Origin of the sequence: Fibrobacter sp. UWR3, assembly GCF_900143055.1 — a bacterium.
In the GTDB taxonomy this organism is placed as follows: Bacteria; Fibrobacterota; Fibrobacteria; order Fibrobacterales; family Fibrobacteraceae; genus Fibrobacter.
In genome coordinates, this window is sequence record NZ_FRCW01000006.1 from 57,672 (window position 1) to 173,014 (window position 115,343).

General features: G+C 55.0%; 93 protein-coding genes (1 of these 93 only partly in view). 22 read left to right on the forward strand and 71 right to left on the reverse strand.

Going from position 1 to position 115,343, the window contains the following annotated elements:
- Window positions 1-54: 54 nt before the first annotated feature.
- Together BUA44_RS09275 and BUA44_RS15695 are read right to left on the reverse strand one after the other, a co-directional pair.
- Window positions 55-807, reverse strand: coding sequence for a bifunctional hydroxymethylpyrimidine kinase/phosphomethylpyrimidine kinase (locus BUA44_RS09275; RefSeq protein ID WP_255370509.1), 753 nt, complete (start codon window positions 805-807; stop codon window positions 55-57).
- A 286-nt stretch (window positions 808-1,093) separates the two neighbouring features.
- Window positions 1,094-1,243: a hypothetical protein gene (locus tag BUA44_RS15695; RefSeq protein WP_178348776.1), complete on the reverse strand. Its 150-nt coding sequence runs from the start codon at window positions 1,241-1,243 to the stop codon at window positions 1,094-1,096.
- Window positions 1,244-1,246: 3 nt separating this feature from the next.
- Between BUA44_RS15695 and BUA44_RS09280 the strand changes: the two genes are divergently transcribed.
- Window positions 1,247-1,444 carry a DUF4423 domain-containing protein gene (locus BUA44_RS09280; protein ID WP_255370510.1) on the forward strand — a complete coding sequence of 66 codons (198 nt, stop codon included), beginning with the start codon at window positions 1,247-1,249 and terminating at the stop codon, window positions 1,442-1,444.
- Window positions 1,445-1,506: 62 nt separating this feature from the next.
- Here BUA44_RS09280 and BUA44_RS09285 read toward each other — a convergent pair whose 3' ends face one another.
- The 3 genes from BUA44_RS09285 to BUA44_RS09295 all read right to left on the reverse strand — a co-directional run bounded on the left by BUA44_RS09285 (window position 1,507) and on the right by BUA44_RS09295 (window position 6,798).
- Window positions 1,507-3,555, reverse strand: coding sequence for a M6 family metalloprotease domain-containing protein (locus BUA44_RS09285; protein WP_178348778.1), 2,049 nt, complete (start codon window positions 3,553-3,555; stop codon window positions 1,507-1,509).
- A 136-nt stretch (window positions 3,556-3,691) separates the two neighbouring features.
- A complete protein-coding gene (locus BUA44_RS09290; RefSeq protein ID WP_143151934.1) occupies window positions 3,692-4,279 on the reverse strand; it encodes a hypothetical protein in 588 nt (195 codons plus the stop codon).
- A gap of 506 nt (window positions 4,280-4,785) precedes the next feature.
- Window positions 4,786-6,798 (reverse strand): SNF2-related protein, encoded by a 2,013-nt coding sequence (locus tag BUA44_RS09295; protein ID WP_255370511.1) that lies wholly within the window; start codon window positions 6,796-6,798, stop codon window positions 4,786-4,788.
- Between the two features lie 199 nt (window positions 6,799-6,997).
- On the opposite strand from BUA44_RS09295, the gene BUA44_RS09300 reads away from it, so the two are divergent.
- The 3 genes from BUA44_RS09300 to BUA44_RS09310 all read left to right on the forward strand — a co-directional run bounded on the left by BUA44_RS09300 (window position 6,998) and on the right by BUA44_RS09310 (window position 9,512).
- On the forward strand, window positions 6,998-7,528 hold the full coding sequence (locus BUA44_RS09300) for a nitroreductase (RefSeq protein WP_072811189.1): 531 nt from the start codon (window positions 6,998-7,000) through the stop codon (window positions 7,526-7,528).
- Window positions 7,529-7,596: 68 nt separating this feature from the next.
- Complete coding sequence (locus tag BUA44_RS09305) at window positions 7,597-8,382, forward strand: hypothetical protein (RefSeq protein ID WP_072811192.1); 786 nt, start codon at window positions 7,597-7,599, stop codon at window positions 8,380-8,382.
- A 20-nt stretch (window positions 8,383-8,402) separates the two neighbouring features.
- A complete protein-coding gene (locus tag BUA44_RS09310; RefSeq protein WP_143151935.1) occupies window positions 8,403-9,512 on the forward strand; it encodes a hypothetical protein in 1,110 nt (369 codons plus the stop codon).
- A 121-nt stretch (window positions 9,513-9,633) separates the two neighbouring features.
- On the opposite strand, the gene BUA44_RS09315 is transcribed toward BUA44_RS09310, so the two are convergent.
- Together BUA44_RS09315 and BUA44_RS15965 are read right to left on the reverse strand one after the other, a co-directional pair.
- The gene (locus BUA44_RS09315) at window positions 9,634-10,581 is read right to left on the reverse strand and encodes a YeiH family protein (RefSeq protein WP_072811196.1); all 948 of its coding nucleotides are present in this window, start codon (window positions 10,579-10,581) and stop codon (window positions 9,634-9,636) included.
- Window positions 10,582-10,642: 61 nt separating this feature from the next.
- On the reverse strand, window positions 10,643-10,894 hold the full coding sequence (locus BUA44_RS15965) for a DUF5662 family protein (RefSeq protein ID WP_255370512.1): 252 nt from the start codon (window positions 10,892-10,894) through the stop codon (window positions 10,643-10,645).
- 540 nt (window positions 10,895-11,434) lie between these two features.
- Between BUA44_RS15965 and BUA44_RS09325 the strand changes: the two genes are divergently transcribed.
- Both BUA44_RS09325 and BUA44_RS09330 read left to right on the forward strand, forming a co-directional pair.
- A complete protein-coding gene (locus BUA44_RS09325) occupies window positions 11,435-13,285 on the forward strand; it encodes a DNA topoisomerase IV subunit B (RefSeq protein ID WP_072811200.1) in 1,851 nt (616 codons plus the stop codon).
- An 87-nt stretch (window positions 13,286-13,372) separates the two neighbouring features.
- A complete protein-coding gene (locus BUA44_RS09330) occupies window positions 13,373-15,907 on the forward strand; it encodes a DNA gyrase/topoisomerase IV subunit A (RefSeq protein WP_072811203.1) in 2,535 nt (844 codons plus the stop codon).
- A 123-nt stretch (window positions 15,908-16,030) separates the two neighbouring features.
- On the opposite strand, the gene BUA44_RS09335 is transcribed toward BUA44_RS09330, so the two are convergent.
- The 6 genes from BUA44_RS09335 to BUA44_RS09360 form a co-directional block, all read right to left on the reverse strand.
- Window positions 16,031-16,456 (reverse strand): hypothetical protein, encoded by a 426-nt coding sequence (locus tag BUA44_RS09335; RefSeq protein ID WP_072811205.1) that lies wholly within the window; start codon window positions 16,454-16,456, stop codon window positions 16,031-16,033.
- Window positions 16,457-16,466: 10 nt separating this feature from the next.
- Entirely contained in the window at window positions 16,467-16,895 is a 429-nt protein-coding gene (locus BUA44_RS09340; RefSeq protein ID WP_143151936.1) for a hypothetical protein, read from the reverse strand.
- A 219-nt stretch (window positions 16,896-17,114) separates the two neighbouring features.
- Entirely contained in the window at window positions 17,115-17,996 is an 882-nt protein-coding gene (locus tag BUA44_RS09345) for an NAD(+)/NADH kinase (protein WP_173365429.1), read from the reverse strand.
- Window positions 17,997-18,006: 10 nt separating this feature from the next.
- Entirely contained in the window at window positions 18,007-19,380 is a 1,374-nt protein-coding gene (locus BUA44_RS09350) for a 3-phosphoshikimate 1-carboxyvinyltransferase (RefSeq protein ID WP_072811213.1), read from the reverse strand.
- Window positions 19,380-20,648, reverse strand: coding sequence for a prephenate dehydrogenase/arogenate dehydrogenase family protein (locus BUA44_RS09355; protein WP_072811215.1), 1,269 nt, complete (start codon window positions 20,646-20,648; stop codon window positions 19,380-19,382). The genes BUA44_RS09350 and BUA44_RS09355 overlap by 1 nt, the downstream gene beginning before the upstream one ends.
- Window positions 20,645-20,920, reverse strand: a complete 276-nt coding sequence (locus BUA44_RS09360) for a chorismate mutase (protein WP_255370513.1) — start codon at window positions 20,918-20,920, stop codon at window positions 20,645-20,647. The genes BUA44_RS09355 and BUA44_RS09360 overlap by 4 nt, the downstream gene beginning before the upstream one ends.
- Window positions 20,921-21,135: 215 nt before the next feature.
- On the opposite strand from BUA44_RS09360, the gene BUA44_RS09365 reads away from it, so the two are divergent.
- Window positions 21,136-22,158 carry a glycoside hydrolase family 16 protein gene (locus tag BUA44_RS09365; RefSeq protein ID WP_072811519.1) on the forward strand — a complete coding sequence of 341 codons (1,023 nt, stop codon included), beginning with the start codon at window positions 21,136-21,138 and terminating at the stop codon, window positions 22,156-22,158.
- 75 nt (window positions 22,159-22,233) lie between these two features.
- Entirely contained in the window at window positions 22,234-23,607 is a 1,374-nt protein-coding gene (locus tag BUA44_RS09370; RefSeq protein WP_072811520.1) for a GntR family transcriptional regulator, read from the forward strand.
- Between the two features lie 72 nt (window positions 23,608-23,679).
- Here BUA44_RS09370 and BUA44_RS09375 read toward each other — a convergent pair whose 3' ends face one another.
- The 7 genes from BUA44_RS09375 to BUA44_RS09405 all read right to left on the reverse strand — a co-directional run bounded on the left by BUA44_RS09375 (window position 23,680) and on the right by BUA44_RS09405 (window position 34,239).
- Window positions 23,680-24,900: a mechanosensitive ion channel family protein gene (locus tag BUA44_RS09375; protein WP_255370514.1), complete on the reverse strand. Its 1,221-nt coding sequence runs from the start codon at window positions 24,898-24,900 to the stop codon at window positions 23,680-23,682.
- Window positions 24,901-24,903: 3 nt separating this feature from the next.
- Entirely contained in the window at window positions 24,904-25,599 is a 696-nt protein-coding gene (locus BUA44_RS09380) for a hypothetical protein (RefSeq protein WP_072811217.1), read from the reverse strand.
- A gap of 32 nt (window positions 25,600-25,631) precedes the next feature.
- Window positions 25,632-26,819, reverse strand: a complete 1,188-nt coding sequence (locus BUA44_RS09385; RefSeq protein ID WP_072811220.1) for a glycosyltransferase — start codon at window positions 26,817-26,819, stop codon at window positions 25,632-25,634.
- The gene (locus BUA44_RS09390) at window positions 26,816-29,380 is read right to left on the reverse strand and encodes an NPCBM/NEW2 domain-containing protein (RefSeq protein WP_072811222.1); all 2,565 of its coding nucleotides are present in this window, start codon (window positions 29,378-29,380) and stop codon (window positions 26,816-26,818) included. The genes BUA44_RS09385 and BUA44_RS09390 overlap by 4 nt, the downstream gene beginning before the upstream one ends.
- 5 nt (window positions 29,381-29,385) lie before the next feature.
- Window positions 29,386-32,802 (reverse strand): MFS transporter, encoded by a 3,417-nt coding sequence (locus BUA44_RS09395; protein WP_072811225.1) that lies wholly within the window; start codon window positions 32,800-32,802, stop codon window positions 29,386-29,388.
- A gap of 145 nt (window positions 32,803-32,947) precedes the next feature.
- Window positions 32,948-33,850 carry a hypothetical protein gene (locus BUA44_RS09400; protein WP_072811227.1) on the reverse strand — a complete coding sequence of 301 codons (903 nt, stop codon included), beginning with the start codon at window positions 33,848-33,850 and terminating at the stop codon, window positions 32,948-32,950.
- 86 nt (window positions 33,851-33,936) lie between these two features.
- Window positions 33,937-34,239, reverse strand: coding sequence for a type B 50S ribosomal protein L31 (locus tag BUA44_RS09405; protein WP_072811229.1), 303 nt, complete (start codon window positions 34,237-34,239; stop codon window positions 33,937-33,939).
- Window positions 34,240-34,338: 99 nt separating this feature from the next.
- Between BUA44_RS09405 and BUA44_RS09410 the strand changes: the two genes are divergently transcribed.
- Window positions 34,339-34,989, forward strand: a complete 651-nt coding sequence (locus tag BUA44_RS09410; RefSeq protein ID WP_072811231.1) for a hypothetical protein — start codon at window positions 34,339-34,341, stop codon at window positions 34,987-34,989.
- Here the strand turns inward: BUA44_RS09410 and hisB are convergent, their stop codons facing one another.
- From hisB to BUA44_RS09465, 11 genes are all read right to left on the reverse strand, one after another.
- Window positions 34,990-35,574 carry an imidazoleglycerol-phosphate dehydratase HisB gene (gene hisB / locus BUA44_RS09415; protein ID WP_072811234.1) on the reverse strand — a complete coding sequence of 195 codons (585 nt, stop codon included), beginning with the start codon at window positions 35,572-35,574 and terminating at the stop codon, window positions 34,990-34,992.
- Window positions 35,574-36,596, reverse strand: a complete 1,023-nt coding sequence (locus BUA44_RS09420; RefSeq protein ID WP_255370515.1) for a helix-turn-helix domain-containing protein — start codon at window positions 36,594-36,596, stop codon at window positions 35,574-35,576. The genes hisB and BUA44_RS09420 overlap by 1 nt, the downstream gene beginning before the upstream one ends.
- Window positions 36,593-37,174, reverse strand: coding sequence for a Maf family protein (locus BUA44_RS09425; protein ID WP_072811237.1), 582 nt, complete (start codon window positions 37,172-37,174; stop codon window positions 36,593-36,595). Before BUA44_RS09425 ends, BUA44_RS09420 begins: the two co-directional genes overlap by 4 nt.
- Before the next feature lie 31 nt (window positions 37,175-37,205).
- Entirely contained in the window at window positions 37,206-39,668 is a 2,463-nt protein-coding gene (locus tag BUA44_RS09430; protein ID WP_255370516.1) for a putative LPS assembly protein LptD, read from the reverse strand.
- Window positions 39,669-39,878: 210 nt separating this feature from the next.
- Entirely contained in the window at window positions 39,879-40,694 is an 816-nt protein-coding gene (locus BUA44_RS09435; protein ID WP_072811239.1) for a PDZ domain-containing protein, read from the reverse strand.
- Window positions 40,695-40,795: 101 nt separating this feature from the next.
- Window positions 40,796-42,130, reverse strand: coding sequence for an alpha/beta hydrolase (locus BUA44_RS09440; protein ID WP_072811240.1), 1,335 nt, complete (start codon window positions 42,128-42,130; stop codon window positions 40,796-40,798).
- Between the two features lie 42 nt (window positions 42,131-42,172).
- The gene (locus BUA44_RS09445; RefSeq protein ID WP_072811243.1) at window positions 42,173-43,861 is read right to left on the reverse strand and encodes a pectate lyase family protein; all 1,689 of its coding nucleotides are present in this window, start codon (window positions 43,859-43,861) and stop codon (window positions 42,173-42,175) included.
- A complete protein-coding gene (locus tag BUA44_RS09450; protein WP_072811245.1) occupies window positions 43,858-44,775 on the reverse strand; it encodes a TIGR02147 family protein in 918 nt (305 codons plus the stop codon). Before BUA44_RS09450 ends, BUA44_RS09445 begins: the two co-directional genes overlap by 4 nt.
- Before the next feature lie 102 nt (window positions 44,776-44,877).
- The gene (locus BUA44_RS09455; protein ID WP_072811247.1) at window positions 44,878-46,626 is read right to left on the reverse strand and encodes an SGNH/GDSL hydrolase family protein; all 1,749 of its coding nucleotides are present in this window, start codon (window positions 46,624-46,626) and stop codon (window positions 44,878-44,880) included.
- Between the two features lie 2 nt (window positions 46,627-46,628).
- Window positions 46,629-48,506: a GDSL-type esterase/lipase family protein gene (locus BUA44_RS09460; protein ID WP_072811249.1), complete on the reverse strand. Its 1,878-nt coding sequence runs from the start codon at window positions 48,504-48,506 to the stop codon at window positions 46,629-46,631.
- Window positions 48,506-51,391: a rhamnogalacturonan lyase family protein gene (locus BUA44_RS09465; protein WP_072811251.1), complete on the reverse strand. Its 2,886-nt coding sequence runs from the start codon at window positions 51,389-51,391 to the stop codon at window positions 48,506-48,508. Before BUA44_RS09465 ends, BUA44_RS09460 begins: the two co-directional genes overlap by 1 nt.
- Before the next feature lie 252 nt (window positions 51,392-51,643).
- Between BUA44_RS09465 and BUA44_RS09470 the strand changes: the two genes are divergently transcribed.
- From BUA44_RS09470 to BUA44_RS09480, 3 genes are all read left to right on the forward strand, one after another.
- Complete coding sequence (locus tag BUA44_RS09470; RefSeq protein ID WP_072811254.1) at window positions 51,644-52,657, forward strand: YihY/virulence factor BrkB family protein; 1,014 nt, start codon at window positions 51,644-51,646, stop codon at window positions 52,655-52,657.
- Complete coding sequence (locus BUA44_RS09475) at window positions 52,629-53,264, forward strand: hypothetical protein (protein WP_072811256.1); 636 nt, start codon at window positions 52,629-52,631, stop codon at window positions 53,262-53,264. The genes BUA44_RS09470 and BUA44_RS09475 overlap by 29 nt, the downstream gene beginning before the upstream one ends.
- 85 nt (window positions 53,265-53,349) lie before the next feature.
- Window positions 53,350-55,740 carry an excinuclease ABC subunit UvrA gene (locus BUA44_RS09480; RefSeq protein WP_072811259.1) on the forward strand — a complete coding sequence of 797 codons (2,391 nt, stop codon included), beginning with the start codon at window positions 53,350-53,352 and terminating at the stop codon, window positions 55,738-55,740.
- On the opposite strand, the gene BUA44_RS09485 is transcribed toward BUA44_RS09480, so the two are convergent.
- From BUA44_RS09485 to BUA44_RS09500, 4 genes are all read right to left on the reverse strand, one after another.
- Entirely contained in the window at window positions 55,737-58,187 is a 2,451-nt protein-coding gene (locus BUA44_RS09485) for a SpoIIE family protein phosphatase (protein WP_072811261.1), read from the reverse strand. The genes BUA44_RS09480 and BUA44_RS09485 overlap by 4 nt on opposite strands.
- A gap of 367 nt (window positions 58,188-58,554) precedes the next feature.
- Window positions 58,555-59,730 (reverse strand): iron-containing alcohol dehydrogenase, encoded by a 1,176-nt coding sequence (locus BUA44_RS09490; RefSeq protein WP_072811263.1) that lies wholly within the window; start codon window positions 59,728-59,730, stop codon window positions 58,555-58,557.
- 120 nt (window positions 59,731-59,850) lie between these two features.
- Window positions 59,851-62,415 (reverse strand): InlB B-repeat-containing protein, encoded by a 2,565-nt coding sequence (locus tag BUA44_RS09495; RefSeq protein ID WP_083579563.1) that lies wholly within the window; start codon window positions 62,413-62,415, stop codon window positions 59,851-59,853.
- 106 nt (window positions 62,416-62,521) lie between these two features.
- Complete coding sequence (locus BUA44_RS09500; RefSeq protein ID WP_072811267.1) at window positions 62,522-64,048, reverse strand: glycosyl hydrolase 53 family protein; 1,527 nt, start codon at window positions 64,046-64,048, stop codon at window positions 62,522-62,524.
- 78 nt (window positions 64,049-64,126) lie between these two features.
- On the opposite strand from BUA44_RS09500, the gene BUA44_RS09505 reads away from it, so the two are divergent.
- The gene (locus tag BUA44_RS09505) at window positions 64,127-65,491 is read left to right on the forward strand and encodes a class I SAM-dependent methyltransferase (protein WP_072811269.1); all 1,365 of its coding nucleotides are present in this window, start codon (window positions 64,127-64,129) and stop codon (window positions 65,489-65,491) included.
- Complete coding sequence (ung, locus tag BUA44_RS09510) at window positions 65,488-66,165, forward strand: uracil-DNA glycosylase (protein ID WP_072811272.1); 678 nt, start codon at window positions 65,488-65,490, stop codon at window positions 66,163-66,165. Before BUA44_RS09505 ends, ung begins: the two co-directional genes overlap by 4 nt.
- A 23-nt stretch (window positions 66,166-66,188) precedes the next feature.
- Here ung and BUA44_RS09515 read toward each other — a convergent pair whose 3' ends face one another.
- Entirely contained in the window at window positions 66,189-67,823 is a 1,635-nt protein-coding gene (locus BUA44_RS09515; RefSeq protein WP_178348779.1) for a fibrobacter succinogenes major paralogous domain-containing protein, read from the reverse strand.
- Window positions 67,824-67,929: 106 nt separating this feature from the next.
- On the opposite strand from BUA44_RS09515, the gene BUA44_RS09520 reads away from it, so the two are divergent.
- Entirely contained in the window at window positions 67,930-68,259 is a 330-nt protein-coding gene (locus BUA44_RS09520) for a DUF4321 domain-containing protein (RefSeq protein WP_072811277.1), read from the forward strand.
- A complete protein-coding gene (gene gatA / locus BUA44_RS09525; RefSeq protein WP_072811279.1) occupies window positions 68,259-69,677 on the forward strand; it encodes an Asp-tRNA(Asn)/Glu-tRNA(Gln) amidotransferase subunit GatA in 1,419 nt (472 codons plus the stop codon). Before BUA44_RS09520 ends, gatA begins: the two co-directional genes overlap by 1 nt.
- 199 nt (window positions 69,678-69,876) lie before the next feature.
- Here the strand turns inward: gatA and BUA44_RS09530 are convergent, their stop codons facing one another.
- Window positions 69,877-72,480, reverse strand: coding sequence for an FISUMP domain-containing protein (locus BUA44_RS09530; RefSeq protein ID WP_178348780.1), 2,604 nt, complete (start codon window positions 72,478-72,480; stop codon window positions 69,877-69,879).
- An 84-nt stretch (window positions 72,481-72,564) separates the two neighbouring features.
- On the opposite strand from BUA44_RS09530, the gene BUA44_RS09535 reads away from it, so the two are divergent.
- Window positions 72,565-73,119, forward strand: coding sequence for a methylated-DNA--[protein]-cysteine S-methyltransferase (locus BUA44_RS09535; protein ID WP_072811283.1), 555 nt, complete (start codon window positions 72,565-72,567; stop codon window positions 73,117-73,119).
- 45 nt (window positions 73,120-73,164) lie between these two features.
- Here BUA44_RS09535 and BUA44_RS09540 read toward each other — a convergent pair whose 3' ends face one another.
- The 6 genes from BUA44_RS09540 to gatB all read right to left on the reverse strand — a co-directional run bounded on the left by BUA44_RS09540 (window position 73,165) and on the right by gatB (window position 78,847).
- Window positions 73,165-73,899: an IMP cyclohydrolase gene (locus BUA44_RS09540; protein ID WP_072811285.1), complete on the reverse strand. Its 735-nt coding sequence runs from the start codon at window positions 73,897-73,899 to the stop codon at window positions 73,165-73,167.
- Between the two features lie 17 nt (window positions 73,900-73,916).
- A complete protein-coding gene (locus BUA44_RS09545; RefSeq protein ID WP_143151937.1) occupies window positions 73,917-75,302 on the reverse strand; it encodes a hypothetical protein in 1,386 nt (461 codons plus the stop codon).
- Between the two features lie 15 nt (window positions 75,303-75,317).
- Window positions 75,318-75,980: a hypothetical protein gene (locus BUA44_RS09550; RefSeq protein WP_072811290.1), complete on the reverse strand. Its 663-nt coding sequence runs from the start codon at window positions 75,978-75,980 to the stop codon at window positions 75,318-75,320.
- Entirely contained in the window at window positions 75,973-76,806 is an 834-nt protein-coding gene (locus BUA44_RS09555) for a TIGR02147 family protein (protein WP_072811293.1), read from the reverse strand. Before BUA44_RS09555 ends, BUA44_RS09550 begins: the two co-directional genes overlap by 8 nt.
- Window positions 76,807-77,018: 212 nt before the next feature.
- Entirely contained in the window at window positions 77,019-77,393 is a 375-nt protein-coding gene (locus BUA44_RS09560) for a hypothetical protein (RefSeq protein WP_072811295.1), read from the reverse strand.
- Window positions 77,393-78,847 carry an Asp-tRNA(Asn)/Glu-tRNA(Gln) amidotransferase subunit GatB gene (gene gatB, locus BUA44_RS09565; protein ID WP_072811297.1) on the reverse strand — a complete coding sequence of 485 codons (1,455 nt, stop codon included), beginning with the start codon at window positions 78,845-78,847 and terminating at the stop codon, window positions 77,393-77,395. Before gatB ends, BUA44_RS09560 begins: the two co-directional genes overlap by 1 nt.
- Before the next feature lie 190 nt (window positions 78,848-79,037).
- Here gatB and BUA44_RS09570 point away from each other — a divergent pair, with 190 nt between their 5' ends.
- Window positions 79,038-79,817 carry a hypothetical protein gene (locus BUA44_RS09570; RefSeq protein WP_072811300.1) on the forward strand — a complete coding sequence of 260 codons (780 nt, stop codon included), beginning with the start codon at window positions 79,038-79,040 and terminating at the stop codon, window positions 79,815-79,817.
- A gap of 11 nt (window positions 79,818-79,828) precedes the next feature.
- Here the strand turns inward: BUA44_RS09570 and BUA44_RS09575 are convergent, their stop codons facing one another.
- Both BUA44_RS09575 and BUA44_RS09580 read right to left on the reverse strand, forming a co-directional pair.
- Window positions 79,829-80,278, reverse strand: coding sequence for a type II toxin-antitoxin system VapC family toxin (locus BUA44_RS09575; RefSeq protein WP_072811302.1), 450 nt, complete (start codon window positions 80,276-80,278; stop codon window positions 79,829-79,831).
- A complete protein-coding gene (locus BUA44_RS09580) occupies window positions 80,275-81,351 on the reverse strand; it encodes a hypothetical protein (RefSeq protein ID WP_072811304.1) in 1,077 nt (358 codons plus the stop codon). Before BUA44_RS09580 ends, BUA44_RS09575 begins: the two co-directional genes overlap by 4 nt.
- A 138-nt stretch (window positions 81,352-81,489) precedes the next feature.
- On the opposite strand from BUA44_RS09580, the gene BUA44_RS09590 reads away from it, so the two are divergent.
- Entirely contained in the window at window positions 81,490-82,938 is a 1,449-nt protein-coding gene (locus BUA44_RS09590; RefSeq protein ID WP_178348781.1) for a hypothetical protein, read from the forward strand.
- Window positions 82,939-83,129: 191 nt separating this feature from the next.
- On the opposite strand, the gene BUA44_RS09595 is transcribed toward BUA44_RS09590, so the two are convergent.
- The 4 genes from BUA44_RS09595 to BUA44_RS09610 all read right to left on the reverse strand — a co-directional run bounded on the left by BUA44_RS09595 (window position 83,130) and on the right by BUA44_RS09610 (window position 86,758).
- Entirely contained in the window at window positions 83,130-83,903 is a 774-nt protein-coding gene (locus BUA44_RS09595) for a TIGR03915 family putative DNA repair protein (RefSeq protein ID WP_072811310.1), read from the reverse strand.
- A 131-nt stretch (window positions 83,904-84,034) separates the two neighbouring features.
- On the reverse strand, window positions 84,035-85,342 hold the full coding sequence (locus tag BUA44_RS09600) for a putative DNA modification/repair radical SAM protein (protein ID WP_072811312.1): 1,308 nt from the start codon (window positions 85,340-85,342) through the stop codon (window positions 84,035-84,037).
- 117 nt (window positions 85,343-85,459) lie between these two features.
- Complete coding sequence (locus BUA44_RS09605; RefSeq protein ID WP_072811314.1) at window positions 85,460-85,921, reverse strand: 23S rRNA (pseudouridine(1915)-N(3))-methyltransferase RlmH; 462 nt, start codon at window positions 85,919-85,921, stop codon at window positions 85,460-85,462.
- Between the two features lie 108 nt (window positions 85,922-86,029).
- On the reverse strand, window positions 86,030-86,758 hold the full coding sequence (locus tag BUA44_RS09610) for a metallophosphoesterase family protein (RefSeq protein WP_072811317.1): 729 nt from the start codon (window positions 86,756-86,758) through the stop codon (window positions 86,030-86,032).
- Between the two features lie 28 nt (window positions 86,759-86,786).
- Here BUA44_RS09610 and BUA44_RS09615 point away from each other — a divergent pair, with 28 nt between their 5' ends.
- The gene (locus BUA44_RS09615) at window positions 86,787-87,371 is read left to right on the forward strand and encodes an FKBP-type peptidyl-prolyl cis-trans isomerase (protein WP_072811319.1); all 585 of its coding nucleotides are present in this window, start codon (window positions 86,787-86,789) and stop codon (window positions 87,369-87,371) included.
- 90 nt (window positions 87,372-87,461) lie between these two features.
- On the opposite strand, the gene BUA44_RS09620 is transcribed toward BUA44_RS09615, so the two are convergent.
- The 9 genes from BUA44_RS09620 to BUA44_RS09660 form a co-directional block, all read right to left on the reverse strand.
- Window positions 87,462-88,088: a hypothetical protein gene (locus tag BUA44_RS09620; protein ID WP_072811321.1), complete on the reverse strand. Its 627-nt coding sequence runs from the start codon at window positions 88,086-88,088 to the stop codon at window positions 87,462-87,464.
- A gap of 252 nt (window positions 88,089-88,340) precedes the next feature.
- Complete coding sequence (locus tag BUA44_RS09625; RefSeq protein WP_072811323.1) at window positions 88,341-89,444, reverse strand: glycosyltransferase family 4 protein; 1,104 nt, start codon at window positions 89,442-89,444, stop codon at window positions 88,341-88,343.
- A 15-nt stretch (window positions 89,445-89,459) separates the two neighbouring features.
- Window positions 89,460-90,797 carry a pyridoxal phosphate-dependent aminotransferase gene (locus BUA44_RS09630; RefSeq protein WP_072811326.1) on the reverse strand — a complete coding sequence of 446 codons (1,338 nt, stop codon included), beginning with the start codon at window positions 90,795-90,797 and terminating at the stop codon, window positions 89,460-89,462.
- Window positions 90,797-91,780, reverse strand: coding sequence for a fibrobacter succinogenes major paralogous domain-containing protein (locus BUA44_RS09635; protein WP_083579564.1), 984 nt, complete (start codon window positions 91,778-91,780; stop codon window positions 90,797-90,799). Before BUA44_RS09635 ends, BUA44_RS09630 begins: the two co-directional genes overlap by 1 nt.
- 26 nt (window positions 91,781-91,806) lie before the next feature.
- On the reverse strand, window positions 91,807-92,145 hold the full coding sequence (locus BUA44_RS09640) for a hypothetical protein (protein WP_072811330.1): 339 nt from the start codon (window positions 92,143-92,145) through the stop codon (window positions 91,807-91,809).
- Between the two features lie 100 nt (window positions 92,146-92,245).
- Window positions 92,246-93,820: a 2-isopropylmalate synthase LeuA2 gene (leuA2, locus tag BUA44_RS09645; protein ID WP_255370518.1), complete on the reverse strand. Its 1,575-nt coding sequence runs from the start codon at window positions 93,818-93,820 to the stop codon at window positions 92,246-92,248.
- 257 nt (window positions 93,821-94,077) lie between these two features.
- Complete coding sequence (locus BUA44_RS09650) at window positions 94,078-94,284, reverse strand: type II toxin-antitoxin system Phd/YefM family antitoxin (protein ID WP_072811333.1); 207 nt, start codon at window positions 94,282-94,284, stop codon at window positions 94,078-94,080.
- A 7-nt stretch (window positions 94,285-94,291) separates the two neighbouring features.
- The gene (locus BUA44_RS15970; RefSeq protein ID WP_072811335.1) at window positions 94,292-95,503 is read right to left on the reverse strand and encodes an OmpA family protein; all 1,212 of its coding nucleotides are present in this window, start codon (window positions 95,501-95,503) and stop codon (window positions 94,292-94,294) included.
- Window positions 95,503-95,901 carry a hypothetical protein gene (locus BUA44_RS09660; protein WP_072811337.1) on the reverse strand — a complete coding sequence of 133 codons (399 nt, stop codon included), beginning with the start codon at window positions 95,899-95,901 and terminating at the stop codon, window positions 95,503-95,505. The genes BUA44_RS15970 and BUA44_RS09660 overlap by 1 nt, the downstream gene beginning before the upstream one ends.
- 162 nt (window positions 95,902-96,063) lie before the next feature.
- Here BUA44_RS09660 and xseA point away from each other — a divergent pair, with 162 nt between their 5' ends.
- The gene (gene xseA / locus BUA44_RS09665; RefSeq protein WP_072811340.1) at window positions 96,064-97,362 is read left to right on the forward strand and encodes an exodeoxyribonuclease VII large subunit; all 1,299 of its coding nucleotides are present in this window, start codon (window positions 96,064-96,066) and stop codon (window positions 97,360-97,362) included.
- A 72-nt stretch (window positions 97,363-97,434) separates the two neighbouring features.
- On the opposite strand, the gene BUA44_RS09670 is transcribed toward xseA, so the two are convergent.
- On the reverse strand, window positions 97,435-98,910 hold the full coding sequence (locus BUA44_RS09670) for a bifunctional folylpolyglutamate synthase/dihydrofolate synthase (RefSeq protein WP_072811342.1): 1,476 nt from the start codon (window positions 98,908-98,910) through the stop codon (window positions 97,435-97,437).
- A gap of 191 nt (window positions 98,911-99,101) precedes the next feature.
- Between BUA44_RS09670 and BUA44_RS09675 the strand changes: the two genes are divergently transcribed.
- Entirely contained in the window at window positions 99,102-99,827 is a 726-nt protein-coding gene (locus BUA44_RS09675; protein ID WP_072811344.1) for an endonuclease, read from the forward strand.
- A gap of 54 nt (window positions 99,828-99,881) precedes the next feature.
- On the opposite strand, the gene BUA44_RS09680 is transcribed toward BUA44_RS09675, so the two are convergent.
- The 12 genes from BUA44_RS09680 to BUA44_RS09735 form a co-directional block, all read right to left on the reverse strand.
- Window positions 99,882-100,982, reverse strand: coding sequence for a type IV pilus twitching motility protein PilT (locus BUA44_RS09680; protein WP_072811346.1), 1,101 nt, complete (start codon window positions 100,980-100,982; stop codon window positions 99,882-99,884).
- Window positions 100,975-103,722, reverse strand: coding sequence for a tetratricopeptide repeat protein (locus BUA44_RS09685; protein WP_072811349.1), 2,748 nt, complete (start codon window positions 103,720-103,722; stop codon window positions 100,975-100,977). The genes BUA44_RS09680 and BUA44_RS09685 overlap by 8 nt, the downstream gene beginning before the upstream one ends.
- Window positions 103,723-103,980: a Trm112 family protein gene (locus BUA44_RS09690; protein ID WP_072811351.1), complete on the reverse strand. Its 258-nt coding sequence runs from the start codon at window positions 103,978-103,980 to the stop codon at window positions 103,723-103,725. It lies immediately after the preceding gene.
- Between the two features lie 78 nt (window positions 103,981-104,058).
- Entirely contained in the window at window positions 104,059-105,747 is a 1,689-nt protein-coding gene (locus BUA44_RS09695; protein ID WP_072811353.1) for a glycosyltransferase family 2 protein, read from the reverse strand.
- An 86-nt stretch (window positions 105,748-105,833) separates the two neighbouring features.
- The gene (locus BUA44_RS09700) at window positions 105,834-106,547 is read right to left on the reverse strand and encodes a polyprenol monophosphomannose synthase (protein WP_072811355.1); all 714 of its coding nucleotides are present in this window, start codon (window positions 106,545-106,547) and stop codon (window positions 105,834-105,836) included.
- A 25-nt stretch (window positions 106,548-106,572) separates the two neighbouring features.
- On the reverse strand, window positions 106,573-107,502 hold the full coding sequence (locus tag BUA44_RS09705) for a glycosyltransferase family 2 protein (RefSeq protein WP_072811357.1): 930 nt from the start codon (window positions 107,500-107,502) through the stop codon (window positions 106,573-106,575).
- Window positions 107,503-107,515: 13 nt separating this feature from the next.
- Window positions 107,516-110,617 (reverse strand): glycosyltransferase family 117 protein, encoded by a 3,102-nt coding sequence (locus BUA44_RS09710; protein WP_255370519.1) that lies wholly within the window; start codon window positions 110,615-110,617, stop codon window positions 107,516-107,518.
- A gap of 21 nt (window positions 110,618-110,638) precedes the next feature.
- Window positions 110,639-111,097 carry a transcription antitermination factor NusB gene (nusB, locus tag BUA44_RS09715; protein ID WP_072811361.1) on the reverse strand — a complete coding sequence of 153 codons (459 nt, stop codon included), beginning with the start codon at window positions 111,095-111,097 and terminating at the stop codon, window positions 110,639-110,641.
- A gap of 2 nt (window positions 111,098-111,099) precedes the next feature.
- Complete coding sequence (gene ribH / locus BUA44_RS09720; protein ID WP_072811412.1) at window positions 111,100-111,564, reverse strand: 6,7-dimethyl-8-ribityllumazine synthase; 465 nt, start codon at window positions 111,562-111,564, stop codon at window positions 111,100-111,102.
- Between the two features lies 1 nt (window position 111,565).
- Complete coding sequence (locus BUA44_RS09725; protein ID WP_072811416.1) at window positions 111,566-112,807, reverse strand: bifunctional 3,4-dihydroxy-2-butanone-4-phosphate synthase/GTP cyclohydrolase II; 1,242 nt, start codon at window positions 112,805-112,807, stop codon at window positions 111,566-111,568.
- On the reverse strand, window positions 112,794-113,393 hold the full coding sequence (locus tag BUA44_RS09730; RefSeq protein ID WP_072811528.1) for a riboflavin synthase: 600 nt from the start codon (window positions 113,391-113,393) through the stop codon (window positions 112,794-112,796). Before BUA44_RS09730 ends, BUA44_RS09725 begins: the two co-directional genes overlap by 14 nt.
- 229 nt (window positions 113,394-113,622) lie before the next feature.
- Window positions 113,623-115,343: the final stretch of a DUF3418 domain-containing protein gene (locus BUA44_RS09735; RefSeq protein ID WP_072811420.1), read on the reverse strand. The gene runs 2,344 nt beyond the window's last position; only the last 1,721 of its 4,065 coding nucleotides appear in the window; its start codon lies beyond the right edge, outside the window — the gene reads right to left on this strand; the stop codon is at window positions 113,623-113,625.

Genomic DNA, 115,343 nt, shown 5'->3' on the forward strand with positions numbered 1-115,343 from the left:
GGATCTTCCATTCAAAAGCCCCGCAATGCGGGGCTTTTCTTGTAACTGCTAGTCCTATACCAAGAACCCGAGACGCCCTTCCCCGCTCTGGAGGAACTCGTCCATGTAGTTCTTTGCTATCTGGCATGCTTCCGGCAGGTCGTGCCCGAGCGCCACGTTCGCTAAAATTGCAGAACTCAGCACGCAGCCCGTTCCGTGCTTTCCCTTGCCGGGGAGCCGCGGACTCCTGAACTTGCACAGTTCGTCCTTGTACCACAGCGTATCGATGGATTCCTTGCCACGCGCGTGCCCGCCCTTCAGGAGTACTGCGAAATCCTTGCCCAACTCGACATACCCGCGCGAAGCCGCAAGCCCCAGGCCCAGGTACGCAAATTCGTCCTGGTTCGGGGTCACGAGGTCAATCGACTTCATTACAGGCAGGAACTCGTCCAATTCCGCATCGCGCATAAAGTGGAACCCCGCACTCGCCGAAGCAATCGGGTCCCACACGATAAACGCGTTCGGAGATTCATTACGGACAAATTCAACAATCCGCTTCAGGATTTTTGCCTTTTCCACGAGCCCGATTTTCACGTAATTGAACTTGTGCTTTTTATAGAGCGTCGCAAGTTGTGCCTCGATGCGGTCCCAGATGACCCAGCCCGGGGCAACAAACTCATCTTCGTTCTGCTCGGTTAGGGCCGTGCACACCGCCTGGCCGTACACGCCAAAGTGCGCCATCGTCTTGATGTCGGCAAGCAGGCCTGCACCCGCACTTCCGTCGAAGCCGGCCACAGTAAGCGCATATTTCATTTTTTTACACGACATACTAACAAAATAAAAAAATTAAGTATCTTATGCTAATTCTTTTTTAGAAAAACAACCTCGCTTATACGCCCCTCTCCCCAAACTTCCCATATGGCTCTGTCGGGCCAGACCGTACTTTTGGGTCGAAACTGCGAAAACGCTGCGAAAATGACCCTCTGGCTCTGTTAGGCCAGGCCGTATAGCTGCGAACATGCTGCGGACCGCCGAATGACCATTTCAGCGTAAAAACATCGGTCATGCAGCCGAAAAACAGTTTTGGAAGGGCTTACGGAATGAGGATTTTTTGCTAGCCGAGGTCGAAGTAGTTGGCGTCGCCGGTGCTGAACGCGCAAAGATAGCGGCTCCCCATGCCCCAGTTGTCAAAGACCGTCATGTAGAAGAACCCCTGGTCGTCGAGCATGCGCAAAAGGAAGTCTGCACCGAAGAGGCCAAGCAATCCGTGCGACTGCTTGAGGAATGCCAGCTGATCAAAAAGGACGCCAGCGGCAAGTACGTGCTCACCGAGAGCGCCATCACCACCGGCGACCGCACCTCAAAACTCGCCCTGCGCGGCTTCCACCAGCATTGCCTAAAGCTCGCCGCCGACAAGGTGTTCCAAATGCAATTCGCCCTGTTCCAAGTGGGCGGTAAAAAGTAATTCCCTAAAAACCAAAAGGCAAAAGGCCTCCACACGGAGGCCTTTTAGCACTTCTAAAAAAACTACTTCAGAACAATGCGCTGGACTTTAAGTAGCACCCTGCCGACGGTCACGCGCACCACGCGGGCGCCACTGCCCAGGCCCGAAAGGTCGAACCGTCCTTCCGCCCCGTCAAAGCCGTAGCGGGTCAATTCGTTGCCTTGCAAGTCGAACACGCGAAGCGTCTTTGCCCCAGCGCTCGGGGCTCGCACATTGAGCACACGCCCATCGAGGTCCAGCGAACACGCCGCATTCAGCGAGACTTCCAAAATCGCGGTCGTCGAGGAGTCCCCCTCCATCGAGGAACTGCTGGAGGAAATCGGCCACCAGACCATGCTGGAACTGCTCGAAAGTTCGGCCACGCTGCTCACCGGCTGCACACTACTGGAACTTCTCCACACACTAGTACTGCTGGAACTTGCCACCGCCCAGCTGCTGGAGCTCACGACACTTGCACTACTACTGCTCACTGGGGCAACGCTACTGCTGCTCGCCAGTTCCGGGCAGCTGTTCACGCCCACCGACTGCTTTGTGGAGAAGCAAACCCGGTCTTTGCCGGACTTTAGCATGTTGTACACGTTGTAGCGGCTCGAGAAGGTGGCCATGGTCCTGCGCGGCGGATTCGAGGCGCTGAACTGCTTTGTACCCGAATTGCTTCCGCTGCCAACGAGCGTCGCCGCAAGCGTGTAACGCCGAGCATCGCCCTTGTTGGGGAAGTAGTCCCAGGCATCACTGGTGTAATTGACATACCAAATGTACACGCCGGTCTCGGCGCTTTTGTTGTCAAAGTCGGTGCCCGAGATTTTGGAGTCCCAGCCAATGCCGGGGCGATACTCGATCACATAGAATTCATCCTGATTCGAGGGGTTGGTAATGGAGTACGCCTTGTTCGCATCGATGTTCGGCAAAACATAAACGTCGTCCGATTCCTTAAGCTCCTCGATTTTCATCCAACCCATGGATTCCCTCTCAAAGGCACTGTACTTGGGAGGCTGACGCCCCAGTCCCCCCGTATTGTAACTATAACCGTTGTACATACCCTGGGTCATTACATCGTACGGCGATGGCCCAGGGACCCATTCATCCTCGTAGTTCGAATAAAAATCGGGCAGCCCAAGCACGTGGCTAAATTCATGGGTCATGACGCCAATGCCATTGTTCGCGCCGTCGTCCGCCAGCTGCGCAATCAAAAAATACCGTTCGAACTTGTAGCCGTTGTACTTGGTATAGCGGTCATAGACCGAGTACCAGTACATGTGCCCCCACATACCCGTATTTTTTTCGGGCCCGGCCATCACAATGCCAAAACCGTCTATCACCTTGTCGCCATCAGCGTCGTATTTGTTGAGATTGGCGTCGCCTATGGCGGCAGCGCCCGCCTTGACAACCGCCTTCACAAAAGAACCCTCATCGGAGCCCGCCGATGCCATATTGACATTAACCTTCACGGGGACCATGTCGAACGTCGGCCTAAAAATATTATTCGACGATACCTTGAAGTAGTCACGAATGCTGCCGTAATGGGAGTCCTCGGAATAGCCTTCCTTGTTGCACTGGTCGTTGTAAGCAGCGACCTCGGCATCCGAGAAGGTGCGCTCATCGGTTCCGTCGTTCGAGGACACCAAAAAAACGGGGAATCGGACTTCCCCCTTGGTAAAGGTGAGCGGTTCGGGGCGGTACATCACGGGCACCGAAGACTCCTGCGCAGGCACCTTGTGGTTCAACCTGAACCCTTCCATAAGGCGCTTTTGCTGGTCGGGGTAAGCATCTGGATGCTTTTCGCGATGCCTAGCGAGCATCTTGTAAAGATTCTTGGATTTCAAGAACGCCGTCGCCTTTACGGAACGGGCATCCACATTCTCCGCCTTAAATTCCGAAGGTTCCGCATTCTCGTCGGCAAACTTCCTAAAACCGTCCTCGTCCTTCAAAACCAGGTAACCATCGGAAGTCGTCTCATAATGGTAGTTTTCGTCCCCGTGTTCAAAGACCGAGACTACGCTGCCATCCGGCTGCTGTTTTAGAATCAAGAAGGGATTTGCGGGGCGGGCAAACGCCCCCGCACAAAAAACCAAACAAATAAAACCAACTATAATGTGTCGATTCATTTCCATTACCTCAAGATGAAAATATATCAACGCACTTTATTGAGAGCAGCCCCCAACGAATTAACGTGTAAAAAACGTGTTTTTTACACGCAATTTACATACCCTAGTGATTCTTGGGCGCAGAAACACGGCGGCCCTTCAAGTCGTAGAAGCGCTCGCGCGAAAGCACGTTGAGTTCCGGCTCCCCGTAAATGTTCTTGCGTACAAGATCAAACGATTCGCTACTAGAAGTCGAAGGTTCCTCGGCACTGGAACTGGACTCGAGTCCAACCGAGCTGGAACTCTCCACGACCGAATTGGAGCTGTAAAGCACTTCGCTGGACGAGCTCATGGCTTCGCTCGAGGAACTCAGGAACACAAGACTGCCACTGCTGTAGGCGATCTTGAACTTTACCGACGAGTCGGTCTCGGTGATTTCAGACAAACTCACGCCAAGGCTCTCTCCGCTCCACAAGGCAAAGTTATTGATAGAAGTCTTTCTTTCGTTACCGGAGAACGGATCCCCCTCGTACGTTCCTTGCTTATAGCCCCAGCGCGATGGCTGGTTTCCCTTGCCATCGGCCTCGATCAAGTCCACACGCTGGAGGTCCAACACGTTCAACTCGTTCTTGCTCCACGCCGTCTTGTCGTAAGTAATGTGCCAAACGAGCATCCCGTGCATCGGAAGTCCGGCATCAAAGCCCTTTTGCATGCGGTAATCCAAAAAGTATCGCTCAAAGGCATTCAAGTACGGAGGCGAACAACTGTACACGTAATAACGGGGCTCTGTCGGGCCAGACCGTACTTTTGGGTCGAAACTGCGAAAACGCTGCGAAAATGACCCTCTGGCTCTGTTAGGCCAGGCCGTATAGCTGCGAACATGCTGCGGACCGCCGAATGACCATTTCAGCGTAAAAACATCGGTCATGCAGCCGAAAAACAGTTTTGGAAGGGCTTACGGAATGAGGATTTTTTGCTAGCCGAGGTCGGGCGTACAGATTGGCCCAGCAGAGCCTCCCCTTATGGCTCTGTCGGGCCAGGCCGTACTTTGGGGTCGAAACTGCGAAAAAGCTGCGAAAATGGCCCTTTGGCTCTGTTAGGCCAGGCCGTATAGCTGCGAACATGCTGCGGACCGCCGAACGGTCATTTCAGCGTAAAAACATCGGTCATGCAGCCGAAAAACAGTTTTGGAAGGGCTTACGGATTGAGGATTTTTTGCTAGCCGGGCACAAGTGTACAGTTTAGCCCGACAGAGCCTAGCCCGACAGAGCCGGTAAATTCGTCATCTTCTAGAGTCGCGCTATCGATATCATAAATAATATCTGCATCCGCAGTCGCGTTGCCAGCATCAATACTTTTCTTGTACTTCTCAATCTTGTCAACTGTTTTTTGAACCAGTTCGTGATAACGGTCCAATGTCAGCTTGAACGAATAGACAGAACTTTCCAGGCGCTTGAGCATGTTGATGCTCATGAGTTTCCGAATGCCCATTTCGCGGCCAAGCAACAAATCCTTTTCTTCGGAACTGTCGATATAGCCCTCGATACGGCTCGGGTGCACAAATCGCGCCGGACTATAGACACTCATTTGCAACTGACTCAACAGCAGATAAATGCTATCGAACGAAATTCCCGCCACGTCGGTCAAGTCGGAAGATTCCGAAATGGGCGGCAACCGTTCCGGGAACTTGCCCACCTCATTGATGTCGTAAAATTTTTCGATATGCTTGCGGGAACGCGCAATCGTTACCGAATCAAGCAATTCAAAAAAGTCAAAATCCAACGTTTCAAGCAACGCCTGCGTAGTTCGCTGAGAGGCCGGGAGTTTTACCCACGCATTGTAGGCACTCTGCGCCTGCTTGAAAATGGAATCAATGCCGTTGTTCAAGTTCAGCAGAGAATCCATCTTTTCTGAATCATCCTCGTAGGCCAAGCGCAACTGGTTCTTCAAATCGTTGAAGCGATTGTTCACCGGCGTTGCCGAAAGCATCAGCACCTTCGTCTTCACGCCCTTGCGAATGACCTGATTCAATAAGCGCTGGTAACGGTTTTCCTTGCGGTCGATATCATCGTCAAATTCATCGGCAGAAAAATCATCGCCCGTGGCCGTACCACCATTGCGGAAATTATGGGATTCATCAATCACCACAAGGTCGTAGTTGCTCCAAATAATGCGGCTTAAGTCAAGGCCGTTTGTGCTCCCCGAATCACGCGACAAGTCCGAATGGTACAGCACGTCATAACGAAAACGGTCCGTAACAAGCGGATTGTTCGTCTGGTTATTCTTGAAGGTCATCCAGTTGTTGTTCAACTTCTTGGGACAAAGCACCAACACGTTCTTGTTGCGGTTCTCGTAATACTTGACCACCGCAAGCGCCGTGAAAGTCTTGCCAAGACCCACGCTATCGGCGAGAATGCAACCGTTGTATTTTTCCAATTTGTTGATGATAGCAAGGGCCGCATCTTTCTGGAAGTTGTAAAGCTTTTGCCAAATAGCACTTTCCTTGAAACCCGTCGCCGAATTCGGCAAAACATCTTCGCTGATGTCATTCAAGAATTCATGGAAAATATTGTAGAGCGTCACGAAATAAATGAAGTCGGGAGAATTTTCTTTATAGACCGTAGCAATGCTGTCCATGACCGCCTGGGTCACTTCTTCAAATTGCGATTCGTCAAACCAACATTCGTTGAACTTGTTGATGTAATCGTTAGAAAGCGGGGCCGAAACCCTCATGCTAAAATTGGAAATGTTGTTGCCTTTTTCTACACCAAGGCCCACCGCCGAAAACTCGTTGAACGGCGTATAAAGCGCGTCATCATCGGGCTGCTTTACATGCATGAACGTCTGATAGTTCAAATCGGTAATGTTCGTCCGAAATTTCACCTTCTGACGAATCCATTCAGCACATTCCACCGCAATCGCTTTCTGGTTCAGCTGGTTGCGCAACTTCAATTCAAATTCGCTACCGAACAGCGAACGCTCGCGGGCAGACTGTTCCTCGTTGAGGGTACGTTCGCGGGCACTTTTAGAAATGTCAAATTCGCGACTTTCTTTTGAAACCCGTTTCTTGACAAATGTCCTTGAAGTAAAAATGAACCGCAAAGAATCAATCTTCCAGAGTTCATCCTTCAATGTCTCAAAAGCGTATAGGGAAAAGCTTGCTGCAGCAATAGACAAGCGGGAACCAGGAACGACCGTTTTACGAAGGTCATCCACGACCTTCTCAGACATATTATTAAAAAAACACTGTTCCATAAAAAAAAACGCTACTTTGTGCGGTACAAAGATGAATATACACTATTATAGGAACAGGAATTGTTCCGGCATTGCAAAAGTCACTTTTTTACCGAACTAAATATATGAAAATTCCCGCACCTTTCCCTACATTTTTTATAGATTTAAATTTATCACCCCATTTCCCAGAGACTTTATGAACGAAACTATCAAGACTTTGCTCAACCGCAGGAGCATCCGCAAATTCAAATCTGACGCCGTGAGCAAGGAACTCATCGCACAAGTCGCCGAAGCGGGCATCTACGCCGCAAGCGGCATGGGCAAGCAGTCCGCCACCGTGGTCGCCATCACGAACAAAGGACTGCGCGACCGCATCTCCGAAATGAACCGCAAGATTGGCGGTTGGGACGAGGGTTTCGACCCGTTCTACGGTGCGCCCGTGATTTTACTCGTCCTCGCGAAAAAGGAAATCCCGACCTACCTATACGACGGTTCGCTCGCCATGGGGAACCTCATGAACGCCGCTTACAGCCTCGGGCTCGGCAGCATCTGGATTCACCGCGCCAAGGAAGAAGTCGAAAGCGACGAGGGCAAGGAAATTCTCAAGTCACTCGGTCTCAACGCTGACGAATGGGTCGGCATCGGCCACTGCGCTTTGGGTTACGCCGATTGCGAGCAGCCCGTGGCGCACCCCCGCAAGGAAGGCCGCGTCATCTGGGCGGAATAAAAGAGTCATAGTATAGCAATCAGGCGGCAGCACCGCACAAGAACAAAGCCATCGACAGGAGGTCACTTATGGCGACAATACATATCGACGACTCAAAGCCGTTCCCGTGCATCCCGGCGGAATCAAACAACAGGCGCGAATCTTTTGCAGCTCTCTGCAAGCGGCAGGCAGCCGGGCTCAAGCTCGAAAGCGACGAGATGGATCAGGAAAACAGGGAGCAGGAGGAACTGAATGCCCTGCAGAAAAAAAGTTCTGAACGCAAGCGTGCGTTGCTTTACAATAATTTGGACCTTATTCTGCGCCACAGGGACGAAATTATCGCGACCCCGCGATACGCGAATATCGATGTACAATACGCAATCAAGGGTGGCGGGCTTTACGTGGGGCCCTTATCCACTGTAAGGCATTTTAACTTCGCAGGCACCCTCGTCAGCATCAACCTCAAACTTTCTACGCTCCTCGAAGTTTGGGACAACGAACAGTTCAAGGTGGAATGCAAGTGCGGCGGCACGGCAGTCATCCGCTCGTTTACGGGTTCACCTCTTTCGGGCGGTTCGCAAGCAACGGCGGTTTGCCCCAAGTGCAAAAAGGAAATCCACGTCAAGAACCGCAGTTTTGGCGGTTACTATGGCCTGCTACGCATAAAGTTCGACAGGGATATCGAAATGGTTGCAAGGAACATTGCCGCCAAGTGGACCCTTGCCGAAGCTAATTACAACAAGGAGGTTGCCGAAGGGAAAGATGCGAAATGGAGAAAAATGGGTTCTTATTTGAATGGTGATGGCGAGTTTTGCAACCTCGAAACCATGATCAATGAACTGAAGATGAAGGAATTCCAGCTTGCTTCACGATGATGAAATATAAGGAGGATAAAATGGAACAATGCAAAATCAAGCCGTGGAATATCCGCAAGCTGCACTTCGCAATCGACCAGTTGCAGGGTGCCGGGAAACGCAGGGACCGGAGGGAAATGCACCGTGAGCTGGATGTCATGACGCGCCTGCTTTGCGAATCGCGCAAGATGACCTTGCCTGACTATGGGCAGGCGGGCGAAGCGCCCGTTTCGGGCAACGGGATGAACATGGCGGTGTTTACCGTCAAGAAGGGAAAGTTCCCGCAAGAGATTGAAATGCAGGAGAATTTCTTCCCGTGTAGGCTTGTCGAGGGTGAGCACAGCGATTGTCTTGTTTGTGTTGTCGCGTTGGCAGAAATTGCCAAGGCGTTGGCTGCGAAATTGGAAGTGGACGGTTACATCTTCATGGAGCGCGCGGCCGCCCGTGCGCCCGAATTCTCGCAGTATTCCAAGACGACGGATGACACCGGCTATTACTATCTGGTCCAGGTAAATTCGAGCCTTCCGCTTCAGGAACCGTCGGCGGTATTCGATGCCATCGCACAGATCGATGCCCTTGTGGATGGGCTGGACGAAAAAACGCGGAAGATGCTTTCTGAAGAGAACGTGGATGAATTCCAGAAATTCCGGAAGCGGGCGTACTGTATGCACAGGGGCCTCGGAAAAGACGAAACTTACGAGGCAGCTCTTGAGTGGCTCAGGTTACAGCAGTTCGCGTTGGTGGAGTTGCCGGAATCGGAAAAGAAGCTTACCCCCATGTTTAACCTTACCCGTTTTGAACTCTGCATGAACCATCTGGGGTACGCCGTAAAGAAGATTGCAGGGGACTGCCGTTATGTTGTATTCAATACGCATGAATCGGCGACCTTCGAGCACAACATGCAAACGGTCGCGGAGCGCATGCACGCCGTAAAAATCCAGATGTCGTCGGAGGAATGCATACCTTCGATTGCAGAAAACCTTTGCAACGAAGTGCTCTGCTACGACAGGGGTAAATACTACAGCGTAGAAGCCCTGAACGAGAAGGAATATTTCCCCATAAACGCGAGCGTTCCGAAGCGCCTGGGTAGCTTTATGCGGGCCGTGTACTACTGGGGCGCTGCCCTCAGCCTAGTCTTGGACTTGAAATGATGGGTGAAAATACGATAAAAGAGCGGTTTTAGAAAAAAATTATAAATACTTGCATATAGAATAGGGCCCGGTCTAGAACCGGGCTCTATTTAAATGTCATGTAATATAAAGGCTGTCTGGATTAGAAACCCTTAATCGCAAGAAGGCTACCGACGCCGATGGCTGCCCACAGGATAACGCCCTGAATAAAGGGCTTGGCACCGCACTTCTGAAGGGCTGCCTTGGAAAGTCCCGTACCGATGAGGAACAAGGTAATGGCGAAACCGCGCTTGGCAATAGTTACGATGGTTGTTCCTACTGCAGAGGGAACGCCAATTGCCGGGAACAGGTAGGTGTTGATGACCATGGCAATTGCAAACAGGAAGATGAACCAGGGGATTACATCCAGCTTGCCCTTACCGCTATTCTTGCGGAAGAACAGCATGGTAACGAGAGCCAGAGGCAAAATCCAGAGGGCTCGGGTACACTTCACCATGGCGGCCACCTGGAGGGATTCATCGCTGTAGGCTGCTGCAGCACCTACCACGGAACTGGTGTCGTGAATGGCAATTGCTGCCCATTCGCCAAACTGCTGGTTGGAGAGTCCAAGATAGTGGCCCAGGGGCGGGAAGATGAGGAGCGCCAGGGCGTTCAGAACGAAGATGGTTCCTAGGGAAACGCTCATCTGCTTGTCGTCTGCGTCCACAACGGGAGCAACTGCTGCGATGGCGGAACCACCGCAAATTGCCGTACCGCTACTGACCAGATAGGAAGTCTTGGTGTCCACTTTCAGAATCTTTCCTACGATGAAACCGAGAATCATGACGGCTGCCACAGAGATGATGGTAAACATCATGCCGTCTTTTCCGGAGGCGAGGGCTGCCTGCAGGTTCATACCGAAACCGAGCCCCACGACGCAGCCCTGCAGCAAATACTTCTGGGTTTTCTTGGCGAACTTGGGAAACGCTGGACCGCCAAAGATGAAGGCGTATACAATACCTGCCATTAGTGCCATCCAGGAGGCAACACTGGGACAACAGGCGGCGAGAATTAAAACTACGAAGGCAATCTTTGCAATTTTTTCTTTCATTGTATCCTCTTATTCTGTGGAAAGCTTTTTAGTGCGGCGCATAAAGGCTAGAGTTTTCTTTTCACCTTTTCCAGCAAGCATGGTTAAAAGGTAAAGCAACTTCTTGTAAGTGGATTCTTCCATTTTTTCGCGGGCGGTGCTCTTGAGATTCCTTGCCCGTGTAATAGATGCAGCCGGGTATGAACTCGGTAGGTGTATACTTGGATAGATCGAGGAAGAGTCCCTGAAATCCGATTCCCGCCTTGAAGCAGAATCGAATGACTTCGTTTCTATGCTTGGTAATGGTAATGAAATGGCGGATAGGATGAATCATGAATGAAAAGATAGAAATTTTCTTTTTTTATTATTAGTGTCCGGGTAAATCGTCGAAAACGTCTAGGCCCTAGAATTTGTACGGTCTAGACTTTTATTTTGCCGTTGCAAGCCCCTCCCTAAAAAACGGACGCTATGGCGGGCCAGGCCGTACTTTTGGGTCGAAACTGCGAAAAAGCTGCGAAAATGGCCCTTTGGCTCTGTTAGGCCAGGCCGTATAGCTGCGAACATGCTGCGGACCGCCGAATGACCATTTCAGCGTAAAAACATCGGTCATGCAGCCGAAAAACAGTTTTGGAAGGGCTTACGGAATGAGGATTTTTTGCTAGCCGAGGTCGGGCGTACAGATTGGCCCAGCAGAGCCTCCCATATTACTGCACAAATTGTCACTCTTTGACAAAAATTTTTGCTATATTGGGGGCAAAGGGCGGACCGGAGCCGCGAGTCCGGGCAAATACCGCCAGAATTCTCGCAAAAATTCTTAAAATTGGCGAAAAAAGGCACTTTTTTAGTTTTGCAAAGGTAAGCAGACAGGTAGATAATGGCTGTAAAGTACGACAAGGACAGCATCAAGACTCTAGATTGGTACGAACACATTAGGCTCCGCCCCGGTATGTACATCGGCAAACTGGGCGACGGACAGAGCCCCGACGACGGCATCTACGTGCTCGCGAAGGAAGTTATCGACAACTCCATCGACGAGTTCGCCATGGGCGCGGGCAAGAAGATTGAAATCGACATGGAAGACCACAGCTGCCGCGTGCGCGACTACGGCCGCGGCATCCCGCTCGAGAAGGTCATCGACTGCGTGTCGAAAATGAATACGGGCGGCAAGTACGATTCCGAAGCCTTCCAGAAGTCTGTGGGCATGAACGGCGTGGGTACCAAGGCGGTGAACGCGCTCTCTACAAAGTTTATCGTACAAAGTTTCCGCGACGGCAAGGTAAAGCGTGCCGAGTTCAGCAAGGGCATTCTGGTGAAGGACTTCAAGATTACCTCCACCACCGAGAAAAACGGCACCGAAATCTACTTCGAGCCCGATAACGACCTGTTCAAGAACTTCCGGTTCCTCCCCGCCTACATGGAAGAGAAAATCTGGAACTATGCCTATCTGAACAACGGGCTCACGCTCGTGATGAACGGCAAGGATTACAACAGCCCGAACGGCCTCCTGGACCTGCTCCACAGCCGCACCGACGACACCATCCGCTACCCGGTCATCCACTGCAAGGGCAAGGACATCGAGTTCGCCATCACGCACTCGAACCAGGAAGGCGAACACTACTTCAGCTTCGTGAACGGCCAGCACACCACCCAGGGCGGTACCCACCAGGCGGCATTCCGCGAGGGCTTGGTGAAGGGCGTGCGCGACCACTTCAAGAAGGAATACGACGCATCCGACGTGCGCAACTGCATCGTGGGTGCCGTTTCCGTGCGCATCCAGGAACCGGTTTTCGAATCCCAGACCAAGACCAAGCTGGGTTCCACCACCACGGCCCCGAACGGCCCCGCGCTCCGTACCTGGATTGTGGATTTTGTGGCCCGCGAGCTGGACAATTACCTCCACAAGAACGAGGACACGGCCAAGAAGCTCCTGGAGCGCATCAACCAGAACGAAAAGCTCCGCAAGGAACTGGCCGGCGTCAAGAAACTTGCCAACGAGCGCGCCAAGAAGGCGAACCTCAACAACAAGAAGCTCCGTGACTGCAGCGTGCACCTCACCGACGCCAAGAACCCGCTCAAGAGCGAGACCATGATATTCATTACCGAGGGTAATTCCGCCTCCGGTACCATCACCACGGCCCGCAACCCCAAGACCCAGGCGGTGTTCAGCCTGCGCGGCAAGCCGAAGAACAGCTACGGCCTTTCCAAGAAGATCGTGTACGAGAACGAGGAATGGAACCTGCTCCAGGCCGCCCTCAACATCGAAAACGGGCTCGAGGACCTGCGCTACGACAAGGTGATTATCGCGACCGATGCTGACGTGGACGGCATGCACATCCGCCTTCTGGTGATGACGTTCTTCTTGCAGTACTTCCCGGAACTCGTGCAGGAGAAGCACCTCTATATATTGCAGGCACCGCTTTTCCGCGTGCGCAACCGCAAGGACAAGAAGAAGACCTTCTACTGCTACGACGAAGAGGAACGCGACAAGGCCGCGAAGGAAATCAACAAGAAGGATTTGGAAATCACGCGCTTCAAAGGTCTCGGTGAAATGGACTCCGAGGACTTCAAGCTGCTTATCGGCGAAAACATGCACCTGGAGACCGTCACCATGCCAAGCGACGCATCGCTCGGCAAGCTGCTGGAATACTACATGGGCAAGAACACCCAGGCCCGCCAGGACTACATCGTCGAAAACCTGCGCACCGAAGCGGTAGAGGAACTTTAATTTAGACGAAAGACGATAGACGATAGACGAAAGATATTGCCAATAACTATTGACTAATGACCATTGACTAATGACTAACAACTAATTATGGACGAAGAACAGAAAACTTTAGGACTTTCGAACGTAAACCACCTGGAAAAGCTGTACAACGGCTGGTTCCTGGACTACGCGAGCTATACGATTCTCGACCGCGCCGTGCCCTACTTCGAGGACGGTTTAAAACCGGTGCAGCGCCGCATTCTGCATACCATGTACGAGATGAACGACGGCAGCTTCCACAAGGTGGCGGGCATCGTGGGCGACACCATGCACTACCACCCCCACGGCGACGCCTCCATCTACACGGCCCTCGTGAACATGGGCCAGAAGAACCTGCTTATCGAGCCGCAGGGTAACTGGGGTAACCCGCTTACGGGCGACGAGGCGGCCGCCCCGCGTTACATCGAAGGCAAACTCAGCGACTTCGCGCTCGACGTGATGTTCAACCCCGAGACTACGGAATGGATTCCGAACTACGACGGGCGTTCCAAGGAACCGGTGACGCTCCCCGCGAAGTTCCCGATTCTCCTGGCCCAGGGCGTGGACGGCATCGCGGTGGGCCTTTCCACCACCATCCTCCCCCACAATTTCAAGGAACTGTGCCAGGCGAGCATCGACTACCTGCGCGGCCGCAAGTTCACGCTTTACCCGGACTTCTACACGGGCGGCATCATCGACGTGAGCGAATACAACGACGGCCAGCGCGGCGGACGCCTCAAGGTCCGTGCGAAAATCGAGAAACTCGACAACAAGACGCTCGTCATCCGCGAAATTCCCTTCGGCACCACCACCGACAGCCTTATCGACTCCATCGTGGCGGCCAACGACAAAGGCAAAATCAAGATTAAGCAGATTGTGGACCACACCACCGAAAACGTGGAAATCCAGATCCACCTACAGGCAGGTTCCGACCCGCAAGTCGTCATCGACGCGCTCTATGCGTTTACCGACTGCCAGACGACCTTGGCCGCCAACAGCTGCGTGATTATCGACAAGAAGCCGAAATTCAGCAGCACCACCGAACTTTTGAAGCTCAGCACCGACCACACGGTGCACCTGCTGGACTGGGAACTCGACAACGAGCTCAAGCACCTGCAGGACCAGTGGCACATGACGAGCCTCGAGAAAATCTTCATCGAGAAGGAAGTCTACGAGGTCATCAAGAAGGCAAAGACCCACGACGAGATGGTCCAGCTGATTGACGAAGGCTTGAAGCCCTATGTGCGCAAGCTCCGCCGCGAAGTGACCCGCGAAGAAATCCTCAAGCTGGCCGAAATTCCGGTCCGCCGCATCAGCCGCTTTGACCGCAAGAAAGCCGACGAATTCCTCGAAGAACTCGACAAGAAGATCGAGGAAGTGAACTACAACAAGGAACACCTCACCGACTACGCCGTGAACTACTTCAAGAACATTCTGAAGAAGTACGGTGAAGGTCGCGACCGCAAGACGGAAATCGGCGAATTTGGCCAGGTGAGCGCCGTGCACGTGGCTCTCGCGAACCAGAAGCTCTACGTGAACCGCAAGGAAGGCTTCCTCGGCACGGGCATGAAGAAGGAAGAATACCTCTTCGACGTCTCCGAGTACGACGACCTCATCGTGTTCAAGGCCGACGGCAGCTTCAAGGTCGTGAAGGTCTCCGACAAGGACTTCGTGGGCAAGAACATCGTGCTCGTCGAGAAGTTCAACAAGGACGACGAACGCCACATCTACAACGTCATCCATCAGGACGGCAAGGAAGGCACGGCCTACATCAAGCGCTTCAACGTGGGTGGCGTGACCCGCGACAAGGACTACTTCATGGGCAAGAACAAGCCCGGTAGCCGCCTGCTTTACCTCTCCAGCAACATGAATGGCGAGGCCGAAGTCGTGGAAGTGACGCTCAAGCCGCGTCCGCGCACCAAGCTCAACTTCGAGGTGGATTTCAGCACCATCGAGGTGAAGGGCCGTGGCGCGATGGGCAACATCGTCACCAAGTACCCGGTCAAGAGCGTAAAGCGCATCCGCAAGGGCGTAAGCACCCTCGGCGCGCGCGTACTCTACTTCGATGCCCCCAGCGGCCTCATCAGCACGCAGAAGAAGGGCGACCGCATCGGCGAATTCGGCGAGAAGGACAAGATCCTTATCGTGAAGGAGAACGGTACAGCCCGCGTGCACGACATGGCCGACCCGATTCTCGTGGGAACCGGCGTGAAATACGTCCACAAGTTCGACCCCGCGCAGGTATTTACCGTGCTCTACTTCGAGGGCGGGAACTTCAACTACATGGTGAAGCGCTTCAACCTGGAAGGCTGCCCCATGACGACGGAATTCAGCCTCATCAGCGACCACAAGGATTCGCAGATGATTGAATTCTTCGCGACAGACGACGCACGCCAGCTCATGGAATACCAGGTGGGCCGCGAAGTCCAGAAGGAAGAACTCGACCTGACGGAAGTCGCCGACATCAAGAGCTACAAGGCGCTCGGCAGCAAATTCACCGCGAAGAAGGTCAAGCGCACGAGCCGCATCACTCCGCCGGATACTTTCGACGACGGCACGAGCGACGACGCTGGCGCCGAGCCCGAAGACCCGACGCTGTTCTAACAAAAATCGCGCGGGTTAAACCGCGCGAAACTCACTTTTAAAAGAAATCCCCGCAGGCATAACCCGCGGGAATTTTCAATTTCTAGTCAATGATTGCGCCAGCCACAGGCCTCACAACAGCTATTACAGGCCGTAACGAGCGAAGGCATCTTCCTCGCCCACAATCTTGAAATCGACTATGTACTGCTTCTTCGAAACGGGATTGTTGTATTCAAAGACCTCGATAACCCAGGCGTTCTTTTCGCACTGGATGAGGAAGCCGGTGCGTTCGAGCGTTCCGACAGTCTTCGTGCCAAGAATCTCGAAACCCACGGGTTTGCCGTACTGCGCCGCGATATTCTGGAATATCGTGGCATATTGCATCTTGAGGTTCGAAACGTTCACGTTGCCCTTGAGGAAGGGGCTATCGTCGAGCACGGCATCGAAGGCCTTGTCGTACTTATCTGCTTTCAGGTGATCGACCATCGCCTTGACGCATTCACTGGAATGCGGGCCCGCAAATGCAAAAGAGCAAAGCAACAGGGAAAAAATTACAGCCTTGATTTTCATTGTTTCTCCTTTATTTTTTATCATAATACTTGAATACGTCTTCCTCGGTCAACACGCGCAACTCACTGAACTCGCTTTTCCCGTTTGGCGATACGTATTCCTTTATCACAATCAGCCACGCAGATTTTTCACAGTTGATCTGGTAAACAGTCTCGTCATAGGCCTTGGACAGGCGGCGCGTACGCAGTTTCGTATGGTTCAGCACCTTGCCGTGCTGCTTGACAAATTTCTCGAAATACCCGGCGTACTGCGTAACTCCCACTACCTTTTGTTCGTCAGCCATGTTCAAGCCATAGTCCAACAGAGCCGTTGCGGCTTCCTTGTACTTGGACTTCTTAAGGAATTTTTCGACCTTATCCATCTGCTTGTCGGCAACCTCACCGGCATGGCACACGAAAGCCATCAACAAGACATATAACAACGAACGCAGAAATTTCATATAACTGAATATAGTATTTTTTTAGCATAGTGGAACACTTCGCAAAGAGAACACTGGAACGAAGTGTGAGTGTGAGCCAAAAGCGACTCGTATCAACGAGTCGTGATGGCGAAAGCGAGTGAGAAAACGGAGGTTCTTCATCTGAGATGACGAACGAGCGGTCGCATTAGAGCGTGCGGAGTGCACCTCAGAGCAAACATTCTCTATGAATATGCAGGATTATGCGAGGCGGGGCTTTCCCGTCCAACCTAACTTTTCGCGGAGTGCACCCACAAAACCGGTATGGCGCATGCGGATAAACGTCGTCACGGCCTTGCACTCGCTCAGCACGACCTTCTCGCCCACCTTCATCTCGTAGGCGGTACGGCCATCGAACACGAGGTCAAGCGGGCGCTCCACCGCAGAGACAATTTCAAGCTTCTTGTCGGTAAGCGAAAGCACGAGCGGGCGCACGGAGAGACTGCTAGGAGCGACGGGCGTGAGCACGACGGCAGGAGTGCTCGGGTGGATGATAGGGCCACCCGCCGCGAGGTTATAGGCGGTAGAACCCGTCGGTGTAGAAACCAGCAGGGAATCAGCCCAGTATTCGGTAAGGCACGTGCCGTTGTAGGCCACGTTCACGTTCACCATGCGGTCAGGCATGTGCGCGCGGACATGGACCTCGTTCAAGACCGTCTGTTTTGCGACCACCTTGCGACCGCGATAAACGACTGCGTCAATCATCATGCGTTCGCGGGTAGAAAAGTCACCCGCGAGCAAGTCATCGAGCGTTTTTGCAAGGCCTTCCACGCGACTTTCGGCAAGGAACCCCACGCGGCCCGCATTCACTCCGAGTATGGGAATGTTGTGTCCGAGCGCGATATGCGCGGCAGAAAGCACCGTACCGTCCCCGCCGATAGCGAGAAGCAGGTCCATGCGCGAAAGCCCGGATTCCTTGATCACGTGAATCGGCTTCTTGGCAAGCCCCTTCAGGGAATCAAGCGCAAAGAATTCCACCTTCGGGTGCGTCGCGGCCCAATCCGCAATCTGGTCGAGAGCGTTCGCGAGGTCGGCACTCTTGTCCTTGAAACCGACGATTCCAATTTTCGAAAACTTCTTCATAGTCACCCCCCTATTCCTTGCCCTCATTCGCGGGAGCCTCAGCGACAAGCACCTGCTTCAGCTTTTCGACAACGCCCGGGAAAATCGCCTCGACTGCATCTGCATTCGCCACCGGTTCATCGTTCTCGAGGGCAAAAGAAAGCACACTAAGCGCAAGCCCCGCCTCGGGTGAATTTCCGCCGTCAAAGTCGCTCCCGTTCACGATGGTTTCCATCCCGCGAATAACGAGCCCGTCATCGTACACGCCGACTTCCACGCCGGTCTTCCGCAGGTTTTCTGCCAAGAAGTCGTTTGACACGCGCATCTCGGAGCGAATTTCCTTCGGGATACGGAGGATGGTTTCGCCCTCGGCAAAGCACGCCGCCACCGCGAGGAACGCATATTCCGAAAGCGACGTCGCTACGGTGTCTTCGCCAAAGCGCCTGCCCTGCAGCCGCTTGCCCGCTTCCATCGGGTAAATTTCCACATCGCCATACACGTCGCCGAACTTTTCCCTGCGGGTTACGGTCTCGATGTTTGCGCCCATGCGCTTGAGGCAAGTGAGCGCCCCCGCACGGGTGCTGTTCAGGTCCACGTTCAAAAGCTTTACCACATTGCCCTTGGGCACCTTGCCGATGGTCGTCAGCAAGGCAAATGCCGTCGCCTCGGTCGTATCGCCCGGCACGTAGTAATCGCGCCCGGTAATCACGCGGGTTTCCGCAAGTTCCGTCATCTGGGTGCGTTCAATTTTCTTGCCCTGCGCCATCATCAGGCGGCGTTCGAACTCGCTCAGTTGCTCCATGCCGCGACCCTCGTAACGGAGGGGCACGCCAAAGTACATGAGCATCTTTGTCCACTGGTCATGAACCAGCGAACGTTCCTCGAAGCTCACGTACTCGCCACGCACCAGCGTGCGGAGCAGCACCCTGTTGCGCATAATAAACGGCACGTTCCCGAGCGAATCCTTCTTGAGCGCGGGTTCTTCGGGCGCAAAGCGGAACACGAACTTCGCGGGAGCATCAGTTTCGACATTGACCTTGAAATACTTGAGGAGCATCGCCTTCACGGCGACAATCTTCTCGATGCCGTCCCTGTCGGGTTCGGCTGCAAGCGTATAGACCTGCTCGGAATCCTTGCTCGCGAGCGTCCACAAAAGTACGTTCTCCTGCTCCGGAAAATCATACGGAAGCATCGACGGGAGCGCATACTGGAAGCCCCTGCCGTCAAGCACCAGCTGGTGCCCGTGCAGTTCATAGCGGAGCCCGAATTCGGCGAGGGCCTGCGCAAAACGTTCTGAACCGCTGGCCCAGGCAAAATCGTCGAGTACGGTGCGCCCGTTTACCAACAGGCCCATCAAAAGCGTAAGGTCCATCCGTTCCCTGTCGGGATTCAACGCAAATTCCATTATCGTTCCTTAACTTCGTAACCCAGGTAACGGAGCAGCTTGACCGCGCGGGCGGCCTCGTCCTCGGTCTTGAAGGCAATCAGCAATGTGCCCGCTACGTTCTCGCGGACCTTCATGAGTTCAATGTCGCGGATGTTTAGTCCCTCTTCGGCGAGCGGATGCAACACGCTCAAAAGCGCGCCCGGTTTGTCCTTGAGCGGCACCGTAATCTCGAAAAATGCGGAAGCGGCGTTCCGGCCAGGAGCGAACAGGCTCGCACGTCCCTCGTTGCCCGCCTTGAAAATTTCTTCCAGCGAATCGGAACGGTCGGCGCATTTCCCACCGGCTACCGAACCGCGGGTCGCATCGAACGAACCACCCGCAGGCCTGCCGTCCTTTACCACGTCGAGTTTCTGCATCGCCTCGATTGTCGCATTCACGCCATCGCGAACCTCGGTCAAGGCTCGCACCGTCTCGTCGCGATTGGTGACCGCGATATCGTGCCACATCGCCCACCCGCTTGCCGCAATGCGCGTCATGTCGCGGAAGGCGCGACCCGCATAGTGCTGGTAGTTGTGTTCGAGCAGGCGGTCCGGAATGCTTGCCGCCAGAGTAGAACTGAGCATCTGGGGCATGTGCGAAACCCACGCCATGGTGCGGTCGTGGTGCTCCGGCGGGAACACTACGGCAGAGGCCCCGAGGAACTTCACCAGGTCCAGGAGCGGCGCGTACACATTCTCGGCAGTACCCTCGGGCGGACACACAAACCAGTAGGCGTTCTCGAAAATCGCGGGGTCGTTGAATTCGCAGGTGCGCTTCTCGGAACCCGCCATCGGGTGGCTACCCACGAACCTGAACGGGGCCGGCAGTTTGGAACCCGCCCTGCAGATTTCGACCTTCGTGCTCCCGATATCGCTCACGAGGCACGCGGCGCCGTTTAATTTTGCGTCGATTGAATTCGCGCCGTTTGAACCCGCGACGCAATCCTTACCCGCAACGCCGTTAGACAGCGCGGCCTCCTTGACCCACTTCACGTGCGAAAGCGCGTCAATCGTCTTCAAAATATGCAGAATCGGGCCACACAGCAAAATGAGGTCGCAGTCGCGGGACCATTCTTCCACCTGCGCGTATTCAAAAAACTCGTCCGCTAGTTCCAACTCGCGGGCGCGTGCAAGCGTCGCGGGCGAGCTCACCGCGCGTATGACCGTCGGGCGCTTCGCCTGCTTGAGTGCAGAAGCGATAGAACCTGCCAGAAGTCCAAAACCCACCAAGGCTATCCGCTTCATCATTCCTCCACCTTGCGGGTCTCTTCCATAATCGTGCGGAAAATATTCACGATAGATTCCGGCGGGAGCGGTCCACCCCCCTTTACCGCCTTCTCGGCGACAGCGGCTAGCACCGCCTCTTCGCGGGCAGCGTCGAATACCGGCAGGCCCTTCTCTTTCTTGAGCTTACCAATCTCGGTCGCGAATTCCGCCCGCCTGTTCAAAAGCGAGATAATCGTATCGGTGAGTTCATCGATGCGCTTGCGCCAATCGTCTATTTCCATGTGGGAATCCATGTGCCGAAAGATAGAAAATTGAGGGTAATTTTTAGAAAATGAGGGTATTTTTATGCCTGCGCACGCCCTGCCCCAAAATTCAGCTCAAACCCCTACCCCAAACACGCCCCGAACCTAGCACACTTGATACACCTCATTCATTTACAACCTTCACACCATTGCGCACCCCACAAATCGAATCTATTTTATTTCTTGTGTATGGGCAGGAGATGATTATGAGCATTCTAAAAACACTCACCACTGGAACATTGGCGGTACTAGCCATGGCATCTACCCTCAGCGCAAAAGACTTCAGCGGCGCAGAACTCTACACCAATGAAGAATACACCTACGGGAAATTCGAAGCCCGCATGAAAATGGCCGCCGCATCGGGAACCGTGAGTTCCATGTTCCTCTACCAGAACGGTTCCGAGCAAGCTTCTGCCCAGCGTTGGGTCGAAGTTGACATCGAAGTTCTCGGCAAGAACCCGAACAGTTTCCAGTCCAACATCATTACCGGCAAGGCCGGCGCACAGGTCACCAGTGAAAAGCACCATAATGTGAGCCCGGCTGCAGACCAGGCTTTCCACACCTACGGCCTCGAATGGACGCCCGATTACGTGCGTTGGACTCTCGACGGGCAAGAAGTCCGCAGGACCAACAAGGGCGACAATAAAAACCAGGTGGCGAACCTGATTGGAACCCAGGGCCTCCGCTTCAACCTGTGGTCTTCCGAAAGCGCCGATTGGGTCGGTCAGTTCGACGAATCCAAGCTCCCGATTTTCCAGTTCATCAACTGGGTCAAGGTCTACAAGTACACTCCGGGCCAGGGCGAAGGCGGCAGCGACTTCACGCTCGACTGGACAGACAATTTCGACTCGTTTGACGGTTCCCGCTGGGGCAAGGGCGACTGGACCTTCGACGGCAACCGCGTCGACCTCACCGACAAGAACATCTACTCCAGGGACGGCATGCTGATTCTTGCCCTCACCCGCAAGGGCCAGGAGTCCTTCAACGGTCAGGTCCCGAAAGACGACGAGCCCGCTCCGGTTTCTTCGAGCAGCGTGACCCCGCCGCCGGAATCCTCCAGCAGCAGCGAGCCGTTTATCCCGCCGATGTCCTCCTCCAGCGAGCCCATTACGGCCATCCAGCAGGTTCGCACCCCGCAGATGCAGCCGAAGGAAGTCCGCGGCATCGTGAACGCGAAGGGCGCCCACGTGAAGGAAATCAACCGCTACCGCGTGAACTTCAAGTACTAGAAATTCTCCTAATCACTCCAAACAACAAAGGTCCGTGCAGCTTCGCGCCGCGCGGACTTTTGTTATTTTATGGGCATGCGCGAAGAACTGGCAAAGATAATCCAGGATATCCCCCACAACGACGGCGATCGGCTCCCGAGCGTACGCGAAATCATGAAGGCTTACGGCGTCTCCTCGAACACCGTGCAGTCGGCGCTCAAGATGCTAGAGAAAGCATCGCAAATATGCCGCATCCAGGGCAAGGGATGCTTCTGGACATCGGGCGGAGTCGCTAAAATCTACGAACGGCACCCCGCACCGCAGGCCAGGGAAAGCGCCTACGACAAGGTGGAGCGCCTTTTTCGCGAGGACTGGGACCGCGGCACATTCCGCATCGACGAACCGCTCCCGCTCATGAAGGAACTCGCACAGCGCTACAACGTTTCGCAGGCGATTCTCCGGAACTTCCTGAACGTGATGGTGCAAAAAGGCGCGCTGGCCCGTTCCGGAAGGCACTACAGCTTTATTCGCAATAGCAAGAACGAGCAACCCGCATCGCTCAGCGAAATCATATTCGTAACGCGATGCAACAGCTGGGGCGGCTTTACCGCCGAAAGCGAACGCGAAATGGATTTCTTGCGCATGGTCTACAAGAAGGCGGGTGCAGACAACTACAAGCTCATATTGCTCGGCATGAACGAGAACAGCGGCAAGCTCATCGACCGTAGCGGCAAGACCCGCAAGCTCGCGGACTACCCAAACGCCGTGGGAGCAATCCTCTCGACGCTCCTTATAATGCAGCCGCTAAAGCTGATGCAGCAATTCGCGGGCATCCGCTACCCTATCGCCGTCTGGTGGGAGCAGCCCCTGCAAGATATCCCGCTCAGGTACCTGCAGAAAGAAAACTGGACATTCTTCAATTCCACCTTCGGGACAGCCCCGGGGAAAGAAATGGGCAAGTTCCTTATCGCCCACGGGATAAACCAGGTGGCCTACTTTTCGCCCTACCACAACAGTTCGTGGTCCATAGACCGCCTGCAGGGGCTACGCGACGCAGGGCTTTCCGTAATCGACTACACCGACAGCGAGTTTGCAAGCCCGTGGGACTACAAGCAGATTGCGCGCAGCAAGGTGGAAAAGTTCTCGGTCGAGGTTTACGCCCGCGAACTTTTGAAGCAGAAGATGGTTTCGCTCATGAAGAACCGCGATTACGAGCAGGTCGCAATCGTCTGCGTGAACGACGACGTGGCAAGCGCGCTTCTCGAAATGCAGGAAGAGGGCCGAATCGAAAAACTCGGCCCGCTGTACGCCTTCGACAACTCCGCAGAAAGCTACATGTTGCGCCTTCCCTCCTACGATTTCAACACGCAGGCGCTCGTAGACCACATGTTCTACAGCATCGCAAACACCGATGCCTTCCGGATGCAGCGGAAGGTCCAGCAGATTCTGGGCCAGGTCGTAGAGAAATAAATCAGTACAGATCCTCGCCTTGCTTCGACAAAACTCAGCACAGGCCGCGAGGATGACGAAGCAGCCCTAAAACTATTGGCGCTGGTAGAGTTCCAGCCCGAATTCCGGCATGGCTGCAATCAGGTGGTCCAGGATATCCGCCTGGATTCCTTCGAAATCTTCCCACACGGTCGTATTCGCGAAAGCATAAACTTCCAGCGGGAGGCCCAACGGGGTCGGCTCCAGCAGGCGCGTCATGAGCGTCATGTCCTGCGCGACTGTCTTACGTGAACGCAGGTATGCCGTGCAGTAGGCGCGGAACGTGCCGATATTCGTGAGGTGTCGGGCATTGAGCATATCAGGGCTGCCAGAACCCTGTGCGATTCCCAACAGGCCCGCCTTGGACTCCTCGCCCACAATCTCGTGAATCTTAGCCTCCAGGTACGGAGCAAGAATCTTTATTTTAGATAAACTAGCAATTTCGTCCGGAGTAAGGAACCGGACCGTCTTCTGGTCAATATACATGGCACGCTTGATGCGCCGCACGCCGGAATCCTGCATCCCGCGCCAGTTGCGGAACGAATTCGTAATGAGGTCGTATGCGGGTATCACCGAGATGGTGTTGTCCCAGTTGCGCACCTTCACCGAGGTAAGCGTAATGTCCATGACCGTACCGTCGGCATTGTGGCGTTCAATTTCAATCCAGTCGCCCTTTCGCAGCAGGTCGGACAAGTTTATCTGTACTCCCGAAACTACACCCAGAATAGAATCCTTGAAAATGAGCATCAGCACGGTCGCCATCGCACCGAGAGCGGAGAAGATGATAACCGGGCTCTTGTCCGTCAACTGGCTCACGATGAATATCGCGGCAAGGCAGAACAGCGAGACCTTTATCGCCTGGAATATACCGTGCAGAGGGCGCTTCATCGTGCGTTCGTTTATGCCGTTAAAATGCTCAATCACGTCAAGAATCGAGCACGCAATCGCAAACGAAAGCAGCGTATACCAGATGTTCGCAATCCTCGAAGACACCTCGAAAAGCCACGTACTCGGGTCAAGAACATTCTGGACCGCGGCAGAGAACGCCGTCGCCGGGATAACCTGCAAAAGGCGCGAAGCCAGATGGCGTTCCACAAGAATCTTGTTCAACGCGCTCGGACTCTTTTTCGACCAGCGTTTCATTATCGGCATTACGAGGGCATAAATCGCGAGGAAAATAATCGCAATCGAAAGGACTACGATTCCAAAATGGAAGAACTCGCTGTCCATCTGAAGGTTTTCCACCTGCGTGGCAAAATCGTGCACTTTATTCATAGGTTACTTTCTCACTAAACGCATGATTCCCTGGCGGTTGAACTCGGGAACATCCTTCGCGAAGGGGCTCTTTGTTTCTGCACGGAGCGTAAACACACCGGCATCGCCCGCATCGACTTCCGTTCCCGACTTGGAAGATACTCCATCCACAAAAATCGAGTCCGCGACAACAGAAAGGATATTCTCCAAATCTTCCTGAGCCCCGTTCGTGCGCGAAATACACAAATCCGGCAGGCCAAACACCTCCAGCCCGAGCGTATAGAGCACGTCCGCACTTTCTACAAAGTTGATCCACGTGTCCATCGGGAATTCCGCATCACCGAGTTCCTCACGGAAAGCGGCCGCAGCCCACGCCGTACCCGACTGCTGCATATACACGCCGGTCGCACCCGCGGCAAGCACCTTGAGAATGGCGGCATTCACCATGCGCAGTTCATCGGCACTCTTGAGCGAGCCCAACAAAAACAGCAGCGACTTGTGCGAATCGATTGCACTCGCCTCTTCCGCAGAAATCTCGTTGTGTTCCTTGAAAATATCGGAGAGACCAGCCGCAGGGGCATTACGTACAACGTCAAAACGCACATTGCAACCGGGCACGAGCAAGTTTTTCGCATCGGCCCCCACCGAGACGACGTCCGTTATCTTGAAGGGTTCCGTCACTGCGACAGGAATCGGGAAAGCAAGTACAAACCTATTCATATCCATTCCTCTGCCCGAAGGGGCATCAACGTTTATCGCCTGCGCGAGATTTTATCGCCCACGCGCGAAAACAAGTCCTTTACCGCATTTTCGAGCACGCCCGCCTGCTGTGGCCGAGGGAGCGCGACATTCCCCTTGAAGGCATCGAGAAGCGATTCTACCGAAAGCCGATTCGCAGGAATATTGACCGCATAGCCTGCAGTGGCGAGGTCGCGCGCGAGTACCACCTGCTCGTACTGCCCCGGAGTCGGGACAAATATGCACTTTGCGCCCAAGTAGGCCATGTCCATTACGGTGCTATAGCCACCACGGCTAATCACCCAGTCTGCATTCCTCACCGCACAGGCAAATTCACCCGTAGGCAGGTGCGTCACGAACTCGATATTCCCTTCGGTCCAGTGCCTGCGGGGGGCCTGCGGCTTGCCCAGAATCATCAAGTGTTCCCCCGGAACATCGCGCAGAATATCGCGCAGGCGGTTCTCGAACTGCGTGCGAGCAGGCTCGACACCCGAAATAACGGCAACGACCCGATACATGCCCGCATTTAAACTGCCCGCGACCCGAGAGGCGCCGGAACAAGGCGTGTCAAATCGCGAGAGCGGCCCGACGAACCTGACCGCAGGCGCACCGCCCACCCCGAACGAGTCCCGCTCGCCACGCGAATCACGGCCACCGCCCGTAACCTGCTGGCCATGCGCCGGCAAGTGCGAGAGCGCGCCCGCGTATCCGGGTGCAGTTTCCACATCGGGCACCCACACCTCGTCAAAATTCCTCATGCGGGCACGGTGCCAGCGAATGCCGATACCCTCGAGCGCCACAAGCGCGGGCGGGAACGCAATCCGCCGCTGGTGCGTCATGTAAATGCTGAGCGCCTTCCCGGAATAGAAAGCAAAGCGATTGTCCGAAAATAGCACGTCGTAGCCGTGACGTTCCACCATCTCTTCGGCATAGCGATGCTCGTAACGCATCACCGCATTCAGGTGTGCGCTGTTCTTCAGGAGCCACAGCGCCATGTTAAAGCCATATTTCGGGTACACGACGTTGTAGCCCGGCGCCACCCGCTGGCGTAGTTCCGGGAATACCTCGCGGAAGAATCCCGCATTCGCCTTCACTACGGCAAGTTCCACCTCGGCTCCCTGGGCCAGGAACTCCCGGATAACGGGCACGCAACGCGTCGCATGCCCCAAGCCCCAATCAAGAGGGGCTACCAGGATTTTCACCTAGCCTCCAGCCAGGCGTTCGCCCAGTCGCCGTGGTCGCAGTTCTTCTCGCCCGCCATGTCGATGCTCAGGTTCAGCTGACGCACGCCCTTCACGTCCACGTCAATCGCCTGCTTTTCCATCGAGTAGAGCCTCTTGGAGCGCAAGATTTCGCGGCCGTCGCCCGACACGATAAAGTACACGCCGTCACCGCAGGCGCTTTCGTCATCAAGCCCAATAACCGCATGCAGCACGTCGAACCCGCGGGGCAACGTGAAATCGATACTCGAATTCGCATGGCTCCCGATACCGTAGCGGAACGGTTCGCCATCCAGCGTAAGCGTGTGGTGTTCTACCGACTCGTTCATCTGCGGGTCGCCCCACTCCTGCGAGAAACGGCCCATCTTGAGGCTCGAAAGCAGCACGACGTTCTCGCTCTCGCGGAAGAAGTCGCGGTAAACCACAGACGTATCGCCATCGGGCATCGAGCACACGAACATCGCGCGGTTCATACCCGGGTGAATCTTCGTTGAATCCATACGGAGCGAATCCGAAGGCACCGTCACGAGCATCTCGCCCTGCTTTTCGCCATTGAGCGAGTAGTCGCAGGCAATCGATTCCGGGAACCGCTTGTTCAGCACGATAATCCCCTCGCTCTCGTCCGAGACCATGAAGTTCTGCGCGTACTGCGAAACGCCCTTCTTCGAAATTATCTTGTATATAACCAGCGGATAGCCAAAGCGCTTCGCATCCACCAAGATGCGCTCGTGCTTGTAGCTATCGAGAATCTTGTCAATCTGGTCGGTCGTCTTGAAGCCCACCACGCGGCTGTCACGGTTTACCTTGCCGTAGCCATCCTGCCCGCGCACCAGGTAGATGTTTCCGCCCGACTTTTGCATCCACGAGGCAAACACGTCGGTACTCCAGCCCTCGAAAGTGCGTTCGCTAAACGCGCTATGCCCCTGGGCAAGCATCTGCCACGGCCTCGCATAGATGTAGATTGAATTTTCGGGCAACTTCGCGAGTTCCGTGTTCAAGAAGTCCTCTTCGCCCAGCAACTTGTTCTTGTAGTAGAGCATGTTGCTCTTGTAGCTGGGAGCATGGTAGAACATGAGCCCGAGCGAAAGGAGGCAGGCAAAACCCATCACGATTCCGGCGACGGCATCGCGCTGCATCTTGGACTTGAAGAGGCGCGAACCCGCAAAGAGGAGCGCGTCGTACAGGCCAAGCGCCATCAGGAGCGCAAACAGCGGGAGCGCCACCAGCACGTAGCGCTGGTTGATATCAATCGTGAACGTTCCCGACACGTTGAACATGATGACGAAAATCTGGAGGCAGAAGAAAATGCCCAAGATAAACCCGCGCACGTAACGGCGGAATACAACCATGCGGAGCAGGAGCCATACAGTCGCCACGAGCAAGATGACCGTGAACGTCGTGTAGAACGGGTTCACCATGATGCCGCCGAAAGCCGGGTCGACATCGAGGTTCATCATCGTCTGGATATTCGTCTTCAGGTTGAACCACAGGTTATCGAAGGAATGGGCCGCATGTTCCCCGCCCTGGAAGTCGTAACCGCGATAGGCCGCCATGTTGTTCACGCTGGGCCAGCTCACCGCAATCACGGCGGCAACAAAGGCCGGCAGGCGGTAAGGCTTCTCGAGGAAGTAGCGGTAGTAGTAGAGTGCGAACGGAATGAACGCGAACACCGTCTCCTGGCGGGTCTGCGCAAAGAACCCGAGCAGCGGGACCGTCAGCAAGAAATGCTTCCACGTTACCTTGTTCGCAGGCACAAAAGCATACCAGGCCATAAGGAAGGTCAGCAGGCAAATGTAGAGCACTTCCGTAGATGCAGAGCGCGACTGGAGCAGGTATATGGGCATACCTCCCAGGAAGGCGACTGCAGCCAGTGCCAGTTTATCGCTCCTGAACCACTTCGACAGCGCGAGGAAGAACGCCAGCAGGCTCAACAGGTAGAACGGATAGTTCACCTTGAGCGCAGTATCGCGCGTCGGTTCCATGAAGTTGAACACAAGCGAGTAGACGAACCCGAGTGCCTTGCCCTTGAAGTTGTTCACCTCGCTCTTGCAATCAAGGACTCCATCCGTCCAAACGCCCTCGTTGCAGATGCCGCCCGTATGCTGGAAGTACATCTGCAGGCCCATCGATTCCCAGCTGGTCTCGTCGCTCAGTACACGGTGCGTATTGCTGATGTTCCCGAACACGAACACCGAGAAAATAATCATCAGGATGGCAAGCCCGCAAAAGGCCTTACCGCTCGGCAAGAACTCCCGGATATGCTTCGCGATAAACGGTACGTTTACCACCACGCCCGCAATGAACAGCACAAACGTCGAGAGTATCGCATAGTAGCCCCAGTCGATATCCCAGCGGCGCGCGTACGAAACGGAAAGGTTGTTGAATATGAGGAACGCGGCGACCAGCACGGCGACCGTGGTCGCAAGCATCACCGCCTGTGGCTTGCCCAGGCTGAGCGACGTTACCCACTCGTGCAGGGACGTGGTCACCGACTTCTGTTCAATCTTTTCTTCTACAGTAACAGTTTTCTCTTTCTTTTTCATAATAACTAGTTTGCTGAAATTCCAAGGCGTTCCATGGCAATTCTCTTGCCGGTCTGCACGTCGCTCTTGCCGCTCCCGAGTTTCGGGAGTTCATCCACCTTCACCACGGCACCGGGGAGCATGAGCGGCGGGAGGCCCACCTGCTTGAGCATATCCTTCACCTCGTCTTCGGACTTATCGCCCGCATACACGAGCACAATCTTCTCGCCCTTGCTGCCATCCGGGACGGCAACCGCAAAGTGGTCAATTTCGTCGAACAGCGAGCATTCCGAAATCTTGAAGTCCACCGACCCAAGGCTCACCATCTCGCCACCAAGCTTTGCGAAGCGGCTGTAGCGGTCCACAATCGTGAGGTAGCCGTCCTCGTCCACGTGGCCCTTGTCGCCCGTCTTGTACCAGCGCTTGCCGTTTATAACCGCAATCGCCTGTGCCGTACGTTCCGGGTCCTTCAGGTAGCCCTTCATAATCTGCGCACCGCCAATCAAGATCAGGCCATCCTCGCCCACGGCGAGTTCTTCCATGGTATCGGGGTCCACGATGCGGATCTGCGTTCCGGGCAGCGGAGCGCCAACGGTACCCGGCTTGTTGCCCTCGATAACCGTCTTGTAGTCGTCCATGAGCACGTCCTTCGTGTTCACCGCCGCCACCGGAGTCGTTTCCGTACAACCGAACCCCTCGAAAATCTCGAGCTTGAACTTGTTGCGGTAAAGCTGGCGCACATCCTCGCGAATCTTCTCGGCGCCGGCGTAGATGCTACGCACATGCGAGAACATCAGCGGGTGCACCGCGCGGTTCATGCCCCACATGCGCAGGAACGTGCCCGTGGCCACCATGATGCTCACCTTGAACTGGGCACACATGCGCGACACGAGCCTTGCATCCGTCGGGTCGGGGCAGGTCGCCACCGGCACGCCTTCCACAAGGCACAACATCGTCGTGATGGAGAACCCGAACGCATGGAACAGCGGGAGCGAACCCAGGAATACGTCTTCCGCGGTCGGCAACAGCACGCTTTCGCACTGCTTGATATTGCCAATCAGGTTCAGGTGCGTGAGTTCCACACCCTTCGGGCGGCCCTCAGAACCGGAACTGAAGATGATGGTCGCCACGTCATCAAGGCTCACCTTCTTGAAGAAGCGAAGCTCCAGGTACCAGGCCGGCAAAAGCATCACGCGCAAGAAGTTCTTCACGAGCGTCGACTTGTGCAGTTGCCCCTTCAGGTCTTCCATGTAGTAGACCTTGTACTTGTCGAGCAACTTCTCCATCGGGAGGCCCTTCTGCTTGAGTTTCTCGACAAACACGCGGGCCGTAATAATCGTCTTCACTTCGGCCACGCCACAGCAGTAGTCCATCGTCTCGGGCGTGTTCGTGTAGTTCAGGTTGTAGACCGTCTTGCCCCTGATGAGGCACGCCATGTTCACGATGATTCCCGGGCCGGAAGGCGGAATAAGCACGCCCACCTGCTTCTCGCCCTTCGTGAGTTTCTCGATCATGCCCGCAAACGAGAGCGCCGCCGTCGCAAGCGCGTTTGCTGAAAGGTGGTTGCCGTCGGGGCTATAAACGGAGGGCCCGCTGCCGACTCGCTTCACCGTGCGAATCCAGGCAGATGCCACCGGACGCAACTTGCGGATGTAACTCGTCCACGCGGTAATCGAGAGTTCCTGCACCGCGCGCTTCACCATCATCGGGTTGGAATCGAGCGGGAGTTCGTTGCCGAACGCGACAGAAATGATACGGCCACCGCTATGCACCATGTCCTTGAAGCCGGCATCAGCCATGGAGTAGCTACTCCCCCACAGCCCCTGCACGTAGAACGGCAACAGTTTCAGGCGCGGCACATCCTTCACAACGGACGAGTAGTCCAGGCGGAAGCGGCTCATGTTGCCCGTCGAGGTCATCGCGTTTTCCGGGAACATCACCACGGCTTCGCCGCGCAGCAAGGCCTTCTTCGCCTCCTCCATCGCGGGAGCAGGGTTCGAGATATCGAGGTCAATCGTTTCCATCTGCGAAAGCAACAGCTTCACGTACCACTTCTCAAAAGGCCTGCGCGTAATCACGAAACGCATCGGGCGCGGGCTTGCCATCTGGATAATCGCCCAGTCAATGTACGAGATGTGGTTACCCACCAGGAGCACCGGGCCTTCCCACGGAATGTTCTGCACGCCCGTCACCAGGAACCGGTAGTGCATCGATAGCACCGAGCGCAATAGCTGGCGCAAAAGCGTCTGCGGCATGGCCCACAGCGCCCACACCGTACCCACAAGGCAGACGATGCCGAGGATAAAGAACAGGCTCATCCGGTCGACAGCAAAGTAACGGATGGCGACAATCGCGAGGATATCGAAAACGAGAATGCTCAGGTTCTGCACCACGTTCGAAAGCGAGAGCACGTGGCCCGCGGAACGGGGCTTGGTGTTGTAGAGCATCGTCGCGAACATCGGGAGCGCAAAGATGCCGCCACAGAACCCGAGAAGCGCGAACGCGATGGCGTTATACGGGCGCGGAATCAGCGGAATGATGAATATGAGGATGGAAGCCCCTGCGGTACCCATCGGGATAAGCCCCATCTCGATAAAGTTCATCGACATGCGCATCGCAAACCAGAAGCCCGCGACAAGCCCGATGCCCGTACCGAAAATGGCATAGTTCGCAAGGGCATCCTGCGTAAACAGCGAGCCCGAGCTGAACTGGTCCTGGATGACGAACACCATCAGGAATATCATGACCCAGAAAATCGCCTGCCCGACAATCGACTGGCGGAGCGCCCGGTTCTTCCACGCCTTCGCCATCTTGCGGCGCGCGTACTTGAACGTAAGGAACTGCTTCCAGGGGAATTTCAGTGTTTCATCGTAGGCGCCGATAGACGGGAGCCGGATTGCAAAAATCACCCCCAGAACCTGCAGTGCACCGAGCGAATAGAGCACGGGCTCGACCAGGTTCTCGCGGACGGCAAACGCAAGCGACACGCCCGCAAAGAACATCGCGCAGAACGTGACTATCATGAGAGTCCCGCTCCCGCTGGCAAGGAAACGCACCCCTATCAGTTCCTTCATGTAGCCGTTCTTTGCCGGACTCTGGAACGCCTGCAGCACAAAGAAAAGCCCGACACCAGCAAACATCATGGGCAGGCAAGAATGGTACACACCGACACCGAACAACCCCAGCGGGAGAGCCGAAAGCACCGTCGTCCACAGGAGCACCCGTTCCTTCGGGTGCTTGTCCGACATAAAACCCGCAGGCGTCAGCAGCAGCACGCAGGGCAACAGGAACAGCAGGTGCAGCACGTAGAACTGCCACGAACCCGTAGCCGTATACCCCATGCGGCTAAGGACGAGTTCCGTGTAGGCAATAATCGCGGTAGAGACCGCCACCTGCGTAAAAGCCAAACCAAAAAACGAGAAAAAGCCTTCGACCTTTTTCATCTTTATTCCTTTATATATCCAATCCGGCAAGGCCTGCGCCTTCCCTCATGGTAAATATAGCAAGGCGCACCATTATATATATAAGAACGGCCCCCGAAAGGGAGCCGTCCTAATAGGTTCTAGACGCTATCTAGCCTAAACCGTCTTACTTCACTTCGAAGTAGTAGGTCTGGAGAGTCTTGCCTTCCTGGGAAAGCTGGATAATCTGCTTGCCCTTCGGGAGGTCGCCAGAAATCTTGTAGAGGTTTTCGGCAACGTAGGTCACCTGGAGGTCGGTAGCCTTGCTCTTGTCCGGGAAGATACCCTTCACGTCGGTCTCGGTGAAGCCCTTGCAGTCCTTGTGGTTTGCAACTTTGTCTTCAACGGCAGCGAAGGTCTTCGCGACGAGCGGAGCGGTCACGGAACTAGCATTCACGTAGAGCACGTTGAGCTTGCCATCCACGACGAGCGGTGCGGAAAGCGCAATCATCTTGGAAGCCGGAGCAGCGGCCGGAGCGGCAGCCTTCTTGGCCTTCTTACCCTTCTTGCCCTTGGCCTTCTTGTCGGCCTTGGGGGCCGGAGGAAGCTTGGCGGTTTCGGAAGCGGCAGGCATCTCGAGGCGGTAGCCGGCGATGGATTCGGTGCACTGCGTGGAGAACAGCACCCATTCGTTGTTGATCTTGGTCGGGGTCTTCTCGCCCGTCTTGTACAGGCCCGGGTTCACCTGGTCGCTGTAGATGTAGAGCTTGACCTTGAGGTTCGGTTCGGCCTCGGTGGTCTGGACGGGGTTACGGCTCTTCACGTACTTGGAGCGGCCGGCGAGGATGCGGTAGCTGCCAACGGGAACCTTATTGAACTTGAATTCGCCCTTCTGGAGTTCTTCCTTGTAGGGGTACTTTTCCTTGGTCGTGGTGTAGATAGTGGAGTCCATCCACACGGTCGGCATCGGGACAGGCTGTTCAGTGAACGGATCAAGCACGACACCTTCAATGGTACCAGTCTTGTCGCAAGCGGTCATGCCCATGGCGATGAGAGCGGCGGCACAAGCAGTCATAAGTTGTTTCTTCATCGTTTTTTCCTTGTGTTATAAAAACGGAATTGAATTTAAAAAAAAATGCCCCCCGCAAAGTGGAGGGCACAGAAAAGAGCCTAAAATTAAGCTTCTTCTTCGGCCTTGGCGGGTGCAGCCTTGCGGGTCTTGCGCTTTGCGCCCGTGATGTTGCCAGCGAAACGCTTGTTGAAGCGGTCGATACGGCCAGCCGTATCCACGCGATGCTGCTTGCCCGTCCAGAACGGATGGGTATCAGCCGTGATTTCAAGGGAAATCACGCTATGTTCAACACCATCGATAGTCTTCTTTTCGGCGGAAGACTTCGTGGAGCGGGTGATGTATTCTTTACCCGTATTCGCATCGACGAACACGACCGGTTGATAGTTAGGGTGGATACCTTCTTTCATTTTTAAACTTCCTATTGAAGTGATTAATTGGAGTTCCAAATTTAGCAGATTTTGGCAAATTTGGCAAGATACGGGCTCTTTTTTTGTATTTTTTAGGGCATGAGAACGCTCAAGAGTTTAATTGCCGTGCCCGTTTTGGCCGGTTTTGCGCTTTACCTTGCCGCCTGCAACGACGAACGCCCCGTGGCAAAAGTCATCGTGGTAGACCAGAAAATGCCGCTCATCGAGTGGCCCGACAGCGTGTACGTGAACTCGCTCGACTCCATTTTGGCACTCGAGCCCGTCAAGAAGTCCGCAAACGAGAAGAAGGACGTACACCTCACGTTCAACTCCAAGAGCGCGCCCGTATTTAAGCTGCCGAGTTCCGTAACCGGGCAAAAAGGCGGGCCAAAGCAGCCCAGTACCGCAGAAATGCTCAAGAGAATCGCCGCCGAAAAACAGGCGCGCGAATCGGGCAAGGCCGCCCCGCAAGGCCGGAGCGACGACGTTTCCGGCAAGAAGGCGGAGGCCTTCAGCGACAAGTTCGTGAACGCGATGAGCGCGCTGCAGTCCGACCCGAACAACGCGAGCCTCTACAAGATGGTAACCGCAAACGACGAGGATTTGAGCAAGCTTTTGCGCCGGACCTACGGTGCAGGTTCACAGACCCTCCCGCTGTTCTTTGCAAAGTCCGCACTGCAAACAGTAAACCCCGGCATCAATCTGGATAACCTGAATGCCGGGGATAAAGTGAAAGTTCCAAGGATTTAATTAAAGCACGCCCTTGCTGCTGGGAACGCCCTTCACGTTACGGCTCGGGGCAACGGCCATGGCCATCGCGCGGGCAAACGCCTTGAAGATGCTTTCGAGGCAGTGGTGGTTGTCGTTTCCGTAGAAGAGTTCCACGTGCAGGTTCATGCGGGCATTCTCGCACAGGCTCTTAAAGAAGTGCTCGAACATGCTGGCCTCGATGCCACCTGCCATGGCGGCAGGCAGGTTCACGTTCCACACGAAGCCTATGCGGTTGCTGAAATCGAGGCAAACGCGGCTCAGGGCCTCGTCCATCGGGACAAAGTAAAAGCCGTAGCGTTCGATTCCCTTCTTGTCTCCAAGGCATTCCACAATCGCCTGACCGAGCACAATCGCGATGTCTTCCATGCTGTGGTGCATATCGACAGCGGTATCGCCCTTGCAGGTGAGGTTGAGCGTAAAGCCGCCATGCACCTGGAACAGGTCGAGCATGTGGTCGAGAAACGCGTTGCCGGAATTGACGACCCCGCGGGAAGCCTCGTCCAGGTTCAGCGAGAGTTCGATATCGGTTTCGCCGGTCTTTCTCTTGATGTTCGCGGTACGCATTAGCGGCCTCCCTTCGTCTTCACGATTTCGCCACCGAACACGCGGAACTTGGCCACACGGCCGTACTTCGATTCGGGAATCTTCGTTTCCTTGCCGTTCAGGAGCATCTTGGAAATTGCACGCGGCTCGCCGATGATTACATACAACGTATCAGCAGACTCGTAAATCATGCGGGAGTTCTTTTCGGCGATGTTCGCCTCTTTCACGAACGCACCGTCTTCTTCGTGACGCTTGATGCCGACCCACGAACGCATCGCGCCGGAGCCCAGCAATTCCATATGAGTCTTGCCCGAGGCGGCTTCCGCATTTTCGGAAGTCTTCGAGACAGAAGAAATGAAGATGGTAGCCGATGCCGGGAGGTCGGACTTCTTCACGGCCTCGTCAACAACAGCCTGCGTCACGGTCTCGTCGGCCTTCTTCGCGGTATCAGTTTTCGCCTTCGCCGCAGAATCTTTAACGACAGAATCTGTCACAGCCGTATCAGGAGCAACAGCTTCGGCACCTTCGGGCATCTCGGTGATATCTTCAACCGGAGCAGGCGGTTCGTTCGCTTCGACAGAAGCCGTTTGCGGGGCCTGCGCAGCTGCCTCGCTCTCGCCCATTTCATTCAAGAAATGAGAGCCGACCACAAATGCCAGTACGAGCAAGACGATAACAATAGGCACGGCCTTGCTGCGGGGCTTCTTTTCCTCGTCGGTCATCGGGGAAACCTTCACGGGTTTCTCGGGTACCGGAGAAAGCAGGCTCGAGAACTTCTTGCCCGATTCCATGTAGTAAAAGTCGAGAATCCTCTTGGATTCAAGCCCAAGCTTCTCACAAAGGGAATTGAGGTAGCCACGGACGTAGGCTTCCACCGGGAAGGCCTTCCAATCACCACTTTCAATCAAGGTTATGTTTTTTACTGTGAGTTTCGTCACAGTGGCGAGTTCCTCTATGGACATTCCCTTGGCCTCGCGCACGCGGGTAAGGTATGCCCCAAGGCGTTCGTCGGGGCGCTTGTCTTCAATAGGGTTCATACTCATACATCTACCTTCTGCCTTGCAAGCATTTCGAGCGTCAGGGCCACGGGCAAGCCCACGACGTTGTAATAGCAACCTGAAATCGATTTGATAAGGCGGGCTCCGCGGGTCTGGATTCCGTATGCCCCCGCTTTATCCATCGGGTCCTTAGAATTTACATAATCTTTCAGTTCTTGTAATGTGTTCTCCCGGAAAACCACCTCTGTTTCTTCTCGTTGAGTATCAACGACTTGCGAATCTTTTGCAAGTGCGACTCCGGTAATAACTTTGTGAGATTTTCCGTTCAGTTTTTGTAGCATTTCAAGGGCTTCTTCGGGGGTTTTCGGCTTCCCGAGGGGCTTCCCGTCCAAAAAAACTAGCGTATCGTACCCGAGCACATACTCTCCGGGCCTCATTTTCGAAACGGCGAGCGCCTTCGCGGCGGCATTCTCGCCAGGGAAATCGAGCGGGTCTTCGCTCCTGGGGCGTTCTTCCTCGTTCGAGACAACCACCTCGAAATTCACCCCAATCTGGGTGAGGATTTCACGGCGCCTCGGCGAACCGCTCGCCAAAATTACTTTATTTGTAACAACATCACTCATTGAACACTCCACATTTCACATCACACATTTATCAGTTCGTATCCGTGCTACCTGCGTTAAGCTTGATATCGGGCAAGTCCCTCACGTAAATCGAGAAGCTCCAGCCTGCTGCAGGGCCCGTGGGCGTCCACGTAAAGTCAAGTTGCCAGCAGTGCAACACCCTGTTGAACGTGAAGCGGTGCGTCACGAACTTGCCCTCGTTGTAATCGTACTGCGTACTGTAAGAGACTTCCCAGTTTACCGTCGGCTGGAAACTTGCCGAAATCGAAGTCGAGTGGCTCACGTTATCCTGGAACAGGTCCTTCCCCACTCGCGTACTCGAGAACGAATAGCGGTAGTTTAGCCCGAGCGACCACTTCTTCATCTCGTACTTGTTCATCTGCGAAGGCAGGCCCACGTTGAACGTTCCACTCCAGTTAAAGCTGCGGCTCAGTTCATAGCCCCAGTACGTGAGTTCCGGGAACCTTACCTTGTTCGGGTCGTCCGAATACTTGTGGTACAGGCTGTGGCGCGTAGTCACGGTAAACATGTAGTCAGGCAGAATCTGCAGGCCGAACGTAGAATTGATGTCCGAAAAATTCAGGGAATCTGCCGCAAAGTTGTACGAAACGCTATGGCGCGTAGTAAGCAATCGACGGTTGCCGTACTGGTCCTCGACCGCCTTCGCCGTATCGCCCTTCGTGGTATCGGGCTTGTGGCCCACCACCTTCAGGTACTTGATATCGAAGTCATTGCCGAGCGAAAGACCTACGGTCTGCTGTTTCTTCTGGAAAGGCGACTGGCCAAGTAACGGGTGCGGGGCAAAGTACTTCGCCGTATCGATTTCGGGCGCGTACGTGTACGACACGCTCGGCGAAAGGATATGCCTCACGCCCGTAAAGCGCCCAATTTCAGGCACCCAGATGCCGTACAGTTTGGTATCGGCGGTAAGGCTGTAGTTGTGGTTGTACGCAAACTCACCGTAACTATCGTGCTCCGGGTCGAGGCTTGTACGGCGCTTCCAGTACTTGCTCGAATCCTCCGGGTTTATCCACGACTGTCCGGTCCAGTACCCGCTCCAGGTGGCACGCGGGGTAAGGTTAATCACGTTGAACAGTGAGCCCGAGTAATCCAGCGAGTAGGTGCCGGAATAACCCACGTACTTCGCAAGCGTATCGACATCGAGCGTGGTGTCGCGGCCCTCGCGCGTATGGTAGTTGAAGCGGTTCGTAAAGCTGTAGTTGAGCTTTTCGAGGTATTTCCAAAACGAGTTGTCGTCGATGGCAACGCCGTCGTCACCGCTATCGAAATTGAACAGCGGTCCGTTCATGCGGAACTGCACGTCGGGCAACTGGCGTTCCACGTAACCCGTCTGCAGGTTGTTGGTCTGGCTCGCCTTCACCGTAAGGCTCTTATTGGTACCGAACCTTCCCGAATACGTGAGGTACGCGTTCGCCTGCTGGTTGAGGATTGTCTCGGCATCAAGCGCCTCGCGGCGTACGCTCTGGTCACTCACGAACGAACCGGTACCCGTCAAAGTGTGCTTGCCATCGGGCGTCAGGTTCTGGTTGTGCGAGAAGTTGATGTCGTAGCCGCTGTTGTCGAAGTTGAATTCCCGGAGATACGCCTTGTACGACACGTTACCGTCGAGCACATAGCGCTTCTTGTAACGCACCTGGCCCGTGATAGTCGACTTCTCGAAGCGAGCCTCCTCGCCTTCAACAATATCGCCCGAAAGTGTCGCATCCCAGTAGTCGTTCGGCGCATAGTAGAAACCGAGGTTACTCAGGTAGTAGCCCTGCACCTGGTCGCCACCGAACTTGGGAGTAAGCAGGCCCGACTTGCGCCCGCTCTTCAAGGGAGCGACGATCATCGGGAGCACCGCCACCGGCACGTCAGCGATGTTCAAAACCACAGGCCGTGCCGTAATCGTCTCCTTGGGCTTGACCACCATGCGGCGACCGTAGAAGTAGAAATGCTGGTGCGTAGAATCGTTACAGGTACTAAAGTCGCCACGCGCAATCTGGATGCGAGAATCCGGGAGCCTGCGCACCTCCATGCCGTTCAGCTGCTGGTTATCCTGGTAGGTAGTCGCGTAGTAGATTTCGCCGATGCGGCTGTTCATGTTGTACTTGAGTCGCATGCCCGAAAGCGAAGGGTTCTTGGTTTCGCGGAGCACGGGCTCGCCCGCCGCCGCAAGCACGGAATTCTTCTGGTCGAACCAGATGGTATCGGCATCGAGTGTCGCCGTGCGGTACTTGAGCTGCGCGTTGTTATTCAGGTTGAACGTTTCCTTCTCTACATCGTAAATGAGGTCTACCGCGCGGTACTCAATCGTGTCCGTCCCCGTCGTGTCGTTCATCCAGTCCACCTCGGTGGTGTCCTCGACCGGCTGCTCGCGTTCCTCAAGTTCAAAGCGCGTCATGTCCTGACCGAATGCGGCAGGAGCAATGAAGGTCGCTAGCAAAAACAGCAAAACGGCCCACAGCAGACTATGGGTTCTAGACAAAATCACGTTGCGGCAAATATAGGAATTAGTTATTGGTCTTTGGTCATTAGTTATTGGTTGTTGGTCATTAGTTGTTAGAAAAATATGGCCGCAGGACGTTTATTGCGAAAGGCCCGAGCCCTCAATTAACTTGTTCAAAAAAAAGAACCCCTGGTAGAAAACCAGGGGAGACTCGAGCGGCTCTCGTAAAGACGAGCGGCCGCCAATAACCTTTGCTTACTTGAGCACGGCGAACTTGCCAGACACGCCGAAGGACTGTTCGATGCTCACCATATATCTACCACTCGGGAGGTTATCCCCATTCCAAGACACGGAGTTGAAGCCAGCCGGAGCGTTATCCACGCGCACGGATGCGACTTCTTCGCCGTTCGGGCCAGAAACCTTCACGACAGTCGTACCTTCGGTCTTGAGCGTAAACGCGATGGTGTTGCGGTTAAAGGACTTGAGCGAAGCGCCGTTGGACTTCGCCTTCTTGTTGGGCGCAGCCTTCGGGCCAAATTCATCTTCCTTCTGCACGAACACGCCGTTCAGGTGCTTTGCAGAAACGCCCTTCGCATCGCCCGCCACCACGGTACCGCGGCTGAGGACGGCAAGCAACTTCTTGTTGGCTTCGGTACCGCTTGCAAACGTCTCGAGTTCGGCGCCGTTGAATTCCTTCTTGTCGCCGTACCAGGCGCTCACGGATTCCTCGTCAAAATCCTTCACGAGCATGGAAGCACGACGCACCACCACGGAAGCCGTATCGCCGTTGCTCACGTAAGTGAGTTCGACCGGTTTGTTCACCTGGCCGCGAATCTGGCCCTTGGAGAACTCGATGTTCTGGCCCTTCAGGGAAACGCCATCGACAGCGACAATCACGTCACCGGTAGCAATCTTGGTATCGGCAGCAGGGCCACCGGGAATCACTTCGGCAACGTAGACGCCAGCCGGGACCTGGTAGATGGTAACGCCAATACCGCCGAAATCTTCGTCGGCCATGACAGGGGCTGCGGCAAGGGCAGCCATCAGGGAAAACTTAGCAAGCTTGTTCATAAGATCTCCTTACAATTTATCCATCTTAAATATACAATAAATAATCGTACCGGCAACAGAAAATGTCAAATATTTGCCCCAGAGCGGGCTTTTTTACACAACTACTTCGCAAGACCAAAGCGAAGCGGGCGCTCGCCCTTCACGCGGAGCACGTACACACCACGTTCAAGGGTTTCAAAGCCGACAACCTCACCCTGCGACACGCGACCGTTCATGACAGTACGGCCACGCAGGTCCATAACGGCATACGGCAGGTTCGAGCCCGACGCAACGGTAAAGTTCATGTTGCCCTCGCCCATGCGCACCTGCGACGGGCGGGCCGTAGCAACAGCAAGAACCTTCGTAGAGGCAGGCTTCTGGGTCAGGCCGTAAAGGAATGCGAAAACCTTCTCGCGTACCTTCACGCCGTAGCCGTCCTCGTCATAGAACTCATGCGGCATGTCGTCGACAAAATACGTCTCGTGTTCCACGTCCTTCGCCTTGAGCACGGAATCCACAACAAAACTACCATAAAGCGTGGGCGTATTGATGCTTATGGAATTGATTCCCGCAAGCTTGAGCATCATCATGTTCACGCCCAGCGTATTCGCGAGATTCCCGAGGGGCCGGCCCGTCTTGAACAGCACGGTGCTGTCGGCAGTCCCATGCACTAGGAGCACCGGAGATGCAGTTTCTCCGATAATGGAGGGGTCGTGAACGCCACCCCACAAGGCAACAGCCGCATTCGCCTGCGGATTTTCACCCTGCACGCCGTAAATGTCTAGTTCGCCCAGGTCCGGAGCGTCGTGTGCAACGGCAGGAACCTCGGAAGGCTTGTCCATGTAGATGTTCTCGAGGGCAAGAATCGCTCCCGCGCTGTTGCCCAGCAGGTAAATGCGGTCCTTGTCAATCCCCAGATCAGAAGCCTTGGAACGCACGTAGCGGACAGCTGCACGCACGTCCTGGATTCCACGATAAACGGTACGCGAGAAGTTCAGACTATCGATGGTGAGCACCTTTTCTTCGAGCGTAGCCGTAATGCCCAGGCGGTACTGCACCGCAATGGCGACAAACCCGCGGGCGGCAAGCGAATCGCAGTACGTCACCGACTGCTGTTCCATATCGTCCTTGGAACCGGCGGCAAACGCGCCCCCATGCATCACGAGCACCGCGGCGCGCTTCTTTTCGGTATCGCCCTTGGGGGTATAGATATCCATGTGCAGGTCGATAGGCGCCATGTCCGTCTCACTTTCGTACAGGTAAACAGTGCGCCCCTGCCCCATAAGCTGCGTCATCATCGTAGAAAGCGGGCTGAGCAGACTCAGGTGGTTCACGTCCGTCGCATAAACGACATCGTTTTCCACCTCAACATCGAACATGCGGTCCTTGTAACGTTCCGCACCATACGAAGCTGAAACAGCAAGCCCCAGGGCCAGAATAGCGGATAGAACTTTCATGGAATATCCTTATTAAAGCGTTCTACCCGCAATAATAATAAATTATTGGGCGCCGCTATCGGTCCGGATAATCCATGCATTATCCGCATCGGCGAAATCGACGCTGTACTCGTAATCGGGCTTGTAGCCGAGAGCATCGCCATCAACGGACTTGCCGCCTGCCGTGAACAGGTTATCCTTCATCGCGACAAAGCCGACCGTCGAATCTACCGGAGAGCCGTCCTCGTTATACCAGCGGTAAAGCGTCACGGCCATCTCGTTATTGAAAACGTTGGATTCGACAAGGCAGCGTGCAGAATCAGAACAGACCACACCAGACAACTCGACACCATCGAAGAAGTTGCTGTAGGCATGGAGCACACCGCCATGCGAGAGAACGCCATCCCTGCTCAGGCCCGCAAAGTAGCTGTGATGCACTGTCAGGCTCTGCGCGGTATCCTTGATGATATCGCCCGAAAGCCCGAAGAGCACTCCCGTCTGCGCATTTTCGAAGCGCGACCAGGATATGGTAACGTTGTGCGAGCCGCGCTTCACGTCGAGTTCCACCAGCGGGTATTCCTCGAAGGTGCAGTGGTCCACCCATACGTGATGCGAACGGTTGTGAATCGAGAGCGCCCTGCGCGAACTGGTATCGAGCACGGTTATCGCGGGAGCCGTAAACGTGATGTTTTCGAAAATCAGGTTGCTCGATGTTTCGGTAAGGATTCCCATGCCAGCAAAGCGCACGTCGCGCCCGCGGCCATCAAAGGTCTTGTCGTTCTTGAGGCGGAGCGGAGACTGCAAGTTATACGTACCGCTCTTCTCGAAAAGAATCCACGTGGGGCCTTCGCGATAGGCACAGTCACGGAGAGAACCCGGAGCGATTACGGCCGAAGTTTTCGCATTGCCCGCAGAATCCACCTCCGTCGTGTCCTCGACAATCAGGTAGTCTTCCGTCGTGGTGACGATGCAGATTTCGCCTTCCACCCTAGAGATGTTGCCCAGGGTATCGGTAATACCCGCAGCACCCAGAGTACCGACAGCATAGCCCTCCATCTGGGCTAGCAGCGCATCGTGTTCGCTCCAGTCCTTCTCGGGATACTTGCTCGCTACCGGTTCACGATTCTTGAACACCTTTATTTCGGATTCGGGATCCGTGCAATCTACATACAAAGTATCGCCCGGCACGAAACTGAGCGTAGCCGAATTCTTTTCGGCAGCATCGGTCACATGCACATCGAATGCCCCCACCGGGAGCGAGTCGATCACGAAATGCCCGGTACTATCGGGAACCACGTAGCGGTCAAGCCCCATCACGCGAATCACGGGAGATTCTTCCCCGAGGAAAACGTACCCCTCGATTGTCGAAAGTTCACCCAGCTTGACGGTTTCCGACCTTGCCGCGTTCGTATCGAGAGTGAGGTTAAGGACCGCACCCGAGGCCCTGGAATCGCGCACGTTGCGGACTTCCAGCGCGTACTTCCCCGGTTCGGCCACAATTTCCACGAAACCGGCTTCGTCCGATTCCACCCATGCCGCACCAGAGGCGCCATCGCTCAGGTAATCGTTCGGGAGCATGCGCACGCGCGAATGGCCCGCGGGCGAACCGTCGGCAAGTTGCACCTGCAGGGCGATTGTCGATTCCGCCTCGGTACCGCCGGCAACCTTGCCGTCGTTGCTGCACGCCGTAAAGGCGAGCAGCGCAGCCGCCGCAACGGGCATGCTCCATTTCATTCCACACACCTTACTCATTGTTCACCCTCCCCAGATTTTTCCGCAGAAGGCTCCACACCCTCGTTCATCTCGAGCCCGCGTATGCGGCGCTTGCGCCCTCGGCGCTGCGGCGGCGGATACGGGTCCGAAAGCGGGAACAGCTGCATCCCCAACTGGAACACGCGATTGGGCTTTTCGCACTGCGCCACCTTCGCAAGGATTTCCCTGCGGAAGCGGCGAACCATCTCGACCAATTCCTTGTAGGTATCCTCGTTGCACGCAAAGGCGAGCGTCGAAAGGTTGCGTTCACCGCGGTCAAAGCGGTCCATCGCATCTTGCGCCACATTCAGGTTCTGCTGGATATACGAATTCACCGCCGTGCTGTACGATTCCGAGCCGCTCGAAATCAGGCCCTGCGTCTGCTCGTAAAAACCCGTCTCGGGATTCTTCTTGATCATCGAGAGGCGTTCGAGAAGCGCAATGGAGGAACGCACCTGCGAACCCGTAATCGGCGGGCGCACCATGAGCCCGAGGGCAGCATCGTCGCCCACATACGGGTAGAAAGTCACAAGTTCGCGGACTACCGCATGGTACCAGTGGTCAAAGTATTCGAACTGGTCTTTCGCCACGTTCTCGACCTTGCATTCCTTCGTGGCGACAAGCTTTTCAAGATACTGCCTGCTTTCAGTGTGGGTCTTCGCCTGGTTGAAGGCGACCATGTCGGCAAAATAAGCCTTTTCGCGTTCGTCGTTACAAAAGATATCGGCAAAAACAGAAACAAGCCGGGCAGTCAGGTTGCGCTTGCCCTGCAAAATCTTGTTGAACATCGACGCGTCAAAACCGGCGCGCTCTGCAATATAGCGATGGCTAAAGCGCCAATCACCCGCATGGCGTTCCTCGTAAGCGTCGCGCAAAAATTCGCGATAGTTCAGATACTCAAAAAGATTAATCATTTCACCCTAAATATAACAAAAAGTCCACACTTCGCAGCATAAAAAAGTCAACAACCAATAATGGTGTGAGCAGGCGCAAAGATTGCACCGGCCCACCCAATATCAGCGTTCGAAGTATCGCCCCTTCGGGAGTTTGGAACGCGAGTTCGTGCCGGGAACTATGCGTCCGAGAGCGTTGAAGCGACGGCCATCGCGAACCGCAGGAACATCCGTCGGACGTTTCACAATCGCATCCGTTCCACTCGAAGACGATTCTACATCGCCCTTCACCTTCGCAGGGCTGCATCCGGTGCGGTACACGCCCTTGATGTCGAAGGCAATCATGTCGATATTCGGTCCGCCATCTGCCGAGGCAGAGGCAAGTTTCACCTTAAAGTCAAGTGCATCCACCCAAACGTCCTCAACATAGGCGGTATCCCACTTGTCCCAGCTTCCGGTCGACTTGAACGTCACGTCGTACTCACCGTTATCGACAGTCACCTTCATGTCTCGATCAGAATTACCTACGAACGAGTAGCGAATCATTACGCGGGCGTTCGATGCAGACTGGTCCGAGGTCACATTGTAAGTAGCCGTGCTGTAGGCCGAATTGTCAAAGTTGAAGAAGCCCAGGCCCGTATAGCCTTCGTGGTTCGCCTCGGTCCAGCCATCACCCACTTCGGGGTTAGCCATGTCAATCGGAGAAGGCCAGGCTTCGTCGGCAACACCGTCAAAACAAATTTTCGGGTCAAACGAACTCGACGATTCAGGCCCAGCGGAGCTGGAAGAGGTCGGGCTATCGAGAGAATTTTCTTCGCCGTGCGAAGTCGGCTGGCAGGCGGGCCCTCCGTCAAAGACAGCCGTATAGGTCGCAGCGCGGTAGAGGGTCTTTTTGCCATAATAGTTCGAATCGGCAGAAAGCTTATTGCAGTCGTCATCGTACCAGCCAACGAACTTCTTGCCAAAGCTACCGGGGCTCACATGCAAAGTAAGCGGAGCGCCGCCAGGGAGTTGCTGGTTATGCGTAATGAGACCCTTGCTGTTCGAAATATTCGCCTTGACCGTAAATGCGTAGCGCGGCTTGAGGGCAGACACGAGCTGCGTCAGGTTCGCCTTGTTGTCGGCAGAGATGTACGATTCATTTTTCAGGGCGCTTTCAAGTTCCTCGGCAATCCACTGGCAGTGAGCAATGGAGCCCGATTCCTGGAAGTGCGTCGTTCCATCGTTAGTGACACCATCCGGGTAATTCGGGTATTCTCCCTTCAAGAACATCTTGAACTGGTAGCGGGAAACATACGCCGGGTCCCAGCTCTTGCTGTAGGCGTTGTAGGATTTGGCATTCAGGTTCACATAGACAGCGCCGTTTTTCTTGGCGAGTTCTTCCATCTTGCCAACAACGTTGTATTCAGTAAAGATATTGCGGCCATTCGCCCCCATGTTCATGTTCATCGGGGTCACATATACCAGGGTAACGCCCGCACCTTTAGCCACATCGGCATACTGCTGTAGCCAGTAGCCAAGCGAATCAAAGGGGACCTCGCGAGCTTTGCTTCCAAAATAGCGGTCATTATGCCCGAACTGGACCATCATGATATCGCCCTTCTGGAGATTCTTCTTGACCTCGTCCAGGCGGCCTTCCTGCACGAACGTCTTGGAACTGCGACCGCCGATAGCGTAGTTCACCACCTGAACGCGGGAACCGTCAAAGAAACTCCCCAGGATCTGCCCCCAGCCCGTTTGCGGGTAGGCGCTATCCTTGTAGTTACAGACCGTAGAGTCGCCAATCACGTGAACCTTGAAACTCGTAGAATCGCTCACGGCGACACCCGCAAACACGGCAGCGGCGATGAGAAGTTTGAACACTCCCTTCATATCTACCTCATCTTGACCCAGTTTGCGTTGAACTTTTCACTACCCGAGCGGACAACGACGCGGTAAAGACCCGCCGTGCGCACAGTTTCGGACAAGTCCACTTCACCCGCAGATGCGGCCTTGCGAACAACCAGGCGACCACGCATGTCGAACACGCTCACGTCGGCATCACGCACCAGAGAGAGCACGCTGCCACGGAGTTGTACTCCCGCATTTGCGGCCACGCCGCGCAGAACTGTCGTCGACGTATCAGTCGTATCCTTAGTCGAATCCTGAACTTCGGGGCAGCCCTCGCTCACGCGGCAAACGCCTGCAAGGCTGAACCCGAAGGCATCTATGTTCGGAGCTCCGTCACTCGTAAGCGACATAATCTTGAGTTCCGTTTCGCCCTGCGGGGCATCCATCACCACGTAGGCCGTATCCCACTTGTCCCAGGCTCCCGTAGGCGGCGCACTCACAAGATAGTCGTGATCCAGGTAAGCGTTGAACATGCGGTCCGTAGTTCCGCCATTGGCGTAGCGCACGGCAAGCGTCACGTAGCCCGCCGCCGGGAACTTGACCTTGTAAGAAGCGAAAGACGTCTGCGAGTTTTCGAGATTGAAGAAGCCATCGCCCATAAAGCCGGTCCAGTTGTTTTCCTTGTAGCCGACGCCCGTATCGGGACTATAGGCATCGAAGAACTTCTTGATGTTCTTGTCGACCTCGACATCAATCTGCTCGGTACCTTCAATCGGAGTAAACGGAACGAACGTCACATCGGCAAGGCTCTTCGGAGTCGTCGTCGGGAACGCCGTCAAAGCCTTGCCGTCACCGGTATACTTCTGCGCCGTACCGCCCTCATAAACCGCAGTATATTGCGTTGCGGCAGAGCCCATCACGAACGTATGGATGTAGGGAGACTTCACATTGGAGCGGCTCGGGGCACCCACCTTGTTGCCGTTACCGTCGTACCAGCCGAGGAATTTCTTGCCGCTCTTCGGCATGGTCTTGAGCATCACGGTCATTCCCTGCGGGTAATACGCGCCGAGGGACGTCGCATCGGCAGCACCTTCGGGGCTCACCTTGACATCCACCTGGTACATGGGAGCCATGTAGTCCCCGAGCTTTTTCACAATCGGGTCCGCATGCGCACGCATCTGTTCGGTAATGATACGCCCGAATGCGTTCGCACCGTTCATCTGCAAGTGCACCTGGTCCGTCTGGTCACTGCCAAGATTGCTGTATTCCGCGCTCGTCGCATAGTTGAAGATGAACTGAGCCGCATACTGCTCGCCCACCGAAATCATGTAGTTCGCGACCATCTCGCTCATGTCGATAAACGGCACGTTGAGTTCTTCGGCGAGGCTCTTGTTGAGCGCCGGATAACCGCGGTAGCTGTTATGAATCTGCGTCGGGGAATCGTAATACAGGCGGCGAATCGGGCTCATGATAATCGGGTATGCACCCTTCGCGCGGACATCGCTCACCATCTTCTTCATGTTGGAAGCGAAGAAATCCTCGGTACTGTAGCTCACGTCATTGATTCCGAACTGGATTACGACGTAATCGCCCGCTTGCAACTTTTCGGCAATGCAGTTACCGGCAGAACAGCCCTTCTTGAAGAACATGTCGTAATAACCGACAGCGGTATTACCCTTCTTGTCCTTGCCGCCACCGCCAAGAGACATGCCGCCCTGGCCACGGTTCACTACCGCCGCCTTGGTCGGGTCGAACCAGTAATGGAAATCCTGACCCTGACCCTGCTTGGGATAATAGCCCTCGTTCCAGTCCTGCATGGTGGAGTCGCCACACATGTAGATGGTCACCTTCGCAAGCGCCACGGGAGCGGCAAGCATCGAGGCGATTACGGCACCCTGCCAGATTTTAGAGAAAGCGCCCATTACTTTACCATCCTCGTCGCGGCGACAAGCTTGCCGTCGAGTTTCACCTTCACCACGTACATGCCCTTCGGGAGCAGTTCGCGATCATATGCAACCGAGGTCGCGCCAGCAGTCACGTTCCTGGAAACGCCCAGGCGCATCGCACCGGACATGTCGTAGAAGTAAATTTCAGCAAGGCCTGCTTTCGGGGTGTACAACACACCCGTTGAGGGGTTGAACACCATTCCACGCACAGAAGCTGCAACAGGCTTTATCGTGGTCTGCTCGTCGACCTGGCCCGCATAGGCGCTTACGCCCTCGATATCGAAGTAGAACACATCCACATTCGCGCCACCATCGGCAGTCGTCGACTTGAGCGTAATCGTATTGAGTCCCTTTGCCAAATCAATCTTCGCATCGGTCGTAAGCCAAGTCGTCCAGCCGCCGGTCGCATCCATAGAAACTGTCCCTACCTTGACTCCATTCACCACAAGTTCCATATCGCGTGCGGCACTGCCACCGTTTGCAAAGCGGATGCTGATGGTAGTAGAAGCAGTATGTTCGGAATGCAGGTTCCATGTCCCGTAGCTTGCGGTGGAATTGTCGAAGTTGAAGTATCCCTTCTCGACAAAGCCCGTATTGGTCGTCTCGGACCAGCCAATTCCCGCATCCGGCGTAGAAGCGTCGACCTTGGAGGCCTCCTTCTTCGTCGCAACCTCTTCAGCATTTCCCGGAGCAGCAACAGAGAGCACACCCTTCGCAGATGCGGCATCACCCTCACCACCTTCGGTTACAACGGTGTAGGCAAATACGCCCGCTTCCGTCGGAGTTCCAGAAATGGTCACGGTCGAACCCTCTACCTTCGCGGTCACGCCCTTCGGGAGTCCAGTCACCTTCACGCCGTCGCAGCCGATAAACTTGTAGCCAAAGTTCTCGATTGCATTACCCAGCAGGATTCCCTGGTTTTCAAGCCCATCGCCCACCTTCGAAATAGAAGGAGCGAGGCCCGCGACACCTTCGGTACCAAGCATGTAAATGTCGGGTTTCTTCAAGTTCTTCACCATGTCGGGCAGATAATAGCTCACATGAGGCGGCTGGTTGTAGGCAACATTCTGCCAGGCAACACTCACGCGGTATTGCGGGTCATGCATCAGCGTGTAGAGCCTGTGCGGAGTCGTCACGGGAGTCTGGAAAATCGTAATCGTCGAAGGATCCGTGCTGGAACGCGCAATGAATTCTTCGCGCCAGTCGCCAAACAGGTCTGCCACAATGCAGGGATTCGCCTTAGTGTAGTTGTTCAGAGTCGAACTATTCACTTCATAGAAGCTGAAGTAGCGATCGACCGTCTTCTTGCCAGAATTCCACTTTTCAATCTTTCCTCCGCTGCCGCCACTGCCTGTAGCATCCAGCAATTCATCCTGCAGGTCACCGTCAAAGTAAATGCGGAAATTGACCGAGGGCTTAGTCTCATTCAAAAGAGTCCCCTTCACGGTACGCATTCCACCACTGGTACCCGACCACATTTCGAAGCCGCGATTCGTGGAATCGACATCGGCAGCCATGCCACGGCCATTGTCCACATTTCCAGCCTGGGTCTGAGTCGTTCCCCAGATGACCTTGCCATCCTTGTCGCGGAATTCTTCACTATACGCATTCTGCTTTTCTTCGTGAACATCGTAGACTTCCAAACCCGGATGGTCAGGATCCATATCTGAAAGATGCATGGCATCGCCATGGCCAAAACCAGTACGGTATCGGAGCGTTCCGTCATGATTGAGTGCGGCAGCCCCCATAACGATTTCGTCAAAACCGTCGCCATCCAGGTCGCCAACGGAAAGGTTGTGGTTGCCTTCGCCGTAAAGTCCCTGCCCCTTCTTGTCGGAACTGTGCTGCCAGCGGGTCTTGAGTTCCTTGCCGTCAAAGTCATAGGCGGCCACAAAGAATTCGGTATAGTAACCGCGGCTCATGATCACACTCGGGTGAACCCCGTCTAAGTAAGCAATCGCCGCCAGCATGCGGTTGTCACGGTTGCCGTAGGTGTCGCCCGAAATCTTTCCGCGGGCAGGCCAATAGTTAATCGTATGGACAGCCTCGCCGGTATTTCCCTTGAACACCGTCAGGAACTCGTTACCGGTCATGATCGTTCCCGAAGAGGAGCGGTAATCCTTGGAACCGTCGCCAATGACCTTGCCCTTGCCGTCGACCGTCCCATCCGAAGTTTTCATCACAATTTCGGCAATTCCGTCACCATCCAGGTCGTAGACCATGAACTGGGTGTAATGGGCGCCGGCACGGATATTCTTGCCGAGGTCAATACGCCACAGGAGGGTTCCATCCATCTTCAAGCCGTCAATAAACACCGATCCCGTGTAACCCGACTGGGAGTTGTCCTTGGAATTGTTCGGATCCCATTTGAGAACCAAATCCAGTTCGCCATCGCCATCCAGGTCACCCACGCTCATGTCGTTGGGGCTGTAGCTGCATGTGGAACCGTCCGGCATCGTCTGGTCCTTGGGCACATTGAGACCCTTGATGGTCTTGTACGGGAACCCCTTGCTGTTCTGGTCCAACACGATAAGTGCGCCTTCCGCCTTGCCTTCCTTGCCGTTCACCACGGCAGCGACCGTATACTTGGAAGTCGTCTTGCCGTCAGCATCCAGGTAGTTCGTGCCAGCAGTCTTTCCGATGGTGGCGATTTTCGTTCCGTCGCGGTAAAGGTTGAATTCCGTGTCCGGATTCTCGGTGCCCAAGAGGCGCCAGCTCACAAGCATACCCTTGCCCGTATTCGCTACAGCAAGGCCACGCGAAAGTTTTTCCATTTGGCGGGTCGCCGCGAAAGAGGGAACGGAGAGCCCAAAAGCAAGCACCCCGGCCAACATCACAGAAGTTTTCGTTCCAATACCCATAACAACTCCATTTCTTGCGTTGTCTTTTATAAATATACACCCATACACCCCAAAAGGGCACATGGCACCATCGTTAAATATATATTAAAAATTTTTAAAAGTCTACATATTTTTGTAAAATTTTCAGTTTTTAACATATTTTTAGATTGCACACAGTTTAAAAAGTCTACATTTTTGTGTAAAAACGTGGACACAGGAGCCGTTTTTAGTCGATATTCCGCACCGGCCTATTCATTTTCTATAATTGGGGGCATGCCGGATTGGTGGAAGAATTTTTCTTGGGAGAGGCTTTTCGACTCTATTGCAGAGCGTTCCCCCTCCTTTGTAAAGGTCATGGTCGTGACCGGGAAGTCGTTCCTGTACTACCACGGAATGACCCGCGCGGCAAGCCTCACCTACACCACCCTGGTCGCAGTCGTCCCCCTGCTCATATTGCTCACCTCCATTACCCTCGCCGTCGGATTTGGCGGGTTCGTGTCGGACTACCTGCCGATATTGCTCGACATGCTCAACCTGGACTGGCCCACCGAGCAGGTCCAGAACATCGTCGAGAACGCGGAACATATCCCCATCGGAAAGCTCGGGTTTATCGGCGCCCTAGGCCTCTTCGTGACGTTCATCCTCGCCTTCGGGAGCCTCGAGACGAACTTCAACGTGGTGTGGGAGGTCAAGACCTCGCGCACCGTCATCCGGCAAATCCAGGTTTACACCCCCTTCCTGCTTATATTCGCGGGCTTTATCGGGATGTTCGCGGGATTCGTGAACCACGTGCAGGACGTGCTCACCATGATTATCGTGGACGGTTTCCACTTTTCGCCCCAGCTGCTCAAGATTCTCATCACGGCGTTCTGGTACATCGCGTTCCACACCGCGGCGATGCTCCTCATATTCCTGATGCTCTACGCCCTGCCCGCAAGGAGCCTGCGGCAGCGCGAAACCGGCAAGGCGCCCCCCTACCGCAAGCGCAAGCTGTTCGGCTACTCGCTAATGACGACCATCATCGCATGGATTTGCATCAATATCTACGTGAAGATCCTCATGCTCATCCAGACCGCGATGGTCACCCGCATGTCCATCTTCTACGGCTCACTCGCCTTTATCCCGCTGTTCCTGTTCCTGCTCTTTGGCGTGTGGTCGATCATCCTGTGCGGCAACAGCCTCGTGTGGACCATCTGCTACTGGCCGGAATCGTCCGAAAAGAAATGGAACTGGAACGCAACCCTGGAGGACATCCACAATGCTCAACGGAACGAAGAAAAGAAGTAGATTCACGGCGAAATTCGCCTTCGCACTTGCGCTGGTGCTTTCGCTCTCGGGAACAAGCTTTGCCGAACTGGCGGGCATGGGCGATTCGAACGCCCCCACCGAGGAAAAGTCCGAAAGGGGCATCAAGGCCCTCATCGGCATCGGTGGAGGAAACTCCATGATCACCGACGATGGGACTATCTTCATGGCACTCCGCATAGGCCTTGACTTCGGCAAGTTGCTCTCGGCCGGCATGTGGTACGAAACTACCATCAGCGACGTGCGCAACTACAACGTGCCCCAGAAGCAGCTCGTGAACTACAACTCGTTCGGCGCGTTCGTGGAACTCTTCCCGCTCCGCTTCAATGAACAGATGTCTGTTTCCGTGCCCATCAGGGTCGGTGGCGGCGCCGTGAACGCTCTCGAGAACGGCGACGAGGGCTTCGAATCCGAGGACTACTTCTTCGTGGCCGACATGGCAGCACACTTCAACTACCGCATTACCAGGATGCTCGAAGTGTCTATCGGTGGTGGTTACCGCATGTTCGCAGGCATCGAGGAGAACAACCTCGAGAACATGGACTTCTGCACGCCGTTCGGAGAACTCCGCTTTACCATTAGGGAGTAAACAATGTGAGATGTGAAATGTGAGGTGTGAAATGACACATCCCACATTACTCATTACACATTTCACATTACCAATAGGGTAACTTGTGGCCGGTTCGAGTTTCATTTCTATACGCGGGTGCCGCCTGCACAACTTAAAGAACGTGGACGCACAGTTCCCGTTGGGCGGCATTACCGTAGTATGCGGGCCTTCGGGCTGCGGAAAGTCGACCCTGGTGCTCGATACCCTGCACGGGGAATCCAAGCGGCGCTACCTCGAAACGCTTTCGCCCTTCGCCGCAGAACTCCTGGGCGGCCGCAGGATTGTCCCGCTCGACAGCGCCGAAGGTTTGCCGGCAAGCCTCGCCATCGGGGCGAGCCACGGGGAAACTCCCGCCAAGTCTTATGCGTTGAGCCTCTCGGAATGCGACGCTACGCTGCGCAGTCTGTTTGCACGGTTCGCGAAGCCCGCCTGCCCGGTATGCGGCAAGCCCATGGAGAGCACGAGCCGCGAAGAGATCATAAAGGAAATCGCGGGACTCCCCCAGGGGAGCAAGTTGCAGTTTTTTGCACCCCTTCCCACCAACCGCGCGACCCTCGACAAGCTTTCGGCAGTGTTCCTGGCGCAAGGGTTCACCCGCGCGATGGCCGACGGCGTGGCCTACTCGCTTGCTGACTTGACGGCGAACGAGCGCGAAATCGTGCCGCAGGAATTCTTCATCGTCGTGGACCGCATCATCGTCCGCGAGAACACGCGCACCCGCATCGCCGAGGCCGTCGACGGCGTCTTGAAACTCACGCACGGCGAACTCATTCTCGATAACGGCGGCAAGCGCTCGCTTTACAGCATGGTGCCGCGATGTGCTGAGCACGGAGCTCAGTCATCAAGACCGCTCGAACCCGAAGACCTTTCGCCCTACTCGCGGTCTTGCGCATGCGAGGCTTGCGGCGGCACCGGGAGCATCGAGGGCGACGACACCGTCGAGGAATGCCCCGAATGCAGGGGTCTGCGCCTCCGGCAGAATTTGCTCCAATCAGTCATAGACGGCACCACCTGGAAAGACATCCTGGAAACTCCGTTCGCGGAACTCGAAGCGAAACTGCACGCGCTTTTTGATGGACGCCTGCTCGCGAACCAGAAGCCCGCATTCAACGCGCTTATCGACCGCATCCAAGCCATCAACGAACTCGGGATTGGATACCTCACCGCGGGCCGCGCCGGTTCGACGCTCTCCGGCGGAGAAATCCAGAGGCTCCGGCTTTCGAGCCTCAGCACCGGGCACCTGAACAACCTGCTGATTGTCCTCGACGAACCCGCAAGCGGATTGCACCAGAGCGATGTCGACGCCCTCTGGAAAGTCCTCAAGAAGGTGCAATCCCGCGGGAACACGCTCGTGCTTATAGACCACAACCCCGCCCTCATCAGACGCGCCGACTGGATAATAGAAATGGGGCCCGGCGCCGGAGAAAAAGGCGGCGAGATTCTGCTGCAAGGGAAGGCGAAAGATGTGCTGGAGAACCCGCAGTCGCCTACGGGAGCGTGGATTCGATTGCTGGACAAAGAACAAAGATCCCCGACCATGCTTCGGCAACGCTCAGCACAGGCGTCGGGGATGACAGAAAGCAAGCAGAGTAAGACATCGAAAAGGAGAATGCCGGCCATCGATATCGAGAACTTCGCGATGTTCGATATGAAGCCGGTCACCGCGCACTTCCCGGTACAGAAATTCAGTGTCATCACGGGCCAAAGCGGTAGCGGCAAGTCCACGCTGTTCTTCAGGAACCTGGTCCCGCGCGCCAGCCGGGGCGAATTCGACAACCTCGGCATACAGGCGCTCTCCGTGCTTTCTACGGGCGACTTCCACGGGAACCGCCGCAGCACCGTCGCCTCGGCAATCAACCTGAACACGATTCTGCGCGACCTGTTCGCGAAACTCCCCGAAAGCAAGGTGCGCGGCTACACCGCAAGCAAGTTCGCGACGCATGCCCCCGGCGGCCGCTGCGAAAACTGCAAGGGAGAAGGCGTAATTCTCGACCCCGCTGGCTACGAGGAATCGCAGTGCCCCGTATGCCTCGGCAGGCGCTTCAAGGACGAAATTCTCGAGGTTCGCTTCAAGTCGCTTTCTATAGCCGACATCCTCGACCTGGAAGTCGGCGACGCCTACAGGCTGTTTACGAACCTGAAGCCTTTTGCAGATAAATTAAAACCACTCGTGGATACCGGGCTCGACTACCTGAAACTCGGGCAGACCACCTCGCACCTTTCCGGAGGGGAACGCGCCCGCTTGCGCCTCTCCATTGCGCTTGCACGTGCAAAAGCCCCAAACACGTTGTTCCTTTTCGACGAACCCGCACGCGGACTCCATCAAAAGGATATCCAGCACCTGCTTGACCTTATCCATGGCCTCACCGAAGCGGGCCATACCGTCATTGCCATCGAGCACGCACAGGATTTCGTGAACGCCGCCGACTACGTGGTGGAACTCAGCAGAAATTAAAGCGTCTTGGTAATCGCAAGTTCATTGTGGTCGCCGTTCCTGCGGTAGCACACGCTATCCATCGTCTTCTTGACAATGAAAATCCCGAGGCCGCCAATCTCGCGGTCTTCCGCGGAAAGCGACACGTCGGGATCCGCCTGCCTGAGCGGATCGAAGGGCGAACCGTTATCGATAAACGTGAGCCTTGCCTCAAGCGTCGCCTTGCGGATTTCGACAATCAGGGTCACTTCCGTCGCGCCCGAGAACTTCACGATATTGCTGTAGATTTCGTCAATCGCGATGTTAATCTGCATCTGCGACTTCATGGACGGGTCCATCGGGGCAAGGATACCCTCGACGAACGTGGTAAGCACTTCCTGGTTTTCGGGAATCACGTCCACAATCTTCTCGTAACGTTGCCAGGCATCGCGCATCTGCATCTTCTTCTCGCCATCCATCGGCGTGAGGATTCCTTCCACGAACGACTTGAGTTCGCCGCGCTTCCCGTCACCAACGTTAACGGTCTTCTCGTAGCGTTCCCACACGGGCTCGTCGTTACCGACAAACTTCACGGCAAGCATCGTGATATCGTCGAACTGCGGGGCGCCCTGCACAAAGGTATCGATTTCCTGCTTGACAAATCCGCAAATCTTGGAGGTTCCCAAATCGCCACCCTTCTTCACGGAACTCAACAGGCGCTGGTCACCAAAAAGTTCATCATTGTTGTTTGTCGCCTCGGTCACGCCATCGGTGTACATGAACAAGGTGTCGCCCGACTTGAGTTCAAAGGTCTGCGCCTCGTAAACCGTATGTTCCATGGCGGCCATGACAAGCCCGGACTTGCTCGGGACAAACTCAACAGAACCGTCGCTGTGGCGGACAACCGGCGGGTTGTGCCCAGCAGAAGCAAACTCGATGCGGCCCGTGCGCAGGTCGATAATGCCCATCCAGACGGTTACGAACATGTTCAGCCTGTTGCGCCTTGCAAGCGCGAAGTTTGCGGCACTGAACGTCTTTTGCACATCCTTCAGGTTCTTCGCCATAATGCGGAGCATGATTCGGGAAACCATCATGAACAGCGAAGCAGGCACGCCCTTGCCGGACACGTCGCCCACCACAACGCACAGGTGGTCGTTATCAATCTTGAAGTAATCGTAGAAGTCGCCGCCAACTTCCTTCGCCGGCTGCAGGAACTGCGAAAGCTCGTGGCGGTCGTCATCGGAATTTTCTTCGCGTTCCTCGCCCGGGAGCATCGACAACTGAATATTGCGCGCCAGGTCAAGTTCGCGCTCGATGCGCTTCACGTCCTTCTCGGCCTCGACGTAGTTCTTGAGCGAGTCAAGCATGTTCTTGAATGCACCCGCAAACTCCGACACCTCGTCGTGCCCGGATATCTTGGGAATTTCCACATTGAAGTCGCCCTTGCCGAGCTTCTTCGCCGCCATCGCGAGATCCTTGAGCGGCTTGGTGACCCGGAACGAGATGAGCAGCATAAAGAAAAGCAGTATGGCATAACCCGCCACGGCAAGCCCAACGAAAAGCTTAAACAGGGCCTGACGGTCCTCGTACCACTGCTGTACAGGCCAGGCAACCAGGAACGTCCAGTCGTTCGACTTCATCGTGGTGTAGTAAATGGCCGCGTCCATCCCTGCGACATTACCCAAGATAAGGCCCTTCGCCTTCTTGACGCTCCTATCGAAATCTGCAAGATCGCCACCGACAAGTTCCCTGACCTTCATTTCGTCAGCGGTTTTCCCGCCGGCAACGGCCTTCGGGTAAGCGACCGGGACATTCCTCGACGAAAGTATCATGGCAAAACCCGAATTGGATACCGGAATCGAGGAAACCGTTCCCTTGAGGAAATCAATAGAGATGTCAATGGCAAGGACACCGACCAAAACATCCTCGTCCGCCTTATCCTTGCGGAATATGGGGACCGTATAGACGGCGATAGGCTCTGGGACAAATTCACCGATAAACGGTTCCTGCCAGCGGGCAGTCTTGGTATCCCTCGTGCTCTTGTACCATTCATGAACATCGTAGTTGGCACCGGCGACAAGCTTGCTCTCGTTATTAACGAAATAGGCCAGCTTCATGTAGTCGCCCTTCTTGGTTTCAGGGCCCTTGCCGGGTTCCCACGCCGTGACCACCGCAATAATCTGGGGGACGGAATTCCTCGCGACATCCAAGGAGCGCAGAAGGTAGTTGTCGAGTTCTTCGCGCGTCATTTCTTGCGAGCCCAGCCTCGCGGCAATTTCCTCGCCGATTGTCTTGGCGGCATCGAAAATCGAGTTGATATAGGTTACACTCGCTTCGCTAGTCTGCTCGCCATTATCCATCGTCATCTGTTCGAGTTTTCCGTTCATCTTCGACGTCATGATGCCGAAAATCGTGCCGACGACAACCGTGACGACTATAAGAATCATCATGGTCTGTTTGAACGCGAGTCCGCGGAAGTAGAATCCCATAGAAACCTGCCCTGTACGTTTTTAAGAAATATATGTAAAAAGTGGCGGATTGTCGCCACCACCCTAGAAATTATCGTTACTATTTCCAGCCCTGGGCCACCGCAAGGCGCGTGATGGCCATGCTGATGGTCCCCGTACCGCCGATAAAGAGAGCAATCATAAAGAAGTGGTTAGTGATTAGTGGTTAGTGGTTAGGGCCGAAGGTCCGTGGTTAGGATTCTGAAACTCGTCATGTTCGCGAAGGCGAACATCTGCTAGACAACTGTGAGCGGATCCTCACATTCGTGAGGATGACGAAAAGGGTTTTATTTTTCATTTCTCACAACTGGCTCCTCATAACCCATCACACACTTCACACTACACATTTTTATAGCGTCGCGTGTGCTGCGATCTTGTAAATCTCAGTCACGTCCTTCGCCTTGAGCGGCACGAAGCCCCAGCCATCGCCCGGGTTCAGCTTTTCGACCATCTTCGGGATGTCATCTTCCTTCGCGCCGAGTTCGGCGAAGTTAATCGGCATGCCGATGGAATGCAGGAAGCGGCGGAAGGCCTTGATGCCCTCGAGGGCGGTGGCCTTCGGGTTCTCGAAGTTCATCTGACAGCCGAACACGCGGGTAGCCATCTGGGCAAAGCGCATCACGTTGTGGTCTACCACGTATTCCATCCAGGCAGGCATGATGACCGCAAGCCCCGCGCCATGGGCGCAGTCGTAAAGCGCCGAAAGTTCGTGCTCGATGGCGTGGCTGTTCCAGTCCTGACTGCGCCCGCAGCCCACAACGCCGTTGTGGGCTACCGTCCCCGCCCACATGATGTTCGCACGCACCTGGTAGTTGGCGGGGTCGGCAATGGCGCGCGGGCCCTCCTTCACCATCGTCAAAAGCACAGCTTCGCACAGGCGATCAGTCACTTCCACTTCGAGCGTGTTCGTGAAGTAGCGTTCAAAGACGTGGGCCATGATGTCGGTAATGCCGCAGGCCGTCTGGTAGGCGGGCAACGTGCAAAGGAGTGCCGGATTCTGCACCGCAAACTTCGGGCGGATATGTTCGCTGCTGGCGCCACGCTTAAGCATGCCGTCTTCCTTGGTAATTACGGAGTCGCCGCTACCTTCGGAACCGGCGGCCGCAATGGTCTGCACCACGCCAATCGGGAGCGCGCGCGCCGCCGAGGCCTTGCCATCGTAAAAGTCCCAGAAATCGCCATCATAAACAGCACCCATCGCAATGGCCTTGGAACTATCAATCGTAGAGCCGCCGCCCACAGCAAGGATAAAGTCTATGCCGTTCTGGCGGACAATCTCGATGCCCTTGTACACGAGCGAATCGTGCGGGTTCGGCTTCACGCCGCCAAGTTCCACATGCGGGATACCAGCCGCATCCAGGCTCGCCTTCACGCGGTCGATGAGCCCCGAACGCACCGCAGAGCCACCACCGTAATGGATCAGCACCTTCGTGCCGCCGTACTTCTTGACAAGCGCACCGCATTCATTTTCGCGGTCCATGCCGAATACAAATTCCGTGGGGCTGTAGAAATTGAAATTTTCCATGTTCCATCCTTTGTTTTTTGCTTAAAAAATACAAGAATTCAGCCGGAAATGCGCACAAATTCGGCTTTTTTCTGTGTACAGGGGGAAACAGGAATTCTTTAACCCGCTGCGGCGAGGGTGCTATTTCACATTGACCCTGTGCGCCTGGCGGCCCACTTGAACCAGATAACTGCCGGCACGACGCATTTCGAGCGCAACGTTTCCAGTGGAGCCCACCAGCCCCTTGGCAATTACCCGGCCCTGCATATCGAACACGTTTACCTTTGAGCCCGCATGGGCGCCATAGACTTGCAGCAGGCGACCCGCGGCATTGACGCCGAACGAAAGCGTCTTGGAAACTTCGCGAAGCGATTGCCTTATACCACTCGACCAGATGGTACCATTGTTTGTGTTTACGCAACTGTTTACGAATTTTGGGAAGGTGCCCGCATCATCCGGATGCCAGAAAAATTCTTCCCATACGGACTGGCTGTAATAATCGTTGACAAACAGTCCCGAAATGCTGTGGCCGTTGGATTGATAAACAGGAGTGGTGTCGCCCCTGCTCAGTATGCCAATGGGGTGCCACAGTACAATTCCGTCCACCCAGTTGCTGTCGCCGTCCACGAGGGCGTCATTGACGACAATGTCGTTTTTCTGCCAGGCGCAGGGATGGGTTTCCGTAACCTTGACGCTATCAAGCTTGTTGCTCGTATACAATGCAAACCAGTACAGTTCATTGCGATCCGAGAGGATGTAGCAGCCGTTTTCGTTTTTGGCGGGCTTCTTGGGTTCGGGATACCAGTGCGCATAAAGGTCGAAATCGCGGCTGTAGTAGGATGTTTTCCCGAAACTCTTGATTTCGCTGGAATAAGTGAGTTTGTCAAACCAACCTACAAAAATAAAGCCTTTACGGGTCGGTTCTTTTAAGGTGATGTCGGTGTCGAAATTGAATGTTGCCGGATTAACGGGGTCATTCTCGCCACCGTTCAAGTGGTACGTGATCTTATAGTTGTTCGTTATCCACTTTGCATATAACGTGATATCGTCGTGGTGTTCCTTCGCAAGCTCTTTCACAAGCGTTTTGAACGTGGAATCGGCATACCAGCCGTCAAAAGTGTAGCCTACTTTTTCAAGCCCCTTTAATGTATAGGCCGCGGAATCCGAGGACCAGCGCGAGGGATTGATTTCGGGCTCCATGCCGCCATTGGCAACATAGGTGACAAAATATTCGCTCTCCCACCTGGCGTAAAGGGTGTAGTATTTTTTGGTACCGGCCTTGATGGTGTCAATCCGTTCCTTATACAGGCTGTCGGCAAACCACCCTTCAAAGGTGTCGCCCTCCTTTGTGGGATTTGCCAAAATAACGGAGGAATCGCCCGTGTAGTACTTGGGATTTTGATCGCTGTTCACGCCGCCGTTCAGTTTGTAATCAAGGTAATACTTCACCTTAGAACTTAAAACCGGGTATGGATCTACGCCCACGCTTTGTTCCCATGCGGCACCATAGGTGCCCTCCTGCAATTTCCCTAGAACGGTCCCGTCCCTGAATTCGTCCGCAGTCGCCTTTGATCCACCGTATTGGGCGGCCCCATCGCCGGCATAGTAGGTGTTCTTGATTTCAACATGATGGCGGGAACTGTCATAGAAACACCATTCAAGATTATGAAGGCCAAAAATGGCATCGCCGCTATCAGAAACAGTTCCGATATTGAATACGTTCTCGAGGGTTAAATCCTGCGCTTGACCGACAATGCCTCCGGTTCCATCATATAGGCTAGATGCACCGGAAACGCGGCCAGCATTGTAGGCGTTGATAATCTGAGTCACGTTGCTCGGGTTCATCGTGGGCCATTCGGGCTTTGCTAGGGCAGGCTTTGCCAAGGGAGGCGGAGCACAAAGGCACGACCAGTCTTCCTCGCTTATAATTGCACCGGCAATGCCGCCGGCGTTACCGCGCGCGACAACCGTCGCCTCGCTAAAAACATTGACAAGATGCGCCGACTGGTCTATATAGCCGACAATACCTCCTGCATAACGGGTACCTTCAAAATAGGAATCCTTAATACCCAAGTTCCTTACGACGGGGGGCTTGCCGGCGCCTTCATAAAGCTTAGAGAAAAACCCGGCTTCATACTGTTTTTTTGTATAAAGCCCCGAAATGGTGTGGCCGTTGCCCTCAAATATTCCGCCAAATGCAAAAGGCAGCCAGTACATGATGTCATTGCGGGTGGAGTCCGGGTTCCCTTCCGCATCCAGCAGATTTTCGTTGACCACGATATCGTTCTGGAGTTCTAAGCAAGCAAAGGTGGAAAGTTTGGGGATGGCGTAAAGTTCCTCCTTGGAGGTGATTTGGTAACAGCTGTCAACACTTAACTGGGGTTCCTTGACTGCAGGGGCCCAAAGCGCTGTTAGCGTGTATTTGTCTCCACTGCAACGGGATATACTTTTTTGGGGAGCGTCGTAAAAAACACCAGTGGGAGCTTCTTTAAACCAGCCCAGAAACCGGGAACCTTCGCGGGTCGGGTCTTGGAGCGTAATCGCGCATTCGCTAGAATCTGCTTTTATGACGACATAGCTATCCGGGTTCGCGGGGTCATTCACGCCCCCGTTCAGGTAATAGGTGATAGTCAGCGTGTCGCCTACCGCGGCAAAGCCGAAGCCAGCCAACGACAACAGCAATAAAAAGGAATACAAACACTTCATATCCTTAATATAATCACAAATAAGTTAATCCGGACAAAAAAAGTAGAAAAACACGTAATTTCACGGAACGACGCACCATCTTTGTGCCATCTTAGGTGTAAAAGAACTACCGCATCGGGAATTCTTCGAAGGCCTTGCTGTTCGCCTGCAGGTTGCTACCCTTCCAGTCGAAGAGCGCGGGGCCCCAGGCGCCGCCGAGCGTCGGTTCCCAGAAGAACGTGCCTATCCAGCGGTCGAGCCCCTTCACCATCTCGGTCGTGCGCTTGCGCGAACCGTCAAAATTGTAGTGGTTCTCCGCATCGCCACCGTTGTATTCCGCGACGATGAATTCAAGATTCGGATAGCTTGAAGTGACCGTCTGGAAGAGCGATTTCCAGTCATCGGGAGCCTTGTCGCCATACGCCGTGTAGGCGGAGAATCCCATCACGTCGGCGGGGACCTTCTGGTTCTTGAATATTTCCGTCATCCACCAGGTGACGGTATTCGCCTGGCGTATGCGTTCGATGTGCAGCACAGTCTTGGTATTCGGCGAAACATCCTTGACGGCCTTGATGCCCGCCTTGAAGTACTTCGCCGCGTTCGCCTTGCCGCTCGAGGTGCTCATATCGCCGGCAATCGCGGCGGAGGCCTTGTCCACATTGTCGCCCCAGCAGTTCGTACTGCTGTTCGGCACGTGAACGAGGATGCCCGGCGTGGTCTCGTTGCCAATCTGCACCATCTCGGGAACCACCCCCACCTGCTTGAGCGCATTCATCAGGTCAAGAGTGTAGGCATACACGGAATCGGCAAGGGCGTCGGAGCTGTTCACCTTGCGCCAGCGCTCGGGAATAATCTGCTTGCCGGGATCGGCCCAGTTGTCGCTGTAGTGGATATCGAGCAAGAACGCCATGCCCGCAGCCTTGATTTTTTGCGCGTAGGCGACGATGTGGTCCTTGTCGGCATAGGCTTCTGCATCGTGGTCGCAACCCGCAGCGGCATAGCCGTACTTTGCCTTGGGGCTCACGAAAGTCTTTAAACGGATGGCGTTGAAGCCGTGGTCCTTGAGGAGCGTAAAAATGTCCTTTTCGGTTCCGTCAACGTCGAAGAACTTCGCGCCGAAGCGTTCGTATTCCTGCACGGTCGAGATGTCTGCACCGGTGTAGAAACCGAAACTGAGCGGCGATTCGGAAGCGGAGGACTGCGGAATTTTAGACGAGGACGAAGGCGGAGGTTCATGCGCCGAGGAGCGCGGGGGTTCCATGCCCGAAGAAGAACGCGGAGTGATACGGATCGAACTGGAACTGAAATACGAATCCCACAAATAAGACGAAGATGAAGCAAAGGGCGGAAGCGGTACAGAAGAAGAGAGCGGCCCTTCGGACGAACCTGCGGGGGGATTGTCGGAAGACTGCGGGAATTCGGAAGACTGCGAGACATCCGAAGATGACGAGATTGCCGCAACATCGGAGGAGCCGCCCAAATCGGGCAAGGACATGCCCGCAGAGGAATCCCCCACGATTTCGTAGTCGTAACCGGCACCGCGGTCGGAATCACCGCCGCATGCAACGAAAAGAGCCCCAGCCGCAGCCATCGCCGCGACACACCCAAAACGGCACAAGTGCCGCACTCTAAAACAACCCTGTTTGTATCCCATGCCTTAAATTTAAACTAAAAGTTTGGCAAGCGGTGCGCCGGAGCCCATAAAATCGTGCAAATAATTTAAATTTACGGCATGCAACCATGGGATTTGCTCGCATCTGACTCCGTCCAGGGCTTTATCGAAGAAGCCCTTACGCGCAAGTGGGATGCGTTGCAGGTTTCGACCGCGCTCCAGAAGGCGGGCTACAGCAACGAGGACCGAGCGGCTATCATGGACTACATGGCGCTCGTGCCCAAGTTCCGTGAAAAATTCGCAAATAACGAGACCGCCCGCGGAATGTTCCTCCTGTGCGACAAGCTCGCGCTGGAACAGAGCACCGCGCAAGATATCGGGCGCTGGAAGGCGAATCTGTGGCCGCACGGGAACGACGCGACCAGCGACGCAACCGAAAATGCAACTGGCGCAGACGCAGAAGTTCACGACCTGTGCTGCGGCATGGGCGGAGACAGTTTTTACCTGCCCGCAGGCCTGAAAGTGACGGGAGTCGACCTGGACGAAAACCGCCTCGCGATGTATAGCCACAACATGCAGGCGTTCGGGAAAAACGCCAGAACGATTTGCGCCGACGTGCGACAGGTCGCCCATGAGAACGACGCAAAGATGCCCGCCTCCGCGGGCATGACGAAAACGGACTACTTCACCATCGACCCGGCACGCCGTGCGCTCGAAGGCGAGAACCAGCGCGACCTGAAGAACCTCACGCCCACGCTCGAAGAAGTCATCGAAATCAGCAGGCACTACAGGGGCGGCATGGCAAAACTCCCGCCCGGCTACCCGCCCGCTGAAATCCCGGACGGAACCGAAATCCTCTACCTGGGCGGGCACAGCGACTGCCGCGAATGCCTCGTGCTCTTCGGGGAACTCGCAAAACACCCGGACACTGTCCGCGCAATCATTGTCGGGAAGGCGGGCGAAACGCTTGCAGAATGGACCCGCAGGCGCGACCGCTCGCTCGAGACCCTCGACGACGACCTGCAGGAAAAACTCGACCGGAACGACAGCCTCGAAGGCAAGGACCGCACCTACCGCACGGCGACGAGCCGGAGCGACCTGCCCCTCGGGGAAATCGGCAAGTACATCGCAGAACCCGCGCCGGTACTTATCCGCAGCCGCATATTCAACGAGGCGGCCCTCGCCCACGACCCGGATGCCCACCTGATTTCGGAAGGTATCGCGTATGTTTCTAGCGACAAGCCGCTCCCTGCACCGGGATTTTCCTGCTACGAAGTGCTCGCGCATACCGAAATCGCGACAGGCGCCGTCCGCAGCATGCTCAAGGAACACGACATCGGGAAAATCACGCTCAAGCTGCGCGGCGTAAAACTCGACCCCGACGCCGAAGCAAAGCGGCTCAAGCCCAAGGGCAAGAATTCCGCAATCCTGTTCTACACCCGCTTCCGCGGCGAGAAAATCGCCATACTCGCAAAAAAACTATGACCGTAAAACTTGAACAATCCTGGCTGAACCTGCTCGCCGACCAATTCGAGCAGCCGTATTTCAAACAAATTAAAAACAAGCTCTTGCAAGAGAAGGCGGAGCATCACGTGGTCTATCCGCCCGGCTCCAAGATTTTCGCGGCACTTGACTACTGCCCTGTAGATAAAGTAAAAGCGGTCATCATCGGGCAGGACCCCTACCACAATCCCGGCCAGGCGCACGGGCTGTGCTTCTCCGTGCCCATGGGTATCGAGCCTCCCCCGTCACTCGTGAACATCTTCCAGGAACTTCACGACGACCTCGGCATCACGCCGCCCCCGCACGGGAACCTCGAAAGCTGGGCCCACCAGGGAATCCTTCTCCTGAACGCATCGCTCACGGTCCGCGCCCACATGGCGGCAAGCCACGCCGGAATCGGCTGGCAGCAGTTCACCGACACCATCATCCAGCGCCTCTCCCAAGTGCGCGAGAATCTCGTGTTCTTGCTCTGGGGCAGTTTCGCCATCAAAAAGCAGGCGCTCGTGGCCCCGAACCGTGGCCACCTGATTCTCACCGCGCCACACCCGAGCCCGCTTTCGGCCTACCGCGGGTTCTTCGGCTGCAAGCATTTTAGCAAGGCAAATGCATACCTCGTCAGCAAGGGTCTAGAACCCATCGACTGGAGCATCAAGTAAGCATCGGCCGACAGGACTGTTGCCTAATCCAATATGCAGCGGACCGAATAAGCCCTCGCTTTATAGAGGGATACATGTTCGGCCTCGCGTTCGCTAGAATAAAGGGCCATACCTTCCGCCCTATCGGTAAAGTCTTCACTGGTCGACCAGAAATATGTTCTATAGCCCAAGCCCGTATAAAGTCCTGAACTTTCCCCCTGGCCTGCAGGCAGTGCAGAAAAGCCATTGTCGACGCTTTCGTAACTACCGGACCAACCGCTAGTCGATTTCAATTTCGTAGTCGTGCTGTCTGCCGCCAACAAGGCCGACCAGTCATTATGCGAAGGCAAGTGCCAACCTTCAGGGCAAACACCTCGAGCCTGGCCATCCGGGCTCTTGCGGACTGAATTACCGCACCCCTTGCAAGCGTCACTCCAGACACCCACGCTATCGACGGCAGCGCTCCAGGTGTAAAGGCGACCATACCTGGCGCAATTGGTCGAGTCATCCTTATAGCAATAACTTTTCGGAGTCTTGTAGTTGAGGTTCTGCGCCATCCAAATACGGCGTGCGATGTAAACCATCCTGTAAGTTTGGCCATCGCGGGCATCCACAAAGCAACTGTCATCCGTTTCTACATTGCAGGGAGGCGGCTCCGGTTCTGAACTTGACGATTCCACGACACTGCCAGAAATTGCCTGCGTATCGGGGTCATCCATCACACAACGGACAGAGGCCCCCATGTACTTCGTCAAGGATGCCGTAAATGTCGTGGACCCTTGATCCAGCCTTATGGCAGTGGCCTGTTCGCTCCGTTCATCCGTCGATGTCCAGAAATATGCTTCCTTGCCTTCGTCAAAGAAATCTGCGGATTTGTAACCGGCAGGGAGTGCCGCAAATCCGAAAGAATCATAACCATTACCGTCATCCTCAAAAAGGGCACTCCAGTCCCACCCCGAAGTGGCCTTGAGGTACACTCCCGCCGTCGTCATGGAACCCTCTACCCGCGCACCTCCGACACCCGAGTAGAACAGAACGACCCACTCCGCCTTACTCGGCAAGTGCCAACCGCTGGGGCACACGCCCCGTATGGGATTCTTGAATTCGCAAATATATCCATTGCCACAGATCCTGTCGATTGCATTCCGGAGAGATGCGCTATCGATGGCAATATCCCACGTGTAATACCTGCCGTACTTGGAACAGTTGGCTGCATCGTTCTTGTAACAGGTACTGTACCGCGCCGCATAGTTCAGATTTTCGGCCATCCAGGTTTGCGAGCCGATCGTTACCGTCTTGTACGTCTGGCCGTCGCGATCGTCGACCAGGGTCCCATACACGCAGTTGTCCTCCGTCTCTGTTTTGCAGGGAACTATCTGCGAAGAACTGGAAGAACGGGCAGAACTGCTGCTGGACACTCTTGTCTCGCTAGAGCTCGACTGCGGTTTGACGTTACTGCTGCTGGACACGGCAGACGAACTGCTCGACTTGGCCAACGAACTGCTAGACACGCTGGACGAAGACAACTCTTCGGTGCTGCTACAGGATTTTTCATCCTCTCCCGGCCTCACAGCAAAGGACTCGTCGTCACCGCAAGCCACAAAAATGGCCGCGACAAGCATAAACGAGGCAATCAGACTGAATTTTTTGAGGGGGGCGCTGTATTCTAATTTTTTCATATACATCATTTTCTCCATTACAAATATAAATAAAGTGTTCTTTCCGGGCATAATTCAAGGAGTATTATCAGGTTCAAACAAACGATTTCTTACTATATTTAGCCATATGACTAACAGAAACACCTTCGGACGACTCATCCTCTTTATCGTGCTCGGCCTCATCATCGGCGGAGTGCTCGGTGAATGCCTCGGGCTCCTCTTCGGGGAACTCGGCGAACTCATGAACGCGGGCGGTTACGACAACATCGTGCACAACTTCTTCGTGAAGTCCTTCTCGCCCTCGTTCGGGTTTAACGGAGATAACGCGAGCCCTGCGGTTCTCGACCTCTACATGATCAAGCTCGCCCTGGGAATCAGTTTCAAGTTTAACGTCGTCAGCATCATCGGCATGGCCATCTCGATATACATCATGAAATGGTCCGGAGGAAATAGGTAATGGAAACCATCAAGAATTTGAGCGCCAAGCTCGCTAGCGGCGAGATTTCGGCAGTTGCTCTCGCGCAGGACTCTCTCGCAAAAATTGAAGCCACCAAGAATTTGAACGCCTATATCAGCGTGCTGAACGAGCGCGCCCTCGCGAAGGCCGCGGAATCGGACAAGCGCCGTGCCGAAGGCAAGAGTCTCGGCGCGCTGGACGGCATCCCCGTTGCCGTGAAGGACAATATGTGCCTCGAAGGTACGCGCACTACGGCAGCCTCCAAGATTCTCGACAACTTCGTCGCCCCCTACACCGCTACCGCCATCGAAAAGCTCGAAGCGGCAGGTGCGGTTATCGTCGGCAAGACGAACATGGACGAATTCGCGATGGGTTCGAGCAGCGAGACCTCGTACTATGGGCCGGTGAAGAACCCGCTCGACGAATCCCGCGTGCCGGGCGGTTCCAGTGGCGGTTCGGCCGTAGCCGTGGCCAGTGGCACAGTCGCCTGTGCGCTCGGCTCCGACACCGGTGGTTCTATCCGTCAGCCCGCCGCCTGCACAGGCGTCGTGGGCTTAAAGCCCACCTACGGCCGAGTGTCCCGCTATGGCCTGCTGGCCTATGCAAGCTCCCTGGACCAGATTGGACCCTTCGGCACTACCGTCGCCGACTGCGCCACTCTCCTTAACGCCATCTGCGGCATCGACCCGCACGACAACACCACGAGCACCCGCGAACCCGAGGACTTCGGCGCGAAGCTCGACGCAGGCGTGAAGGGCAAGGTCATCGGCGTTCCCAAGGAATACTTCGCCGAAGGTCTCGACCCGGAATGCAAGGCCGCTATCGAGAACATGCTCAAGAAGATGGAAGCCGAAGGCGCCACCCTCAAGGAAGTGGGCCTCCCGCACATCGGTTTCGCGGTATCGAGCTACTACATCATCGCAACCGCCGAAGCAAGCAGCAACCTCAGCCGCTACGACGGTGTGCGCTACGGCTACCGGAGCAAGGAAGCCCGCAAGCTGTTCGACCTGTATGCCAAGTCCCGCAGCGAAGGCTTTGGCAAGGAAGTCCAGCGCCGTATTCTCCTCGGCAGCTACGTGCTCAGCGCCGGTTTCTACGACGCCTACTACGTGCAGGCCCAGAAGGTGCGCCGCCTCATCACGGACGACTTCAGCAAGGCATTCGAAAGCTGCGACGTGATTGCAAGCCCCACGATGCCGGGCCTCCCGCTCAAGTGCGGCATGAACGAGTCCGACCCGATGGCGGTTTACCTGAGCGACATCTACACCGTGAGCCTGAACCTCGCCGGTCTCCCGGGCGTGAGCGTGCCCTGCGGCATGGCAGGCGGGCTCCCCGTCGGCCTGCAGTGGATTGGCAAGCCGTTCCAGGAAACGGACCTGCTCAGCGTCGCCGCCGCGACTGAAAAGCTTGCAAAGTGAGTGTCGCACCGTCAAGTTTACTTGACGGTATGACCGAACGCAGCAGCGGACGCCAAAGGCGTCAAAAGCTGAACAAGTAATTTCGTAGATTCCCGCCTTCGCGGGAATGAAGATGCGCTCGCAAGGATGACATTTATGCAAAAAGGCCTGCCCCGCGGCAGGTCTTTTTTCGCCATACTTTTTCGATTACACTCGTCTATTAGTCCTTCACGCAGCGGACAGGATAAAACGGATCATATCCAGCGTCATCCGAGACAGCTATGATTCCATTTCCGGTCGTGCCTTTTCCTACATCCATCAGATACCAATTTTCATTCGGGGTCGACGCGTCGTAAACCCACAGATTGGTATAGTTTCCCTTTCCTTTAAATCCGACATAGCCGGTTTGGCGTTGATACACACCGGTTCCTACAAAGGACATGCCCGTAGAATTGTTGCCTCTATGGTCTGCATTCCACCCATAGGACGAATTCAGACTACTTGCCTGATTCCCGTTCAAGTTCGCCAGTTGTTCCGCCTCGCTTTTCGAAGGGATATGCCACCCGCTGGGGCAGATGCCCTGAACATTGCCGGACATCGAGGGGCACGTTCCGTTATAACATGTGCACCGACGGTCATTCAGCGCAGCCTCCCTGCTGTACAGGCGCCCGAAGGCTACGCATTCGCTCGGGTCATCATCATAGCAGCGGTTGTTCCCCTCCAGGATGGGGAGTTTCGAAGAATCCGCGAAGTTCAAGTTTTCCGCCATCCAGGTACGCCCCGCTATATTCAACGTCCTGTACGTCTGTCCATCGCGCGAGTCCGTCATTTCGCCATAACTTACCGACGAATTGAAGAGCACCGCCTTGTCGAACGAACTCGAAGATTCCTCGCTCGAGGAACTTTCGCTGCTCGACGAACTCCCGCTACTCGACGATTTTGTACTGCCCGAAGAAGCGGGTTCGGCCCCCGCACCGTTCACGCAACGCACCGAAATGTACACCGTCTCTTTCGAATTTTCCGTCAAATACATCTTGTCCTCGACACCCGAAAATACCAGATAGTTTTGGACAACTCCGGTGGAATAATACCAGAGCGCAGCAAACCTGCCCTGATTTACATAGTTCTTGTCGGCCCTGACTCCGGAGCCCACCAGAGAAAAACCTGATTCATTCGCACCGACTTCCCTATCAACCCATCCGTCCACTGATCGCAAGGTCTTCCTGTTGCCCAAAGTGAAGTCCATCAAATCGTCGACTTCTTCTTCTGACGGAATGTGCCACCCGTCCGGGCACACGCCCCTATTCAAGCCATCATACAAGCTACACGACTTTCCATAACCGCAAGTGGTGCTGTTCATGGCTGCAGCGCGATCGTACAGCCTTCCATATAGAGCGCAGTTGGCGGCGATTCCGCCGTAACAGTAGGAATAGTTCTTCGGGAGCGGCCAGTCGCTGTTTCCTGCAAAGTTCAAGTTTTCCGCCATCCATGTAGTACCATTTATTTCGACGGTCTTGTACACCTGCCCATCGCGACTATCCTTCAGAGTTCCGTAGGTGACATCCGAGTTGAAAAAGTTATCCTTGGACGCAGAAGAAACCACAGAACTGCTAGATGACTTCGCGCTACTCGACGAACTGCTGGTGGGAAAAATGCTGAAGGAAGAAGAACTGAACGAGCTGGAGCTGACTCCGCCGCTCGAAGATGAAATGCTCGAAGATGAAACGCTCGAAGAACTACGGACACTTGATGACAAAGAGACTACATTCAGCGTGTCATCCGATACACAGCGGACAGAAGCAAAAAGATTGTATGAAAAACCAGAATGTATAATAATATCATTACCCGACTCTCCGCGGAAAACTAGGTAACTCAAATACGGTCCTTTTATATATGCCCAAACGATTCCAGTCCTTCCAAGATTATCAAAATCTTTATTATAGAAATTGAGCCCCCCCGTTGCCGGCATCGAAAAGCCCGTGGTATTACCCCCTTCGTTATAAAAGGACCAAGTTTTTGCAGACCGGACTTCTTCAAATTTATCGCCAAATGCGTCTACTAGAGCCGTAACCTCGTCGCTAGATGGAATATGCCATCCCTTGGGACATACACCGCGAACCAAGGTATCCCCGATATCGCAGGAAGATCCAAGTTTGCAGGCGATGTTGTCCATAGTTGCTTCACGTGAATACAAGCGGCCCAGCAGGGCGCAGTTATCATCATCGAAATTAATGCAAGCCGAACGTTCGAGCACTAGCGGATAATCGTCGTTGCCAGCAAAATTGAGGTTCTCGGCCATCCAGACTCTGTTTCCAATGACAACGGTCCTATAGACCTGGCCATCGCGTTCGTCCGTCATTGTTCCGTATTCGATTTCCGGGTTAAACAATTCGTCCTTAGAAGTCAGGGTAAAGGGGATGGACGCCAGTTTGAAATCGTCCTTATCATAAGACCAAGTGATATCAAAATCAAAACTTGAGGAACTGTACAGTAAACTGCTTGAAGATTCCGCCCGATGAAACTCGCGACCTTCCGCAGTTAGCGTATCGTCGTAGCCCACCCAGATGTAGACGGAATCGGCGCGGTCAAAGCGGCACTCGTAACGGTCCTTGTCTCGCCCGATAACGGCTTCTCGGCCCTCGCGCATCTCGTTGCACGGGGTTTCCGACAAGCCCTTCGCCGTCGTGTATGCATAGTCGTAACCGCGGTTCTTCGCCACCGGAGAAAAGTCGTCATCGTCGCCACAGGCGACCAAACAGAGAGCAAAGAGCGTGCCCGCAACAAAAAGCGAGCCATGACCCGGCAGCAACAGGAACTTTTTCATGATTTCTCCTTTATCCCACATACCCCAACAGGTACATAATATAGATTTTTTTCTTTCTCCCCGTAAAAAGTGTATATTTCTAGTATGAAAAAACCGGAAGTAGACATACTGACCATCAAGCACCGCAACATGTGGGGCGAGTGGACCTTCAAGTTCGAAGGGAACCTCCTGTGCGGGCTCCGGTTTACCGGCGCAGATGAATCGATTGTGCCAAGCACGGTCAAGGCCTGCGCATACGCAAAACCCGACAGCGACGAAGCTCTCCCGCGCGCCACAGCAAGGGTTTACAACAACGTTGTACGCGAACTCAACCAGTACCTTTCGGGCAAACTCAAAAAATTTTCCATCCCGATTAAGTTGTCCGGCACCAAGTTCCAGATGAACGTCCTCGAAGCCATCATGGATATTCCCTACGGCAAAACGTGGACATACAAGCAGGTTGCCGAAATTATCGGGCACCCGAATGCAGTCCGTGCCGTCGGGAATGCGCTCCACAGCAATCCCCTGCAGGTCATAATCCCCTGCCACCGCGTGGTCACGAGCCGCGGGCAGATTGGCGGTTACGCCCTCGGCACCGATTTGAAAAGGCGCCTCCTGTGTATGGAAGGCGCCATTCAAAACGAACTCGAACTGGAATAAATCCCGCCGTCATCCCCGCGTAGGCGGGGATCTATGAGCATTCATTTACTTGTTCTTATTCACGATAAGCGTTTTCGCCTTGAAGGTCTTCTTGTCAATCCACTTGACCATCAGGGAAACCTTGTTGTCCTTGTTCAGGGCGGCCCAGTATTTTTTGAGCGTGTCTTCGGCGTTGTCGAAAATCGGCATCAGTTTCGGAAAGCCGTTGAAGCTAGGAATCGGGCTTCCGTCGGTTTCGTAGGTGCTGATGAAGTGGCCGAGACCCGGCAAAGCCTTCTCGTATTCGAACGTCATGCGTTCGCAACCGGCTTCTTCGCTGTTGTTACGGCTCTTGAGAATCGAGAGCTTGTACACGGCGGGGCTTGCGTTCTTGTAGTGGATGCCGGAAATACGCGGCGTGAAGTTCGGGGCGTCGTCTTCGTACTGGCGCGTGCGGAGAGCGCTTTCGAAGGTGCCGCCGAGCTTGATGGCGTCGTAAATCGTGTCGGTCTGGTCGCCGTTCGTGATAATCTGGACGTCGGCCGTGTGGCGTGCCGGGTAGTAGATAATCAGGTGCGGGTCCGTGAGCTTGGATTCATCGAAGGCCTTGGTCTTCATGAAGCCGGTCTTGGGTTCAATTTCGAACACGCGATTGCGGCTGTTGACGCTACGGCCCATGATCCAGTAGACCTGCACGTAGGACTTGCCGTCGGCGCTTTCGCCGAGGATAATGCCACGACCAGGATAGGGGTTATTGGAGAGGGCCTTGAAATTCTGTTTTGCTTCGTCTGTGTATTTCATGGTCCCAAATATAAAAACTATTCCACTATCAGGCGCATCTTGTTGCCAAGATTGGAGCTCGTGCCGTCGTCATAGACCAGCAAAGTCGCTTCTTTATACAGGTCCAACGCCTTGATATTGAAACTGACCTTCGACGTGCAGAGGCAATCGGCCTGCGGGAGCGAAGTATCGTAATGCGGAGTCACGTAGAGCGTAGAATCCTTCATCTCAATTGCAACGCTCTCGAATATCGTTCCGCAGGTAAGCACGACTTCTTCAATGACTATCTGCGCAGAATCGCCGTTCACGTACATGTGCGCCACGGGCGGCAAGGCGGCATCTACCATCGGATCGTCCGGACCGCTCTTGTTACACTGCGCATCGGCCTTTTCAATCTTCTGGTAGCCCCGATCCGGCTGATTAATCAGTTTATGTCCCAACTCAAGCGGAGGCCTGTTGTTCTCAAACGCCGTATAGCCAAATCCGGCATATTGTTCATCAAACGTGAATTTCACATCGGCCGTGCAACCGCACTTATACTCCACGCCCTTCTCGTCGAACCGTTTGAAGTTCACGAAGAGCGTATCCCCTATGACGCTAGCCACGGTATTGCCTGCGTTCAGACTATCCCAAAAAACCTTCTGCGATGCGGAATCACAGGCATACGACAAATCAACATTAAACAATTCAATTTCCGCAAAGCTGTTAGAGATACCGAGATACGCCCTGGGCGGCTCAGGTTCGGTCGGAACATCTGTCATTACCCGTTCTCGGCAGGTCGCCGAGATGGTTTTGAGCGGTACGGGGCCGTTGTAGCTCGGGCGCGAAGAGGAACTCGGCGGCGTCACACTCGATGAAGAACTTGGCGGAGTCACACTCGACGAAGAACTTGGCGGAGTCACACTCGACGAAGACTGTCCCGGCAGCACCGCGGACGACGACTCGGGCACAATACTAGACGAAGAATTATCCACTATAATCGTAATCCTCTTCCTCTCGGGGATAGGGCCGGAAACCACTTCAAAAACCTGATTGTACAACTTGAAATACTTGATGTCGGCATCGGCTGCAGGAATATCAAACCGATGGTCCGAATAGCAGACCCAGTTTAACGAAACCAAAGTTCCTTCTTGTTCAACAAGCAAGGTATCGCCATTGCGTTTGACAGACAATTCGTCTCCATGCCATTCGTTGTTGACATGCATATCGGGAATGACAAGCCAATAGCCTTCGCTTTCGTTGCCCTGCAAATAGGCCTTCTCCTGCCCCACCAGGTCAGACCCCAAGTTGCATTCCTCTATAGAGGCAACAACCTTCTCGCCAGGCTCTCCGCTGGACGGGCCCGCGGAACTCGACGAAGAATCGTCCCCGCAGGCAATGAGCATGAGCGACAGAGCCGCAGTTGTTACAAGTAACTTTTTCATGATATCCTCCTTCTTTTAATTTTCCTGTACCGGAAGGGTTTCCTTCTGGTCAAAAACCGTGTAGTTGATACCGGAATAAGCCTTGTCGAGCGTGAACGTGGCCTTCGCCGCACATTCACAACCGTAATTCCAGCCCTTGCTCCGGCTAAAAGCCACATACAGCGTATCGCCTTCACTACTGACAACCGGGTGGCCTTCGTTTACGCCCTGCAGGAACTGCTTCTGGGCATCCTCCTCGCAAGGGATAGCGAAATAGACATTCTGCAAGACAAATTTTACGGAGTCGCCCTCGATGTGCTTGAACGCCTCGGGGCCAGCGACATCCGGCGCGACGGCGGAATCCAATTTCACATAAATGACGTCATCCACACACTGGATGGAGAAATCGCCCGCATGCGCACTACTATGCGCAACGCCATTGCCGCCGTCCTCGCACGAGCTGCTGCTTTCTATAACAGAACGTTCACTCGAACTGCTTACGATTCTTATAGAATCATTGTCTCCATTCGGAATTTCAATCGGCGAATCCATTCTAAAGTCGACAGACGAACTGCTGTTTGCCGCGATGGTATTGGGATCGATGGTACCGCCCGCGATATCGCTGGCTTCGTCACTGGAACATGCAATCAAAAACACCGCGAAAAGAGACCCTATGACAAGGGAGAAATTCTTAAGCATGGCGAGCCTCCTTTACCTTGTCCGTAACCGGGAAAAACTGGAAATTGACTCTACAGACCTGATCCTGGTCCTTGTATTCGTTCGCGATGGAAAGCACCCTCCTGCAGCAGGCGTCTAGCTCGTTTGCTATCCTGCCGTAAGCCTCCTCGTTCACGCCGAGAGTCACGCCAGTAAAATGACGTTCATCGGGCGCATAACGGTCCACGGCGCGCGCGGCCATGTTCGCCATCTCCTTGTGCATCGCGCGGATTGCGAGCGGCAGCGCCTCCTTCGAGCCGATGACGGTCTGTTCCGTTTGCGAATAGGCCTTGTCCCCCTCCTTCTTCAGGAACCCGGCCTTGACCAAGAAATCCAGCACGTCGCGAACGTCTTCGGCGGACACGTGCTCCTTGCAGGCATCCGCTATATCACGGGGATTCGCGCCCGGCATCATCGGGATAAGTTCGCGTAGCACAGGGTATTTCCAAGATTCATAGTACTGGAATGCGTCGCCGTCAACAACGCGCACCTTGTGCTCCAGCGCAATCTTCTGCATTTCGAGCAAGGCGGCCTTCTTCACGGAATCTTTTTTCGCATTCCCGAACGCAACCATCTCACGGAAATAGTCCTTTTCGTAACCGACAAGCCCCATCGCGTTTGCGACATTCTCGATTTTCGGTTTGCCCAGCTTGCTTTCGCCCTTGCACACCAACTGCAAAAAATTCGGCGATGTAAAACCGGCGCTCTTGCAGAACTCACGCCACGAGAACGCACCCAAGCGTTTGCGCTCGTCGTAGTAGTCCTGAATGTACAGGCGGTAGTCCTTATATTCAAGTATCGGTTTCATGTCTATTAATATACGTTTTTATTTTCCGAAAATCAATAGAAAGATACTATACAAAATTAACGTTTTATGTAAAAATACAGCATTTTTCATAAAAAATCCAAAACAAAATTCAAAATACTATACACCATGTATAATACAAAGGAAAGCCCCCTCAAAAAACAAGGAGGCTCGGCACAATGGCTGCGGCTATTAATTTGTATGTAGTATAAATGCTACCGTTTCGGGTTGTAGTTGTTCATGAGCACCATCGCGACGGCAACGCAGAGCATAATGACGCTCCCCACGACAACCTGCTGCTTGTGGTCGTAATCGCGCTTGATGTACTTCGGGTCTTCTTCGTTGAGTTCCTGGAGGGTCGGGCCCTCGGCGAGTTTCGTGGAATCGATGCCGCAAATTTCAGCAACCTGCTCCTCGGTCATGTTCAACGTGCTCACGCGCAGGCTGTCGCACTTGTTTGTGACTTCAGCGGCAGCCGCGGGAATCGCAAGGAACAGGGCAAGGAAAACAGCAAAAACAAGGCGCTTCGGCGAGCTCAGCGACCTTGTTATCAATTCCGAATTCCGAAATCCGAACTCCGAATTATCCATTATTCCTTCGCGAGTTTGTCGAGGATCTGGTTCACGAGGCCCGGGTTGGCCTTGCCGCCGGACTTGCGCATGGTCATACCCACGAGGAAGCCCTTGAGAGCCACCTTGCCCGCCTTGAATTCGGCGAACTGGGCAGCGTTTTCGGCACAGACGGCGCGGACCACTTCTTCGATGGCACCGGTGTCGGTCACCTGCACCAGGCCCTTTTCCTTCACGATAGCTTCGGGGTCCTTGCCGGTTTCGAACATCTCGGCGAAGACCGTCTTCGCGATCTTTCCGTTGATGGTGTTGTCGGCAATGAGGTTCACGAGCTTGCAGAGGTCTTCGGGCTTGATCTTGAGGGCGCTGAGGCCGCCTTCCAGTTCCTTCACCTTGGCCAAAAGTTCGGTAATCACCCAGTTGGCGAGCACCTTGCCGTTCTTGCAGTTCTTGGCGGCGGTGTCATACCATTCGCTCACGTCGCGGTCTTCGGTCAGCACCATGGCGTCGTATTCGGAGACACCGAAGTCGTCCATGAAGCGCTTGCGGCGGGCATCCGGCAGTTCCGGAAGCGTGCGGCGGATTTCTTCCACGAAGGCCGGGTCGGTCACGAGGCGGACCATGTCCGGTTCCGGGAAGTACTTGTAGTCGTGGGCGTCTTCCTTGGAGCGGATGACGATGGTCTTGTCGGCGTTTGGGTCGTAACGCTTGGTGCACTGTTCCACTTCCTTGCCGGCATCGAGGGTCGAGGCCTGCAGGTTCATTTCGCAGTAGAGAGCCTTTTCGAGGTTCGTAAAGCTGTTCAGGTTCTTGATTTCGGCGCGGATACCGAACGGAGCGTCTTCGCTCTTGCGCAGAGAGATGTTGCCGTCGCAGCGCATGTTGCCATTTTCCATGTTGGCGTTGGACACGCGGGTGTATTCAAGCGTCTGCTTGATCTTCTTGAGCACGAGCACGGCTTCTTCGGGGCTACGGATATCCGGTTCGGTCACGATTTCGCAGAGCGGGGTGCCGCAACGGTTCGCGTCAAAGTGGGATTCGGTCGGGCTCATGTCGTGGATGAGCTTACCGGCGTCTTCTTCCATGTGGATACGGGTAATGCCCACGCGCTTCTTGGTGCCGTCTTCCTTGACAATCTCGAGCCAGCCGTTCTTGCAAATCGGGTGGTCGTACACCGGAAGTCCGCCCGTCTGGGTAATCTGGTAGCCCTTCGGCAGGTCCGGGTAGAAGTAGTTCTTGCGGGTCCACATCGCGTTCAGGTCGATTTCGCAGTTCAGGGCTAGCCCTAAGCGAATGGCGTATTCCACCGCCTTCTTGTTCGGCACGGGCATGGCACCCGGCATACCGAGGCAAACGGGGCAAACGTGCTTGTTCGGGGTCGTATTCACTTCGATTTCGCAGCCGCAGAACATCTTGGTTTTAGTCGCGAGCTGGCAATGGATTTCAAGACCGATAACAGGACAATAGTTGGACATAAAAACTCCGTAATTTTACGGGAAAAAGATAGTATTTTAGAACTTAAAACTTAGAACTTAGAACCTAGAAACGCGGAAAAAAACGGGGCCGGGATGCAGGAAACAAGAAGAATACTGACATTACGTTACCCTCTTCGTAAAAAAAAGATTATTTTAAAAACGTAAACAAATATTTTCCAGGAGTTCAGCCATGAAAACTTTAAAGATTCTTGCCATCATCGGGGCCACGAGCCTGTTTGTCGGTTGCGCCTCCATGCCGAGAGAACTTTCGGACCACAAGGAAATCCCCGGCGGCGAATACACCGGCGAAGCGCAGAACAACCGTCCCGAAGAAATCAAGTACCAGAAGCTCCCCGACAACATGCAGTACGTGCGTGCAAGCGACTCGCTGGTTATCGCGACTTACAACAAACTAAAAGAAGACCTTTCCGTCGAAGAGGGCAATCTCCCCATCGCAGACTACCTGTTCCTGATGCCGGGAACCTGGGAAAAGATTTCGAGCACAGGCCAGAACGAGAACTTCAACAAGCGCAAGAACACCTACACCGTCGAGGCGGGCCCGGAAAAGTTCAAGTTCAAGTACGCAATCCCCAAGACCGACAAGTCCGCAAGGCACGCCTGGGAGGGCGTCCGTAAGGAAATCCGCCACCCCGCCTTCTACACGGCTCCCGACGGCAGCGAAGAAGCAAATGCCGTTGGCGAAATTTCCATCCGAGCCATAAGCACCGAAGAAATGGCGACCATCGTGTGGTTCAGCCCGTTCAAGATGGTGGAACCGCTCTTCATAGTGAACAACACCTACATGCTCGGGTTCAACAAGAAGGGGCAGTTGGAAGTCATCGACGAACTCCCCTACTACCTGCCCTACGCCGAAAAAATGAAGGCCATCATCGCCGATTACGAGCGGCAGAAGCAGGAGTATGAGCAGAAGAAAAAGGAATACGAAGAGGCCAAGCGGAATAGCAAGTAGCCTAGACCGGCCTACACTTCGTCAAGCGTAACAACGAGTGCATCCGTGAGGGTGCGGAAGTTCGCACATTCCGTGAGAATGCAGTCGGCACCGTTCACAAACGCCGTTGCAAGGCGAAGCGACTCTGCCTCAGTAATTTTGTGATTCGTGCGGGATGCCGCAGCATAGAGTTCGGCAGCCTTCACGGAGATTTCGGAATCCACGGGGCATACCTTCACATTCCTCGAATGCTCGAAGAACTCGCGGTACTGGCGGGCAAGCACACCCTCATTTGCACCGAACGCTTTCTGGCTAATTTCAAACAAGGTAACAGGAGAAACAAGAACCTGCACGTTCTTCTCGTACACCATGTCGAGCACGCCCGATACCGCCGGATAAAAATCCGGGTGCATCTGCAATAGCCGGACCAGCGGGCCGGAATCCAGAAAAAGAACGCGGCTCTGTCCGATATCCCTTATCACTCGTAAATTTCCATGTAGGCGATATCGTAACGCATGCCGGCACGCACCATCTTGAAGCGTTCGGCCTTCGGGTAGTAGTACCAGATCATCCACTCGCCGCTCATATCGGTACGCTTGGTCTTGATGGCGATGGGCTTTTCGCCCTTGTAGAATTCGCGCTTGTGCGGAATCACGTGTTCGAACGGGCGGTAGGTATGCACGGTCTCGCCCGCCTTGCGTTCGATAAAGCCCTTGCCGCCCTTGCTCCAGGTGATGAACACCGGGCCGTTTTCGTCCTTCATCTCTTCGCAGCTGTCAAAACCGCTACCGCACCAGAAGAACTCCTTGAACTTGAGCTGCACCTCGGGCATGTTGAAACTCGCGACCTTGCGCGTGTTGCCCTTGTAGGTTCCGTAGTCGCCCTCAAGCTTGTACTGGCCCGCATTGTACTCGTTGCAGCCGCGCTGAGCGACCTTCACCTTACGGCCCGTCACCGCAATGTCTACCGTACAGCCATCTTCCTGGTAAGCCAGACGCGCGTTGCCGTTGGATTCGCGAATTTCCAAGTTGCCCATCTCGATTTCGGCGCGGTTGCCCTCGGGCCCGTTCTGGATGGTCACATCGAACCGCTTGGGGTTGTTCGGCGACTTTTTCAGATAAACGCTACCCGTCGCAGAGGCATACTCGCCGCTCAGGTCGAGCGCTTCCTGCTGGAATCGGGCCAGTTCCGCACGGCGCACCCAGACGGTACCGAGTTTGCAGTCGATAGGCACGTATGTCGGCGGTTCCTTCGGTTCCTGTTCAACCCAGGTCACCACCTTCTTCTTCTTGGTCTTCGTCTTGACTCGGCCCTTCTTGTCCTTTACCGGACGGCCCTTCCTGTCGGTCACCTCGACGGTCTCCTTGACCCAGCTGACCTTCTGCACCTTGTCCTTGGGGATGGGCAGTTCCTTTATCCAGTCCGACTTGGAAAGCTGGCCTACGGGAGCGGACTCGTCCACATCGTTTTTTACTTTCTTGTAAACGGGAAGGGTTTCTTGTGCGAGCGCGAACGTTACGAACAAAACGGCAATAAAGCAGAAAATTCTTTTCAAATTAATCCTCATGGCACGAAAAATTAACTTTTTTTCAAAAAGTTGTAGTAATTTATCCCATTTTTGGGGGGAATTCTCCCATTTGTTCGTTAATTTGCTAAACTTTTGACATATTAATTACCAAAGGAGAATTCCGAGATGAAAAAGATGATCCTCGCTTCTTGCATTATGGCAGCGGCCGTATTTGCCGCCCCTGATGCAGCAGCAACTGCCGCAAAGGCAGACGTTGCACAAAAGGAACTGGACAAGGCTACAGCCGACAAGGCAGCACCCGCAGCTGAACAGGCAGCACCTGCCGCTGAAGCCGCTGCCCCCGCAGCCGAACAGGCTGCCGAAGCAGCACCTGCCGCCGAACAGGCTGCACCCGCAGCCGAAGCCGCCCCCGCAGCAGAAGCAGCTCCTGCAGAACAAGCTGCCGCTGACGCTTCGACTGATTCGGCAAGCTCAGCAACCGCCGCTCCGGCTGAAGAAGCACCGGCCGCAGACGCAGGCTTCACCGAACCCGCGACTGCCGAAGAAAAGGTCGCAGCCGCCGACGAGCAGAAGCCCGCCAAGAAGAAAAAACGCCGCAAGAGGAAGAAAATGATCCAGAACGCCGTGCTCGAGACCCCGAAGCTCGCGTTCGACATCAATGCTGACTTCGAATTGGAAGCCGGCAAGGTCTTCTGGACCACCGAAGACGACGAAATGAGCGACAACCTTGAAACCTGGAACGGCGAAGCCAACTTTGCCGTGCTCGCCGAAGGCGAAGACTTCAAGGGCAAGATTGCCATAGCGTTCTACCCCGGCGATCTCCGCATGTCCGACGAATCCCTCGACAAGAAGGCCAAGAAGGAAGCCCTCCGCGAAGGTACCGAAAAGGGCACCGACGACTACTTCAGCCTCGACGAAGCCTGGGCATTCCAGGAAACCGACATGTTCAACTTCAAGGTCGGTCGTTGGGACAACACCGACAAGAACGGTGACTACTTCGGTGGCTACATCGACGGTTACCTGACCGGTTTCATGTCTACGCAGGCTTCCGAAAACCAGCTGCAGTTCGGCTTCACCCCGTCCGAGACGATGGATCTGAATATTTCTCTCATCAGCAAGTCCGTCAACCTCAACAAGGGTGACCTCCGCGCCGTGTTCAACTTCCACAACCTCGAAGCCCTCAACAACATGAAGATCCAGCTCGGCTACCGCAGCAACATCTTCGACGTTGTCTACGACTCCGACGCCGAAATCAAGCACAATGTGTCCCTCAAGGCAAACGTCCCCGTGGTCACGAACCTGTTCAACATCTTCGGCGAAGTGGCTCTCATGAACCTGAGTGCCGATGACGACATGGTCATGCCCATCACGGGCGGTGTCTCGATTTCGCTCCCGGTTATCGACCGAATCATCCTCGAAGCCGAATACGTGGGTGACCGCGACGAGCACAAGGAATACCAGGGCTTCGCAGCCAAGCACGTGAAGGACGTTCTCGGTGCAGTCTACGTCGAGAAGGCCTTCACCGACCGCTTCAGCCTCTCTGCCGGCTTCCACAGCTACGGCAGCACGAAGGACTGGATGCTCTCCGGCAACCTCGTCGGCAGAATAAACTAAGAGACCGAGCTCTCCCACCTAAAGGTGGCCATGTACACTAAGCGCTAAAGCGCAAGTGTCCAAAGGTCGCAACCGCCCTCGGTTAACACCCGAGGGCTTTGTTGCTCACGGAGACCGCTCATTCGAAGGTTTGAATTTTGCGGAGCTCGCCGGTTGGGCGGGCTCTTTTTTTTTGGAATCGGAGTGCGGTTCTAGAGTGCGGGGGTGCAGGCGGCCTGGCGTTCGGGCAGGTTCTTCCAGTAACGCACCGGCAGGCAACGCCGGAGCAGTTTCGGATTCTCGCGCTCCTTGATGGCGATGGACTTGTAGTAGTCTTGCCACAGCTGGGTAAAGCCATCGGACTGGATTGCCTTCACGAACGATTCCTCGTCGGGGAGCGTTACCACTTTGCTCTCCCCCACCTTGTCGTGCAGCAGCGCATACTTGCGCTTGGAATCATATATAATCCACTTCTCGAACGCGAACCTGTTACGGAAATGCGGTTCCATCATGAGGAGGATATCGTACTTCGGTTCTATCTTTGATATGTAGAAATTGCCTGGCCCTTTCGAAAAGCGGACCATCCCGAGCATGTTGCCCGCCTCATGGCGCACGGAACCCGCAATCTTGTACAGCGGGAGCATCTCTAGCGATGCGGGGTTCTTGCCGTAGTTCGGGTCATCGCCCGAGAACAGCTTGCGGAGGTAGGCAAAGATTTTCATTTCTATCCCGCGCTCTTCCGAAAGAAACGCAGTTTCTAACAGGGTGAGCACATCCTCGCTCGCATTGTTCACTATGGCTCGGCGCAGGCGCATTGCGGAATCCTCGTTCGTCTCCACGCGAAAATTCTGCAGGAACAAATCAACGGGGGCATCGGTATCGCGATCCGGGACGAAGTTTTCGACATCGAGCCGCTGGGAATAAATTTCGAATATGGCGGAAAGGAAACCGTCAAATGATGAATCGTATGAAATGGAGAGAGTCATAAAAACAATTGATGATTGATAATGGATGATGGATAATTGATGATGCAGGATGTGTAATGTATATTTCGGGATGCGGGATGTTTTTAGTTGGCAGAACTTAGTTGGCAGTAGGCAGTGTTTATCGCGGGCGACTACGCGGAGAGTGCCGCGGGCTGCGGGAAGCTTATCGCAGGCGTCGGCGCAACCGCAGGCGAAGGCAGCGCAATCGGATTGCTGTCGAACAGGTCGAGCTGGCCGGATTTAGGGCGCGGGAGCAACAGCGGGCGAATCATCTCGGGGTATAGCCGCCGGAGCGACGCGGGAATATCGGGATGGTAGATGAAGTACTTCGCGCGTTTCAAGACCACGCCCATCTTCTTCAGGTTCTCGAGCCGTATCTTGCAGTACCGCCGTCCCGAAACAATCAGCCGGGCAGACTTCACGCCGATTCCGGGAACCCGCAACAGCATCTCGTAATCGGCAGTCTGGATATCTATCGGGAACAGTTCCAGGTGCCGTAGCGCCCAGCCCGCCTTCGGGTCCAGATTCAGGTCCAGGTTCGGGTTCTGCTCGTCGAGAATCTCGTTGTACTCGAAGTTGTAAAAACGCATGAGCCAGTCGGCCTGGTAAAGCCGGTGCTCGCGCAGGAGCGGCGGCTTGGTGGTAATCGCGGGCAGGCGCTTGTCAGCGTTTACGGGAACGTAGCCCGAAAAATACACGCGCTTCAGGCGTTGCTGGCGGTAAAAGCCCGCCGAAAGCGTGAGAATCTGGAAATCGCTCTCGCCCGAGGCGCCCACAATCATCTGCGTGCTCTGCCCCGCAGGCAAAAAGTTCGGGGTGTACCTCCCCCGCGCGCCGCCGTACTCGATCTTGCGTTCGGCAAAGTAGTTCATGGGAGCGTACACCGAAGCGTAGTTCTTGTCGGGAGCGAGGTAAGTGAGCGACCTCTCCGAAGGCACCTCGATGTTCACACTCGTGCGGTCTGCATAGAGGCCCGCCTCATGAAGCAACTTCTCGGAGGCGCCCGGAATACTCTTCAGGTGGATGTAGCCCCCGAAACGGTGCACGGTACGCAGTTCCTTCGCGACCTTCACCAGCAGTTCCATCGTGTAGTCGGGCGAGCCCACCACCGCAGAACTCAGGAAGAGCCCCTCGATATAGTTACGGCGGTAGAATTCCAGCGTGAGGTCTATGACTTCCTTCGGGGTGAACGTCGCCCGCGGGATATCGTTGCTCCGGCGGTTCGCGCAGTAGGCGCAGTCGTACTTGCAGGCATTCGAAAGCAGGACCTTCAGTAGCGAAATGCAACGGCCATCGGAAGACCACGTGTGGCAAATACCCGCCGGGCAAGCATCGCCCAGCCCCCTCGGGGGCGCAGAACGCCTAGAGCCGCTCGACGTGCACGAGACATCGTACTTGGCGGCAGCGGAGAGAATATTCAGTTTTTCGCGGACATCCATACTTGCCTTTTTGTTTAGTTGCACCTTTGTTCACTATAAATATAAACAAAACTGCACAAAAAAGCAATAGTCCCGTCATTATTTTTATAAAAAAGCTCTCGCGAACGAGCGGTCTTGTCATCTATGATGGTACGGGTGGTTCTGCATCACCATCTGCACGCGATATAGTTGTTCGGCCATAATCACGCGGGCATGGTCGTGCGTGAACGTGAGCGGAGAGAGCGAAAGCAGCAGGTCCGCAGTCTTTTTTAGGTTCTCGTCGATACCGTAGGCAGAGCCAATAAGGAACACGATATTCCCCGGGAAACGGTCGCGCAGCGTGTCAGAGAGCTTTACCGTATCCATGAGTTTGCCCTCTTCAGACAAAATAACACGGCGGTACTCCGACTTGGGGAACTTCTTTTCAAACAGCGCCGCCTCCTGGGCGAGCGACTGCACGCGGTCATCGAGCTTGGATTCCTTGAGTTCCACAACCTCGAGCGGGAACATTCCGCCCCGCAGGCGCTTCACGTACTTTTCCACCTCGTCCGCGATAAACGGCGAACCGGCCTTACCAAAAACTGCGAGAACCCATTTCATACTAGTTATTAGTCATTAGTTATTAGTCATTAGTTTTAAGTCTGGCGGCTATGCCGCGATTATAAAAAAGCCAATGACCATTGACCAATGACTATTGACCCTTCTAATCTATCTGCCTACGCTCAGGCGTTCGATGAGGAACTCGGGCATGCCCGCCTTGCGCATGCGTTCCTGCGTCTGGAACACGTCGTATTCTACGCGGATAATGCGCACGCACTTCGTCTCGGTATCGAGCAGGCACCAGCTAGCACGGCAATCGCGGTCGCGCGGCTGGCCCACGCTGCCCACATTCACCAGCAGGCGTTCGGTATTCGCGATGGTGTACTCGTACTCGTCCAGAATCTTGGGGATAGCCATCGGGCGACTCGCCACAATTACCGGGCTGTGCGTATGCCCGATAAAGCAGTACGTTCCGTGGAAATGGTCAAAGGCGTCGAGAGCCTCTTCGAGGTCGGTCACGTACACCCAGTCCGCAGGGGAAAGCGGGGATGCATGCACGAAGGTAATGTCGTTTTCTTCCTTGATGTAAGGGAGCGCCTTAAGGTACTCGATCGATTCCTTGCTCATGTGCGACTGCGTCCATTCGATGGCCTGCTTCGCATACGGGTTGAACCCCACGCTCGATTCATACTTGATAGCCACGCTGTCGTGGTTTCCGATGAGGCAAAGGTCCATATTGTCGCGAGCAAGTTTCACGCACTCGTCGGGGTCTGCGCCATAGCCCACAAGGTCGCCCAGGCAGACTCGCCTTTCGACACCATTGTCATTCATGGACTGGAGCACGGCCTCGAACGCCGTCGCATTGGAATGAATATCAGAACAAATACCGTAAAGCATGCGGAAAATTTAATATATTTGCGCGCGTATGGAAGTAATCGAAGACAAGACAAAGGTTAGCATCGCCTACGTGCTGCTCGAAAAGGGCGGACGCATACTGGAAGAAATTCCCGCGACACACCCGTTTGTCTATATCCACGGCTACAACAACATAATCCCGGGGCTCGAGACGGCACTCGCGGGGCGCAAGCTCGGCGAGAGGTTCAGCGTCGACATCCCGGCAAACCTCGGTTACGGCCCGTACCGCAAGGACCTTATCCTGAAAGTCCCCAAGGCAGAACTGCAAGACGTGGGCGAACTCTGGCTCGGGATGGAACTCGAGATGTTCATGGACAACGACATCCGCGAATTCCAGTTGCCCGAGACGGCGGACGAGTTCGTCGAAGACCTGAACCTCGACAGCGACGAGAGCGACGGCATATACACGGTCAAGGAAATCTACCGCGACTCCGTGCTCGTAGATGGTAACCACCCCTTCGCGGGCAAGGACCTCACGTTCGAGGTCGAAGTCGTTGCCATCGAGGAACCCAGCTTCACTGAACTTGAATCTGGATTTCCCGACCAGGACGAATACGACGACGGGTACGAAGACGGCTACGACGAGAAGTATTAGAGACTAGGGAGGGCAAGCCCTTCGGTGCATATAAACTAAAAATCCCCCGGCAAAGCCGAGGGATTTTTAAGTTCGCAATTTTCCGCGAGATTAGGCTTCGTCAGCGAGTTCGGGAGCCTTCTTGATCACGTTGCGGCGGCCATAGCGGACCTTGCTCGGGTCGAAAGTCGTTTCGACCGGGGCAACTTCAGCAGCGGCGGGAGCGGCAACCGGAGCGGCTTCGACTGCGGGGGCAGCCGGAGTTTCAACCGGGATACGCGGAGCGAGCGGGCGGCGGGCTTCGGCAGCTGCAGGGGCAGCGGCTTCGACTGCGGGGGCCTGTTCGGCGGCGGCAGGAGCAGTAGCTTCAGCCGGCTTGTTGAATTCGCGGCGCGGACGGTCGGGACGGCCTTCACGGCGGTCACGGCGCGGGCCACGGTCGGGGCGCTGTTCGTTGCGGTCACGGTTCTGGGCAGGCTGGGCCTGCTTGTCACCACGAGCGTCCTTGTTATTCTGACGATCCTTGCCATGATCCTTATTGTTGTTACGGTCACCGCGCTGAGCCATTTCCTGGGCACCGACGGGGCGGCGGGAATTCGGCTTCAAGTTCATGTCCGGGGTGAGCTTTTTAACAATCGGAGTATGGAGATTGTCGAGAATCTTGTTAACCTTAGACAGGATAACGATGCTCAAAATCACTGCGACGAGCGACAGAGCAATTGCGATGTAGTTTTCCATCTGGGCACCTCATAAGTAAGGGTTAAGCCACAACGGAAGGCTGGAAAAGACCCGCCGTAGGGGTGATTGCGAGTGTGTGTTGTTTAGGGCCATCTTAATAGCGCTTCTATGGAAGCTTGACGGCCAGGAAGGCTCCTATCCAGCGGATCTAGTCCGGCTCAGGAATCTGGAGCAGGGCGGTTTTCGCCGCAGCGATAAACCGCAGGGGGCAATCACGGGCGGAAATTTAAAAAAAATTTGTGTCAAAAAACGCTAATTCAGCGCTTTTTCGATAACTTTTTCCATTTTTTCGGACATGGCGTCCCAACTCATGGTGAGAGCGCGCTCGCGGGCGTTCCGTTCGAGCTCGAAGAGGCGGTCCTTGTCGTGCAGAACGGCCGCAGCCTTCTCGCAGAACCCCTCGGGATCGTCGTTCTCGTACAGGAGGCCGGTCACGCCGTCCACCACGGAATCCTTGAGGCCCGCGACGTTATTGCTCATCGAGATCGTGCCGCAGAGGTTCGCCTCGATGTTGTTGATGCCCCAGCCTTCCTTGAAGGAGGGGTTGATGAACAGCGAGGAGCGGCTCAGGAGGTCGCGCTTTTCGTCTTCGGAAACGCGCCCGAGGAACTTCACGGAATCGCGCACGCCGAGCTTATCGACCAGCTTTTCGAGTTCGCCGCGGTAGTCTCCCCCGCCGGCAACTTCGAGTACGATACCCGGCACCAGCTCGCGGAGGCGCGGCATGGCATTGATGACAAACTGCGCGTTCTTGTACTTCATGAGGCGACCCACGTAAGAAATCACCGGAGGGTCAGACTTGGGTTGAGTCGGGTGGAAGTACTCGGTATCGATGCCGGGCTCCACCACCTCGATCCACTTGGCCTTGATGCCCATGTCGACAATCTCGTCGGCGGTGCTCTGCGAAATGGCGAGGAACTTCTCGCCCTTGTAGAAGAGCGCTACCGCACGTTCCATCAAGTACACGTAAAGCGCCATCGGGAAGAACGTTTCGCGGAAAATCGACTTGCGGAAAAAGTGCATCACCATGTGGAGGCGCTTGACCTTCGTGTTGCACGGCGTGAAGAACGGAATCTTGTTCAGGTCTTCCACGATGAGGTCGTATTCGTGCTGGTGCTTGCGGGCGTAGCGGTGCGCCGTGTAGTTGAACAGGAACTTGTTGCCCGTACGGATGGTGCGCATGCCGTCGACCACCTCTTCGTCGGGCAGGCCCTTCACGCTATGCGAAAGGACTGTCACCTCGTAGTTGCGGGCATTGATGCGCTTGAAAATCTCGTGAAAGTACAGTTCGGCGCCGCCCGCTTCCGGGTTCTTGATATCGCGCCAGTTGATAAGCAAAATCTTTTTCTTTTCCACGTTAGAACCTAATTTTTATCCGCGTGTAATATACAAAAATGACATTCTCGCTATCGCTTCCTTGAACTGCGCGGGCTCTTGCAGTAAGCTGATTACCACCCAGCCGTCCTCATCGAAGTCGAAGAAGAACCCGGGCTGCACCAGCACGTGCTTTTCCTTGAGCAGGCGGAGCGTGAGTTCCTCGTCGTCCTCCCCCAGGCGGATAACCGCATACCAGCCGCCGAGAACTTCGGGGCAGTACTTGGATGGGAAAGCTTCGCGGAGGGCCTGCCAGTTCTGCAAAAGGCGTTCCTTGACGCGCGATTCGTAGGCGGCGGACTGCTTGAGGAGCGCGGTGCCGAGAGCCTGCGCCGGGGCGGACACGCTCAGGTAGGCATCTTCCACGAATTCGAGTGCCGCGCGGATTTCTTCAAAGCGTTCGCGGGGCGCGTAGAAAGCCATCCAGCCGAGCTTGAGCTGCGGGGAACCCACGGCCTTGCTTAAGCCGTTCAGCCAGAAAATCGGGCACTTCGGACCGTCTTCTGGGAGGTTGACGAAGTCGCCGCCGCCCGCATCCCAAAGAGACTCTCGCCCACTGCCCATCAGGTATTCCCAACTACGGCGGACCTCCGGCGAAAAACCGTAATCGCCGAAAACTTCGTCGACCACGAGAATCATGTCGTTCTCTTCGCAGAAGCGGACAGCCGCATTCCATTCTTCGCGGGAAACACAATGTCCCGTCGGATTGTGCGGCGAAACGAGCAGCAGGATTTTCGCTTTCTCGGGAGCAGCCAGCAGGCTGTCGGTATCCAAAACAAAGCGGAAGGATGTTTCTTTTTTCCTGTCACCCTGGAGCTTTGCGATAGGGGCCATGGATTCTATCGCCTTCGGCTCCAGAATGACACCTTTTTTCTTCTCCCGTTGCAATTTTAAAAAGTACGGCGCACATTCCAGGTGTTCCAACTGCGCGAGGGTATCGAGGAGCGGGTATCCGGGCATCGGCGTGAGGATTACATCGCCTGGATCGCAGAATGTCTTGAACAGCACCGAATACGCTTCGCTCGTACTTGCGGTCAAAATGATTTGCCCCGCCGTAAAGTTGCCACCACGTTCACGGTAGTACTCCACCACAGCCTCGCGTGCAGACTTCCAACCCGCCGCATCCGGGTTCCAGCAACCGAAATCCTTGCGTGCCTCCTCCACCGCTACATCCATATCAATCGGCAAGCCCGCCCTTACGGGGCTACTCACCGTCATGTCGACAAACGGAAGCCCACCCTCGGCAGCATCCTTTTTCGCACTCGCCTTTGCGCGTTCCAGTTCGGCAAAGAACGGCGACGGAGAAAGGTCTTTAGGCAAGCGGGAAGAAAGCATTAGTCCTCGTCCTTAATGCAACGAACGGAGTACGCGCGATTAGCGCCATCATCGTCGTAGTAATTAAATCCCGCGTAGAAATTTAGGTACAAATAAAAGGCAGTAGAGGTTGAATTTCCATTTTGTACCGGAGTAGAACTCCAAAACAGCGCATTATCGCCCAAGTATGTGTAGTATGTGAGGCTGTCATTAAAGAGACCTGCAGGTCGAACAGAGAATCCGTAAGCATCAGTACACCCAGTACCGCAACTGCTCCATTCATCGGCAGTCATCAATTTTCGCTTAGCATCCTTACCGCCTACGGATTCATAAAGAACATTAAATTCCGTCCGTGTAGGCACATGCCAACCCTGAGGGCAAACACCCTGCACCCTCTCAGCGGGATTGCAACCGTGAATATACCCGCATCCTAGGCCATCATCGCTATAAACAGCAGCACTGTCCATCGCGGCACTCCACATATACAAGCGACCATATTCCTCACAATTCGAAAAATCATTTTCATAACAGAAACTGGAGGAATCCAAATTAGCGGTCGGCCACAAATAGGCAAAATTCAGATTCTCGGCCATCCACCACACATCACCAATTTTCACGGTCTTGTAGGATTGTCCATCACGGTCATCAATCAAAGTTCCATATTCGCAATCGTCAAAGCCCTCGCCTCTACAAGGTTCCACATAAGCCACGCTTATACTACTGCTATACGAACTAGAAGAAATTTCGGAACTGCTACTAGACACCCTTGTCTCGCTTGAGCTCGACTGCGGTGTGACCGACGAAGAAGACCTCACGCTCGAAGAATACCTGTCCGAAGACGAGGATGATTGGGCGGAAGATGACGAAACATCCGAAGACTCCGTGTCAGAGCGCGTCAGGAAGACATCGCTTCCATCGTCTCCGCAAGCGACAAGCATTGTGCAAGCAAAAGCCCCGACTGGGGCCAGCAACTTCCACAAAGACAACCTTGAAACCGACTTCATTTTTTCTCCTCCTCTTTACAAAAAAACTACTTCTTACGGCGCAGGATGCCAGCCAACGCCACCGCGATGAGGATACCCGCGGGGAGCACGACGGCGATGGTCAACAGGATGAGCTTTTGGAAGTCGGAGAGACCCTTGATGGATTTCTTGAAATCCTTGAGTTTGGCTAGCAGGCCGGGCTTGCCGCCCGAGGTGGAGCCGTCGGATTCCTGGCCCAAGTCCTCGGAACCCGCAAAGGCTTCCATCTTCGGGAGCATCGCGAGCAACTTAGACGCCGATTCCTTAACCGGGCCTACAAAGCCGTCCAGCTTGGAGCGGTACTTTTCGTAGTGTCTCTTGAAAGGGCGCTTGAGTTGTTCGAGCATGTGGATTTCCTTTTCTTAAAAGATCCCCGCCTTTCGTCCACAAAGTGGATAACTCAACTAGGGCAACAAGTTGCCAAGTTTCGTATAGCGGGGATGACAATTAGGCCTTCTTGTAAAGGAGGTTCACGCCGCCGAAGAGGGCGCGCATGTTGGCCTTGAGCGTATCGCTAGAGACGCCGCGGCCTTCGACCTCGACATCGCCCGCCTTCAGGAGCATGCGGCTAAGCCCGCGGCCAGCCCACAACTTGTCCTTTTCAGGCACCACAAGCTGGCGGTACTTCACGAGTTCCACCGGCATGCCGATTTCGCGCATGAGCATGAGGGCGGCCTCGATCGGGCCTTCCGCCGTAATGGACCTCACCAGCGGTTCACCATCCTTCTTGAAGTGGAAAATGAAGCGGTTCTCGTCGGGGATAACCTCGATGTTGTTGAACACCAGGCGGCCGTTCACGTTCACGCGCTGCTCGCGGAACACGTCCAGCACGCGCTCGGCGCTGAGTTCGCCTTCCTTTTCGCTGTAGGACTTCAGGATCGGCTGCAGTTCGGCGGCTTCGGCGAGCGTCATCTTGTAGCCGAACTTCGTGATAATCTCGTACACGGCGGTGCGGCCGCTCTGGCTCGTGAAGCTCAGGGCGTCGTTCTGGTGGCGGCCGATGATGGAGTAGTCGATGGGGCGGTAGGCCCCCTTCTTCATGTCCTTCGTCTTGGAGGCGCCATCCTGGTGGATGCCGCTACGGTGCACGATAGCTTCGGCGCCAATCAGCGGGGCGCGGCTGTAAATACTGATACCCGACCACTGGGAAATCAGGATGGCCGTTTCGTAAATGCGCTCCATGTGCAGGCCCGTATTCACGCCGGAGTTGTGCAGCGCGACCGCAACTTCGTAGAAATTCGTGTTGCCGCAGCGTTCGCCCAGGCCGTTCAGCGCGACTTCCAGCTGGGTTGCCCCCACGAAGAAGCTTTCGACCGTCGCAGCCGTCGCCATGCCCAGGTCGTTGTGGCAGTGCACCGAAATCGTGACGTCCTTCGGGAGCGCCTCGTACACCTGCTTGATCTGGTTCACATACAGGAACGGACGATAACGTTCCACCGTATTCGGCAGATTGATGGTCGTCGCACCCGCTTCAACCACAGCCTTCAGCACGTCAATCACGAAATCCATGTTTTCGAGACAGTCACCGAAATGCTCGGCGCTGAACTCCACATCGCCCTTGTCGCCAACGAGCGACTTTGCAAACTTCACGCAATGAACCGCCTTCTCCTTGACCTGTTCGGGGGTCAGGTGCAGCACGTGCTCCATCGAGAGCGGGCTTGTCGCAAGGAAGGTATGGATACGCGGGTGCGGCGCAAACTGTACCGCTTCCCAGCAACGCTGGATATCGCTTTCCACGCAGCGGGCCAGGCCCGAGACAACCACGCGCTTTGCCACCTCGTCGCCTTCTTCGGCCATCTTCGCGGTGAGTTGCGCCAGTTCCTTGCACGATTCAAAGTCCATCTCGCTCGAAGCCGGGAAGCCGACTTCGGCCCCCTGCACGCCGAGCTTCAGCAGTTGCAGGTAAACGTCCTTTTTCTGGGCGTTGTTCCAGGGCTTCGGGAGCGCCTGGTTGCCGTCACGCAGGGTGACATCGTAAAAGAAGGGTTGTCTGTTCGCCATATCGGCACTTACATTGCTCATTTTTCATCTCCTTGCCGGCTTCCATGCGCCGCAAAGTTCTTTTCCGTGTTCAAAAATAGCATTTTGCCATAAAAAAGAACCCGCTTCGTCACGGAAGCGGGCCCTTTAAGTTAATTCCTATTTAAAACGAAATAGCCTAAAACCTCGCTCCGTGCGCGATACCAAGTAGAAGTCGAAGGTTAAGGATCTTTCTCATGCTATAGAATATACAAAGATTCAGGTGGATTGGCAAGGGCCCGTTTCAAGACGCCCGCGATCTAGCGTTCCTCCCAGATTCCGTTCGGGAGCTTGCCTATGTCACGGAAGTCCAGTTCACCGCCGGAGCGCGCAGAAGAAACATTCACGAGGCGCGCAAGCGGCTTGCCCGCACGTTCAATCACGATTTCTTCTTGCGAGAGCGAGACCTGGTTCAGCAGGTTGCCGAAGTTCTGCCTCGCCTCCATGGCGGTCACTGTCTTTGCCATACGCGCCTCACTTTGCAGGAGATGCTGCCGGAGCGGCTCCTTCGGCAGGAGCAGCTGGTTCAGCGGCAGGTTCAGCGTTCTGCTGCAGGGCCTTATCCTGAATGACGAGGTCCACGCGGCGGTTCTTCTGGCGGCCTTCCTTCGTCTTGTTGTCGGCAATTGGCATGGTCATCCCGAGCCCCTTGGCAGTAAGGCGGCCAGCGTCAATGCCCTGTTCCACGAGGAAGTTCTTCACGTTGTCGGCACGCTGCTGCGAGAGCTTCATGTTATGCTCGGCAGAACCCGTGTTATCCGTGTTACCTTCGATGGAGACATTGAACTGCTGGTACACGGAGAGGATTCCCGCAACCTTCGCGAGGCTCGTCTTGAGGTCGGCCTTGAGGGAAGCCTTGTTCACGTCGAACAGGATGTCAGACATGGAAAGGATAATGCCGCGGGCGTCCTTCGTCACCTGGATGAGCTTGGACTGGAGTTCGTTCAGCTTGTTCATGGCTTCGGCCTGGCGAGCCTCGGCCTTCGCGCGTTCCTCGGCAAGGGCCTTCTTCTCGGCCTCGAGCTGCTTCTGCAAATCGGCCTGCTGTTTCTGCAGGTCGGCCTCGCGCTTGCTCGCCGCCTTGAGGGCGGCCTGCTGTGCGGCGGCCTCGGCTTGGAACTTTTCCTGGTTCTGCTGCATTTCGGCCTGGAGGCGCGCGCCCTGGTCCTGCAACTTGGCCTTTTCGGCCTCGAGGTCGTTCATCTTGCCGCTACGGGCTTGGTTGATCTGTTCCTGGATAGCCTCGATGGAGCGGGCCGTCGCGGCGCGCTTTTCCCAGTTTTCGGCAGTACGGTTGCGGAGGGCCTGCGTTTCGGCCTGCGCGGCAATCAGCTTCACGTAGGTATCGCAATTCGCCGTAAGCGTCTGGACCGTCGCAGATTCCGGGTCCTTCTCGAGGGCGTAAGAAAGTTCACCCGCGTTGGCAAGCGCCTCGCCGTAGGTAAACTTCGCCGTAACGGCATTCGACGGGATTGCCTTTCCCGCATTTTCCACAGCGGCAAGGCACTTTTCGGCAACGGTCTGCTCGGCGGCAGGTTCGGTCGGTTGTTCAGCAGCAGGCGCTTCGGCAGCCTTCACCTGTTCGGCAGGGGCCGGAGTTTCGGCCGCAGCGGCAGCAGGGGCCTCGGCAGCAAAGCAAACAGATGCGGCAAGCGCAGAGATAACAAACAAATTCCTAGTCTTCATTACTTCGCCTCCGCCTTCTTGGTTTCCTGGTCAAGAATGCTCTGGTAGATGAGCTTCCGTTCCACCTCGCTGCGGAGTTCCGCCTCGACGCGTTCGTCTTCCTTCTTGGCGGCATCGCGTTCGGCAGTCGCAATCGCAAGCCTGTACTCGAGGGCGCTCTGGTCTGCAAGGGCAACAGCCTCCTCGTTCTTACCCGCGGCTTCGAGGGCCTTCGCGGAATCAAGTTTCGTATTTGCCGAAAGCATCTGGAGGGAATCGGCACTCGCCTCTTCAGCGATGGTCTTGGCTTCGCAGGCCAGGGTTACCGAGCGGTTCGCCTGGGCGGCACCACCGGCGCAGCCAGAAAGTACAGCAAGCGATGCCACGGCAAGGCCTGCTACAAAAAATTTTATTTTCATAAATGCTCCTTTATCAAAACCAATCAAAAAATAATATAGCAAAGGACGCCTTGCCAGACAAATAAATTCTTTTTTTCGTTTGCAATAAAAAACGGCAAACCGGCGTTTCAATTTATTTACAGGATTTTCCTGCGCTCAAAAATTTACTATTCTTTACCCACAATGGAACAGCCCGTGCGCACATTCTCCGTCATGCAGTACATGACCTCCATCAAGAACAAACTCGCCGATACACCGGCGGTCTGGGTGCACGGGGTCATCACACGCCTCACGGACAAGGGCAAGGTCGTCTACATCAGCATCGCGGACTTCGAGGAAGGCAACGTGAAGCCCATCGCGACGGTCGACCTCACCTGCTTCGCAGGGCAGTACGCAATACTCCGCGCAAAAACGGAAAACTCAGCAACGCCGTTCACCATCAGGGAACAGCTCAAGGTCTGTTTCCAGATCAAGGCCGACGTCTATATCCCGAGCGGCAAGCTGCAGGCGAAGATTCTCGACATCGACCCGGTCTACACGCTCGGAGAACTCGCTCTCACGCGCATGGCCATATTGAAGCGACTCGCGAGCGAAGGCCTGCTCGAAAAGAACAAGCAGACAGAACTTGCGCAAATGCCGTTACGCGTAGGGCTCATTACCGGCGAAAGCACTGCGGCCTACAAGGACTTTACCACGAGGCTTTCGGCATCGCCGTTCAAATTCACCGTCGTGACAGCGTACGCGAAGATGCAGGGGAACGACACGGAATCGAGCGTAATTGCCGCACTCGATGCGCTCCGCAAGGACGAAGAAATCGACGTGGTTTGCATCGTGCGCGGGGGCGGCGCAAAGACCGACCTGAACTACTTCGACAGCGAGGCGCTCTGCCGTGCCGTGGCAAACTACCCTATTCCGGTATTCACGGGCATCGGGCACGAAATCGACAAGAGCCTGCTCGACGAGGTGGCATACCTATCGTGCATCACCCCGACCGACTGCGCCAAGCGCCTTGTGGAACGCGCGCAGGAAAGCTGGACCGACCTTGTAGAATCCGCGCGGAGCATCGCAAGTTCTGCACGCGACATGCTTACCGAAAACCGCCAGCGGCTAAGTTCTGCGGCAGCGCGCCTGCAACAAGACGTAACCCTGCAAATCCAGGGCGAAAAGACAAAAATCGTGAGGATGTTCACTTCGCTCGAAAGGGATACGCGGTTCATGCTCCGCGAAGAGACCGCAAGGCTCGACCGCAACGTTGAAGGCCTGCGGCAAGGTACGCGCAAGATTCTCGACCTCGCCCAATCGCAGTTCAAGCTGACGGAACTGCGTGTCAAGAGCGCAGACCCCGAGACGACACTCGCGAAGGGCTACACGCTCACTCTTGATTCCAGCGGCAAGTTTATCCGCAACGCGGCACAACTGAAGTCCGGAGACACCTTACGGACAAAGTTCCGTGACGGGACGGTAGAATCCGTAGTACAATAAGGCATTCGCATGGACTGCGTATTTGTGTAATAACAGTGTATTCGTGTAAGAACTGCGCCGGACTCGCGCCGGTCAGCGGTGTTCGTTTGTCGTGGGTTCGAGTCCGCGGAAGAATGCGAGTTCCGTAAATTCATCGCGGAGCAACTGGATGCTCGCACCAATCATGTAAAGACTACCCGTTATCAGGAGCGGGGCTTCATTTAGTTTATCTGAATCGCTAGCGGCCCGCACCTCATCAAGGTATTCGCGGGAAAGTTCGCCCTCGCTTGCAACAGGCAGGCCAAGCGCCTGCATTTCGCCACGCAGGTCAGCAAGTTCACGGAAGCGCGGGTACGGCGTCTTTGTAATATGCCAGCAGGCAACGTGAGGCGCCATAAGCTTGAGCATCTCCCCCACATCCTTATCCTTGAGGGCGCCAAACAGGCAGTGAAACTTTTTCCCCGGGTAATACGTGCGCAAGGCTTCCACCAGGCGGCGAACCGCGTGCGAGTTGTGGGCCCCGTCCAATATGACGCGGGTCCTGCCGTCCGGGCCTGCAAGCAATTGCATGCGGCCAGCCCACGAGCGGGTCGCGAGAGTCTTGAGCGCGAGGGCGTCGCTGTATGTAAACTGCGCACCTTTTATAGCCTGCGCAGAATCCGATATAAACTGCGCGCCGTTTATCATCTGAGCAGCGTTTATTGCGCCAGCAAGATGCGCGCCGTTTAACGCAGGCGTTGCCTTTATAAACTGCGCGGCGTCTATAAACTGCGCGGCGGCCGCCAGCGATAAACTCGCATTCTCGACGTAATGGCGCCCGAGATTCGGGAGCACGATGTCGCCACGAATTTCGGGCACAACGCACTTGCACCCGAGAGCAGCCGCATATCCGCGCGCTTCTTCGAGCAGGGCACCAGAAATTCCGCCAACGATAAACGTCTTCCCGCGTGCGACTTCGCGCGTGTCGCCACGGCCTTCGCCCGGCACGCCCAGCACCCCCATCTTCTCGCGGAGAATCGCCGATTCCGTAGGCCCCAAGACCTCGGTGTGCTCGAGCCCGATGCTCGTCACGACCGCAATCTCGCCACCCGCAACAGCGGTGCTATCGAGCCGGCCGCCCATACCCGCCTCAAGAACAGCGACATCAATCTTCTGCTCCGCATAGTAGAGGAAGGCGACCAGCGTCAGGACTTCAAAAAACGTGGGTTCAACCGGAGATGCACCCGCGGCCACGCGCCCCGCCGACACGGAATCTGCGGCGGCCTTCACCTGCAACAGCAGGCGGTCCAAATCTTCTGCCGGAATGGGAACGTCGTCAATCCGGATACGCTCCCGCAGGCTTACCAGGTGCGGGCTCACGTACAGGCCCGTCTTGAGCCCGTGCGCCTGCAATACGCCCGCGAGGTAATAACTGGTGGAGCCCTTCCCGTTCGTGCCGACCACGTGAATCGACCTGAACTTTTTTTCGGGATTGCCGAGAGCGTCGCATAGCGCACGCGTCGATTCGAGCCCAGGAACCATCCCGAACATCAGGCGCGATTCCAGATATTCCATGCCTGCAGATTGCATGCGCCAAATATAGTTATTGGTTGTTAGTTATTAGTTGTTGGTCATTAGTTCTTAGTCATTAGTTTTAAATTTGGCGGCGTAGCCGCGATTAAAAAAAGCCAACGACCATTGACCGATGACTAGTGACCTCTTTTATATTGATTGCAGGCAATAATAATCTATATTCAAGATATCACACTACGGTTTTTATTATGAAATTATTAGGCCCTATCCTGGTTCTGGCGGCGCTTTCGTCTATTGTATTTGCGCGCGTAGACCCGACTGCCGCACCCCGGCATTACAACTACCGCGACGCAAGCAAGCAGATGAGGCGCGTCTATTACGGCGAACTGCAGGAGACTCTCTACTGCGGCTGCAAATACGACGACAAGAAGAACGTCGACTTCAGCAGTTGCGACTTCAAGCCGCGCGAAAACCCGAACCGCAAAAGCTACAAGCGAGCCGAGCGCATTGAGTGGGAACACATGGTAACCGCGCACAACATGGGGCACTTTCTGCCCTGCTGGAAAGACGGCGGACGCAAGAACTGCAGCGCAAACGACACGACGTTCAAGCTGATGGAGGGCGACATGCACAACCTCTACCCCGCCATCGGCGAGGTGAACGGAGACCGCAACAACTTCATGTACAGCCAGTGGACCAACAATCCCGAGCCCATGTACGGCGGCTGCAAGACCATCGTAGATTTCAAGGAAAAGAAGGCGCAGCCTCGCGAAGAGGCCCGCGGAATCATCGCCCGCGCAAGCTTCTACATGGAAAAGACCTACGGCGTAAAACTATCGAAGCAAGACCGCAAACTCTTCGAAGCCTGGGACAAGATGTACCCCGTCACCGAAAAGGAATGCGAACGCGACCGCCGCATCTTCAAGGTACAAGGCGACCACAACCCCTTCGTATACGAAAAATGCCCGCACTAGCGCGGGCAACGCAATAAAAGATCCCCGCCTTCGCGGGGATGACATCGGGTAAAACTACATCCAGCCACGGTCGGACGTACCAGAAATACCGCGAATCTTGAGATCGAAGTCATCCTTGTTCGTGGCGGCATTCATTGCCGTCTCGAGCGAAATCTGCTCCGTCCTGTAGAGTTCAAGCAAGGCCTGGTCGAACGTCTGGCTATGATACTGCATGTGGCCTTCGGCAATGGCGTGTTCCACCAGCGAAAGTTTGTCCTTGTCGCGGATGTATTCCTTGATGGCAGCTGTATTCACAAGTACCTCGGCGGCGGGCACGCGGCCCTTGCCATCGGCAGTCGGCAACAAGCGCAGCGAAATAATACCCGCAAGCACTTCAGAAAGGAGAATACGGATTTCGTCGTGCTGGTGCGGCGGGTACATCGAAAGCACACGCTGAATCGTTTCGGTCGCATTCGTCGTATGGATGGTCGCAAACACCATGTGGCCCGTATCGGCCGCAGTCAGCGCAATCTGCATCGTCTCGAGGTCACGGACTTCGCCCACCAGCAGCACGTCCGGGTCCTGACGGAGGGCGGCGCGCAGGGCATTCGCGTACGAAAGCGTATCCACGCCAATCTCGCGCTGCGAAATGATGGACTTGTTGTCGCGGTAAAGGTATTCAATCGGGTCTTCGACGGTAATGATGTTCACCGCTTCCGTCTGGTTGATGTAATCCAGCATGGAAGCAAGCGTCGTCGACTTACCCGAACCCGTCGTACCCGTCACAAGCACAAGGCCACGGCGAGTAAGCGCAAGGTCACGGATAACTTCGGGCAGGTGAAGTTCCTCGAATGCAGGAATCTTCGCCTTGATATGACGAATCACCATGGCAATCGTGCCGCGCTGGCGGAAAACGTTCACACGGAAACGGCCCATGTCGCGGGCGCCCACGGCAAAGTCGCATTCCTTGTTAGTCTCGAAACGGTTTTTCTGGTCGCGATTCATGATATCGTCCATGAAGGAATCCATCATGCCGGCATCCACACGCGTTTCGAACAACTTTGTCAGTGCACCGTTAATACGGTAAATCGGAGGAACGCCCGTACGGATGTGCAAGTCAGAAGCCTTGTTCTCGACCATCGCACGGAGCAACTGCTCGATTCTCAAATCAGCCATTCTGTTCGCCTCCGAACTTGGAATCGTAGGCCTTCTGGACTTCGGCCAGGCGGTTGGCTATAGCCTCGTTTTCGGGGTCTTTTTCGGCAAGTTCCTTATAAATTTCAAGCGCCCTGTCATAGTGACCCTGTTCAAAATAAATCTCGCCAAGCGTCGGCGTTTTCATGCCATCGTCCAAATCCGAAGACTGCTTATCAAGCGGAGCCGTCGGGTCTGCAACGAGGCCCGCAGAAACTTCATCATCGGAATCTCCCGACATAAGGAAGTCTACACCCTTGTTGCTCGGGAGGTCGGCCTTCTCGTCGAGGGAATCATCGTCGGTATTGAATAGCTGCTTGAACGCACCGGAGAATTCCGATTCAAGACTGCTTTCGATACCAGCATTGCCTTGCGTTGCTGATACTTCGGGCTGTTCTTCCGCAGCAGCGGGTTCTGCAGTAGCATCTGCAGCAGGCGCTTCTGCAGGCTTCAGGTCCGCTTCATCAAGCGCATCGTCTTCGCCAAACAGGCTGCTGAACGACTTGTCCAAATCGGATTCGAGAGCTGCATCGGCAAGAGGGGCTTCCTCGAGCGCGGCGCCCGTATCTTCTTGGGTCGCTTCCGGAGCGGCAGCGGCTTCCGGCTTCGATTCTTCCACAGGCAGGTCGTCATCTTCGGCAAACAGAGACGAGAATGCGGAATCCATTTCCTTGTCGAGCTCCGCCCTATCGGAATCAGATTTGGCAGCATCTTCGACAGGCTCAGTTGTCTCAGTTACGTTGTCCGAAACTTCCGGTTCGGCACTCGCGGTTTCGGCAGGCTTTTCTTCCGGGAGTTCGTCGTCATCGGCGAACAGCGCATCGAAGGCCTTGTCCACACTGAAGCCGACATCAGCAGATTCATCTGCAGGCTTTTCCTGTGCGGGTTCTTCAGCGGGCAGTTCAAGGTCTGCGGCCTCTTCTGCCGGAGTTTCCTCCGCGGGCATTTCAAGTGCGGGATCTTCTGCTGGAATATCCAGCGCAGGTTCTTCAGCAGGGGCTTCTTCAACAGCAGGTTCTGCCGGAGTTTCCTCGGCAGGCATTTCAAGAGCGGGCTCTTCGGCGGGCAGTTCTAATGCAGGCTCTTCCGCAGGAGTTTCTTCTTCGGCAGGCAGTTCGAGACTTGCATCATCCGCAGGCTTTGCATCCGGGCTCCAGTTCGCGATATCGAAGGTATCGAGCGATTCTGCAGGCTTGTCATCAGCGGGTTTCTCTTCCGACGGCATTTCCAATTCGTCGGTCAGAGCGCTTGTAGAATCATTGAGCGAGGGCAGTTCCAGGTCCGCATCTTCGGTTAGTGCGCTTGTCGAACTATCAGCCGGGAGTTCAAGGTCGGCGGAAACATCGGATTCACCAGCAGGCTGTGCCGGCGGCAATTCCTCGGGCAGCTCGTCTTCACCGAAGATATCGGCAAAAGCGCTGTCCAGGCTCTGCGGCTTGTCCGCTTCCTTCGCGGGTTCAGGTTCGGGCTCTTCGAGCTTAAGGTCATCTTCTTCTGTACCCAGGCCCATATCGGCCGCGGCAGACTTCTCGAACATACCACCAGAGAACGATTCTTCCTCAGGCTTCTGTTCTTCGGCAGGTTCTGCCTTCGGGGCTGCAGTATTGCTCGGCAGTTCCTCGGGCAGTTCGTCTTCACCAAAGATATCGCCAAACGCATCGTCAATGCTCTGCGGCTTATCTTCAACGGCTTCATCGCCAAACACGTTCTTCGCAGAATCCTCGGGAGCGGCAGGTTCGTCGTCGAGGCTCGTGGGCAGGTCCATCTGGGCAAAAGGCGAAGCGGGCTTCGATTCAGTTGTTTCGCCAAACGAATCCATGTCGTCTTCTTCACCGAACAGGTCGGCAAACGCAGAACCCACGTCGTTGCCCGAAATCTCTTCGGCTTCCGGGATGTCCTGGTCCAGTGTAATATCGGTCGCGGCATCGCCCAGCGCCGATTCAAGCGACTGCTGGAGAGAATCAATCGAGGATTCGTCCGCAAGGGAATCATCGTTACCGAGCGAACTCAGGGCCGCAAACGGATCTTCGTCATCAGAAGCAGAGAACGGGGACGCGCTGGCCTTCGGCTGTTCCGGTTCTTCGGCAGTTTCCGTCGCAGGAGACTCGATATCCATGTCGAGCGACTTGGAGAACAGGGAATCCTCTTCCTTCGCGGCAGGTTCTTCGCCTGCAGTTGCATCAGCAGAGGCCTCCACCGCCGGTTCGGCAGATTCGGCAGCGCCTTCCATCGTAAACTCGCCCATGTCGGGCATTGCAAATTCACTATCCGCGGCAGCCTCGCCCGCAGCGACAGCACCGGCAACGGCGGCAGCACCGACCGCCGCTTCAGGAACGGCTTCGTATTCTTCTTTCCAGAACGTATCGAGCGGGTCCATATCGTGAACACGGCGGTAGCAACGGTTACGTTCGTCTACGTTTTCAAGCTTTTCGTAAGCATCGCCCATGCGCTTCTGGGCCGAAAGGCAGAACGGCTCCTTCTGGAGAATCCGCTCGCATTCCTTGACGCATTCCTCGAAGTCACCCAACTGGAACAACAGCTTGCTGCGGACCAGCATACCGGGAATGTCGCCCGGGTAAAGCTGCAAGACGGCATCGACACGGGCAAGAGCGGTCGTTGAATCGCCCGCCTGGCTCTCGTAGTCGGCAAGCCATGCGAACGCCATGGACTTGACTTTTTTCTTGCCAACGGTCTTTTTCAGGGAATCCAGAGTAACAGCCATTTATCCCTCCAAGGGAAGCAAAATCGCTTCGTCTGCCAAAAGGACAGGTATGCCTTCGCGAACGATATAGGCACGGGAGCCTGCCTCGTTCACGAGAGCCTCGGTCAAAGTCTCAGAAATTTTCTCGCCCGCGGCATTCTTCAGGGTGCCCGCGGCACTGGCCTGATTGAGGGTTGCCAAAAGGGCATCGTCTGCCATACGGAGTTTACCCCGAGTCTCGGGGCAGCACAGAATATCCAAAAGTTTGTAATCGAACATAAAGCCTTTATAATCAACAACTTATAGTTGATATAAAAATAACTCTATTTTCGAGAAAAGGATAACCGGAGAGGGCTTTTAGTGCAGATATTTGAGGTCTACGAGGGCAAAATTGCCGTTTTTGCCGTTTCCGATGAGCAAATAGACCCTCAAGCCAAGCTTATCGAGCCAATTTATGTCAAAATCTTCGCGATAACCGGAGAAATTGGACACTACCAGGAGTTCGCGGCAGCCCGTGCGGTTGCAAATGCTTTCCATGTCAGAAAGAGGGCCGAGCAGGTGCTTGCGGTTCTCTTCGGAGAGCTTTTCGGGCTCCCCGCTCACGCAGCCGAGAATCTCGATGCCGGGGATGACGTTGTAGCTATCGAACCAGTTGTTCAGGGAATCTTCGCGACCGCCGAGCAAGATGGAGCGGTGACGCTTCTTGGCAAAGATGCGGTAGAAATAGTTTATCCAGAATGCGATACGGCGCCAGGCAAGGAGAGCGAGCGGGATAAAGAGGCTGGAGCAAACCACCAAGGTAATCCAATGAGATTCGTAAGGCAAATAAGTTGAAGCGTCATCGATAATTGGAGTTTGGGTAAAATAGCGGAACGCAGAATATCCGCCCACAGCAAACAGGTTCAGAGGCACAAGGTAGCGCAAGAATTTTTCGCCCTTGAGGCTGGATTCTGTGTATTCACCACGGAACATCAAGAACACAAGGTTTACAACAGCGACAATACCTACAAGCCACCAGTCTTCGAACTGTGCTAAATCCATAATGGGATGTTTTATAATCGTGTTAGTCCCAGCACACCCACTTTCAAGGCAACTATCTTGGAAGCATATATCCGACACGACGCTTTCATAGTTCAGGAACGTAAACGCCCACAAGGCAATCACGCCCAAATCGAGGAACATCTTCCAGAACTTCGGAATCAGGCGCGAGAACATGCCCACGAAGGCAGCAAACATGATACCGAACGACACGAGGAAATTCGGGACAAAGTAAAGGTCCTTGTGCTTCTTTACAAAGATGAGCATCGCCTTGTAGAAGTCCAGGTAGGAATCCCAGCGGCGGGTACGGCAGCTCTGGCCCTTGAAATGCAGAATATTTGTCGAAGGCGTGTAGTAGTTCTTGCAGCCAGCAACCTTCGCCCTGAAACACAGGTCCAAATCCTCACCGTACATGAAAAAGTCTTCGTCGAAACCGCCCAGCTTTTCGTACAAGTCGCGACGCATGCAGAAGAACGAGCCACTGATGGCATCGACCTCGGTCACTTCGTCCGGGTCGGCGTACGTCATGTTGTAGCTTGCAAGTGTCTTGTTCTTCGGGAAGAGAGCGGCAAGGCCAATCGTCTTCGAAACGGCAGAGACAATCGTCGGGAACGAACGGCGGCAAGCCCACTGGAGCGAGCCATCCTCGTTCAGAATGCGGCAGCCGACAGTACCCGATTCAGGGTGTTCTTCCATGAAGTCGAGCACCTTGGTAAAGGAATCGCGCGAGACGACCGTATCGGGATTGATAAAGAACAGGTACGGCTTGGTCGCACGCTTTTCGGCGAGGTTACAGCCCTTTCCAAAGCCAAGGTTTTCCTTGGAATCAATCCATTCCACTTCGGGGAAGAACTGCCTGATTTCGGGCAGAATCGGCTCGACCGAGCCATTATCAAGCACAATAACCTGCGCATCGATTCCCTCGCACGCGTCACGAACGGATTTCAGGCATGCGGGAATGAAATCGCAGGAATTATAGGCAACGATGATAATGGAACAGGAATACATAGACAAATGCGGAATGTGAAATGTGAGGTGTGGAATGTGAAGTGAGGAATGAAAAAATTACACATTCCACATTACACATTTTTTTATCATGCGAGCCCTAACCTCAGTTTAAGTACCAGGAAGAATGCTTCGGAGATGATTCCGCCGCTCATCTTGGAGGTTCCACGTGTGCGGTCGGTAAATACGATGGGGATTTCCTTCACGCGCATGCCCTTCTTCCAAATCTTGAATGTCGTCTCTATCTGGAAGCAGTATCCGTCACTCTTCATCTTGTCGAGGTTCAGCGCCTGCAGGGCCTCGCGGCGGAAGCACTTGAAACCGCCGGTGGCATCGCTCACCGGGAGGCGCGTCACCATGCGGGTATAGACGTTCGCACCGTAACTAAGAATCAGGCGGCGCAAATCCCAGTTCACCACGCTGATGCGATGATTCTGGTAACGGCTCCCGAGAACCAGGTCGGCATCCTCGGCCGCTTCCAAGAAGCGCACGAGGTCTGTCGGGGCATGGCTAAAGTCTGCATCCATCTCGAACACGCGTTCATAATCGCGTTCAAGCGCCCACTTGAAACCGGTCACGTAGGCAGAGCCGAGGCCCATCTTGCCCTTGCGGCGAATCAGGTGCACGCGCGGGTTAGCCTTCGTGAGTTCGTCGACCATGTCGCCGGTACCGTCGGGGCTGCCGTCATCTACGACAAGCACCTCGAGGCATGCGTTCTGCTCGAGAATCGCCGAAATGATGAGGAGGATGTTTTCCTTCTCGTTATACGTGGGAACAATAACCAGACTCTTCGGGAAATCCATAATCTATACAACTCCTAACGACAATCTACAAATCTTTGACTCCAAAATTTTCCGCCACAGGGTACGTTCTGCGCCGGTTGCCGTTCAGCATCTCGCCCAGAAGCCCGAGCGAAAAGAACTGCACGCTCATCACGAGCGAGAAACCGCCCGCAAGCAGGAGCGGACGCACGTGCATCGCACCCGTCTGGAGCCATTCGTAACCGAAATAGCCACAAACGCCAAGCCCGAGAAGCATAAAGACAAGGCCAATCAGGCCAAAGAAATGCAACGGCTTGTTCGAGAAACTGCGCATGAACATGAGCGAAACCAGGTCGAGGAACCCGGAAACGAGGCGCGAAATGCCGTACTTGGACACGCCATGAATGCGGGCGCGGTGCGCGACGGGCATCTCGGTAATGCGGAAGCCCTGCCACTTGGCCATCACGGGGATAAACCTGTGGTAATCGCCATAGAGTTCGATATAGCGCACCACGGAACTGCGATAAGCCTTGATGCCGCAGTTGAAATCGTGCAGGCGCTTGCCACAGACAATCGATACGGTCAGGTTGAACAGCTTGGAGGGGAGCGTCTTGTGCCAGGGATCGAGCCTACGCACCTTCCAGCCCGAAACCAGGTCGTAACCTTCCTCGAGAATCTTTATCATCTTGGGAATCTCGAGCGGGTCGTCCTGCAGGTCGCCATCGAGGGTCGCCACGTAGCGACCCGTCGCCTTCGAGAAACCGAAGGCGAGTGCGTCGGCCTTGCCGCAGTTGAACTGGAAGCGGAACCCCTTCAGGAAGGGGTATTCCTTCGAGAGTCCTTCGAGGACTTCCCACGTGTTGTCGCGGCTGCCGTCGTCGATGGCGATGACCTCATAGGTAAAACCCGTGGGTTCCATCGCGGCGACAATCTCTTTCATGAGTTCCGGAAGGTTTTCGCTTTCTTCCTTGACCGGAATGACCATGCTTAAATCCATCACGACCTCTACGCTAGTTGGCGGCGGCTACCACCGGATTGGAATCTGCGCTGGCGGAATCGGGCTGTGCCGTATCTGCGGCAGGCTCCTCGACCACCATCGGCTTTTCGGGGCTATTCTTGATCTGTTCCTTGCTCATCATCAGGCGGGCACGGCCACCTTCATCGTATTCGGGCACGTTCTTGAGTCCGAGTTCAAGGACATCCATCGCCTTCTGCTTTTCGCCCACGATATCGTAGACAAACGCAGCGGCCCAGTAGCAGCGCCATTCGTCGCTAAACTGCTTCTGGCCGAGTTCCAGGTACTTGATTGCAGCATTGGTAAGGCTGTCCGCCTGCGCCTTCTTTTCGGCGGTAAACGGACGGCTCGCACGGAGCGCCGCAATCTTTTCGCGGGCATCGAACGAAATCTGCAGGTACAGGGAAACGTAGCTCGAAAGCAGGCGGTTCGTTTCGTCATTGATGTATGCCGTACCATCGCCGAGACCGCGGAACTTAAACACGGTATCGATGAGATCTGCAGCATACTTTGCGTCAAACGCGTTGCGCTTCGGTTCAAGGTCGCCCTTCACCAGGTTATAGACGAGGCCTTCCTGCACCATGTACTTCTCGAGGCCCATGAAGTTGGAGGTACCGACCGTCGTCGAAATCTCGATGGGCTTGTCCATGTTCTGGAGAGCAAGGTCAATCACGAGCTTGTGCTGCGTGAGCATCGTCGAGCTGCGGGTACGTGCGGCCCATTCGGTAAAGGCATCCCACACCTGGTAATGCACCTTGAACTGCAGGAGCTTCGCGGAATCGGCAGCAGAAAGCTGCTGGCCTTCCATCTGGTCGATGCGTTCCTTGAGTTTCGGCATCAGGCGCTGGGCGTTCTTGACCCAGGTAGAAGTCGCATGGTTCGGGTTGTTGTACGAACTGTTGTCGAGCACCATGTCGCTATCGATGGTCTTGTGCGTGTAGCTGAGTTTCAGGACCGGCTCGTTATCGAGCATCTGCTTGATATACCAGTCAGTATTGCCCAGCGAGAGGTTCACCACGCGCACGTCCTTACGGATACCCGCCACTTCCTGTGCAAACCACAGCGGGAAGGTATCGTTGTCGCCGTTCGTGAAGAGAATCGCGTTCGGGCGGCAGCTATTCAGCAAGTTGTAAGCGTAATCCCAAGGCACCCACAGGCCGGAACGGTCATGTTCCTTGTAGTTGGAGGCGCACGGGACTGCAAAGGAAACAAGCACGAGAATTGCGGCAAGAGGCATCGTAAACGCAGCCACGGAACTTGTCGCGCAGGTAAACACGAGAATGCCTGCACCCACGCCGAAAATTAGGCTCATGAAGATGAAGGCAGGCGTGTAGAAATAGTCACGTTCGCGCACTTCCATGTGGACTGGTTCCGGGAACGGGGCACGGAGCCCGCGCTGGGCAAACCCGCTCTCGATTTTCTTCCAGTTCACCCACGCCGGAGAATGCTCGTAAACGTCAATTTCCTTCTCGACCTTTGCAATGTCGCCCGCAGATGCACCGCGCTGGCGCATAGTTTCTACGCGCAGTTTGGCACGTTCGATATTCTGGCGGAGGTCAATCAAGTCGTTCGGATCGGGCACGGAGCCAATCTGTGCGCCCATGGAATTCAGGTCACCCACGTTACGGGTCATGACAGACACCCAGTAATCGTGCTCGCGGCCTTCCATGCGGGTACCGTCGGCAAAGTTGATGTAGAACAGGAGCCCCAGCGAGCAGAGCCCGTAAAGCACCGACGTAAATATGCCCAGATGCTTGTTGCGCCTGTAGATGAACACGCAGACAAGAACCAGAAGACCGTTAAAGATAAGGAATACGAAGAGTTGCTTGGGAATCTGGTCACCCATCATCGTCATCTGCGTCGGGAAATCATAGCCGAAGCGCTTCAGGGGCACGTTATCGCCCTTGTCGAAGGTGTAGACCCCGTTCGCATAGTTCACGCCACCCACCTTGTAGGGCAGGTACTGCGCCATCTGGTAACCACCGTAACTCATGTTCGGGAACGAGAGCACCTGGTGCGCCACCTGGGAACGGCGGTAGAACGCGCGGGTAAGCATGCTTTCGGAACCGTACTGCTTGCGCTCCACGAAGTTGTTGAACGCTTCCCAGTTCTGGCTCTTGAACAGGTTGCCGAGCTGCAGGTTGCCCTGCTCGTCACGGATGTTGATTTCGGGATTGTTCTCGTCGATAATCGGGTTCAATTCCGAACGGATAGGAATGTAGAGGTGCGTGCTGTAGCCAATCAGGGCAAAGAACGCAAATGCGAGGGAGAGTCGCACGGCATGGTTCACGTTCGCAGAGAACGGCTTTGCAAATGCAAGTATGGCAAGCAAGACAAGGCAAATAAAAGAAATCTCGATGAATGCCGAGACCATGTATATCACGGAGCAGAGGAGCGTTCCCGTAATCCAGATGGGCAGACGTTCCGGGATTTTCTTGGGCTGGGCAACGAGCAGGAGCACGAACACGGCTGGAACCGTAAGCATCGTGTAGAGGTGCGCGCCCACGCCGAGGAAGGCGATGTAGCAGATGAAAATCAGAATCTTGTCGCTGCCCTCTTCGTCGCGCTTCTTGTACCACACAAGTCCCAGGTACGAGATGAGCATCAAGATAAACATAGCGACGCCGTAGACTTCGGCTTCGACCGCATTGAACCAGAAGGTGTCGGAGAACGTGAGGAGGAAACCGGCCACGAGAGCGGCAGTACCGAGAACGATCGTGCGGACATTGCCGCTAATCTTGTCTGCAAGCCTATCAATGATAGTTTCACCATTCCGCGCAACGCTGGTCTTCACGGAATCGAGAACGGCGGCAAGGAGTTCCCAGGCAAAGAGGGCCGTCACATAGACCGTCGCCGCAGAACTGAACACCGAGATGTAGTTCACACGCTTCGCGATTTCTTCGACAAACGGGAGCAGCACGATGACCGCACGGGCGAAGAACACGAAGAAAGGCGTTCCAGGGGGGTGCGGGATGCCGAGGGTGTTAGCGCAGGCAACAAACTCGCCACAGTCCCAGAAGCTCACCGTGGGCGCCATGGTCAGCGCATACACGACAAGAGCGACAAGGCAGGAAATACCTGCAAATATGTGTTTCATCCATTTTTCCTTGAGCATGAACTATACTCCCTTATTCGCTTTAGATTTTTGAGTCGGCGTGGTTGCGACAATATTGTGTTTCTGCATGAACCCGGTAAGGAGTCCGTTCACAAAGGCACCCGAGCCATCCGTGCTGTACTTGGTCGCGATTTGCACCGCTTCGGAAATAGCCACCTTAATGGGGATATCGGGAACGTACAGGAGTTCGACCATCGCGATGCGCGACACAATGCGGTCGAGTTTCGCCATACGGTCAATTTCCCAGTGGGCCGATGCCGACTTGATATCCTCGTCGAGTTCATCCCTGTGTGCCTGCACCAGGTCGACAAGGTTCATTCCGTACTTTTTCTGTTCGTCGGCAAGAGGCTGGGATTCAAGAATACCCGGAAGCGCCTCCCCCGGAGTCTGGCCCGTAATTTCCATGGCATACAGGAGCTGCATGGCAAAAACGCGCGCGGGTCTGTAAGATATTTTCGGCATGATTAGATGACCTTGTAAAGGTTTGCCATTTCGACGGCGGTAGAGGCCCAGTTTGCACCGAGGTTACCCGCCTTGAGGCCAGCGCGGTTCATCGCCTGGTCAACGGTATCGGTCGTGAGGATTCCGAGAATCACGGGGAGCTTGCCTTCGGCAGCGATGCTTGCGACACCGCCGGTAGAAGCGTTCACCACCACGTCGTAGTGGCTGGTTTCGCCGCGGATTACGGCACCGATGGCCATCACTGCACTGTACTTCTTGGAATCGGCGAGCCTGCGGCAAACGCCCGGGAGTTCGAATGCGCCCGGAACGCGCACGACAGTCACGTCCTTGTCGGCAACACCCAGCAGTTCAAGCTGGCGGAGCGCCCCTTCCAGGAGCTTGTCGGTCACCACCTCGTTGAAGCGGGCGACCGCGATTGCAATCTTGAGGCCAGAGCCATTCAGGGAATTCTTGATTTCTTTAGCCATCTTATTTTTCCTCTTTCAAATTCTCTTCGGGCACCGCGCCATCGATATGCAGCTGGTGGCCCATCTTCTTCTGCTTGGTGAGCAGGTAGAACAGGTTTTCCTTGTTCGGCTTGATTTCTATGGGAACGCGCTCCACAATCTTGAGCCCGTAGGCGGTAATGCCCGAAATCTTGCTCGGGTTGTTGGTCAAGAGGCGCATTTCCTTCACGCCGAGGTCCGCAAGGATCTGCGCGCCCGTACCGTACTGGCGGAGGTCCGACTTGAACCCGAGGTGCAGATTCGCCTCGACCGTGTCCATGCCCTTCTCCTGCAGTTCGTAGGCACGCAACTTGTTGCAGAGGCCAATACCCCTACCCTCCTGCCCGCGCATGTACAGGAACACGCCGCCGTGCTCGCCGATGAACTTCATGGCGGCGGCGAGCTGTTCGCCGCAATCGCAGCGGAGGCTACCGAAAATGTCGCCCGTAAGGCATTCGCTGTGCACGCGCACGTAAACCGGCTTGCTGAAGTCGGGGTTACCCGCGACCCACGCCACGTGTTCCACGCCGTCGGTCTTGCTCTTGTAGGCGTATGCGGTAAAGTCGCCGTACTTGGTACTCACATGCGGGGCGGCCACGCGCTGCACCAGCTTCTCGTTCTTGAGGCGGTAGTCGATGAGGTCGCGGATGGAGATAATCTTGAGGCCGAACTTCTTCGCCACTTCCTCGAGCTGCGGCATGCGGGCCATGGTGCCGTCCTCGTTCATGATTTCGATAAGGGCGGCGGCGGGCCTTAGTCCGGCAAGTTTTGCGAGGTCAACGGCTGCTTCGGTATGGCCTGCACGGCGAAGCACGCCTTCTTCCTGCGCGTAGAGGGGCGAAATATGCCCCGGACGGCCAAAATCGCTCGGCTTGGAAGCAGGGTCCGAAAGGGCAAGAATCGTCGCCGCACGGTCGTGGGCGGAAACACCCGTAGTGCAGCCTTCAATCTTGTCCACCATGATGGTGAACGGCGTACCCAGAATCGAGGTATTTTCCGCAGTCTGGCGGGTCAAATTCAGTTCATGGCAGCGCTGGATAGGCAGCGGGCAGCAGAGCACGCCACGGCCCTCGTGGAGCATGAAGTTCACCTTCTCGGGCGTAATCTTTTCGGCGGCGATGACGAAATCGCCCTCGTTCTCGCGGTCTTCGTCGTCGACCACAATCAAGAACTTGCCGTTCTTAAAATCTTCAATGGCCTCTTCAATCGTATTAAGCAAGGTCACGTTCCTTCAGATAATTTTCAATGTACTTGCCGAGCATGTCGACTTCCACGTTCACGATGGTCCCGGCAACCCAGTTACGCAGGTTCGTGCGGGCAAGGGTTTCCGGTATGATGCACACGCGGATGGAATCCTCGAACTTCTCGGCGACCGTAAGGCTGATGCCGTTCAGGGAGATGGAACCGCGGCGGATAATGTAGCGCTTGAGGTCCGCAGGCATCTTCAGGTCGACTTCCACGCCCGTTTCGCGCGGAACCACCTGGATGACCTCGGTAACGCAGTCCACATGGCCCATCACGAAGTGCCCGCCCATAAAGCTATCGGCACGGCACGGAAGTTCCAGATTGACCAGTTTACCGACTGCGGCCTGCTTGAAGGCGGTATTTTCGACAGTCTGGTGCATCAGGCAAAAAACCGCTTCATCATCGGTACAAGATTCAATGGAAAGGCACACACCGTCGTTAGCGACGCTATCGCCCAGTTTGCAATTCTTGAAAAATCCCGGCGACCTGAGGCGCATCGAAAGCGCATCGCCTCGAGACTCTATCGAGACGATTTCGCCGGTAGATTGAATAATTCCCGTAAACATACGGGGGAAAATGTAGAAAAAAGGCGAGAGCTGCGACAACGCAAGTATTGCGTTGGCATAGCCGAGCCGCCCTACATGCGTCCTGAAAGGACGCCATGTAGAAATTTAGTCCCTAGTCAATAGTCATTGGTTTCTAGAGTTTGCGGGTTTCTAGATGTTTATTAACGGGAACAAAGCCGCTTATTGATGGGTTAGCAGATGTTTATTGAAGGTATGGCGCGCGCGGGGCTTACTTTATCCGTCCAAAGCGGCTCTTAAGGCGTGCAAGGGAGTCCTCCTCGATGGCATCCTCGCTATCGTCGCCCTTGCGCTTGAACTTGAGGATTTCGAAGTCCTCGAGCATCGCGCAAGCCTGCAGGTAGAACTCCGGATATTCCGGGTCGTCCTGCTGCATACGTTCCATCTTCGAAAGGATTTCACGTGCATTTTTGAGTTCATGGTCCTTCATGAAGCGGGCCTTGAGGAAGGGACGGAACTTTTCGCGGAGGTCCTTGACGGAGAGGTCTATTTTTTCTCCGATTGAAGATGAATTGCGGGCATCAAGTGTTTTTGAATTGCAGGCATCAAGTGTTTTTGAATCGCAGGCATCAAGTGCGCCGGCGAGCACGTTGAGCCTTTCAAACAAAGTATTATTCCGGTCAGGGGAATAGAGAGTGACTATGTTCGTGATGGACTTGTTGCTTGCCATGAGTGCGGCAATGGAATCGCGTGCGTGGTCGCCTCCCTGGCGCATCGCAACCGAAAATTCCCGAAGGATGTCCCAGAACTTGACAAAGGATTCGGCCCCGAGAAGGGCGGATTCATACGTGGCTCGCACGAGTGCAAGGCGGACAACTTCATCTTCACTACGGGTAGTTGCGGCAAGGTTCCTGAAGTCGCGAATCTTTTTGCCGCGGGAATACTCGAGGCCCGAAAAGCGCACGCAACGGTTTGCATCTAGTTTATCCGCAGTGAGCGATTTCAACACCCACGACTTGAGCGCAGTCTGGAACCCGTCGGAATACAGGCCGCCCGTTTCGAGCATGTTCAGGCGATCGACAATGAGGGAGGAGGAAGCATCGGTCACTTCGGCTGGCTCAGTGACCTTGCCAGGTTGGTGAGCCTGCCGAACCACTACGCGCTTGCGGAACGCCTGCCAGAAGGCGGATTCTGCCGGAGTCATGAGCGCCGATTCGCACAAGCGCCATCCAAAGCGCATGTCACCAAGCGCAAAGTCAATACCGAAAGTTACGAGAACGGGGCGGACCGCGGCAAAAAGCCGGAAACTCCCCCACTCGGGATTGAGTTCGACGGCAAACTTTTCCGGGAAACCGGGCTTGAACACCTTCATGTGCAAGCGCAGGTGGTTTTCCTTTTCGGGCGTGACCGTCGGGATGTCGGCAACAGTTCCGCCGGTGCCATTGCGCAGTTCCTTCAGGTTCGCAAGCGTTTCGTACAGGAGCAACAACGGGGCCTTGTGCGGGTTCGCCTTGAGCTTGTCGCAGAAGGCGTCATCGATAAACGTGCGCTTGCCTTCCAGTAGCTTTTTTGCGGCCTTGGGCATCTCGCGGATGATAGATTCTGCCATCCATTCGCGCCACTGGTGGATCGAGAGAGCAAGCATCGCAGGCGTCACCTGCGGGAGCATGTCGTAAGGCAGGTCCAGCGTGATACCGTCGCAGTCGCGCATCGCATCAAAGACCATCTCGCCCACCACCATGCGGCTGGAACCATCCAGACCTTCGATGCGGAACTGTTCGAGGGAGCCGCCGAGAGAATTCGGAATTCTGATTTCAGATTTCGGAGTTTTCGTTAGTGGTATTTTCACACCGATTTTTTTCAATTCAATTCCGAATTCCGAATTCTGACCTCCGAACTCATTCTGCTCCAGCCAGAACTTCGCGTCAAATTTCAGGAACTGGTCCGTGTGTTCGCGGATGTAGTCCTTGAGCGTCTTGATGGAATTGACCT

What these genes read in the sequence shown, in the direction of transcription:
- BUA44_RS09595 (WP_072811310.1), bottom strand. Translation starts at nt 83,903, where the DNA reads ATGACTCTCTCCATTTCATACGATTCATCATTTGACGGTTTCCTTTCC.
- BUA44_RS09295 (WP_255370511.1), bottom strand. Translation starts at nt 6,798, where the DNA reads ATGTCTGAGAAGGTCGTGGATGACCTTCGTAAAACGGTCGTTCCTGGT.
- BUA44_RS09275 (WP_255370509.1), bottom strand. Translation starts at nt 807, where the DNA reads ATGTCGTGTAAAAAAATGAAATATGCGCTTACTGTGGCCGGCTTCGAC.
- BUA44_RS09420 (WP_255370515.1), bottom strand. Translation starts at nt 36,596, where the DNA reads ATGAGTATGAACCCTATTGAAGACAAGCGCCCCGACGAACGCCTTGGG.
- BUA44_RS09355 (WP_072811215.1), bottom strand. Translation starts at nt 20,648, where the DNA reads ATGATGAAGCGGATAGCCTTGGTGGGTTTTGGACTTCTGGCAGGTTCT.
- BUA44_RS09370 (WP_072811520.1), top strand. Translation starts at nt 22,234, where the DNA reads ATGCGCGAAGAACTGGCAAAGATAATCCAGGATATCCCCCACAACGAC.
- BUA44_RS09540 (WP_072811285.1), bottom strand. Translation starts at nt 73,899, where the DNA reads ATGAAATACACAGACGAAGCAAAACAGAATTTCAAGGCCCTCTCCAAT.
- BUA44_RS09390 (WP_072811222.1), bottom strand. Translation starts at nt 29,380, where the DNA reads ATGAAAAAGAAAGAGAAAACTGTTACTGTAGAAGAAAAGATTGAACAG.
- BUA44_RS09460 (WP_072811249.1), bottom strand. Translation starts at nt 48,506, where the DNA reads ATGGGCGCTTTCTCTAAAATCTGGCAGGGTGCCGTAATCGCCTCGATG.
- BUA44_RS09435 (WP_072811239.1), bottom strand. Translation starts at nt 40,694, where the DNA reads ATGAACAAGCTTGCTAAGTTTTCCCTGATGGCTGCCCTTGCCGCAGCC.
- leuA2 (WP_255370518.1), bottom strand. Translation starts at nt 93,820, where the DNA reads ATGAGCAATGTAAGTGCCGATATGGCGAACAGACAACCCTTCTTTTAC.
- BUA44_RS09325 (WP_072811200.1), top strand. Translation starts at nt 11,435, where the DNA reads ATGGCTGTAAAGTACGACAAGGACAGCATCAAGACTCTAGATTGGTAC.
- BUA44_RS09405 (WP_072811229.1), bottom strand. Translation starts at nt 34,239, where the DNA reads ATGAAAGAAGGTATCCACCCTAACTATCAACCGGTCGTGTTCGTCGAT.
- BUA44_RS09375 (WP_255370514.1), bottom strand. Translation starts at nt 24,900, where the DNA reads ATGAATAAAGTGCACGATTTTGCCACGCAGGTGGAAAACCTTCAGATG.
- BUA44_RS09290 (WP_143151934.1), bottom strand. Translation starts at nt 4,279, where the DNA reads ATGCAAAAGGGCTTTGATGCCGGACTTCCGATGCACGGGATGCTCGTT.
- BUA44_RS09590 (WP_178348781.1), top strand. Translation starts at nt 81,490, where the DNA reads ATGAAAAAGATGATCCTCGCTTCTTGCATTATGGCAGCGGCCGTATTT.
- BUA44_RS15965 (WP_255370512.1), bottom strand. Translation starts at nt 10,894, where the DNA reads ATGATTCATCCTATCCGCCATTTCATTACCATTACCAAGCATAGAAAC.
- ung (WP_072811272.1), top strand. Translation starts at nt 65,488, where the DNA reads ATGACCGTAAAACTTGAACAATCCTGGCTGAACCTGCTCGCCGACCAA.
- hisB (WP_072811234.1), bottom strand. Translation starts at nt 35,574, where the DNA reads ATGCGTACCGCGAACATCAAGAGAAAGACCGGCGAAACCGATATCGAA.
- BUA44_RS09615 (WP_072811319.1), top strand. Translation starts at nt 86,787, where the DNA reads ATGGAAGTAATCGAAGACAAGACAAAGGTTAGCATCGCCTACGTGCTG.
- BUA44_RS09570 (WP_072811300.1), top strand. Translation starts at nt 79,038, where the DNA reads ATGAAAACTTTAAAGATTCTTGCCATCATCGGGGCCACGAGCCTGTTT.
- BUA44_RS09400 (WP_072811227.1), bottom strand. Translation starts at nt 33,850, where the DNA reads ATGAAGAAACAACTTATGACTGCTTGTGCCGCCGCTCTCATCGCCATG.
- BUA44_RS09610 (WP_072811317.1), bottom strand. Translation starts at nt 86,758, where the DNA reads ATGCTTTACGGTATTTGTTCTGATATTCATTCCAATGCGACGGCGTTC.
- BUA44_RS09350 (WP_072811213.1), bottom strand. Translation starts at nt 19,380, where the DNA reads ATGGAATTTGCGTTGAATCCCGACAGGGAACGGATGGACCTTACGCTT.
- BUA44_RS09520 (WP_072811277.1), top strand. Translation starts at nt 67,930, where the DNA reads ATGACTAACAGAAACACCTTCGGACGACTCATCCTCTTTATCGTGCTC.
- gatA (WP_072811279.1), top strand. Translation starts at nt 68,259, where the DNA reads ATGGAAACCATCAAGAATTTGAGCGCCAAGCTCGCTAGCGGCGAGATT.
- BUA44_RS09675 (WP_072811344.1), top strand. Translation starts at nt 99,102, where the DNA reads ATGAAATTATTAGGCCCTATCCTGGTTCTGGCGGCGCTTTCGTCTATT.
- BUA44_RS09560 (WP_072811295.1), bottom strand. Translation starts at nt 77,393, where the DNA reads ATGGATAATTCGGAGTTCGGATTTCGGAATTCGGAATTGATAACAAGG.
- BUA44_RS09620 (WP_072811321.1), bottom strand. Translation starts at nt 88,088, where the DNA reads ATGGAAAACTACATCGCAATTGCTCTGTCGCTCGTCGCAGTGATTTTG.
- BUA44_RS09335 (WP_072811205.1), bottom strand. Translation starts at nt 16,456, where the DNA reads ATGAAAATCAAGGCTGTAATTTTTTCCCTGTTGCTTTGCTCTTTTGCA.
- BUA44_RS09485 (WP_072811261.1), bottom strand. Translation starts at nt 58,187, where the DNA reads ATGGGATTCTACTTCCGCGGACTCGCGTTCAAACAGACCATGATGATT.
- BUA44_RS09495 (WP_083579563.1), bottom strand. Translation starts at nt 62,415, where the DNA reads ATGAAGTGTTTGTATTCCTTTTTATTGCTGTTGTCGTTGGCTGGCTTC.
- BUA44_RS09300 (WP_072811189.1), top strand. Translation starts at nt 6,998, where the DNA reads ATGAACGAAACTATCAAGACTTTGCTCAACCGCAGGAGCATCCGCAAA.
- BUA44_RS09475 (WP_072811256.1), top strand. Translation starts at nt 52,629, where the DNA reads ATGCTCAACGGAACGAAGAAAAGAAGTAGATTCACGGCGAAATTCGCC.
- BUA44_RS09305 (WP_072811192.1), top strand. Translation starts at nt 7,597, where the DNA reads ATGGCGACAATACATATCGACGACTCAAAGCCGTTCCCGTGCATCCCG.
- BUA44_RS09695 (WP_072811353.1), bottom strand. Translation starts at nt 105,747, where the DNA reads ATGTATTCCTGTTCCATTATCATCGTTGCCTATAATTCCTGCGATTTC.
- BUA44_RS09410 (WP_072811231.1), top strand. Translation starts at nt 34,339, where the DNA reads ATGAGAACGCTCAAGAGTTTAATTGCCGTGCCCGTTTTGGCCGGTTTT.
- BUA44_RS09670 (WP_072811342.1), bottom strand. Translation starts at nt 98,910, where the DNA reads ATGCAATCTGCAGGCATGGAATATCTGGAATCGCGCCTGATGTTCGGG.
- ribH (WP_072811412.1), bottom strand. Translation starts at nt 111,564, where the DNA reads ATGGCTAAAGAAATCAAGAATTCCCTGAATGGCTCTGGCCTCAAGATT.
- BUA44_RS09605 (WP_072811314.1), bottom strand. Translation starts at nt 85,921, where the DNA reads ATGAAATGGGTTCTCGCAGTTTTTGGTAAGGCCGGTTCGCCGTTTATC.
- BUA44_RS09545 (WP_143151937.1), bottom strand. Translation starts at nt 75,302, where the DNA reads ATGAAAAAGTTACTTGTAACAACTGCGGCTCTGTCGCTCATGCTCATT.
- BUA44_RS09455 (WP_072811247.1), bottom strand. Translation starts at nt 46,626, where the DNA reads ATGAAGGGAGTGTTCAAACTTCTCATCGCCGCTGCCGTGTTTGCGGGT.
- BUA44_RS09680 (WP_072811346.1), bottom strand. Translation starts at nt 100,982, where the DNA reads ATGGCTGATTTGAGAATCGAGCAGTTGCTCCGTGCGATGGTCGAGAAC.
- BUA44_RS09555 (WP_072811293.1), bottom strand. Translation starts at nt 76,806, where the DNA reads ATGAAACCGATACTTGAATATAAGGACTACCGCCTGTACATTCAGGAC.
- BUA44_RS09505 (WP_072811269.1), top strand. Translation starts at nt 64,127, where the DNA reads ATGCAACCATGGGATTTGCTCGCATCTGACTCCGTCCAGGGCTTTATC.
- BUA44_RS09535 (WP_072811283.1), top strand. Translation starts at nt 72,565, where the DNA reads ATGAAAAAACCGGAAGTAGACATACTGACCATCAAGCACCGCAACATG.
- BUA44_RS09470 (WP_072811254.1), top strand. Translation starts at nt 51,644, where the DNA reads ATGCCGGATTGGTGGAAGAATTTTTCTTGGGAGAGGCTTTTCGACTCT.
- BUA44_RS09650 (WP_072811333.1), bottom strand. Translation starts at nt 94,284, where the DNA reads ATGGCAAAGACAGTGACCGCCATGGAGGCGAGGCAGAACTTCGGCAAC.
- xseA (WP_072811340.1), top strand. Translation starts at nt 96,064, where the DNA reads ATGGAACAGCCCGTGCGCACATTCTCCGTCATGCAGTACATGACCTCC.
- BUA44_RS09345 (WP_173365429.1), bottom strand. Translation starts at nt 17,996, where the DNA reads ATGAAGAAGTTTTCGAAAATTGGAATCGTCGGTTTCAAGGACAAGAGT.
- BUA44_RS09445 (WP_072811243.1), bottom strand. Translation starts at nt 43,861, where the DNA reads ATGAGTAAGGTGTGTGGAATGAAATGGAGCATGCCCGTTGCGGCGGCT.
- BUA44_RS09710 (WP_255370519.1), bottom strand. Translation starts at nt 110,617, where the DNA reads ATGAAACACATATTTGCAGGTATTTCCTGCCTTGTCGCTCTTGTCGTG.
- BUA44_RS09380 (WP_072811217.1), bottom strand. Translation starts at nt 25,599, where the DNA reads ATGAATAGGTTTGTACTTGCTTTCCCGATTCCTGTCGCAGTGACGGAA.
- BUA44_RS09685 (WP_072811349.1), bottom strand. Translation starts at nt 103,722, where the DNA reads ATGGCTGTTACTCTGGATTCCCTGAAAAAGACCGTTGGCAAGAAAAAA.
- gatB (WP_072811297.1), bottom strand. Translation starts at nt 78,847, where the DNA reads ATGTCCAACTATTGTCCTGTTATCGGTCTTGAAATCCATTGCCAGCTC.
- BUA44_RS09340 (WP_143151936.1), bottom strand. Translation starts at nt 16,895, where the DNA reads ATGAAATTTCTGCGTTCGTTGTTATATGTCTTGTTGATGGCTTTCGTG.
- BUA44_RS09690 (WP_072811351.1), bottom strand. Translation starts at nt 103,980, where the DNA reads ATGTTCGATTACAAACTTTTGGATATTCTGTGCTGCCCCGAGACTCGG.
- BUA44_RS09660 (WP_072811337.1), bottom strand. Translation starts at nt 95,901, where the DNA reads ATGAAAATAAAATTTTTTGTAGCAGGCCTTGCCGTGGCATCGCTTGCT.
- BUA44_RS09640 (WP_072811330.1), bottom strand. Translation starts at nt 92,145, where the DNA reads ATGCTCGAACAACTCAAGCGCCCTTTCAAGAGACACTACGAAAAGTAC.
- BUA44_RS09440 (WP_072811240.1), bottom strand. Translation starts at nt 42,130, where the DNA reads ATGAAAGTTCTATCCGCTATTCTGGCCCTGGGGCTTGCTGTTTCAGCT.
- BUA44_RS09515 (WP_178348779.1), bottom strand. Translation starts at nt 67,823, where the DNA reads ATGAAAAAATTAGAATACAGCGCCCCCCTCAAAAAATTCAGTCTGATT.
- BUA44_RS09465 (WP_072811251.1), bottom strand. Translation starts at nt 51,391, where the DNA reads ATGGGTATTGGAACGAAAACTTCTGTGATGTTGGCCGGGGTGCTTGCT.
- BUA44_RS09360 (WP_255370513.1), bottom strand. Translation starts at nt 20,920, where the DNA reads ATGGATTCCCACATGGAAATAGACGATTGGCGCAAGCGCATCGATGAA.
- BUA44_RS09490 (WP_072811263.1), bottom strand. Translation starts at nt 59,730, where the DNA reads ATGGAAAATTTCAATTTCTACAGCCCCACGGAATTTGTATTCGGCATG.
- BUA44_RS09705 (WP_072811357.1), bottom strand. Translation starts at nt 107,502, where the DNA reads ATGGATTTAAGCATGGTCATTCCGGTCAAGGAAGAAAGCGAAAACCTT.
- BUA44_RS09425 (WP_072811237.1), bottom strand. Translation starts at nt 37,174, where the DNA reads ATGAGTGATGTTGTTACAAATAAAGTAATTTTGGCGAGCGGTTCGCCG.
- BUA44_RS09700 (WP_072811355.1), bottom strand. Translation starts at nt 106,547, where the DNA reads ATGGATTTCCCGAAGAGTCTGGTTATTGTTCCCACGTATAACGAGAAG.
- nusB (WP_072811361.1), bottom strand. Translation starts at nt 111,097, where the DNA reads ATGCCGAAAATATCTTACAGACCCGCGCGCGTTTTTGCCATGCAGCTC.
- BUA44_RS09315 (WP_072811196.1), bottom strand. Translation starts at nt 10,581, where the DNA reads ATGAAAGAAAAAATTGCAAAGATTGCCTTCGTAGTTTTAATTCTCGCC.
- BUA44_RS09450 (WP_072811245.1), bottom strand. Translation starts at nt 44,775, where the DNA reads ATGATTAATCTTTTTGAGTATCTGAACTATCGCGAATTTTTGCGCGAC.
- BUA44_RS09630 (WP_072811326.1), bottom strand. Translation starts at nt 90,797, where the DNA reads ATGCTTTCTTCCCGCTTGCCTAAAGACCTTTCTCCGTCGCCGTTCTTT.
- BUA44_RS09550 (WP_072811290.1), bottom strand. Translation starts at nt 75,980, where the DNA reads ATGCTTAAGAATTTCTCCCTTGTCATAGGGTCTCTTTTCGCGGTGTTT.
- BUA44_RS09310 (WP_143151935.1), top strand. Translation starts at nt 8,403, where the DNA reads ATGGAACAATGCAAAATCAAGCCGTGGAATATCCGCAAGCTGCACTTC.
- BUA44_RS09365 (WP_072811519.1), top strand. Translation starts at nt 21,136, where the DNA reads ATGAGCATTCTAAAAACACTCACCACTGGAACATTGGCGGTACTAGCC.
- BUA44_RS09600 (WP_072811312.1), bottom strand. Translation starts at nt 85,342, where the DNA reads ATGGATGTCCGCGAAAAACTGAATATTCTCTCCGCTGCCGCCAAGTAC.
- BUA44_RS09530 (WP_178348780.1), bottom strand. Translation starts at nt 72,480, where the DNA reads ATGAAAAAGTTCCTGTTGCTGCCGGGTCATGGCTCGCTTTTTGTTGCG.
- BUA44_RS09395 (WP_072811225.1), bottom strand. Translation starts at nt 32,802, where the DNA reads ATGAAAAAGGTCGAAGGCTTTTTCTCGTTTTTTGGTTTGGCTTTTACG.
- BUA44_RS09330 (WP_072811203.1), top strand. Translation starts at nt 13,373, where the DNA reads ATGGACGAAGAACAGAAAACTTTAGGACTTTCGAACGTAAACCACCTG.
- BUA44_RS09635 (WP_083579564.1), bottom strand. Translation starts at nt 91,780, where the DNA reads ATGAAGTCGGTTTCAAGGTTGTCTTTGTGGAAGTTGCTGGCCCCAGTC.
- BUA44_RS09500 (WP_072811267.1), bottom strand. Translation starts at nt 64,048, where the DNA reads ATGGGATACAAACAGGGTTGTTTTAGAGTGCGGCACTTGTGCCGTTTT.
- BUA44_RS09730 (WP_072811528.1), bottom strand. Translation starts at nt 113,393, where the DNA reads ATGTTTACGGGAATTATTCAATCTACCGGCGAAATCGTCTCGATAGAG.
- BUA44_RS15970 (WP_072811335.1), bottom strand. Translation starts at nt 95,503, where the DNA reads ATGAAGACTAGGAATTTGTTTGTTATCTCTGCGCTTGCCGCATCTGTT.